The 111,657-nt window shown below is 71.3% G+C and carries 113 protein-coding genes, 1 tRNA gene and 1 pseudogene (1 of these 115 running past the window's edge); 54 read left to right on the forward strand and 61 right to left on the reverse strand.

Annotation, left to right across the window (positions count from 1 at the left end; all coding sequences use genetic code 11):
* From IT072_RS06945 to nhaA, 10 genes are all read left to right on the forward strand, one after another.
* Positions 1–833: the 3' portion of an ABC transporter substrate-binding protein gene (locus IT072_RS06945; RefSeq protein ID WP_223360222.1), read on the forward strand. Its footprint begins 454 nt before the window's first position; 833 of the gene's 1,287 nt are visible here — the last part of the coding sequence; its start codon lies beyond the left edge, outside the window; its stop codon occupies positions 831–833.
* On the forward strand, positions 833–1,756 hold the full coding sequence (locus IT072_RS06950; protein WP_223360223.1) for a carbohydrate ABC transporter permease: 924 nt from the start codon (positions 833–835) through the stop codon (positions 1,754–1,756). The genes IT072_RS06945 and IT072_RS06950 overlap by 1 nt, the downstream gene beginning before the upstream one ends.
* Before the next feature lie 16 nt (positions 1,757–1,772).
* Positions 1,773–2,639, forward strand: coding sequence for a carbohydrate ABC transporter permease (locus tag IT072_RS06955; RefSeq protein WP_223360224.1), 867 nt, complete (start codon positions 1,773–1,775; stop codon positions 2,637–2,639).
* Positions 2,620–3,345, forward strand: a complete 726-nt coding sequence (locus IT072_RS06960; RefSeq protein ID WP_223360225.1) for an N-acetylmannosamine-6-phosphate 2-epimerase — start codon at positions 2,620–2,622, stop codon at positions 3,343–3,345. Before IT072_RS06955 ends, IT072_RS06960 begins: the two co-directional genes overlap by 20 nt.
* The gene (locus tag IT072_RS06965; protein ID WP_223360226.1) at positions 3,342–4,334 is read left to right on the forward strand and encodes an ROK family protein; all 993 of its coding nucleotides are present in this window, start codon (positions 3,342–3,344) and stop codon (positions 4,332–4,334) included. The genes IT072_RS06960 and IT072_RS06965 overlap by 4 nt, the downstream gene beginning before the upstream one ends.
* 46 nt (positions 4,335–4,380) lie before the next feature.
* Positions 4,381–4,959, forward strand: a complete 579-nt coding sequence (locus IT072_RS06970; protein ID WP_223360227.1) for a YdeI/OmpD-associated family protein — start codon at positions 4,381–4,383, stop codon at positions 4,957–4,959.
* A gap of 130 nt (positions 4,960–5,089) precedes the next feature.
* Positions 5,090–5,512, forward strand: a complete 423-nt coding sequence (locus tag IT072_RS06975) for a hypothetical protein (RefSeq protein ID WP_223360228.1) — start codon at positions 5,090–5,092, stop codon at positions 5,510–5,512.
* A 656-nt stretch (positions 5,513–6,168) separates the two neighbouring features.
* Positions 6,169–7,251 (forward strand): hypothetical protein, encoded by a 1,083-nt coding sequence (locus IT072_RS06980; protein ID WP_223360229.1) that lies wholly within the window; start codon positions 6,169–6,171, stop codon positions 7,249–7,251.
* Positions 7,252–7,300: 49 nt separating this feature from the next.
* Entirely contained in the window at positions 7,301–8,644 is a 1,344-nt protein-coding gene (locus IT072_RS06985; protein WP_223360230.1) for an MFS transporter, read from the forward strand.
* The gene (nhaA, locus tag IT072_RS06990) at positions 8,641–10,530 is read left to right on the forward strand and encodes a Na+/H+ antiporter NhaA (protein ID WP_223360231.1); all 1,890 of its coding nucleotides are present in this window, start codon (positions 8,641–8,643) and stop codon (positions 10,528–10,530) included. The genes IT072_RS06985 and nhaA overlap by 4 nt, the downstream gene beginning before the upstream one ends.
* Here the strand turns inward: nhaA and IT072_RS06995 are convergent.
* The 8 genes from IT072_RS06995 to IT072_RS07030 form a co-directional block, all read right to left on the reverse strand.
* A complete protein-coding gene (locus IT072_RS06995) occupies positions 10,478–11,161 on the reverse strand; it encodes an alpha/beta hydrolase (RefSeq protein ID WP_223360232.1) in 684 nt (227 codons plus the stop codon). The two genes, nhaA and IT072_RS06995, sit on opposite strands and share 53 nt — an antisense overlap.
* Entirely contained in the window at positions 11,158–12,069 is a 912-nt protein-coding gene (locus IT072_RS07000) for a VOC family protein (protein WP_223360233.1), read from the reverse strand. Before IT072_RS07000 ends, IT072_RS06995 begins: the two co-directional genes overlap by 4 nt.
* 170 nt (positions 12,070–12,239) lie before the next feature.
* Positions 12,240–12,887 (reverse strand): NADPH-dependent F420 reductase, encoded by a 648-nt coding sequence (locus IT072_RS07005; RefSeq protein WP_223360234.1) that lies wholly within the window; start codon positions 12,885–12,887, stop codon positions 12,240–12,242.
* Positions 12,888–13,011: 124 nt separating this feature from the next.
* The gene (locus IT072_RS07010; RefSeq protein WP_223360235.1) at positions 13,012–14,202 is read right to left on the reverse strand and encodes an OmpA family protein; all 1,191 of its coding nucleotides are present in this window, start codon (positions 14,200–14,202) and stop codon (positions 13,012–13,014) included.
* 17 nt (positions 14,203–14,219) lie between these two features.
* Positions 14,220–15,119 carry a hypothetical protein gene (locus IT072_RS07015; RefSeq protein WP_223360236.1) on the reverse strand — a complete coding sequence of 300 codons (900 nt, stop codon included), beginning with the start codon at positions 15,117–15,119 and terminating at the stop codon, positions 14,220–14,222.
* A 20-nt stretch (positions 15,120–15,139) separates the two neighbouring features.
* The gene (locus tag IT072_RS07020; protein ID WP_223360237.1) at positions 15,140–15,493 is read right to left on the reverse strand and encodes a hypothetical protein; all 354 of its coding nucleotides are present in this window, start codon (positions 15,491–15,493) and stop codon (positions 15,140–15,142) included.
* On the reverse strand, positions 15,480–16,115 hold the full coding sequence (locus IT072_RS07025; protein WP_223360238.1) for a hypothetical protein: 636 nt from the start codon (positions 16,113–16,115) through the stop codon (positions 15,480–15,482). Before IT072_RS07025 ends, IT072_RS07020 begins: the two co-directional genes overlap by 14 nt.
* Before the next feature lie 88 nt (positions 16,116–16,203).
* A complete protein-coding gene (locus IT072_RS07030) occupies positions 16,204–17,163 on the reverse strand; it encodes a DUF1996 domain-containing protein (protein WP_223360239.1) in 960 nt (319 codons plus the stop codon).
* A 121-nt stretch (positions 17,164–17,284) separates the two neighbouring features.
* Here IT072_RS07030 and IT072_RS07035 point away from each other — a divergent pair, with 121 nt between their 5' ends.
* From IT072_RS07035 to IT072_RS07065, 7 genes are read left to right on the forward strand one after another with little or no spacing between them, the layout of a single operon-like run.
* Positions 17,285–17,968, forward strand: a complete 684-nt coding sequence (locus IT072_RS07035) for a response regulator transcription factor (protein ID WP_223360240.1) — start codon at positions 17,285–17,287, stop codon at positions 17,966–17,968.
* Complete coding sequence (locus IT072_RS07040; RefSeq protein ID WP_223360241.1) at positions 17,961–19,406, forward strand: sensor histidine kinase; 1,446 nt, start codon at positions 17,961–17,963, stop codon at positions 19,404–19,406. Before IT072_RS07035 ends, IT072_RS07040 begins: the two co-directional genes overlap by 8 nt.
* A 24-nt stretch (positions 19,407–19,430) precedes the next feature.
* The gene (locus IT072_RS07045) at positions 19,431–20,039 is read left to right on the forward strand and encodes a DUF5666 domain-containing protein (RefSeq protein WP_223360242.1); all 609 of its coding nucleotides are present in this window, start codon (positions 19,431–19,433) and stop codon (positions 20,037–20,039) included.
* A 60-nt stretch (positions 20,040–20,099) separates the two neighbouring features.
* The gene (locus IT072_RS07050) at positions 20,100–20,771 is read left to right on the forward strand and encodes a FadR/GntR family transcriptional regulator (RefSeq protein ID WP_223360243.1); all 672 of its coding nucleotides are present in this window, start codon (positions 20,100–20,102) and stop codon (positions 20,769–20,771) included.
* Positions 20,768–21,577, forward strand: coding sequence for an ABC transporter ATP-binding protein (locus IT072_RS07055; protein ID WP_223360244.1), 810 nt, complete (start codon positions 20,768–20,770; stop codon positions 21,575–21,577). The genes IT072_RS07050 and IT072_RS07055 overlap by 4 nt, the downstream gene beginning before the upstream one ends.
* 50 nt (positions 21,578–21,627) lie before the next feature.
* A complete protein-coding gene (locus IT072_RS07060) occupies positions 21,628–21,906 on the forward strand; it encodes a type II toxin-antitoxin system Phd/YefM family antitoxin (protein WP_223360245.1) in 279 nt (92 codons plus the stop codon).
* On the forward strand, positions 21,903–22,169 hold the full coding sequence (locus IT072_RS07065; protein WP_223360246.1) for a type II toxin-antitoxin system RelE family toxin: 267 nt from the start codon (positions 21,903–21,905) through the stop codon (positions 22,167–22,169). Before IT072_RS07060 ends, IT072_RS07065 begins: the two co-directional genes overlap by 4 nt.
* Before the next feature lie 34 nt (positions 22,170–22,203).
* On the opposite strand, the gene IT072_RS07070 is transcribed toward IT072_RS07065, so the two are convergent.
* A complete protein-coding gene (locus IT072_RS07070; RefSeq protein ID WP_223360247.1) occupies positions 22,204–23,169 on the reverse strand; it encodes an NAD(P)/FAD-dependent oxidoreductase in 966 nt (321 codons plus the stop codon).
* Positions 23,170–23,234: 65 nt separating this feature from the next.
* Here IT072_RS07070 and IT072_RS07075 point away from each other — a divergent pair, with 65 nt between their 5' ends.
* Positions 23,235–23,849, forward strand: a complete 615-nt coding sequence (locus tag IT072_RS07075; RefSeq protein WP_223360248.1) for a helix-turn-helix domain-containing protein — start codon at positions 23,235–23,237, stop codon at positions 23,847–23,849.
* Positions 23,850–23,860: 11 nt separating this feature from the next.
* Positions 23,861–24,652, forward strand: a complete 792-nt coding sequence (locus tag IT072_RS07080) for an alpha/beta fold hydrolase (RefSeq protein WP_223360249.1) — start codon at positions 23,861–23,863, stop codon at positions 24,650–24,652.
* Between the two features lie 7 nt (positions 24,653–24,659).
* Here IT072_RS07080 and IT072_RS07085 read toward each other — a convergent pair whose 3' ends face one another.
* A complete protein-coding gene (locus tag IT072_RS07085) occupies positions 24,660–25,028 on the reverse strand; it encodes a VOC family protein (RefSeq protein ID WP_223360250.1) in 369 nt (122 codons plus the stop codon).
* 63 nt (positions 25,029–25,091) lie between these two features.
* On the opposite strand from IT072_RS07085, the gene IT072_RS07090 reads away from it, so the two are divergent.
* Positions 25,092–25,544, forward strand: a complete 453-nt coding sequence (locus IT072_RS07090) for a MarR family winged helix-turn-helix transcriptional regulator (RefSeq protein WP_223360251.1) — start codon at positions 25,092–25,094, stop codon at positions 25,542–25,544.
* Positions 25,545–25,588: 44 nt separating this feature from the next.
* Here the strand turns inward: IT072_RS07090 and IT072_RS07095 are convergent, their stop codons facing one another.
* Positions 25,589–26,980 carry a DUF2252 domain-containing protein gene (locus IT072_RS07095; RefSeq protein WP_223360252.1) on the reverse strand — a complete coding sequence of 464 codons (1,392 nt, stop codon included), beginning with the start codon at positions 26,978–26,980 and terminating at the stop codon, positions 25,589–25,591.
* A 96-nt stretch (positions 26,981–27,076) separates the two neighbouring features.
* On the opposite strand from IT072_RS07095, the gene IT072_RS07100 reads away from it, so the two are divergent.
* The 3 genes from IT072_RS07100 (at position 27,077) to IT072_RS07110 (ending at position 29,137) form a co-directional block, all read left to right on the forward strand.
* Positions 27,077–27,421, forward strand: coding sequence for a hypothetical protein (locus IT072_RS07100; protein ID WP_223360253.1), 345 nt, complete (start codon positions 27,077–27,079; stop codon positions 27,419–27,421).
* Positions 27,422–27,504: 83 nt separating this feature from the next.
* Entirely contained in the window at positions 27,505–28,596 is a 1,092-nt protein-coding gene (locus IT072_RS07105; protein WP_223360254.1) for an ATP-binding protein, read from the forward strand.
* Positions 28,597–28,600: 4 nt separating this feature from the next.
* On the forward strand, positions 28,601–29,137 hold the full coding sequence (locus IT072_RS07110) for a hypothetical protein (protein ID WP_223360255.1): 537 nt from the start codon (positions 28,601–28,603) through the stop codon (positions 29,135–29,137).
* 72 nt (positions 29,138–29,209) lie between these two features.
* Here IT072_RS07110 and IT072_RS07115 read toward each other — a convergent pair whose 3' ends face one another.
* The 7 genes from IT072_RS07115 to IT072_RS07145 form a co-directional block, all read right to left on the reverse strand.
* A complete protein-coding gene (locus tag IT072_RS07115) occupies positions 29,210–29,638 on the reverse strand; it encodes an SHOCT domain-containing protein (protein WP_223360256.1) in 429 nt (142 codons plus the stop codon).
* 85 nt (positions 29,639–29,723) lie between these two features.
* A complete protein-coding gene (locus tag IT072_RS07120; protein WP_223360257.1) occupies positions 29,724–30,638 on the reverse strand; it encodes a hypothetical protein in 915 nt (304 codons plus the stop codon).
* Between the two features lie 136 nt (positions 30,639–30,774).
* Complete coding sequence (locus IT072_RS07125; RefSeq protein WP_223360258.1) at positions 30,775–31,866, reverse strand: DNA glycosylase AlkZ-like family protein; 1,092 nt, start codon at positions 31,864–31,866, stop codon at positions 30,775–30,777.
* Positions 31,863–32,939 (reverse strand): NAD(P)/FAD-dependent oxidoreductase, encoded by a 1,077-nt coding sequence (locus IT072_RS07130; RefSeq protein ID WP_223360259.1) that lies wholly within the window; start codon positions 32,937–32,939, stop codon positions 31,863–31,865. Before IT072_RS07130 ends, IT072_RS07125 begins: the two co-directional genes overlap by 4 nt.
* Entirely contained in the window at positions 32,936–33,649 is a 714-nt protein-coding gene (locus IT072_RS07135) for an alpha/beta fold hydrolase (protein ID WP_223360260.1), read from the reverse strand. The genes IT072_RS07130 and IT072_RS07135 overlap by 4 nt, the downstream gene beginning before the upstream one ends.
* Positions 33,650–33,713: 64 nt before the next feature.
* Positions 33,714–34,361, reverse strand: coding sequence for a hypothetical protein (locus IT072_RS07140; protein ID WP_223360261.1), 648 nt, complete (start codon positions 34,359–34,361; stop codon positions 33,714–33,716).
* A 153-nt stretch (positions 34,362–34,514) separates the two neighbouring features.
* Positions 34,515–34,922 (reverse strand): DoxX family protein, encoded by a 408-nt coding sequence (locus IT072_RS07145; RefSeq protein ID WP_223360262.1) that lies wholly within the window; start codon positions 34,920–34,922, stop codon positions 34,515–34,517.
* A 131-nt stretch (positions 34,923–35,053) separates the two neighbouring features.
* Here IT072_RS07145 and IT072_RS07150 point away from each other — a divergent pair, with 131 nt between their 5' ends.
* On the forward strand, positions 35,054–37,597 hold the full coding sequence (locus tag IT072_RS07150) for an ATP-dependent Clp protease ATP-binding subunit (RefSeq protein WP_327058940.1): 2,544 nt from the start codon (positions 35,054–35,056) through the stop codon (positions 37,595–37,597).
* 156 nt (positions 37,598–37,753) lie between these two features.
* Positions 37,754–40,282, forward strand: a complete 2,529-nt coding sequence (locus IT072_RS07155; RefSeq protein WP_223360263.1) for a penicillin-binding protein — start codon at positions 37,754–37,756, stop codon at positions 40,280–40,282.
* A gap of 43 nt (positions 40,283–40,325) precedes the next feature.
* On the opposite strand, the gene IT072_RS07160 is transcribed toward IT072_RS07155, so the two are convergent.
* The 10 genes from IT072_RS07160 to IT072_RS07205 form a co-directional block, all read right to left on the reverse strand.
* Positions 40,326–41,186, reverse strand: a complete 861-nt coding sequence (locus tag IT072_RS07160; protein ID WP_223360264.1) for a 3-methyladenine DNA glycosylase — start codon at positions 41,184–41,186, stop codon at positions 40,326–40,328.
* Between the two features lie 14 nt (positions 41,187–41,200).
* Entirely contained in the window at positions 41,201–41,920 is a 720-nt protein-coding gene (locus IT072_RS07165) for an HD domain-containing protein (protein ID WP_223360265.1), read from the reverse strand.
* 300 nt (positions 41,921–42,220) lie between these two features.
* Complete coding sequence (locus IT072_RS07170) at positions 42,221–43,255, reverse strand: zinc-binding dehydrogenase (RefSeq protein ID WP_223360266.1); 1,035 nt, start codon at positions 43,253–43,255, stop codon at positions 42,221–42,223.
* 13 nt (positions 43,256–43,268) lie between these two features.
* The gene (locus IT072_RS07175; protein ID WP_223360267.1) at positions 43,269–44,783 is read right to left on the reverse strand and encodes a PucR family transcriptional regulator; all 1,515 of its coding nucleotides are present in this window, start codon (positions 44,781–44,783) and stop codon (positions 43,269–43,271) included.
* Positions 44,780–45,808 carry an S-methyl thiohydantoin desulfurase domain-containing protein gene (locus IT072_RS07180; protein ID WP_223360268.1) on the reverse strand — a complete coding sequence of 343 codons (1,029 nt, stop codon included), beginning with the start codon at positions 45,806–45,808 and terminating at the stop codon, positions 44,780–44,782. Before IT072_RS07180 ends, IT072_RS07175 begins: the two co-directional genes overlap by 4 nt.
* Before the next feature lie 74 nt (positions 45,809–45,882).
* Positions 45,883–47,001 carry a DUF917 domain-containing protein gene (locus IT072_RS07185; protein WP_223360269.1) on the reverse strand — a complete coding sequence of 373 codons (1,119 nt, stop codon included), beginning with the start codon at positions 46,999–47,001 and terminating at the stop codon, positions 45,883–45,885.
* A complete protein-coding gene (locus IT072_RS07190) occupies positions 46,998–48,110 on the reverse strand; it encodes a DUF917 domain-containing protein (protein WP_223360270.1) in 1,113 nt (370 codons plus the stop codon). Before IT072_RS07190 ends, IT072_RS07185 begins: the two co-directional genes overlap by 4 nt.
* Positions 48,107–49,660 carry a hydantoinase/oxoprolinase N-terminal domain-containing protein gene (locus IT072_RS07195; protein ID WP_223360271.1) on the reverse strand — a complete coding sequence of 518 codons (1,554 nt, stop codon included), beginning with the start codon at positions 49,658–49,660 and terminating at the stop codon, positions 48,107–48,109. The genes IT072_RS07190 and IT072_RS07195 overlap by 4 nt, the downstream gene beginning before the upstream one ends.
* A gap of 59 nt (positions 49,661–49,719) precedes the next feature.
* Positions 49,720–51,105 carry a purine-cytosine permease family protein gene (locus IT072_RS07200; protein ID WP_223360272.1) on the reverse strand — a complete coding sequence of 462 codons (1,386 nt, stop codon included), beginning with the start codon at positions 51,103–51,105 and terminating at the stop codon, positions 49,720–49,722.
* A 130-nt stretch (positions 51,106–51,235) separates the two neighbouring features.
* Positions 51,236–51,640, reverse strand: a complete 405-nt coding sequence (locus IT072_RS07205; RefSeq protein ID WP_223360273.1) for a (deoxy)nucleoside triphosphate pyrophosphohydrolase — start codon at positions 51,638–51,640, stop codon at positions 51,236–51,238.
* 57 nt (positions 51,641–51,697) lie between these two features.
* Here IT072_RS07205 and IT072_RS07210 point away from each other — a divergent pair, with 57 nt between their 5' ends.
* Together IT072_RS07210 and IT072_RS07215 are read left to right on the forward strand one after the other, a co-directional pair.
* The gene (locus IT072_RS07210; protein ID WP_223360274.1) at positions 51,698–52,375 is read left to right on the forward strand and encodes a DUF1345 domain-containing protein; all 678 of its coding nucleotides are present in this window, start codon (positions 51,698–51,700) and stop codon (positions 52,373–52,375) included.
* 36 nt (positions 52,376–52,411) lie between these two features.
* Entirely contained in the window at positions 52,412–52,957 is a 546-nt protein-coding gene (locus IT072_RS07215) for a cysteine hydrolase family protein (RefSeq protein WP_223360275.1), read from the forward strand.
* Positions 52,958–53,170: 213 nt separating this feature from the next.
* On the opposite strand, the gene hpaD is transcribed toward IT072_RS07215, so the two are convergent.
* From hpaD to IT072_RS07255, 8 genes are all read right to left on the reverse strand, one after another.
* Positions 53,171–54,265: a 3,4-dihydroxyphenylacetate 2,3-dioxygenase gene (hpaD, locus tag IT072_RS07220; RefSeq protein WP_223360276.1), complete on the reverse strand. Its 1,095-nt coding sequence runs from the start codon at positions 54,263–54,265 to the stop codon at positions 53,171–53,173.
* Between the two features lie 46 nt (positions 54,266–54,311).
* A complete protein-coding gene (hpaE, locus tag IT072_RS07225; protein WP_223360277.1) occupies positions 54,312–55,808 on the reverse strand; it encodes a 5-carboxymethyl-2-hydroxymuconate semialdehyde dehydrogenase in 1,497 nt (498 codons plus the stop codon).
* A 27-nt stretch (positions 55,809–55,835) separates the two neighbouring features.
* Positions 55,836–56,528, reverse strand: a complete 693-nt coding sequence (locus tag IT072_RS07230; RefSeq protein WP_223360278.1) for a GntR family transcriptional regulator — start codon at positions 56,526–56,528, stop codon at positions 55,836–55,838.
* Positions 56,510–57,943 (reverse strand): fumarylacetoacetate hydrolase family protein, encoded by a 1,434-nt coding sequence (locus tag IT072_RS07235; RefSeq protein ID WP_223360279.1) that lies wholly within the window; start codon positions 57,941–57,943, stop codon positions 56,510–56,512. Before IT072_RS07235 ends, IT072_RS07230 begins: the two co-directional genes overlap by 19 nt.
* A 120-nt stretch (positions 57,944–58,063) precedes the next feature.
* Entirely contained in the window at positions 58,064–58,876 is an 813-nt protein-coding gene (locus tag IT072_RS07240) for an HpcH/HpaI aldolase family protein (RefSeq protein ID WP_223360280.1), read from the reverse strand.
* Positions 58,861–59,646, reverse strand: coding sequence for a 2-oxo-hept-4-ene-1,7-dioate hydratase (hpaH, locus tag IT072_RS07245; protein WP_223360281.1), 786 nt, complete (start codon positions 59,644–59,646; stop codon positions 58,861–58,863). The genes IT072_RS07240 and hpaH overlap by 16 nt, the downstream gene beginning before the upstream one ends.
* 179 nt (positions 59,647–59,825) lie before the next feature.
* Complete coding sequence (locus tag IT072_RS07250; protein ID WP_223360282.1) at positions 59,826–60,539, reverse strand: IclR family transcriptional regulator; 714 nt, start codon at positions 60,537–60,539, stop codon at positions 59,826–59,828.
* Positions 60,540–60,579: 40 nt separating this feature from the next.
* Positions 60,580–60,882 (reverse strand): DUF1905 domain-containing protein, encoded by a 303-nt coding sequence (locus IT072_RS07255; protein WP_223360283.1) that lies wholly within the window; start codon positions 60,880–60,882, stop codon positions 60,580–60,582.
* A gap of 124 nt (positions 60,883–61,006) precedes the next feature.
* Here IT072_RS07255 and IT072_RS07260 point away from each other — a divergent pair, with 124 nt between their 5' ends.
* The gene (locus tag IT072_RS07260) at positions 61,007–61,408 is read left to right on the forward strand and encodes a DUF7144 family membrane protein (protein WP_223360284.1); all 402 of its coding nucleotides are present in this window, start codon (positions 61,007–61,009) and stop codon (positions 61,406–61,408) included.
* A gap of 135 nt (positions 61,409–61,543) precedes the next feature.
* Positions 61,544–62,170 (forward strand): hypothetical protein, encoded by a 627-nt coding sequence (locus IT072_RS07265; RefSeq protein ID WP_223360285.1) that lies wholly within the window; start codon positions 61,544–61,546, stop codon positions 62,168–62,170.
* Positions 62,171–62,194: 24 nt separating this feature from the next.
* Here the strand turns inward: IT072_RS07265 and IT072_RS07270 are convergent.
* Positions 62,195–63,664 (reverse strand): annotated as a pseudogene (locus tag IT072_RS07270) (lipase maturation factor family protein).
* A 115-nt stretch (positions 63,665–63,779) separates the two neighbouring features.
* Here IT072_RS07270 and IT072_RS07275 point away from each other — a divergent pair.
* Positions 63,780–64,301: a hypothetical protein gene (locus tag IT072_RS07275; RefSeq protein WP_223360286.1), complete on the forward strand. Its 522-nt coding sequence runs from the start codon at positions 63,780–63,782 to the stop codon at positions 64,299–64,301.
* 7 nt (positions 64,302–64,308) lie between these two features.
* Here IT072_RS07275 and IT072_RS07280 read toward each other — a convergent pair whose 3' ends face one another.
* Complete coding sequence (locus IT072_RS07280; RefSeq protein WP_223360287.1) at positions 64,309–64,995, reverse strand: endonuclease/exonuclease/phosphatase family protein; 687 nt, start codon at positions 64,993–64,995, stop codon at positions 64,309–64,311.
* 140 nt (positions 64,996–65,135) lie between these two features.
* On the opposite strand from IT072_RS07280, the gene ligD reads away from it, so the two are divergent.
* Positions 65,136–66,155 (forward strand): non-homologous end-joining DNA ligase, encoded by a 1,020-nt coding sequence (gene ligD, locus IT072_RS07285; protein WP_223360288.1) that lies wholly within the window; start codon positions 65,136–65,138, stop codon positions 66,153–66,155.
* A 52-nt stretch (positions 66,156–66,207) separates the two neighbouring features.
* On the opposite strand, the gene IT072_RS07290 is transcribed toward ligD, so the two are convergent.
* Complete coding sequence (locus IT072_RS07290; RefSeq protein ID WP_223360289.1) at positions 66,208–67,278, reverse strand: ATP-dependent DNA ligase; 1,071 nt, start codon at positions 67,276–67,278, stop codon at positions 66,208–66,210.
* A 137-nt stretch (positions 67,279–67,415) separates the two neighbouring features.
* Here IT072_RS07290 and IT072_RS07295 point away from each other — a divergent pair, with 137 nt between their 5' ends.
* Entirely contained in the window at positions 67,416–67,880 is a 465-nt protein-coding gene (locus IT072_RS07295) for an SIP domain-containing protein (protein ID WP_223360290.1), read from the forward strand.
* Here IT072_RS07295 and IT072_RS07300 read toward each other — a convergent pair.
* The 7 genes from IT072_RS07300 to IT072_RS21265 form a co-directional block, all read right to left on the reverse strand.
* Positions 67,843–68,790 (reverse strand): SDR family NAD(P)-dependent oxidoreductase, encoded by a 948-nt coding sequence (locus tag IT072_RS07300; RefSeq protein ID WP_327058941.1) that lies wholly within the window; start codon positions 68,788–68,790, stop codon positions 67,843–67,845. The two genes, IT072_RS07295 and IT072_RS07300, sit on opposite strands and share 38 nt — an antisense overlap.
* Positions 68,787–69,188, reverse strand: coding sequence for a Fe-S oxidoreductase (locus tag IT072_RS07305; RefSeq protein WP_223360291.1), 402 nt, complete (start codon positions 69,186–69,188; stop codon positions 68,787–68,789). Before IT072_RS07305 ends, IT072_RS07300 begins: the two co-directional genes overlap by 4 nt.
* Complete coding sequence (locus IT072_RS07310) at positions 69,185–70,636, reverse strand: dihydrolipoyl dehydrogenase family protein (RefSeq protein WP_223360292.1); 1,452 nt, start codon at positions 70,634–70,636, stop codon at positions 69,185–69,187. The genes IT072_RS07305 and IT072_RS07310 overlap by 4 nt, the downstream gene beginning before the upstream one ends.
* Positions 70,637–70,729: 93 nt before the next feature.
* Positions 70,730–71,515, reverse strand: a complete 786-nt coding sequence (locus tag IT072_RS07315) for a crotonase/enoyl-CoA hydratase family protein (protein ID WP_223360293.1) — start codon at positions 71,513–71,515, stop codon at positions 70,730–70,732.
* A gap of 22 nt (positions 71,516–71,537) precedes the next feature.
* Entirely contained in the window at positions 71,538–72,461 is a 924-nt protein-coding gene (locus tag IT072_RS07320) for an arginase family protein (RefSeq protein ID WP_223360294.1), read from the reverse strand.
* A 7-nt stretch (positions 72,462–72,468) separates the two neighbouring features.
* On the reverse strand, positions 72,469–73,248 hold the full coding sequence (locus IT072_RS07325; RefSeq protein ID WP_223360295.1) for a PspA/IM30 family protein: 780 nt from the start codon (positions 73,246–73,248) through the stop codon (positions 72,469–72,471).
* Between the two features lie 77 nt (positions 73,249–73,325).
* Positions 73,326–75,362 (reverse strand): TPM domain-containing protein, encoded by a 2,037-nt coding sequence (locus IT072_RS21265; RefSeq protein ID WP_263282067.1) that lies wholly within the window; start codon positions 75,360–75,362, stop codon positions 73,326–73,328.
* 148 nt (positions 75,363–75,510) lie between these two features.
* Between IT072_RS21265 and IT072_RS07340 the strand changes: the two genes are divergently transcribed.
* Positions 75,511–76,251 (forward strand): gamma-glutamyl-gamma-aminobutyrate hydrolase family protein, encoded by a 741-nt coding sequence (locus tag IT072_RS07340; protein WP_223360296.1) that lies wholly within the window; start codon positions 75,511–75,513, stop codon positions 76,249–76,251.
* Positions 76,252–76,292: 41 nt separating this feature from the next.
* Here the strand turns inward: IT072_RS07340 and IT072_RS07345 are convergent, their stop codons facing one another.
* The 6 genes from IT072_RS07345 to IT072_RS07370 form a co-directional block, all read right to left on the reverse strand.
* Entirely contained in the window at positions 76,293–77,309 is a 1,017-nt protein-coding gene (locus tag IT072_RS07345; RefSeq protein ID WP_223360297.1) for an N-acetylglucosamine kinase, read from the reverse strand.
* Positions 77,297–78,568, reverse strand: a complete 1,272-nt coding sequence (locus IT072_RS07350) for a 6-phospho-beta-glucosidase (protein WP_223360298.1) — start codon at positions 78,566–78,568, stop codon at positions 77,297–77,299. The genes IT072_RS07345 and IT072_RS07350 overlap by 13 nt, the downstream gene beginning before the upstream one ends.
* A 4-nt stretch (positions 78,569–78,572) precedes the next feature.
* Positions 78,573–79,493 carry a carbohydrate ABC transporter permease gene (locus IT072_RS07355; RefSeq protein WP_223360299.1) on the reverse strand — a complete coding sequence of 307 codons (921 nt, stop codon included), beginning with the start codon at positions 79,491–79,493 and terminating at the stop codon, positions 78,573–78,575.
* Complete coding sequence (locus IT072_RS07360) at positions 79,490–80,473, reverse strand: carbohydrate ABC transporter permease (protein ID WP_223360300.1); 984 nt, start codon at positions 80,471–80,473, stop codon at positions 79,490–79,492. The genes IT072_RS07355 and IT072_RS07360 overlap by 4 nt, the downstream gene beginning before the upstream one ends.
* Position 80,474: 1 nt before the next feature.
* Complete coding sequence (locus IT072_RS07365; RefSeq protein WP_223360301.1) at positions 80,475–81,806, reverse strand: ABC transporter substrate-binding protein; 1,332 nt, start codon at positions 81,804–81,806, stop codon at positions 80,475–80,477.
* A gap of 96 nt (positions 81,807–81,902) precedes the next feature.
* Positions 81,903–83,084, reverse strand: coding sequence for an ROK family transcriptional regulator (locus tag IT072_RS07370; RefSeq protein WP_223360302.1), 1,182 nt, complete (start codon positions 83,082–83,084; stop codon positions 81,903–81,905).
* A gap of 218 nt (positions 83,085–83,302) precedes the next feature.
* On the opposite strand from IT072_RS07370, the gene IT072_RS07375 reads away from it, so the two are divergent.
* Entirely contained in the window at positions 83,303–83,857 is a 555-nt protein-coding gene (locus IT072_RS07375; RefSeq protein ID WP_223360303.1) for a COG4315 family predicted lipoprotein, read from the forward strand.
* A 10-nt stretch (positions 83,858–83,867) separates the two neighbouring features.
* Here IT072_RS07375 and IT072_RS07380 read toward each other — a convergent pair whose 3' ends face one another.
* Positions 83,868–84,863 (reverse strand): SDR family oxidoreductase, encoded by a 996-nt coding sequence (locus IT072_RS07380; RefSeq protein WP_223360304.1) that lies wholly within the window; start codon positions 84,861–84,863, stop codon positions 83,868–83,870.
* A 242-nt stretch (positions 84,864–85,105) separates the two neighbouring features.
* On the opposite strand from IT072_RS07380, the gene IT072_RS07385 reads away from it, so the two are divergent.
* Positions 85,106–86,305 carry a mechanosensitive ion channel family protein gene (locus IT072_RS07385; protein ID WP_223360305.1) on the forward strand — a complete coding sequence of 400 codons (1,200 nt, stop codon included), beginning with the start codon at positions 85,106–85,108 and terminating at the stop codon, positions 86,303–86,305.
* A 32-nt stretch (positions 86,306–86,337) separates the two neighbouring features.
* On the opposite strand, the gene IT072_RS07390 is transcribed toward IT072_RS07385, so the two are convergent.
* Entirely contained in the window at positions 86,338–86,595 is a 258-nt protein-coding gene (locus IT072_RS07390) for an alpha/beta fold hydrolase (protein ID WP_327058942.1), read from the reverse strand.
* A gap of 137 nt (positions 86,596–86,732) precedes the next feature.
* On the opposite strand from IT072_RS07390, the gene msrB reads away from it, so the two are divergent.
* Both msrB and msrA read left to right on the forward strand, forming a co-directional pair.
* Positions 86,733–87,194: a peptide-methionine (R)-S-oxide reductase MsrB gene (msrB, locus tag IT072_RS07395; protein ID WP_223360307.1), complete on the forward strand. Its 462-nt coding sequence runs from the start codon at positions 86,733–86,735 to the stop codon at positions 87,192–87,194.
* Positions 87,195–87,226: 32 nt separating this feature from the next.
* Positions 87,227–87,739, forward strand: a complete 513-nt coding sequence (gene msrA / locus IT072_RS07400; protein WP_223360308.1) for a peptide-methionine (S)-S-oxide reductase MsrA — start codon at positions 87,227–87,229, stop codon at positions 87,737–87,739.
* 94 nt (positions 87,740–87,833) lie between these two features.
* Here msrA and rlmC read toward each other — a convergent pair whose 3' ends face one another.
* The 3 genes from rlmC to IT072_RS07415 all read right to left on the reverse strand — a co-directional run bounded on the left by rlmC (position 87,834) and on the right by IT072_RS07415 (position 89,782).
* On the reverse strand, positions 87,834–88,958 hold the full coding sequence (gene rlmC, locus IT072_RS07405) for a 23S rRNA (uracil(747)-C(5))-methyltransferase RlmC (protein WP_223360309.1): 1,125 nt from the start codon (positions 88,956–88,958) through the stop codon (positions 87,834–87,836).
* Between the two features lie 78 nt (positions 88,959–89,036).
* A tRNA-Arg gene (locus IT072_RS07410) sits at positions 89,037–89,109 on the reverse strand.
* 67 nt (positions 89,110–89,176) lie between these two features.
* Positions 89,177–89,782 carry an iron ABC transporter ATP-binding protein gene (locus IT072_RS07415; protein WP_223360310.1) on the reverse strand — a complete coding sequence of 202 codons (606 nt, stop codon included), beginning with the start codon at positions 89,780–89,782 and terminating at the stop codon, positions 89,177–89,179.
* A gap of 140 nt (positions 89,783–89,922) precedes the next feature.
* Between IT072_RS07415 and argS the strand changes: the two genes are divergently transcribed.
* The 8 genes from argS to prfA all read left to right on the forward strand — a co-directional run bounded on the left by argS (position 89,923) and on the right by prfA (position 100,972).
* Complete coding sequence (gene argS / locus IT072_RS07420) at positions 89,923–91,611, forward strand: arginine--tRNA ligase (RefSeq protein ID WP_223360311.1); 1,689 nt, start codon at positions 89,923–89,925, stop codon at positions 91,609–91,611.
* A gap of 5 nt (positions 91,612–91,616) precedes the next feature.
* Entirely contained in the window at positions 91,617–92,429 is an 813-nt protein-coding gene (locus IT072_RS07425) for an LmeA family phospholipid-binding protein (protein WP_223360312.1), read from the forward strand.
* A gap of 123 nt (positions 92,430–92,552) precedes the next feature.
* Positions 92,553–93,977: a diaminopimelate decarboxylase gene (lysA, locus tag IT072_RS07430; RefSeq protein ID WP_223360313.1), complete on the forward strand. Its 1,425-nt coding sequence runs from the start codon at positions 92,553–92,555 to the stop codon at positions 93,975–93,977.
* Complete coding sequence (locus tag IT072_RS07435) at positions 93,974–95,347, forward strand: homoserine dehydrogenase (RefSeq protein ID WP_223360314.1); 1,374 nt, start codon at positions 93,974–93,976, stop codon at positions 95,345–95,347. Before lysA ends, IT072_RS07435 begins: the two co-directional genes overlap by 4 nt.
* Entirely contained in the window at positions 95,347–96,450 is a 1,104-nt protein-coding gene (gene thrC, locus IT072_RS07440; protein WP_223360315.1) for a threonine synthase, read from the forward strand. Before IT072_RS07435 ends, thrC begins: the two co-directional genes overlap by 1 nt.
* Complete coding sequence (gene thrB / locus IT072_RS07445) at positions 96,447–97,409, forward strand: homoserine kinase (protein ID WP_223360316.1); 963 nt, start codon at positions 96,447–96,449, stop codon at positions 97,407–97,409. The genes thrC and thrB overlap by 4 nt, the downstream gene beginning before the upstream one ends.
* A gap of 241 nt (positions 97,410–97,650) precedes the next feature.
* Positions 97,651–99,801, forward strand: coding sequence for a transcription termination factor Rho (gene rho / locus IT072_RS07450; RefSeq protein WP_223360317.1), 2,151 nt, complete (start codon positions 97,651–97,653; stop codon positions 99,799–99,801).
* A 94-nt stretch (positions 99,802–99,895) separates the two neighbouring features.
* Positions 99,896–100,972 (forward strand): peptide chain release factor 1, encoded by a 1,077-nt coding sequence (gene prfA, locus IT072_RS07455; RefSeq protein ID WP_223360318.1) that lies wholly within the window; start codon positions 99,896–99,898, stop codon positions 100,970–100,972.
* A gap of 67 nt (positions 100,973–101,039) precedes the next feature.
* Here prfA and epsC read toward each other — a convergent pair whose 3' ends face one another.
* Positions 101,040–101,594 (reverse strand): serine O-acetyltransferase EpsC, encoded by a 555-nt coding sequence (gene epsC, locus IT072_RS07460; RefSeq protein ID WP_223360319.1) that lies wholly within the window; start codon positions 101,592–101,594, stop codon positions 101,040–101,042.
* Positions 101,595–101,611: 17 nt separating this feature from the next.
* Positions 101,612–102,562, reverse strand: a complete 951-nt coding sequence (gene cysK / locus IT072_RS07465) for a cysteine synthase A (RefSeq protein ID WP_223360320.1) — start codon at positions 102,560–102,562, stop codon at positions 101,612–101,614.
* A 110-nt stretch (positions 102,563–102,672) separates the two neighbouring features.
* Here cysK and prmC point away from each other — a divergent pair, with 110 nt between their 5' ends.
* Entirely contained in the window at positions 102,673–103,563 is an 891-nt protein-coding gene (gene prmC / locus IT072_RS07470; RefSeq protein WP_223360321.1) for a peptide chain release factor N(5)-glutamine methyltransferase, read from the forward strand.
* Positions 103,564–103,573: 10 nt separating this feature from the next.
* Here prmC and IT072_RS07475 read toward each other — a convergent pair whose 3' ends face one another.
* Together IT072_RS07475 and IT072_RS07480 are read right to left on the reverse strand one after the other, a co-directional pair.
* A complete protein-coding gene (locus IT072_RS07475; RefSeq protein WP_223360322.1) occupies positions 103,574–104,185 on the reverse strand; it encodes an HAD-IA family hydrolase in 612 nt (203 codons plus the stop codon).
* 3 nt (positions 104,186–104,188) lie between these two features.
* Complete coding sequence (locus IT072_RS07480) at positions 104,189–104,821, reverse strand: HAD family hydrolase (RefSeq protein WP_223360323.1); 633 nt, start codon at positions 104,819–104,821, stop codon at positions 104,189–104,191.
* 64 nt (positions 104,822–104,885) lie between these two features.
* Here IT072_RS07480 and IT072_RS07485 point away from each other — a divergent pair, with 64 nt between their 5' ends.
* From IT072_RS07485 to atpA, 8 genes are all read left to right on the forward strand, one after another.
* The gene (locus IT072_RS07485; protein ID WP_223360324.1) at positions 104,886–105,605 is read left to right on the forward strand and encodes an L-threonylcarbamoyladenylate synthase; all 720 of its coding nucleotides are present in this window, start codon (positions 104,886–104,888) and stop codon (positions 105,603–105,605) included.
* 3 nt (positions 105,606–105,608) lie between these two features.
* On the forward strand, positions 105,609–106,877 hold the full coding sequence (locus tag IT072_RS07490; protein ID WP_223360325.1) for an MraY family glycosyltransferase: 1,269 nt from the start codon (positions 105,609–105,611) through the stop codon (positions 106,875–106,877).
* Positions 106,874–107,365 carry a hypothetical protein gene (locus tag IT072_RS07495; RefSeq protein ID WP_223360326.1) on the forward strand — a complete coding sequence of 164 codons (492 nt, stop codon included), beginning with the start codon at positions 106,874–106,876 and terminating at the stop codon, positions 107,363–107,365. Before IT072_RS07490 ends, IT072_RS07495 begins: the two co-directional genes overlap by 4 nt.
* 173 nt (positions 107,366–107,538) lie before the next feature.
* Positions 107,539–108,336, forward strand: coding sequence for a F0F1 ATP synthase subunit A (gene atpB / locus IT072_RS07500; protein ID WP_223360327.1), 798 nt, complete (start codon positions 107,539–107,541; stop codon positions 108,334–108,336).
* A gap of 51 nt (positions 108,337–108,387) precedes the next feature.
* Complete coding sequence (gene atpE, locus IT072_RS07505; RefSeq protein WP_018190348.1) at positions 108,388–108,609, forward strand: ATP synthase F0 subunit C; 222 nt, start codon at positions 108,388–108,390, stop codon at positions 108,607–108,609.
* A gap of 29 nt (positions 108,610–108,638) precedes the next feature.
* Entirely contained in the window at positions 108,639–109,190 is a 552-nt protein-coding gene (locus tag IT072_RS07510) for a F0F1 ATP synthase subunit B (protein WP_223360328.1), read from the forward strand.
* Entirely contained in the window at positions 109,190–109,981 is a 792-nt protein-coding gene (locus tag IT072_RS07515; protein WP_223360329.1) for a F0F1 ATP synthase subunit delta, read from the forward strand. The genes IT072_RS07510 and IT072_RS07515 overlap by 1 nt, the downstream gene beginning before the upstream one ends.
* Positions 109,982–110,019: 38 nt before the next feature.
* Entirely contained in the window at positions 110,020–111,657 is a 1,638-nt protein-coding gene (gene atpA / locus IT072_RS07520) for a F0F1 ATP synthase subunit alpha (protein WP_223360330.1), read from the forward strand.

Below are 111,657 nucleotides of genomic sequence, written 5' to 3' on the forward strand. Positions count from 1 at the left end.
CGCAGCAGCTCATGTACAACAAGGATCTGCTCGACAAGGCCGGCGTGCAGCCGCCGACCACGATGGACGAGCTGGCCGCGGCGGTCAAGAAGCTGACGGTGACCGACTCCAGCGGGGCCATCACGCAGATCGGCCTCGGCAACCCGTCGGCGTCGACGCTCTTCACCACCCTCGGCTACGCGTTCGGCGGCACCTGGGACGGCACGGACAACAAGACCCCGTCGCCCGACGACCCGAAGAACGTCGAGGCGCTCGACTGGTACACGAAGACCCTCACCGACACCTACGGCGCGGACAAGATCGCGACCTTCACCTCGGGGCTCGGCCAGTACATGTCGGCGCAGGACCCGTTCTACACGGGCAAGGAGGCCATGGTCATCGACGGCGAGTGGCAGGCCGTCAACATCCCGAAGGTCGCGCCGAACCTCAACTGGGGCGTCGTCGACATCCCTGCCGTGAGCGACGACCTCGCCGGCTCGACCCAGGTGACGACGAGCACGCTGTTCATCCCGAGCAACTCGAAGCACAAGGCGGAGGCCGCGAAGTTCCTCGCCTACATGGTCGGCGACAAGCCGATGACCGACTTCACGCTGGCTCTCGGCAACCTCCCGTCGAAGACGTCCCTGCTGACGGACACGGCGTACAGCACGATCCCGCACTTCGACGCGTGGCTGAACGCCCTGAAGAGCCCGAACGCGAAGTCGCTCGCGAGCCAGCCGTACAGCGCCCAGTACTCGACCGACCTGGCGACCGCCTTCGACGACGTGGTGCGCGGGGTCGCGACCCCCGAGAAGGCCCTGCAGTCGGTGGCGGACAAGGCGAAGTCGTACTGATGACGGCCACGACCGCCAAGCGCGGTGCGCGACGCCAGACCCTCCTGGGTCTGGCGTTCGCGTCGCCGTTCATCGTGGGCGCGGCGGTGTTCATCGCGTGGCCGGTGCTCGCCTCCGCCGGGTACAGCTTCACCGACTTCAACCTGTTCCAGGCGCCGTCCTGGGTCGGGCTCGACAACTACGCCCACATGCTGAACGACTCCACGTTCTGGAAGGCCCTCTGGAACACGCTGTTCCTCACGGTGACGGGCGTGCCGCTGACGATCATCATCTCCATCGTCGGGGCGCACTTCCTCAACCTGCCCGTGCGCGGGCAGCCGCTGTACCGCGCGCTGATCTACCTGCCTACCATCGTCCCCGTCGTCGTGGGCGGCTATCTGTGGCGCTGGCTGCTCAACACCCAGTACGGCTTCGTGAACTACTTCCTGGGCGTGCTGCACCTGCCGCAGCCGGAGTGGCTGGAGCAGCCGGACTGGGGCAAGCCCGCCATCCTCCTCATGTGCCTCTGGACCATCGGCGGCACGATGATCATCTACCTCGCGGCGATCAAGGACGTGCCCGCCGAGCTGTACGAGGCCGCGGAGCTCGACGGTGCGGGATGGTGGGGGCGGTTCCGCTTCATCACCTGGCCGACGATCTCGCCGGTCACCCTGTTCCAGGTGATCGTGACCGTGATCGCCTACCTGCAGATCTTCACGCAGCCCTACCTGCTGACGCAGACGCGCCTCAACGAGGCCAGCGGCGGCCCGGGGCAGTCGATGATCAGCTACGCGATGTACCTGTACCAGAACGCGTTCGTCTTCCTGAAGATGGGCTACGCCTCGGCGATGGCCTGGGTGCTCTTCCTGATCACCCTGATCATCACGCTGCTGCTGCTCTGGTCGTCGAAGAAATGGGTCCACTATGGTTCTGAACGCGACTGAGACGCGGCCCCCCGCCGTGACCGCGCCACGCCCTGCCGGCCCGCGCGCCTCCCGCCTGCGACGGCGGCGCCCCGGACGCACGGTCGGCCGCTACGTGCTGATCTGGGGGACGACGCTGCTGTTCGTCTTCCCGTTCCTCTCGATGCTGAGCACGGCGTTCAAGCTGCCGGCGGACATCTTCAGCGCGCCGCCGACGCTGTGGCCGAAGGAGTGGACGCTCGACAACTTCGCGGCGGTGTTCGAGGAGATCCCGTTCTGGCAGTACCTGTGGAACACGATCGTCATCGCGGCGCTCTCGGTGCTCGGGATGCTGATCGCGTCGCCGCTGGTGGCGTACTCGCTGTCGAAGATCGGCTGGCGCGGGCAGCGCCCGCTGCTCGTCATCGTCATGGCGACGATGATGCTCCCACCGCAGGTCACCATGATCCCGCTGTTCCTGATGTGGAACGGGCTGGGCGCGACGAACTCGATCATCCCGCTCGTCGCCCCCGCGTTCTTCGGCACGCCGTTCCTCATCTTCATGCTGCGGCAGTTCCTGATGTCGGTGCCCAACGAGCTGCTCCAGGCGGCGCGGATCGACGGGGCCTCCGAGTTCCGCATCTACTGGTCGATCGTCCTCCCGCAGGCACGTCCCGCGCTCATCACGGCGGTCATCTTCCAGTTCGTGTGGGCCTGGACCGACTTCCTCAACCCGTTGATCTACCTCAACGACTCCTCCAAGTACACCCTCTCGATCGGCCTGTACTCGTTCTTCGGCGAGCACAACGTCGAGTGGGGGCCGCTGATGGCCGCATCCGTCCTGTTCACCGTTCCCGCGCTCGCACTCTTCGTCGTGTTCCAGCGCTACTTCATAGGGGGTATCAGTGCTGGCGCACTCAAGTGACGACGCAGGGGAGCGCGAGCTCACGGTCGACCGGCAGGTCACGCTGCTGGCGGCGATCCAGGGCGGCCTGATCGTGTCGTGCCAGGCGTCCGCGGGCTCGCCGATGCGCGACACCCCGACGATCGCGCGTCTCGCGGTCAGCGCTCTGCAGGGCGGCGCGGTCGCGTTGCGGGTGAACGGCGTCGACGACATCGCCGCCGTGCGAGCCCTGACGGATGTGCCGATCATCGGGCTCGACAAGCGGATGGGCGCCCGGCGCAACGTCATCACCCACACGGACGAGCAGGTCGTCGCCTTGGCCTCCGCCGGGGCCGACGTGATCGCGGTGGACGCGACCCAGGAGGTCGCGGGCGATGTCGCCGCGCGCGTCCGCAGCGCCGTGGCGGCCGTTCCGCTGCCGATCATGGCGGACGTCTCGACGCTCGACGAGGGGCTTCGGTCGTGGGAGGCCGGAGCGGCGTTCGTCGGAACGACCCTCTCCGGCTACACGCCGTACTCGCGCGCCGAGCCGTCGCCGGACGTGGCCCTGGTCGAGCAGCTCGCCGGCCGCGGCATCCGGGTGCTCGCCGAGGGCCGGTTCCAGACGCCGGGCGATGTCGCGCGCGCATTCGACGCGGGCGCCTTCGCGGTGGTGGTGGGCGGTGCGATCACCGATCCCGTCGCGATCACGCGGCGGTTCGCGGCGGCGACGCCGCGGTCGCGATGAGCGCGCACCCACGGCCGGGTGCGGGAGCGGCCTCCTCGGTCCACGGGCGCGCGGGGGTCGTCGTGGGCATCGACATCGGCGGCACCAAGACGGCGGCGGCGCTCGTGCGGCCCGACGGCCGGCTCGCCCACCGGGTCGAGGCGCCCACACCGGCGAGCCAGGGCGCCGAGGCCATCCTGGACACCGTGGCGGCGCTCGCCGCTGAGACCGCACGACGGGCAGGCGGAGTCCCCGCCGCCTACGGAGTGGGCAGCGCCGGCGGGTTCGACGAGCACGGCACCGTCGTCCACTCGACCGACCACCTGGCGGGCTGGAGCGGCACCGACGTCGCCGGCGGCCTGCGCGCGCGCCTCGGCGCCCCGGTCGTCGTCGTCAACGACGTGCACGCCGCCGCGCTCGGCGAGCAGTGGGCGGGCGCACCCGACGGCTTCCTCTTCGTGGCGGTCGGCACGGGCATCGGCGGGGCGGTGGTCAGCGACGGGAGGCTGCTGCGCGGCGCGTCCGGGATGGCCGGCTCGGTCGGCCACGTGCGGATCCCGTCGTCGCGCCGCCGCATCTGTTCGTGCGGCGGCGTCGACCACGTGGAGGCATTCGCCAGCGGGCCGGGCATCGAGCTGACCTACGCCGAGTTCAGCGCCCGGTCGCTGGGGCTGCGCGAGATCGGCCGGTTGGCGCGCGGCGGTGACGTGGTCGCCGCGCAGGTCATCCGGCTCGCCGCGGAGGAGCTGGGGGAGTCGCTCGCCGCCTCCGTCGTCGCCGTCGATCCCGGCACCGTGCTGATCGGCGGCGGCGTCTCGGGGCTGGGGGAGCTGTTCGTCGGCCCGCTCGCCGATCGCCTGCGCGCCTCCCTGCGACCGCCGTTCTCCGCGGTGCAGGTCACGGTCGCGCGCGCGGGCCCGGACGCCGCCCTCGTGGGCGCAGGCCGTCTCGCGCTCGCGGCGTCCCGGTCCGCCGAGGTTCACGACGTGGCGCCTTCGAGGGCGGAATGACCGCCACGACGTGAACCTCGTCGGTGGGCGCCCCTACGATGGCGGGATGGAGCAGCCGCAGCCGTTCGTCGTCGCCGACGCCAGCGCCTGGCGCAGCTGGCTGGACCGCCACGAGGACGACTCCGACGGGGTCTGGCTCGTTCTCGCCAAGAAGGGCACCACAGAGCCGACCTCTCTCACCTACGCGCAAGCCCTCGACGAGGCGCTGTGCAGCGGCTGGATCGACGGCCAGAAACGGAGCCTCGACGCCGCGACCTTCCTGCAGCGGTTCACGCCACGGCGCACGGCCTCCCTGTGGTCGGAGCGCAACATCGGCCTCGTCGCCGCGCTGACAGCGGAGGGCAGGATGCGTCCCCGCGGACAGGCGGAGATCGACCGCGCGAAAGCCGACGGCCGCTGGGAACGCGCCTACGCGGGGGCTGCCACCGCGCAGGTGCCGGACGACCTGGCGGCGGCCCTCTCGGTGTCGCCCGCCGCGGCCGCCCTGTTCGAGACGCTCAACGGCACCAACCGCTACGCGGTCCTCCACCGCATCCTGACCGCCTCCACCGCCACCACGCGCGCCAACCGGCTCGAGAAGCTGGTCGCGATGCTGGAGCGCGGGGAGACGCCCTACCCGCAGTAGGCCGGTTCCGCGGTCGGCCGTCTCCCGACAGGGCCGTACCCTGTCCGTCCATCCCGTGGAACGGTGCCACGCTCTCTACCACGGATCGCATACGTTGTCGTCCCGACGCCGAGCGAGGTGTTCAACGGCCGTGCCGCAGCGGTCACGCGACGGGCCTGCCGTCGACGAGTTGCAGCACGCGCCCGTGCACGGCACGATGGGCGCGGAGGTGATGACGATGTCGCGCCGTAGACCCGCGGTGGCCGTGCGTCTCATCGCCGTCCCCGCCGCTGCCGCCCTGCTGGGCGCCGCCGCGCCCGCGCCCGGGACGCAGCCCTGGCTCGTCGTCGGTCTCGTGTTCTTCGGCGTCGCCGCGGTGGGGCTGCTCGCCGCCGTCGGGGTGAAGATGCGGCGGACCCCCGGGCCGCCGCCCGCGCACCGGCCCGGCGAGGAGGCGCGACGGCCTGAGGCAGGGAGTGCGGCGGACGCGGAGGCGGAGGCGGAGACGGATGCGGAGACTGAGGCGGAGCCGGATGCGGACGCCGGCGACCAGGGGTCGGGGCCGCGCGTTTAGTTGTCGTTCCCGGGTTGCGCCGCAGAGGGCTTATCAGCGTTGCATGCTTTGGGTGGCCACGCTCTGGACCGATGTCGATCCGTCGGGGAGACTTGGGTCATGGCGAGTTAGCGGAACGCTGGGTGTTGCGGCATGTCAAGCCGGAGGAGCTGACCGAGGATCATGCATCCTCGCGCATTGATTGAAGGGCGGAATCGCGATGAAGTTCTGGAGCAGAGTGTGGGGGCTCTTCAGGGCACTGGGTCGCTTCGTCTCCACAGTCCTTGAACGCCTGAGCACCGTGCTAGTGATTGTGCTCAGTGGCATGAACGGTGGTCATGGCGCCGATCCCGCTGCGCGATCGATGTACATGCCGCCGCGGGATGAATACCGGCCCTGACGAAAGGGCGCGACGAGGAGGAGAAAGGGACGGCTTCCCTTCGTCCTCCTCGTCGCATTGATCATGTGCTTATCTGGCAGTGAAGCGGAACCTTGTTGTTGGGGAAGCCTGCAATCGACCACTTGCAGAAAACCGGAACGCTTCGCCGTGTGTACGTCTGGGATGCTGCACCTTGGCCTGAGGTCGCGGATTGGCCGTCGTCGACCGTCACGGTTGACGGATAGAACTCGGCCTGTGCTGCGTTCGCGGCGTGAGGGCCCGCCGATAGGCTCGGCCCATGGGGATGGACGCGAGAGCGCTGGTCGGCGGGCCGCGCGGTCGACGGGTGCTGCTGGAGATCGCGCGCGGCCCGCTGGGAACGGAGCCGCACCCTCTCGCGACGGCCGTGTTCTGGGCGGCCTACCGACGCGCCCGCGAGGCGGGGGAGGCGGTCTCCCTCGTGACCGTGACCGACGGAGACGGAGAGGGCTCGCACGAACGGCCGGCGCCGTCGGGCGCCGAGATCGCGGCACTGCTCGCCGAGCAGCCGTCCGCCCCGCCGACGGCCGAGGATCTCGACGATGCTCTCGAGGCGGCCGTCGACAGTGCACGCTACTGGCAGGGTCCCGACGGCGAGGACCGCGTGGCGTCCGATCCCGAGCTCGCTCCCGCTCTGCTGCGGACCGCGCACCTCGTCGCCGGCTCGCCGCACACGGACTGGTGGGCGACCGGCCTCGACCGCGCGTCGCAATGCGAAGTGCTCTTCGAGGGCATGACGACGTCGCCCCGGATCGACTCGCGCGCCGTGCTCCGGAAATGGACGGATGCGGCGGCCGCGGAGGAGGCCTTCTGGCGTCGCTCGACGGAGCAGGGGGTCGCGATGTCGGGAACCTGGTGGTCGACCCCGCCGCACGGACTCCGCCGCACGACCCGCGCATCCACGCCGTCCGGCATCCCCGTGGGACTCCGCCTGATCGAGGACCGGATGGGCTGGACCCGTGCGGACGTTCGACGGATCGGCGTCGCCCCGTCGGCACGGGTCGTCGAGATCGACGGGCCGGACGCCTGGGCCGACCTCGTGCGCCGCTACCCGCTCGATGTGACCGCGTCGCGCCGGGCGGATTGGGCCAGGGCGACGGATCGGCACGGGCGTTGGCTGATCCCGGACTGGGCACGCGTCGCCGCCGATGCCGTGCACGTCTCGGTGGCCGGCTACCTCGCGACGGCCGGGCGCGCGCTCGACCTCGGCGACGGCTGGGGCGCGCTCCTCGCCGGCTGGGGGCCGGACGAGACCGTCTGGTTGAACGACGGGGTGCTCTCGCCCGAGCCAGGAACGAGGCCGTGGTCGGTCGACGGGGAGGGACGCAGGCGGTGCCCCTGACGGCCGCCGCCTGCTGACAGCGGCGCACCCGTGCCGTACCCTCGGTGGCATGACGGAGACGCCGACCGCCGGCCTCCGCACCTTCGCCCAGGTGCTGGTGAACACGGCCGTGGCCAACGTGACCACGTCGTACCTGTGGTTCGCGCTGACCTTCTGGGTGTACCTCGAGACGCGCTCGGTGCTCGCGACCGGGATCGTCGGAGGCTCCTACATGCTGCTGGTGGCGGTGTTCTCCATCGTGTTCGGGACGATCGTCGACCGGCATCGCAAGCACCAGGTGATGCTCTTCGCCGCGACCGTGACCCTGGTCGCATTCGGTGTCGCGGGCCTGCTGTACCTCGTCTTCCCGGAGTCCGCGCTGCTCGACCTGGGCGGGCCGATGTTCTGGGTGTTCGCGGGCGTCATCCTGTTCGGCTCCGTCGTCGAGAACATGCGCAACATCGCACTGTCGACGACGGTCACCCTCCTCGTCCCCGTCGAACGGCATGCGAACGCGAACGGGCTCGTGGGGACGGTGCAGGGGGTGGCCTTCATCGTCACCAGCGTGTTCAGCGGGCTCTCCGTCGGACTGCTCGGGATGGGCTGGACACTGGTCATCGCCATTCTGCTGACCGCAGCCGCTCTGGGTCATCTGCTGTTCCTCCGCATCCCGGAGGACCGCCCGGAAGCGGAGGAGGGCGCTCCGCCCGCAGTGGATCTGCGGGGCAGCATCGCCGCGATCCGCAGCGCCCCCGGTTTGTTCGCCCTGATCGTCTTCTCGTGCTTCAACAACCTGATCGGCGGCGTCTACATGGCGCTGATGGACCCGTACGGCCTCGAGCTGTTCGCGGTCGAATGGTGGGGAGTCGTGCTCGGGATCTCGTCCACCGGCTTCATCGTCGGCGGCCTGCTGGTGGCGAAGTTCGGGCTGGGTCGCAACCCGATCCGCACCATGCTGCTCCTCGTCGCGCTGATGGGCGTGCTCGGCGCGCTCTTCACGATCCGCGAGTGGTGGCCGCTCTACGTGGTGGGGATCTGGCTCTACATGACGCTGATCCCCGCGGTCGAGGCGTCGGAGCAGACGGTCATCCAGAAGGTCGTGCCGTTCACCCGGCAGGGGCGCGTATTCGGCTTCGCGCAGGCGTTCGAGTCTGCCGCCGCCCCGATCACAGCCTTCCTGATCGCGCCGCTCGCGCAGTTCCTCATCATCCCGTACATGGAGTCGGGGGCGGGGGAGACGACGTGGGGCTGGCTTCTCGGCGACGGCGACGCCCGCGGGATCGCGCTCGTCTTCCTCTTCTCCGGCCTGGCGATGGTCGTGCTGGCGCTGCTCGCCTTCGCGACGAGGTCGTACCGACTGCTCTCCGCGGAGTACCGCGGGGAACTCGAACCAGTACCGATGGAGTCCGCGTGACCACCAATCTCACCCTGATCCAGCGCTCGCCCGACCCCGAGCAGCAGGGAACCTCGCGCGACCGGCGACCGACGCTCGCCGAGCGGTTCCGCGCGGCCGGGCGCAGCAGGATCGGTGCCGTGCTGCTGCTCGCCGCCACCGCGATCGCCATCGTCTGGGCGAACCTCTCCTTCAGCGGCTACGAGGCGTTCTGGGACACCCACCTGACGCTCGGGCTCGGCGACCTCCACCTGGACTTCACCCTCCACGCGCTCGTCAACGACGCCCTGATGGCGATCTTCTTCTTCACGGTCGGGCTGGAGGTCCGGCGCGAGTTCGCCATCGGGGAGCTGACGAGCTGGTCGCGTGCGGTCGTGCCGGTGGTCGCAGCGCTCTTCGGGCTGGCCGTCCCCGCACTGATCTTCATCCTCTTCGCGGCGGGCACGGGCGACGCGCACGCGTGGGGGATCGTGATCTCCTCCGACACCGCGTTCCTCGTCGGCGCCCTCGCGCTCATCGGGCCGCACGCCACCGGGAGGCTGCGCGTCTTCCTGCTGGCGCTCGCCGTGGTCGACGACATCGGCGCGCTGAGCATCATCGCCTTCGTCTACACGAAGGACTTCACGCCGCTGCCCCTGATCGTCGCGGCCGTCGGACTCGCCGGGGTCTACCTGACGCGCTACCTCCCCGCCGGGCGCGGGCCGGTCTACGCGACGCTCGCCGTCGTGGTGTGGCTGGCGTTCCTCGCCTCCGGCGTGCACCCCACGCTCGCCGGGGTCGCCATCGCCCTCCTCATCCCCGTCTACCGCCCGGACCGCCGCGACGTGGAGCACGCCCTCGATCTGGCGCGCACCTTCCGCCAGTCGCCGAACACCGAGTACGCGCGCGCGGCGGCCAACAGCCTGCGCGAGTCCATCTCGATCAACGAGCGCCTGCAGTCGGCATGGTCGCCCTACGTCGCGTACGTGGTGCTGCCGCTGTTCGCGCTCTCCAACGCGGGTGTGCGCCTGGACGGCGACATCCTGGCCGGGGCGCTCGTCTCCCCGCTGGCATGGGGCGTCGTCGCCGGACTCGTCGTCGGCAAGTTCGTCGGCGTCTTCGGTTCGACCCTCATCATGCGCGCGCTGCGCATCGGCGACTTCGGCCCCGGACTGACACCCGACCGGCTCGCGGGCGGCGCGGCCCTGTGCGGGATCGGCTTCACGATCTCGCTCTTCATCGTCGACCTCGCCATCCCGGACGAGACGTCGCAGAACGCCGCCCGCGTCGGCGTCCTCGCCGCCACGGTCATCGCCTTCGCCGTCGCGACCGTGATCTTCCGCCTCTCCGACGCCCGCCGCCCCAAAGAGGAGGCCGGTCTCACCCTGGTGCGGCCGGTCGATCCCGCGCGCGACCACGTCTTCGGCGACCCGGACGCGCCGCTCACCCTCCTCGAGTACGGCGACTTCCAGTGCGGCTTCTGCCTCAAAGCGACCGGCTCGGTCGGCGAGGTGCGCGCCGTGCTCGGCGACCGCGTCCGCTACGTCTGGCGGCATGCGCCCCTCACCCGGTTCCACCCGAACGCGCTCGCCGCGGCGGAGGCCTCGGAGGCCGCCTCCCGCCAGGGCAGGTTCTTCGAGTTCGAGCGCAGCCTGTTCGCCGACCAGGAGCACCAGCTGCCCTCCGACATCATCCGCCGCGCCGAGGAGCTGGGCCTCGATCTGGACCGCTTCGAAGCCGACCTGGCCTCGCCGGAGGTCACTGCCCGCGTGCGTGACGACATGCTCGACGCGGAGGCCATGGACATCACCGCCGTCCCGACGTTCTACATCAACGGCAGACGGCACGTCGGCCCGTACGACGCGCAGTCGTTGATCAGGGCGCTGCAGGAGACGGCGCCGGTGCCTCCTGGGCGCCCGGGGTCGTGAGCACCCGTCGCAGGAACGTCCGGAGGTCGTCGATCTCCTGAGCGGAGATGCCGTGGCCGAGGCCCGGGTAGACGTGCTGTTCGAGCGTCGTGTGCGCGGGGAGCCACGCGGCCGTGCGATCGACGGCAGGGCCGGCGATGACACCGTCCGCGTCGCCGCGGCCCCAGAAGGCCGGAGGGCGGGAGGTGGCGAGCCAGGCGTCCGCCCGCTGCGGCGTGGCCTGCACGAATCCGGCGAGCACGACCGTGGCGGCGACACGTTCAGGACGGGTTCGGAGCAGTTGGCTCGCCATCAGGCCGCCCTGAGAGAAGCCGATCGGGAGGACGAGGGCGTCCGGCCCGAGCTGCGCGTCGACCCACGCCCAGATCGCGTCCGTGGCGGCCGCGACCGGCGCCGGGTCGGGGCTGCCGGGCGTGGAGATCGGGAACCAGGCCGCACCGCCGTTCGGCGTGGGCAGCGGGGCGCGCGGGGAGACCCAGGGGAGGCCCTCGGGCAGCGCCGCCGACAGCCCGGCAAGATCGTGCTCGTTCGAGCCGTACCCGTGGAGCAGCACGGCCGTGACCGGAGCGTCCTCCTGATCGGCGGGCGCGACGGCGTGGGAGATCGCGACCTCCGCGGCCGGGACGCTCATCGGGCGAGCACCTCGTCGACGCTGAGATCGGGCAGCACGACGCTGACCTGGGTGCCCCACGGATCCGCCACCACGACCGACCGGCCGTCGTCGGCGAAGGGGATGCCGCGCGCGCGGAGGCGGGCCGCGAGCGCATCCAGCTCGGCGCGATCGGGCACGGTGATCGCCACATCGCCGAGACCGAGGCTGGCGGCGCGCGGGCCGGAGCCGGCACTGTTCCAGACGTTCATCGCGATGTGGTGGTGATACCCGCCCGCGGAGGCGAAGAGCGCCCCGCGGTACTCGGACAGGGTGGACTCGAAGCCGAGGGCGTCGACGTAGAAGGCCTTCGCCGTCGGGATGTCGCCGACCTGCAGGTGCACGTGGCCGACGGTGCCGCTGAGGGCGGATCCTGCATCCAGGACCTCCTGCGCGAGGTGGGCCTGCAGGTACGCGTTGGGGTCCAGGTACGTGGTGTCCATCAGGATCTGGCCGCGCTCGCGGCGCCACGTCTCGCGCGGGCGATCCGTGTAGAGCTCGACGCCGTTGCCCTCCGGGTCGGTGAAGTAGAACGCCTCGGAGACGAGGTGGTCGCTGGAGCCGGCGAAGCGGCTGCGCGGGTCCTGCGCCGCCCGGTAGACGGTCGCGGCCAGGTTCGCGGCGTCGGGGAAGAGGAAGGCGTTGTGGAAGAGTCCGGCCTGGCGCGGATCGACGGCGGGGAGGTCGGGGGTGTGGATGAGGGACACCATCGGTGCGCCGTCGCGACCGAGTACGCGGTGCACCTCGCGACCGCGTGCGTCCGCCCGCTCGGCCAGCGGCTCGAACGCGAACGCGTTGGCGTAGTACGACGACATCAGCTCCAGGTCGCCGACGCGGAGGGTGGGGGCCGCCATGTGCGTGGCGGCGTCGAGCAGCTGATCGGTGGTCATCGTGAGTCCTCGGTCGAGATGAAAGGTTGTCGTATCAACAAAGTGTACCCCATTTTGTTGACGCTTCAACTAACCGCCTCCCATACGGCACAGGGGTCGCATTCTGCCGGAATGTCGTGAGCGTAGCGGCGGAATGCGACCCCTGTGCGGTGCCGTGCGGCGGGTGGTGGCTACATGTCGCGGTAGCGCTTCGCCGCGGCCAGGGCCTCGCGGAGGCCTGCGACGTCGTAGCGCGTGCCGTATCCGGGGGTGTCGCGCTGGATGCGCCATCCCTCGGAGAGCGGGCCGATGTCGAGGGCGTCGAAGCCGAACTCGTCGATCAGGGCGGCGACCCGGGCACGGGCCTCGGGGTCGTCGCCGGCGACGATGAGGGCGCGGCGATCCGAGGTGCCGGGCTCCTGACCCTCGGTGGTGAGGGCGGCGGCACCGATGTGGTTGAAGGCCTTCACGACCTTCGAGGTCGGAAGCGTGGCCTGCAGCCGTTCGGCGACCGTGGTCGACTCATCGTCGAGCTCCGGGATGTTCCCATCGCGCTGCGGGTAGTAGTTGTTCGTGTCGATGACGATCTTGCCCGCGAGCTCCGCGACGGGGAGGGTCGCCTCGGCCGCGAGCGGGACGGTCACGACGACGAGCTCGCCGGCGCTCGCCGCCTCGGCGGGGGTCGCGGCGCGCGCGTGCGGGCCGAGCTCGGCGACGAGCCCGGCGAGCGACTCGGGGCCGCGCGAGTTGCTCAGCACGACGTCGTAGCCGCGCGCCACAGCGAGTCGCGCGAGCTGGGAGCCGATGTGTCCAGATCCGATGAGTCCGATGGTTGTCATACTCGGGCGAACCCGGTCGCGCCCCGGCGCATTCCCGCCCGCTTGCCCGCACGGGGGTCGCATTCCGCCGCTCCGGCCGGGTCATTCCGGCGATGTGCGACCCCTCGGTGGAGGAGGGGGAGGCTCAGGCGCAGAGGTCGACGCCGGTCGAGGTGAGCACGACGGTGCGGTTCTGCGCGGCGAGGGCGTCGGAGTAGGCGCCGCTCGCGTCCGTCTCGGCGCGCCAGCCGCACCAGTCGTGCCCGACGCCGGCGGTGGCCAGATCCGCGGCCGGGACGCCGAGAGCGACGAGCGCGGCCTTCACCGCCTCCGCCCGGCGCTGCGAGAGCGCGAGGTCGGCCGTGTTGCTCGTCGCCTGATCCTTGGAGGCCGTGCCTGTGACGGTGATCGTCCGGCCGTTCTGCTCGATGGCCGGCACGAGGGACGCGAGTACCTGCTGCGCCGACGTGGGGTCGGCGAAGGTCGCCGTGTCCTTGGTGAAGCGCAGCTCGCTGTCGCGGATCACGACCGGGTGCGACCAGTCGGTCTTGGTGGCGACCGCGTCCACCGCGACGGGGCTCACCTCCGGCAGGCCGGTCGTCGCGCCGCCCGACGCGGGCTCCGGAAGCAGCGAGAGCGTGCCGCCCGCGGCCTTCACGACGGCCGTCCAGATCGCCTCGAGGTTGCTGCGGGCGGGAATCGTGAGCGGCTGCTGCGCACCCGCGACGTCGCCCATCCCCGACCAGTAGACGGTGACGCCCTTCAGATCCGTCGGGAGGAGGCCGCGCGACGTGAGGTCAGCGACGACCTGCTGCGGGTCGGCGGAGAGCAGGCCGGTGCCGGCGAAGTCGAGCGGGTCGACGGTCTGCAGGCCGCTGCCGACGACGAGCACGCCCATCGGATCCGTGCCGAGGTTCCGCGCCGCCTGGTCGATCGCGCCGAGGAAGTCGACCTGCGGGTTCGCCGCCTTGAGCCCGTCGATGTACTGGGTGATCTGCGTGAGCTTGGTCCGCTGCTCGTTCTGGCAGACGATCGCGTCCTGCGCCGTCGAGCCGATGAGCGTGGTTCCCATGACCTGCGGTGTGCCGGACGGCACCACGACCGTGACGCTGCCGTTGCTCGCGCCGACCGCTTTCAGCTGGGCGGTGGCGGAGGCGGGCAGAGCAGTCGCCGGGGCGTTCGCGGTGCTGCCGGCGACGACGCCGAGGTTGCGCGGCGAGGACTGGTCGCACGCCTGGCCGGCGGCGGTCGCCGACGTGCAGGCGGCGAGGCCCGCGGTGAGCGCGAGGGCGCCGGCGACGGCGAGGACGGTGCGGAGGCGGGGGAAGGACGGCACGGAGGGGCTCCTCGAGGTCAGGACTGGGCGGGCCACACGGGGTGCTCGGGCGGCGGGGTGGGGGCGGCGTGCGCTCCGGGTGCCGCCTCGACGGCTGCGGCGCTGCGGCGGGCTCGCAGCTCGCGGATGATCTGGCTCGTGCTCTCGGGGTCGCGCTCACGCTGGGCGAGGCGGACGCCGAGCTGGGCTCGTACCACGTCCACACGGGAGTGGAAGGTCACCCGGGCGCCGGTGTAGCGGACGGCGTCGTGGGCGTCGAGCTGGAACGCCAGGCGGGTGGCCTCGCCGGCGGCGACGGCCTCCCCGCGCAGCCGGTCGCGGTGTGCGCGCAGCCGCTCGGCGTGGGCGTGCGCCTTCTCGGCCGCGGTGAGCAACGGCTTCGTCGTCACCCAGGCGATGACGAAGCTGACGGCCCCGGATGTCGCCAGAACGCCCAGCATGAGGAACGCCATGATCGTGTCCGGCGCCGTCCACGAGAAGGTGGGCGCGGCGGGGGCGGTGTCGCCTCCGACGAGGCCGGTGAGGCCGCCCGACGACGACGCGTCCATCCCCGCCTTGATCCGGGCGACCGTGATCGCGGCCAGCAGCGCCGCCCAGACGAGGGCCAATGCGACCGCGGCGGGGATCCAGCCGCGCGCCATGACCCGGGCCTGCACCCGGCGCAGGATGATCGCGACCGCGTGCGGCAGCGTCACCACCGCGAGCGAGATGCCGAGGGTGATGACGTACATCTGCAGGCCGATCGAGCCGTACTGGCTGTCGTTGCGCAGCAGGAGGGTGAGCGCCTGCGCGAGCAGGATGTAGTCCACCGCGAGCATCGCGACGAGCAGCACGTACACGAACACGTGCGCGACGGGCGAGAGGTGCCCGACGGACGGGCGGATGCGGGGCGGGCGGGTGACGATGTCCCTGGCCATCGGCGTCCTTCCTGGGTCGGTCAGGCGTAGTTGTGGAGCGACGGGTCGCTGCCGTGGAGGCGGTCGTCGAGGCGGGCGGCGGCCTCGTCGGCGCGGAGGATGTCGGTCTCGATGCGTTCGAGCGCGCTGCGGATCAGCTCTTCGCGCTTCTGCGCCTCGGCGACGCGGGCGGAGCACACGGCGATGTTGCGGGTGCGCTGCCGCTCGAGCTCCGCGGCTCCCGCGCGTTCGAACGCGGCGAGCTCGTGCTCGAAGACCTCCAGCGTCTCCACGTCGACGGCGTCGCGCAGCCGCCGAAGACGCCACAGCAGGCGTCGGCGCAGCCGGGAGACGTTGGGCACGCGGTACTCGGTCAGCCGGTCACGCTTGGCCATCGGCTCCTCCTTGCCAGTGTTCGAGCGCGTCGGTGCGCGCCGTGGTCAGCCAGTCGGCCCGGCGCAGCTCGGGGGCGCGCGCGACGGCGGCGTCCCCTCCCTCGCGTCCGGCCGTATCGCGGGTCAGCGCCCCGCGGTACATGCCCCAATAGACGGCGATCTTCTCGTCGGAGCGGTCGAAGTGCCGCGCGGCGCGCAGCCGGGCGGCCGTGAAATGGGCGTGGATGACCGCGGCGAGCTGCTCCGCGCGGCGGTGGCCGCGCGAGATCCGGCGCTCGAGCCGACGCAGTTCGACGTAGACCGGTCCGTCGCCGACGGCGATGCGCGCGTGGTCGCGCTCGGCGGGAGGCAGCGCGTCGATGCGTTCGTCGAAGGCGTCGAGATCGGTACGGAGGCCGGCCGCGAGCATGCGGTGCTCGCTCAGCTCGCGTCGCACGCGGCGGTGGAAGCGCTGCTCCTCGCGGCGGGCGTAGGCGTTGGCGCGGGCCTGGAGGGCGGCCACGGTCGGCGGAGCGGAGGCCTCGCTCGCGGGCGCGCCACGGAGCGCGGCGGCATCCTCGCGGGCGCGCCGCTCGAGTCGTCGCCGGGCCAGTGGGCCGACCCTCAGCGGCTGGGTGGTCATATCGGGGGAGCGTAAAGAGCGGTTCTGTACGGATTCCAGGGGAACCTCGAACGTTTCCTGAAAGTGACCGGATCGTGACGTTGCGCTGTCAGCGCTGCCTGCCGCCCTGCGGCGTCGCATCGGCGCCGCGCACGGGGCCGCAACGCACCTGCGCCTCCACGCAGGCGGCGACGTCCGCCGCCATGCGCGGCTGCTGCCAGCCGTCGACGAAGTCGGCGTGTCCTGTCACCGGCGGCCCGTGGGTGTCCGGCCCGGTCGAGAGGGTGATTCCCGCCGCACTCCACGTCGGATAGGTGACGTGCAGCACGATCTGCGGGATCTGCACGGGATGCGACGACGGGCATCCCGTCGCGGTGGCGTAGACCGCGCCGGAGCGGTCGCGGCCGTCCATCGTCCGCCCGTCCCAGCAGTTCGGGAACGTGATCACCAGGCGCAGCTGAGAGCCGCCCGCGCAGTCGTGCGGCAGGGAGGCGCGCGCGGGATGCGGGTCCCGCCGGGTGGTCGTGCAGGTCCAGTCGACAACCGAGGTGCTCTGCGGCGCGGTGGCGGTCTCGTCTCCGGCGATCAGGCTGATCCCCTCGGGCATGGCGTGCGTCGCCGCGGCGATCGCGGCGGGGTCGCGCCAGTAGAGCAGCGTCCGCGACGGCACGAGCGCGGTTCCCCCCTGGTAGACGACCGGCGTCCAGTAGGCCGACGCGTCTGCGGAGGTGGAGCACGTGGTCGGTCCGCCGCGGAGGGTCGACGCGGTCGAGGAGGCCACCACGGCCGGATTGCCGAAGAAGTCGTGCTGCATCGACATCCCGCTCATGCCGGGCATCATGATCGGATCGTTCGGCGCGGTGAGGCTGCGGGAGCAGGTGTCGGTGAAGATGCCCGGGTCGTGGCCGCCGGCGGGGAAGCCGGCCGTCGAGACGGGAGGCGCCGAGCTGCCGGAAACGCCGGCGGCCGTCACCGCCGCAGTTGCCGCGGCGGTCCCGACGGCGAGGACGAGTGCGGTGGCGGCGGCGAGAGCGATGCCGACGCGGGAGGGGATGCGGAGTGCGGACATGACGCGAGTCCACGCGCTCCGCGTTCGGTCTGTGAGAGGGGAATGTAAAGAACCGGTAAGACCGCCCAGAGATCCGCCGCGTCCGGCGCGCGCCGCCGCCCGTTGCGGGGAGGATGAGCGGGTGGAGGAGCGCGGGCTGGTGCTGATCGTCGAGGACGAGCCGACGATCAGCGAGCTCGAGCGGCTGTACCTCGGCGGCGCGGGCTTCGGTGTGCACGTCGAGACGGACGGCCGGAAGGCACTGGACGCCGTCGTGCGTCTGCGCCCGACGGCGATCGTGCTCGACATCGGCCTACCCGGACTCGACGGCATCGAGGTGTGCCGCACCCTCCGCGGGCGCGGCGACTGGACGCCGGTCGTGTTCGTGACGGCGCGCGACGACGAGGTGGACAGGATCGTCGGGCTCGAGCTCGGCGCCGACGACTATGTCACCAAGCCGTTCTCGCCGAGGGAGCTCGTCGCACGGGTGCGTGGTCTCGTGCGCCGCGCCTCCGGGGCGATCGCGGGCGACGTCACGATCCTCGGCCCGGTCAGCGTCGACTCCGCCCGACGGCGGGTGGAGGTCGACGGACGCCGGATCGACCTCACGGCGACCGAGTTCGACCTCCTGGCGCACCTCGCGTCGCAGCCCGGCCGGGTGTTCACCCGCGAGCAGCTGCTGTCGAGCGTGTGGGGTGTCGCCGACTACAGCAGCAGCCGCACCGTCGACGTGCACGTCGCGCAGCTGCGGCTCAAGCTGGGGGAGGCGGCGGGTGCGATCCGCACGGTGCGCGGCGTTGGCTACAGCGCGGCGGACGATGGCTGAGCGCGCGGCGCCCGAGCGGCGCCCGCCGAAGCGCCGTCGCACGCCCGCCTCGCTGACCGGGCGCATCGTCCTGGTCACGTTCGCGGTGGCCCTGATCGCGGTGCTCGTGACCGCGGTGGTGTCGGTGGGTGTCGTGCAATCGGTCGCGGAGGGCCAGGCCCGCCAGCAGCTCAGGGCGCAGGCGACCGCGCTCGTCGCGGACGCGGCGACCAGTGCGACCCGACTCGACCGGCTGACGCAGCGGCTCACCGTGCTCGGCGACCGGTTCGCCGTCGTCGCGCCCGACGGGACGGTGAGCGGGCCGGCGCGCGCCTCCGTCGACGACGTCGTCGTGCGCGAGCTGCAGGACGGGCGGGCCGTCTCGACCACGACGACGATCGGTGGACGGGACGCGGTGCTGGTCGGCATCCCGGGCCCGGCGGGCGGCGGGGTGGTGGGCGTGCGCAAGGTCGCCGACATCGCGGCGGGCACCGCTGAGCTCCTCCGCTGGATCGCGGTCGCGCTCGTGGTCGGTCTGGTCGTGGCGACCGCCGCCGGCTGGCTGCTGGCGCGGCTGCTCGGCCGGCCGATGACCCGGCTCGCGGCCGGCGCCCGCGAGCTGGCGCAGGGACGGCGTCGCGTCGCGATCGCCGATCAGCCGGTCGCCGAGATCGAGGACGTCGCCGCCGCGCTCCGCACCCTCGACGAGGCGCTGTCGGCGAGCGAGGACCGCCAGCGCGAGTTCCTGCTCTCGGTCTCCCACGAGATCCGGACCCCGCTGACCGCGATCCGCGGCTACGCGGAGGCCCTCGCCGACGGGATGGTGCCCGCTGCGGAGACCGCCCGCATCGGGGCGACGCTGACCACGGAGTCGGAGCGGCTGCGCCGGTTCGTCGACGACCTCCTGGAGCTCGCGCGGCTGGAGGCCGACGACTTCGCCATCGACCCGCAGCGGTTCGACGCCCGCGGTACCGTGCAGCGGACCGTCGAGGCGTGGGCGGCGGCCTGCGCGCGTGTGGGAGTCGCCCTCCGCGCCGAGCTCCCGGCGGACGAGCTGCCGATCGTCACGGACGAGATGCGGTTGCGCCAGATCGTGGACGGCCTGGTCGAGAACGCGCTCCGCGTCACGCCCGCCGGAGCCCCCATCGTGATCGCCGCCCGGACGACGGACGACGGGGCGGACCCGGGGGGTGTTCAGCTGGAGGTGCGCGACGGTGGCCCCGGCTTGGACGAGGCCGACGGCGCCGTGGCGTTCGAGCGCGGGGAGCTGCGCGACCGCTACCGCGACCTCCGTCCGGTCGGCACCGGGCTCGGCCTGTCGATCGCACGGCGGCTGGTCGGGCGGCTGGGCGGTGCGATCTCGGTGCGCCGCGCGCCGGAGGGCGGAGCCGCGTTCGTGGTCGGTCTCCCACCCGCGGCCCCTTTACGTTCCTCGAACACTCCGCTCGCACGCCGCTGACCCGGCGGGCGCAGAGTGGTCGGCATGAACGATGAGACCGACCCGACCCAGCCCCTTCCCTCCGCGCCCGACACCCGTGCGGCGCAACCCGGACCGGTGACGCCGCCGACCGCCGCGCAGCCGGGCACCGCGTCCTCGACCGCCACAGGCTTCGTGCACCGGCACGCCGTGGGCGTCGCCGTCGCGGCGGGCGCGCTCGCCGTCGTGCTGCTCGCCGGCGGCACCGCGTGGGGGGTCTCTGCCGCGGTCGCCGCGGCGCAGCCGGCCGCCTCGATGTCGAGCACCGCGCTGGACCACACCGCCGCGTCGAAGAAGGCGTCGTCCGCGAAGGCCTCGTCGAAGGCTCGCGGCAGCGCGAAGAGGAAGGCGCACGGGGTGCGCGGCACCATCGCCGCGATCGACGGCTCCACCTGGACCGTCCACACGGCGAACGGGGCGACGGTGACCGTGACGATCGCGTCGACGACCGCCTTCGGGACCGCGGCGAAGCCCGCCGAGCGGTCATCGTTCGCCGTGGGCGACCGCGTCGGGGTGCTCGGGATGCGCTCCGGCGACACGGTGACGGCGAAGCGGATCGTCATGCTGCCCGCCTCCGCCCACACGGGGACGCCGACGCCGGCGCCGACTGCCTGACACCAATTCTCCTCAGACAAGCAGACAAGAAACGGCGGAGGAGGGGCATAGACTGCCCTCATGCCCTTCCTCCGCGCCCCGCTCGCCGACCAGGCCGCCGACGCCCTGCTGGAGCGCATCCGCTCCGGTGAGTGGACGCTCGGCGAGAAGCTCCCCGGCGAGACGACGCTGGCCCCCCAGCTCGGCGTCGGCCGCTCGACCGTGCGGGAGGCGATCCGGCAGCTCGCGGGGCGCGGCGTGCTCCAGTCGCGACAGGGCGCCGGCGTGTTCGTCACCGCCCTCGACGCTCCGGAGGAGTGGGATGCCGTGTTGCGCCGTGCGGACATCCTCTCGGTGATCGAGGCGCGCATCGCGATAGAGTCGGAGGCGGCGGCGCTCGCGGCGGCCCGCCGCACTCCGGTGGAGCTCCGCGCTCTGCGCCGCACCCTGGACGCGCGGGGGGCGGCCGGCGCCGACGCGGGCCTGGAGGCGCACGTGGACGCCGACACCGCCTTCCACCGCGCGGTCGTCGCGGCCGCCCACAACGACATCCTCGCCGAGCTCTTCGACGGCTTCGTGCCGCGCCTGCGCCAGGCGATGGTGGAGATGCTGCGGTTGCGCCCGGTCGCGGACGAGGCCGGGGATCACGATGCCCATCGCGCGCTGCTCGACGCGATCGCCGACCACGACGCCGTCGCCGCCGCCCGGCTCAGCCGCGACCACCTCGCCTCGCTGAAGGAGCGCCTCTCGTGACCGCATCGGCTTCCGCCGTACTCGAACTGCGCGACGTGACGTTCCGCCGCGACGGGACGCACATCCTCGACGGCATCGACCTCACCGTGCGTGCCGGGGAGCACTGGGCGCTCCTCGGGCCGAACGGCGCGGGCAAGAGCACCGTGCTCGGTTTCTGCGGCGCCCTGACCTTTCCGACCTCGGGCACGGTCGACGTGCTCGGCCGCCGCCTCGGCCGCGTGGAGCTACAGGAGCTGCGCCGCCACATCGGTCACGTCAACCCGCGCCACCCCGTCCGCTCGCCCCTCACCGTGACAGAGGTCGTGCTCACCGGGCTGACGGGCACCCTGGAGCCGCCCCTGCGCTGGACGGCGACGCCCGAGCAGATCGCGCGCGCCCACGAGCTCCTGCACACGGTCGGCCTGGACGGCCGCCTCGACGCCCGCTGGCCGACGCTCTCGCAGGGCGAGCGTGGCCGCACGCTGATCGCACGCGCCCTCATCGCCGACCCGCGCCTCCTCCTGCTCGACGAGCCGACCACGGGTCTCGACGTCGCCGCCCGCGAGCAGCTGCTCGAGACCATCGACGACCTCTCCCGCACCGCCCCCGACCTCGCCTCCGTGCTCGTGACGCACCATCTGGAGGAGCTGCCGGAGACGACCACGCACGCTCTCCTGATCTCCCACGGCCGCATCGTCGCCACGGGCCCCATCGCCGAGGCCGTGACGACGGAGACGGTCACCCGGGCGTTCGAGCACGCCATCCGGGTCGAGCGCGCGGACGGGCGCTGGAGTGCGCGGGCGGTGCGGGAGCGGGTCGCCAGATAGGTCTGAATAATGGTCCATAAAGGACTAGAATTCAGCCTATAATGGTCCTTATGCAGACTCTGCCGATCTCCGCCGTGAAGGCCCGCCTGAGTGAGCTGGTCGACTCCGCGTCGCACACTCGTGAAGAGGTGGCAATCACGGTAAACGGGTCACCTGCCGCGATGCTGATCGGAATCGACGAATGGGAGGAGTTGCAGGAGCGTCTCCACTGGCTCTCCACCGGTGACGACCTCGTTGCCCGGCTCGCCGAGGCGCGTCGAGAAGTCGAATCAGGCGGCGGACTCGGCGAAGACGAGATCCGGGCGCGATTCGGCGTTCCGCGCCGATGACGTACGAGGTGATCTTCGCCTCGACCGCTGTCCGGGATCTCGAGCGCATCCCGCCGAGGATCGTGCCAGCCGTCATCGAGTTCGCCTATGGCGATCTGGCGCGCAACCCTCGACGTGTCGGCAAGGCGCTGGAGCGGGAGCTCTCGGGCCTTTTCAGTGCGCGGCGCGGTCCGTACCGGATTCTGTACGAGATCCAGGATGAAGAAGTCCGCGTCCTCGTCGTGCGGGTGGATCACCGCGCGGACGCGTATCGCCCCCGCTGATCCGCAGCGCTGCTGAACCGCTCTCCGCTGACCCTCACCCCGCCGCGCCCACCGCCTGCTCCCGCTGCGCCGCGACGGCGCGCTGCACGTCCTCCTGCACCAGCTCCATGTTCAGCTGTGCCGCAGCGAAGGCGGCGGCCGCCGCGGCCATGCCGACCTGGGCGGAGGGGTCGGTGACGTTTCCGGCAGCCCAGACGCCCGGGACGGCGGTGCGGCCGGCCGGGTCGACGACGAGGTGCTCGCCCATGCCGAGGGGGAGCTCTTCCGGCTCGAGCCCGAGGCCGGCGAAGAACGGAGCGAGGACGAGGGAGCGTGCTGCGATGGCGATCGTGGAGCGCGGTTCGACGCTGCCGTCGGCGAGGCGCAGGCCGGTCACGCGGCCGTCCGCGGACTCGACGGCGGCGACGGCCCCGCGCACGACGCGGATGCCGCGGGCGGCGAGCTGCTCGGACTCCTCGACGGTCGGCTCGGCGAAGTCGTTCACGAACAGGACGACATCGTCGCTCCACTGGCGGAACAGCAGGGCCTGGTGCACGGCGCGCGGGTGGAGCGCGAGAACGCCGATCGCGGTGTCGCGCACCTCCCAGCCGTGGCAGTACGGACAGTGGACGACGTCGCGGCCCCAGTGCTCGCGCAGGCCGGGGAGCGCGGGGAGGTCGTCGACCAGTCCTGTGGCGATGACGAGGCGGGCGGCGCGGAGCGTGTCACCGCTGTCTGTCGTCACGCCGAAGCCGGCCGCATCGCGTCGGGCATCGGTGACGACGGCAGCGCGCACCTCGCCCCCGTACCGTCGCACCTCCTCGCGCCCGCGCTCCGCCAGTTCGGCCGGCGGGGTGCCGTCTCGGCCGAAGAGGGCGTGGACGGCGGCGGCGGGGGCGTTGCGGGGTGCGCCGGCGTCGAGCACCAGCACGGAGCGGCGCGAGCGGGCGAGCATGAGCCCGGCGCTCAGTCCGGCGGCGCCGCCGCCGATCACGATGACATCGAAGTCGAGGTTCTGCATCCTCCGATGCTGGGCGGTGCAGCTTCTGCTGGCAAACTTCCTTGCCAAAATGGCAAAGTGGGAGGATGAGCGATGAACTCGACCACGCACTCGACGCCGTCGGCCGCCGCTTGCGGGCGCTGCGGACGAAGCGCGACCTCACGCTGACCGAGCTGTCCGAGGCGACGGGCATCTCCGTCAGCACGCTGTCACGGCTCGAGTCGGGCGCGCGCCGGCCGACGCTGGAGCTGCTGCTGCCACTGGCGCGCGCCCACGGCGTCACGCTCGACGAACTGGTCGACGCGCCTCCGACGGGCGACCCGCGCGTCCATCTGCGGCCGACCCGGATGCACGGGCGCACGGTGGTGCCGCTCACCCGGCGCCCCGGTGGCATCCAGGCGTACAAGATGGTGATCCCGACCGGCTCCGCCGCTCCCGAGCCCGAACCGCGTACCCATGAGGGATACGAGTGGCTCTATGTGCTGAACGGCCGGCTGCGGCTGGTGCTGGGCGAGCACGACCTCGTGCTGGAGCCGGGCGAGGCGGCGGAGTTCGACACCCGCGTGCCGCACTGGTTCGACCGCGCGGGCGAGGAGGGTGTGGAGTTCCTCAGCCTGTTCGGCAAGCAGGGCGAGCGGATGCACGTGCGCGCCCGGCCGACGCACGGTCGCGGCACCGTCGACACGCGCGACCGGGACTAGGCTGGGCGTTCGTGCCCGACTACGCCATCGCCGACGACGGGGCGCGCATCGCCTTCGCCGAGCGGGGGACCGGCGTTCCCGTCCTGCTCATCGCCGGTCAGGCGACGGGGATGCACGGCTGGGGTCCCTTCGCCGACGCGCTCGCACGCGACTTCCGGGTGATCGTGTTCGACCATCGCGGCATCGGAGACAGCGACGGCGGCGACGCCGCCCGCTACACGACCAGAGCGTTCGCCAACGACGCGGTCGCGGTGCTCGACGCGGCCGGGGTCGCGGCCGCGCACGTGGTCGGCCACTCGATGGGCGGCCGCGTCGCGCAGTGGCTCGCCGCAGACGACCCGGAGCGGGTGCGTCGCCTCGTGCTCATCGCCACCACGGCGAGCGACCGCGGGGGCGAGCGACGCGACCCGGCGGTGGTCGCCGACCTGCTGAGCGGGGATCGCGCACGGATGACGCCCCTGTTCTTCGACGCCGCCTGGGCGGAGGCGCACCCCGCGGCCGTCGACGGCTTCTTCACCCGTGTCGCCGGCCGCGAGGCGCTGCGCGGTCACTTCGCCGCCAGCCGGGACCACGACGCCCGCGAGGCGCTGGCCCGCATCCGCGCCCGGACGCTCGTGCTGCACGGCGAGCACGATGCGCTCACGCCGCTGCCGCAGGCGCAGCTGCTCGCCGATGGCATCCAGGACGCGCGGCTCCAGGCGTTCGACGCCGGCCACGGGCTGCAGCTCGACACGCCCGCCGTGCTGAAGGCGGTGCGGGCGTTCCTGCTGCCGCCCGGGCAGCGGCGGGCGCATCCAGCCTGATGACGGCTCACGCGCGGTCGTGCAGGGTGATCTGGTAGCCATCCGGGTCGGAGAAGGTGAACGTGCGACCGAACGGCCCGTCGAACGGCGCAGTGACGATGGGGTGGCCGTCGGCGGCGAGCGCGTCGTGGATGGCCTGCACGTCGGTGGCGTGCAGCCAGAGCGCGACGCCGATGCCGGGCTGCGGCGCGGCGTCCAGGTCGGTGCCGGGTGCGATGTCGCGGAGCGCGAACGCGATCGGAGCCGTCGCGAAGACGACGGCGTGCGGGGGGCCCGCGGGGGAGCGGACGAGGCCCAGGTAGCGCTCGTAGAACGCCTGCGAGGCGTCGAGGTCGCGCACCTGGAGGGAGAGGAAGTCGGGGCCGGTGGCGGGCATGGGGTGCTCCTTCGTTCATGTGTCAGTTTTCTGACATGAGAGAATCTATGTCAGAATACTGACATGAGTCAAGATGGCGAGGGAATCGACCTCGAGACGTCCCTGGGATACCTCCTCAAAGAGGCGTCCAGCGCTCTCCGCGCGGCCATGGAGGAGGTGCTGAAACCGCTCGGGATGACCGTGACGCACTACTCGTGCCTCGAACTGCTCGCGCAGCGACCCGGCCTGTCGAACTCGGAGCTCGCGCGGGGGACATTCGTGACCCGGCAGTCCATGAACGTGCTGCTGCAGGCGCTCGAGCGGGACGGCTTCGTGACGCGCCCCGCCGAGGCTCCGGTCGGCAAAGCGCTGCCGACACGGCTCACGCCCCGGGGGAGGCGGAGCCTGGATGCGGCGTCGGCAGCCGTCCGCTCCGTCGAACTGCGGATGCTGGCGGGTCTGGACGACGAGGATCGGTCCGCCGCGCTGCGGATACTGCGCAGCATGGTCGGCTCCCTTCGCGCCGGCAGCGTCTGAGAGGCGACGCGTCCAGGAGGAGGCGCATCCGGGAGGCGACGCGGCTAGGCGGCGACCGTGAACCGCCCGTCCCGTGCCGCTTCCACGAACGTCGCGAAGTCCCGCTCCGCCTGGTCGGCGTACGCCGACGACCAGCGTGCGACCGCGCGGGGGAAGGCGTCGCCGCTGCCCAGGTAGCCGGACACGAACGCGGCCTTGGGCGACCGGGCGTGCGCACGCGCGAGCACCACCGCGCAGACCCGCGCGTAGTCGCTGAACTGCACCGGGCTCATCGTTCCGATCTCGAACGAGGCGTTCCGGTTGCGGAACAGCCGCATGTAGAAGGTGAACCCGCGCTCCGCCAAGAAACCGAGGAACGGGTCGGAGACGGCCTGCAGGATGCGCTGGCAGGCGACGACGCGGTAGCCCTGCTGCGCGGGGAACAGCTCGGGGTCGAGGTAGCCGGGCAGCGGCGCCACCCCGCCGAACTGCTCGACGACGGAGGTGCCCGCCTCCTTCAGCTGCAGGATGAGCGTCTCGTCCGCCGGTCCGCGGAGAGCGAGGATGAAGCACCGGGTGCCGACGCTTCCCACCCCGACGACGCGGCGGGCGACATCCACCAGCCGGTACTGCGAGAGCAACAGTGCGACGTTCGGCGGCACGGTCGCCCGGTAGCGCTGGAAGGCGGCGTCCGCGAGATCGCGGATCTCCTCCTCGGCGCGCTGCAGGATGGGCGGACGGTCGACGAAGCGCAGGCCGCCGGCGCCGTCCGGCTCGAGAGCGCGCTTCGCCACGCGCTGGCTCGTGCGCTTGCCGGAGGCGCGCGCGACCTCCTGGATCATCCGCTCGGTCTCCGGGTGCAGGCGACGGTGCCGTTCGTTGACCGAGGTCGGGCGGAAGTAGCGCTCGCGCAGGCTGTGGCGGAGGGTGCGGGCCAGCCAGTCGCGGTAGGCGCTCGCGGCGTCCTCCTCGATCCCGACGAGGTCCGGCTCGGCGGCGCCCAGCGATCGCCCTGCGATGACGACGCTGCCGAGGAGGCGCTTGAGGTCCCACTCCCACGGGCCGACGGTCGCCTCGTCGAAGTCGTTGATGTCGAAGACCATGGCGTTCTCGGGCGAGCGGAACATGCCGAAGTTCGACAGGTGGGCGTCACCGCACACGACGACCTCGGTGCCGGTCGTGGGACCGCCGGCCAGATCGGCGGACTGGATGGCCGCCGTGCCGCGGTAAAACGAGAAGGCATCCGCGCTCATCCGCTCGACCCGCAGGTCGACGAGGCTCTGCAGCCTCGCCTCGTGCTGGGTGGCGAGGATTCCGAGCGGGTCCCGGCCGGCGGGCGGCGTGTACTCCGCGTGCGCCGAGCGGGGGAGGCTCTCGCGGCGCGCCCGCCCGGCGTCGGCGAGCTCCTCCTCGTCGAGGGGTGTCTCGGCCCGGGGGCTGACAGTGTCGATGTCCATGCTGAGCCCTTCTCGCGGCGACGAGCGGTCGGCGGGTGTCGGGTGCGCCCGCAGCGGCCTCATCCTAGCCGCGCGTGGGCCGCTAGGTTAGACCGCATGGAGGACTGGATCGAGCACCGCAGAGACGACGGCGAGCGCGTGGGATGGATGCGTCCGGAGGGCGACGGTTTCGTCCCCGTCGATCTGCTCGGCCGCGAGCTCGCGGGCGCGGTCGACTGGCTCACGGCGGAGAAGACCCTGGACCGCGCGGGGATCGGCTACCTCGCCGAGCTGTACGAGTTGAGGCTCGACGACGGCAGCTGGCTGCGCGTGCGTCTGGCCGAGGTGTCGCCGAACCGGATCGTCGCCAAGCAGGACGACTTCGGCGCCGTCGGCGCACCCCAGCTGTTCTACACGCTGCCGTTCCCGTTGCCCGAGAACCTGCGGCCCCTCGCCCGCTGAGCCGCGGGCCGGGTCTGGTGCGCCGCGCAGGCGGCTGGCTACGATCGCGGCAGGCGGAAGGGGCCGACCATGGACGAGACACGATGATCCCGCTGACGATCGGCACGCTGGTCGACGCGCCCGACCGGCCCGCCGTGATCGACGGCTCCCGCTTCAACCGGCACACCTTCTGGTGCGGGCAGAGCGGGTCGGGCAAGACGTACGCACTCGGCGTCGTGCTGGAGCAGCTGCTGCTGGAGACCGAGCTCCCGATGGGCATCATGGACCCGAACGCCGACTTCGTACAGCTGGACCGGACCAGGGAGGACGCCGACCCTGCGCAGGCCGCCCGCCTTCAGGAGACCGACATCCGCGTCTTCCACAGCAGCACGGCCGAGGAGCCGCAACTGCGTGCCCGCTACGTCGACCTGAGCGTGCGGTCCCAGGCCGCGGTCGGGCGCCTCGACCCCATCGCCGACGAGGAGGAGTACAACGCGCTGCTCCACCTCGACAAGCGCGCGGAGCACTACGATCAGGTCGGCTTCCTCGACAACCTCTTCGCGTCGGACGACCCGGCCAGGCGGAGGCTGGGGATGCGCATCGACAACCTGCAGATTCTGAAATGGCCGCTCTGGTCGCTCGGTCGCGCCTCCGTGGTCGACGTGCTCGACGAGCGGCCGCGCGTGACCGTGCTGGACGTCGGCGGGTTCTCGCACACGGGCGAGCCGCAGGCGGCCGCGCTCTGCGTGCTGGAGCACCTCTGGCAGCGGCGGATGGAACGCCGACCGCTGCTCATCGTGATCGACGAGGCGCACAACTTCTGCCCGCCGGTCGCGCGCAACGACATCGAGCAGCAGCTGATCGAGCAGATCATCCAGATCGCCGCGGAGGGCCGCAAATTCGGGCTGTGGCTGTTCCTCTCGACCCAGCGCCCGACCAAGATCCACCCCAATGTGCTCTCGCAGTGCGACAATCTCGGCCTGATGCGCATGAACGCGCCGCGCGATCTCGCCGAGATCGCGGACGTGTTCGGATTCGTCCCGGCGGCGGTGCTCGAGCAGTCGCCCACGTTCCGCAAGGGGGAGGCGCTGTTCGCCGGCGGCTTCTCGGACGAGCCGCAGTTGGTGCGGGTCGGCAAGCGCCTCACCGTCGAGGGCGGGGGTGACCTGGCGGTGGAGGCGCGGGCGAGCGCCTGACGGCATGGATCTGAACCAGGCGGACAATCAGACCATCCGGGTGCAGCGTGCCCTGTGGCAGCACTGGGGGACGCCCGCCGCGATCTACGGAACGATCGTGTACGCCAGCGTCGTCGCGGCGGCGACGGTCGACGACCGGGATCCGACCGCCGCCGTGCGGGTGCTGGTGCTCTCGGTGGTGAGCATCGTCGTGTTCTGGCTGGCGCACGTCTACTCGACCGCCCTCGGCTTCCACGGCGACGCCGACCGGCTGAGCGATCGGATGCGGGACTCGCTCCGCCACGCGATGGCGGAGTCGGCGGGCATGCTCGAAGCGGCCGTCATCCCGAGCGTGCCGCTGGTGCTCGCCGTGGTCGGCATCCTCACCGCGGAGTTCGCGACCTTCCTCGCGCTGTGGTTGGCGGTGCTCATGCTCGCGCTGCTGGGATTCCTCGTCTTCCTCGTGCGTCATCGGCCGCTCTGGTCCTGCCTGCTCGGAGCGGTCGTCACCGGGCTGTTCGGCGTGGTCGTGATCGTGCTGAAGATCGCCCTGCAGCACTGAGCGCCCGACAGACGGCGCGGATCCGACCGGCAGTGCGGCTCGCCTCAACCGGTCGGACGACGCGCCGTCGACTCAGGCGGTCGGCGCCGCGGGCGACGTGGGAGCCGTGGCCTGGTGGCCGAGCGCGACGGACTTGAGGTGGTCGAACTCCGCCTGGGTGATCGTGCCCGAGTCGAGCAGAGCCTTCGCCTTGGCGATCTCGTCGGCCGGGCTCGTGCCCGCGACCTGGCGGATGTACTGGTCCGCCGCGGACTGCGCCTGCTTGGCGTCGCGCTGACTGCGCTCGGCCATTCCCGGACCGCGTGCGATCAGGTAGACCAGGGCGGTGAGGAACGGCACGAAGATCAGGAAGAGGATCCAGAGCGCCTTCCACCATCCGTTGAGCTTGTGGTCCCGGAACAGGTCGCTGATGATCGAGAACAGCGCGAACAGGTAGGCGATGAACGCGAAGCTCCAGAAGAAGAGCCAGATGATGTTCCAGAAGTTGTCCCAGAAAGACATGTCGTACCCCTCCTTGCCCCGGCTCCTTGTGACCTGGGCGTGAGCTGAGAGTAGTGCTGCGCGGGATCGTGCGTCTAGAGGCCTTTCACGCGCTCGGTCGGCCCGCCCACGCCAGCACCCGCAGCGCGCGCAGCGTCTGCCACCGGCTCGGCTCGCCCACCTGCTCCATCGTGACGATGGTGCGGCCCGGGATGGCGGCCTCCAGCAGCCAGCGGCCGTCCCCTCCACGTTTGCCCGCGACCAGCTCGACGGCCTCGGCGACGCGGTCGTCGGCGGGGACTCCCGCAGCGCGGAGGTGATCCAGCCCACGCAGCACGTCGTAGCGCCAATACGTCGGGAAACGGAAGGTGAGCCAGTCCTCGTCGATCAGCGTGCCGTCGCGCTTGCGCCGGAGGAGCGCGCGGTCGAGCAGGTAGGCGTGGCCGCGGGCGATGGCGGCGGAGACGTCGGTCGGCCCGTCGGCGCCGCGGTAGGCGACCAGCCCCTCCAGCGCACAGATCGTCGAATGGAACGAGCCGGGATCCGCGTGGTCCTCCGAGTAGCAGTTCCAGCCGCCGTCGTCCTTCTGATCGGCGAGCAGCAGGCCGACGATGCGCTCGCTCGCGGAGCCGAACGCGGCCCCGGCGACGAGCACGCGGCCGTTGATGCACGGCTCGACCTCGCCCTCGAAGAACGGGCTGCGGCCCCACTCTTCACCCCAGTCGACGCCCTGGCGGACACGCCTCAGCGCCTCCGCCATCCGAGGGCCGTCCGGTGCGGCGCCGAGCGTCGCGAGCAGCAGCATCGTGTCGTCGGTGGCGTCCCAGTCCTCCGGCTTCCAGACAGCTCCACCCCACGTGCCGGACGGATCCTGCGCATCCAGCAGTGCTGCGCCCCAGCCCGTGCGCTCGACGGCTGCGCGGTCCTCCGCCCACGCGGACGGCGGCTCGCCCAGCAGGTCGCGCCGCGTCTGCCACCGGATCGCGGGGTCGCCGTCGAGGAGCCATGCCGTCACGTCCATGGCGCACACGCTACCCCGCGAACGACTGCGTGCCCAGCACGCCGCCCGGCTCGCCTTCCAGGGGTCGCATTCTGCCGGAATGCCGCGCGCATTCCGGCAGAATGCGACCCCTGTGCGCGGAAGGGCGCGGTACGGGTCAGCGCGCGACCGCGAGGCCGAGCCAGGCGGCGAGCTCGGCGACGGCGGCGTCGACGGCATCGTGTGCGCTTGGGGAGAGCGGCTCGTCCTCGTGCACGGCGGCGACACGGAACACGCCCGCCTTGCGGTCGGCCGTCGCATCCAGCTTGCCGACCAGGCGGTCCTCGTACAGGATCGGCAGCGCGAAGTACCCCCAGCGGCGCTGCGTCGCGGGCTTGTACATCTCGAGCAGGTACTCGAACCCGAAGACCTCCCGGCTGCGCACGCGATCGTGCACCAGCCGGTCGAACGGGGAGAGCAGGGCCACACGCCCGCCGAAGTCGGCGGCCGCGGCGGCGTCCCGCATCTCCGGATCCACGTGCCAGGCGAGCGCGCTGCCCTCCACCTCGGAGGGCTCACCCGCCTCGCCCACGAGTGCCGCCCGGGCGATGCCGAGGGCGCCGAGCCGGCGTGCGTCGCGCAGCGGCGCGGCCTCCGCCTCGGGGACGACCTCGATGCCGGCGGGGTAGACCCGGTCGGCGACATCCCAGGTGCGCTGCCGGCCCACGCGCCCGGCCACCGCGACCTCCCCGCGGCCCTGCAGCAGTTCGAGCATCCGCGTGACGTTCTGATTGTGCGTCCATCCGCTCGACTGCCACGGGACCGCCGCGGTATCGGGGATGTCCTTCGACAGCGTCGGGCCCTGATCGCGCAGGCGCGCGAGCACGTCGCGGCGGAAGGCGTCGTTGGCAGTAAGCCAGGCCGCCCAGGCCGGCACCGCGTCCGGCCAGCGCGACATGCGGTCGAGGTGGAGGCCGAGGTCGGAGACAGGGCGGATCATCGCGAACGGCGGCTGCTTCGGATCGTCCATCGCCTTGACCTCGTAGAGCAGCCGGTCACGCTCGAGCGCCTCCGACACCTCGCCCGGCGCGAACGCCGGTCCCAGCCGGGTGAACGCGATCAGCTCGGCGCTCGGGGCGACGGCCGCGGTCGGGTCGAGCTGCAGGAACGTCAGGTGCTCGATGAGCGGCACGAGTCCCGTCGGCCGTGTCGCGTCGAGGCGCTGCGCCCGCACGGCGATGCGACGCGCCTCCTCGCGGGTCAGGATCATGGCGCCACGCCTCCCACGATCTGCTCGGCGAGGAGGTCGCCGACGAGCGGCCCCATCGTGAGGCCGCCCGCACCGAAGCCCGCGTTCACGAACACACCGGGGTGCCCGTCGAGCGCGCCGACCGACGGCAGGTCGCCCTCGGGCAGCGGGCGGAGACCGACCCGGGTCTCGATCACCGTGGCGTCGGCGAGGCCGGGGGCGACGGTGAGGGCGTCCGCGAGCACCTGCTGTTGCCCGGCGGCGGTGATGCGGGCGTCGAACCCCGACCCCGTCTCGCGGGTGGCGCCGACCACGACGCGCGAGTCGTCGAAGGCGACCAGGTAGTGCGGTGCGACGGGATGCACGGAGGGCCAGTCGCGGGTCTCCACACCGTCGACCCGCAGGTGTGTGATCTGGCCACGCTGGGGCTCCACCGGGACCCGGGCGCCGAGGCGATCGAGCACCCGGTTCGTCCACGCGCCCGCGGCGACCACCACGGCGTCGGCGTGGAGCTCGTTCTGCTCGATACGGGGAACGCCGTCCGCCCCCAGGTGGACCGTTCCGTCGAGGTGCGTGGCTCCGTGCGCGCGGGCGCCGGCGAGCAGCCCCGTTCGCAGCGACCGGCCGTCCACCCGCGCAGCACCGGAGATGTGGAGGGCGTGGAAACCGTCGCCGAGCGGCGGGAAGAGCGCTCGGGCGGCCGTCGCGTCGATGCGCCGGACCTGCCCGATGGTGCGGGCCTCCCCGGCGCGGGCCGCCACGCGCGCCTCCGCCGCGTCCACGACCTCCGGGTCGCGGTTGACGATGAGCGCGCCCGACCGACGGAAGCCGATGTCGTCGACTCCGGTCTCGGCCAGACGCTCGATCAGCTCGGGATAGTAGTCGGCGCCCGCGGCGTAGAGCTCGTAGAAGTCGCCGGACGCGGTCGACGTCCAGGGCTGGATGATCCCCGCCCCGGCATCGGTGGCGCGCCCCGCGAGGCCGGCGTCGGCGATCGTGACCGCGACGCCGCGCCGGGCGAGCGCGAAGGCGGTCGCCGCACCGGCGACGCCGCTGCCGATCACGACGACGGTGGAGCGGGCGGCCGGGCTCATCGGGCGGCGGCCTCCGCGATCGCCGCCCCGAGATCCGCCGGCCGGGTGAACATCGGCCAGTGCCCGGTCGGCAGCTCGACCACGTCGTAGCGGTCGAGGGCGCCGAGCTCGCGGCAGAAGTCCTCGCCGGAGGCGACCCAGCGGCGCAGGTCGGCCTCCGGGAACTCGCAGGCGATGACCGTCGCCGGCACCGCGCGACGCCGGGCGTCGTCGCGCAGCTCGATCGCACCGGTGACGACATCGCCGGGCTCGGGCACCGCGTCGCGGCGGAAGGCGGCGCGAAGCTCGTCGTCGAGCCCGACCAGGTCCTCGTCCTCGAAGTCGTCCCACGCGGGCAGGGCCACCTCGCCGTCCACCGGCTCCAGGCCGCTCGGGATGACGCCTCCCGGCGGCAGCGGAGCGGAGTCGACGAAGACGATCCGCGCCACCCGGTCGGGCCGGGCGTCGAGCGCGGCGTTCGCCAGCGGCCCGCCGCCGGAGTGCCCGACCAGCACGACATCGCGCGCGCCGCGGTCGCCCGCGGCGTCGACGGCCGCCGTGATCGCGGCGACGTGCTCGGCCACGCCGATACCCGCCCGGGGAGCGCTCACGGCCTCCAGCCCGGGCAGGGTCAGGGGATGCGTGTGGTGACCCGCCGCTTCGATGGTGGGCGTCACCTGCTCCCACGCGCGCGCGTTCAGCCAGAAAGCGGGGACGAGGACGATCTCCATGCCCCGACGGTACCCCGCCCCGGCGACATGCGCGCCGGTCGATCCGACCGGTGGAGGCGGCGGTTCAACCCGACGGCAGCGCCTGGGTGATGAACTGCAGCAGGGGCCGGGCGACCTCGGGGTTCGTGAAACCCGACGATTGCACGCTGATCCAGACACCGGTGGCGGTGAAGAGGTCCTCCTGGCCGGTCATCTCGTCGAAGGTCGCCGTGACGTCCGACCCGAAGCCGGTGACCGGAGACCCGGTCGCCGTGCGCGCCTTCTGCAGCGCGGCCGAGCTCGCCGCGTCGGGCTTCGACAGCCCGACCGAGATCGGGCCCGTAGGCGACGTGAGACCGCACGCGACCCCGTCGATTCGTGCGGCGAGGGCAGCCGACGAGCCCTCCGGAGCGGTGAAGGAGGCCTTGAGCGCGTAGCCCGGCAGCGCGGCGGCGACGTCGCCGCCGGCGAAGACGTCCGTGCACGTCACCCCGACCGCCGTGCCCGCGTACGTGGGCGTCGGAGTGGGGGAGGCCACGGGCGGAGTCGAGCCCGCGGGGGTCGAGCCGCCGGCGCTTCCGGCCGAGCAGCCCGCGAGGGCGAACGCGGTCGCGAGAGCGGCCGAGAGGAGCAGAGGTGCGGTGCGGCGGGCCGGATGCGGCATGAGTCTCCCGTCGGTGAGCGTCAGTGGATGGGGGCGGCGCGCGGCCGACTCCAGTCTAAAATCGCTCATCCACGCTCCCGCAACCCCGCCCAGACCGCCGCCTGCGCCTCGGACGATTCGGAGATTCCCCGGCAAGGAGGCGGAACCTCCGGAGGTCCGGCGAACTGAGCGGCGAGTCTGTCCGGATCTCCGGAGAGCCGGCGTCGGCACGAATCGCGCGCGTCAGCGGCGGTCGTTGGTGCCGTAGAGCGCAGCGGCGATGAGCACGGGCTGGAACCACAGGCGGATCAGGCGCTTGCGGTCGGTGTCGAGCCCGAACGCGCTGCGACGGTGCTGCCACTGCGAGACGTTGCCGGGGAACACCGCCGCGAAGAAGGCGGCCGCCGCCCAGCCGACGGTGCTGCGGCTGGCGAGCCCCTCCCGCTGCGGGGTGAGGGCCAGAGCGGTCCCGAGCGCGATCTCGACGACACCCGATGCGAGCACCGTCGTGTCCTCGTCGAGAGGCACGAAGTCGGGCACCTGCGCCCGGAAGTCCTCGCGGGCGAACGTGAGATGGCTCACGCCGGCGAAGACGAGTCCTGCGCCGAGGAGGAGGCGGACGGCGGTGCGAGCGGGGCTGCGTCGTGTCATGGCTCCGATGCAACGCCTTCGCGGCGTTCTCTGCAAGCGGACACGATCGCCTCCCGCGGCCCGGGAATATCGCTCCGCCCGTATCGTTGAACTTGAGTGCACACCACTCAACTTTAGAAACTGGAGATCACGTGCCCGAGAACTTCACTCCCGAGAGCGGCGGAGCCGGCTCGTTCGACGAGTTCCTGGCCCGCTACCTCGCGGGCGAGCGTGCGCGCGCCGCGCGCTCGATCGACATCAGCCGGTTCCTGAGCCGGCGGACGCAGGAGATCCTCGCCGAGGCGGGCCGCTTCGCCCTGGAGCACGGCCACCGCGAGCTGGACGCCCTGCACATCCTGCGCGTCATGGCGGGCGAGGAGCCCGCCGCCGACGCGATGCGCGGCATCGGGGTCGACCCGGCGCGCGTCGTGCTCGCGGCCGAGCAGCGCCTCCCCGCCTCGGGCGAGACGGTGGATGCGGACGCCGCCTCCATCACGCCGTCCGCGCAGCGCGCCCTCTTCCACGCCTACCAGGTCGCCCGCGCCTCCGGCTCGACCTACATCGACCCGGAGCACCTCTTCTTCGCGCTGGTCATCGGTCAGGACGCCCCCGCGGGGCAGGTCCTGCAGGCCGCCGGCGTGACCGCGGACGCTCTCACCAACGCCATGCGCCAGACCGCGACGGTCGGCGCGGGCGCCATGGGCGAGCCCGAGACGGCGGACGACGAGTCCGACACCCCGATGCTCGACCGCTTCGGCACCGACCTGACCGAGCTCGCCCGCGAGGGACGGCTCGACCCGGTCGTCGGCCGCCTGGACGAGATCGTGCAGACCGTCGAGATCCTCTCCCGCCGTACCAAGAACAACCCCGTGCTGGTCGGCGAGGCCGGCGTGGGAAAGACAGCGATCGTGGAGGGTCTGGCCCGTGCGATCGTCGCCGGTGACGTTCCGGAGCAGTTGCGCGACAAGAAGGTCGTCACGCTCGACCTGGCCGGGATGGTCGCGGGTACCCGGTACCGCGGCGACTTCGAGGAGCGGCTCACCGCGCTCATGGACGAGATCAGCGCCGGATCGGACGAGCTGATCGTGTTCATCGACGAGCTGCACACCGTGGTCGGCGCCGGAGGGTCCGGCGAGTCCGGCGGGATGGACGCGGGCAACATCCTGAAGCCCCGCCTCGCCCGCGGCGACCTGCACCTGGTCGGTGCGACGACGCTCAAGGAGTACCGCCGGATCGAGAAGGACCCGGCGCTCGAGCGCCGCTTCCAGCCCGTGACGGTCGGCGAGCCGAGCGTCGAGGACGCCGTGCTCATCCTGCAGGGCCTCCGCGGCGCCTACGAGGAGCACCACGGCGTGAGCTACACGGACGACGCCCTGCGCGCCGCCGTCGAGCTCTCCGACCGGTATGTCTCCGACCGCTTTCTGCCCGACAAGGCCATCGACCTGATCGACCAGGCCGGGGCGCGGCTGCGCCTGTCGCTCGGCAAGCGGGTGGACACCTCCGAGCTGATGCAGCGGCTGGCGACCTTGGAGTCCGAGAAGAACTCGGCGGTCGCGGCCGAGCACTACGAGGAGGCGTCGCGCCTGCGTGACGAGATCGAGGCGGTGCAGCGCTCGCTCGACGAGCTGGCCAGCGCGCCGCGGCCCGACGCGGTCGTGGACGAGCCCGAGATCGCGGCCATCGTCTCCCGCTCGACCGGCATCCCGGTCTCCCGCATCGGCGAGGCCGACCGCGAGCGCCTGGCGAGGCTGGAGGCGGAGCTGCACGAGCGCGTCATCGGCCAGGACGACGCGGTCACCGCAGTCGCCAAGGCCGTGCGGCGCAACCGCACCGGGCTCGGAGACGAGCGCCGCCCCGTCGGCAGCTTCCTCTTCCTCGGTCCGACCGGTGTCGGCAAGACCGAGCTGGCGAAGTCGCTCGCGGCGTCCCTGTTCGGGGACGAGAAGGCGATGCTGCGATTCGACATGAGCGAGTTCGGCGAGCGCCACACGGTCGCCCGACTGGTCGGCGCCCCTCCCGGATACGTCGGCTACGACGAGGCCGGTCAGCTCACCGAGCGCGTGCGCCGCAACCCGTACTCGCTGGTGCTGTTCGACGAGATCGAGAAGGCCCACCCCGACGTCTTCAACCTGCTGCTGCAGGTGCTGGACGACGGTCGTCTCACCGACGGGCAGGGCCGAACGGTCGACTTCCGCAACACGGTCGTCATCATGACCTCCAACCTCGGCTCGGAGTTCCTCGCCTCCCGCAGCGGAGCCCTCGGCTTCGTCGCGCCGGGCGCGGACGGCTTCTCGTCCGAGAAGGACCTGCGCGATCGCGTCATGGGCAAGCTGCGCGAGGCCATGCGTCCCGAGTTCCTCAACCGCATCGACGAGATCGTGCTGTTCCGCAAGCTCGACACCGAGCAGCTGACCAGCATCGTGCGCCTGCTCCTGACGGCCACGGCCTCCCGCCTGGCCGCCCGGGGCATCGGGTTCGAGGCGACGGAGGCCGCGGTCGCGTGGATCGCCGACGCCGGCTACGAGCCCGAGTACGGCGCCCGCCCGCTGCGCCGGGTCATCCAGCGCGAGGTGGACGATCGCGTCGCCGACCTGATGGTGACCGGGGAGGTCGCCGAGGGTGGAACGGTCGTGGTGGACGCGGGGGACGGCGAGCTGCGCGTCAGCGCGCAGGCCGTCTTCGCCACCGCCGCCTGATCCCGCCTCCAGCGGTCTCGACACGCCGCGTCCGCATCCGCGGGCGCGGCGTGTTCCGTCTCTCGCACGACGCGTGGGCTCGTTTCCTGTACATCCACGAATCTGCGCCCACCTCCCGCTGACCGATTCCCCAGTCCGGTTTGGAAGCGTGGACGGGTGTCCACTCACGATTCGAACCGTCCGCCGCTGATTGACCGCATCCTGGCGCCGGTCCGGCGGCTGGAGCCGCGCATGCCGCAGACGCGGGGGCGCGCGATCTGGCAGTTCGTCGGCCTGACGCTGGTCGCCGCGGTACTCAGCTCGCTGTTCGTTCTTCCGGGTTTCCTGGGAACGGGCGTCGCGGCCGCCGCCGGCATCTCCGACTTCAACGCGCTGCCCGCGAACCTGCAGATCCAGCAGTTCGCGCAGAACTCGACCGTCTACGCGAAGCAGGGCGGTCAGGATGTGCCGATCGCCACGTTCTACGCACAGAACCGGCAGGACGTGACCTGGGACGCGGTGTCGCAGAACGTCAAGGACGCCGTCGTCGCGGCCGAGGATCCGCGGTTCTACTCCGAGGGCGCGGTGGATGTGCTCGGCACGGTCCGCGGTGCGCTCGCGACCGTCGTCGGCGGAAACGTGCAGGGCGGCTCGTCGATCACCCAGCAGTACGTGAAGAACGTCGAGGTCGAGAAGTGCGAGGCGCTGACGGACGCGAAGAAGGTGCAGGCCTGCTACGACGACGCCGCGGGCCAGACCCTCCAGCGCAAGGTGCAGGAGATGCGCTACGCGGTGGGGCTGGAGAAGAAGTACAGCAAGAAGGACATCCTGATGGGATACCTGAACGTCGTCGGCTTCGGCGGCCAGGTGTACGGCATCGAGGCGGCAGCGCACTACTACTTCAACGTGGACGCGAACGCCCTGTCACTCGCGCAGGCCGCGACCCTGGTCGCGATCGTGAACAACCCGGCCAACCTCCGCATCGACGAGCCGGACAGCAAGACGAATGGTGCGGCGAACGGGTACGCGCTCACCAAGGCGCGTCGCGACTACGTGCTCGACCGCATGTACGTGAACCACAAGATCACCGCGGCCGACCGCGACGCGGCCAAGAAGACGCCGGTGCAGCCGACCGTCACTCCGACGACCTCGGGATGCGCCGCGGCCCAGCAGTACAACGCCGCGTTCTTCTGCGACTACGTGCGCGACGTCATCCTCAACGACCCCGCTTACGGCAAGACCGCCGACGACCGCTGGGCGACCCTCAACCGCGGTGGCCTCAAGATCTACACGACGCTCAACCTCGACCTGCAGGCGGTCGCTCAGCAGTCGCTGAGCACCTACATCCCAGCGACCAAGGCGGGTATCGACCTGGGCGCGTCGAACGTGTCCGTAGAGCTCGGCACGGGACGCATCGTCACCATGGTGCAGAATCGCGCCTTCAACAACACGGATCAACCGGTGGACGGCACGACCGCGGTGAACTACAACACCGACGAGGCGTACGGCGGGTCGTCCGGGTTCCAGACCGGATCGACGTTCAAAGCGTTCGACCTGGCTGCCTGGCTGGAGGCCGGGCACAGCCTGTACGAGTACATCAACGCGTCGCAGCACACCTTCCCGATGTCGGACTTCACGAGCACGTGCGGCGACATCTCCGGTCCGTCGTGGCAGGTGTCGAACGACGAGGGGTCGGCGAGCCGGCTGTCCGTGATGGCGGCGACGGCGGAGTCCGTGAACACCGCCTTCGCTCAGATGGCGACGAAGACCGATCTCTGCTCCATCCTGAACGCGGCGAAATCACTCGGCATCCATACGGCCGCCACGGGGGGCACACTGAATTCGTACCCGTCGATGATCCTCGGCACCAACGAGGTCGCGCCGCTCACGATGGCGACCGCGTATGCGGGCATCGCCGATGGCGGAACGGTGTGCACCCCGGTCGCGATCGACAAGGTGATCAACGCCGACGGGAGCGCCCACGCCGTGAGTCCCACCACCTGCACGCAGGGACTCGACAAGGACATCGCGGCCGGCGTCACCTACGCGCTCGAAGGCGTGATGACCGACGGCACCGCGACGAGCGCCAACCCGTGGGACGGCACCCCGATCATGGGCAAGACCGGCACCACCGACGACTCGCTGCAGAACTGGCTGATCACCTCCACGACCAAGGTCGCGCAGGCCACGTGGGTCGGCAACGTGTCGGGCTCCACGCCGCTGCGCAGCCTCAGCTTCGACGGCATCGGCGGCGGCAACGTCAAGTTCTCCATCGTGAAGCCCATCCAGAAGGCGCTGGACCAGCTCTACGGCGGCGACGATTTCACGAAGCCGACGAACAGCTCCCTCTACGGCAGCAGGGTGACGGTGCCGGACGTCACGGGCAAGACCCCCGACCAGGCGCAGAAGCTGCTGGAGGCGCTCGGTCTCGACGTCACTGTCGACCAGACCCCCGTCGACAGCACCCAGACCGCCGGCACCGTCGCGAGCACCGACCCGCCGGCCGGCTCGGCGATCGAGGGTGGCGGGAGCGTGACGATCCAGCTGAGCAGCGGGCAGGCGGCGCCGAGCGCGACACCGCCCCCGGGAAGCGGCTCGACCGGCAAGCCGACCTCGACACCGGGGACGGGCGCTGGGAACGGCGGCGGGAACGGCGGCGGGAACGGGAACGGCGGCCTGACCGGAGGGGGCGGCGCCGGCGGCTGACGCCGGCCGCGGGCGGTGTGCGGCGCGCGAGCTCGGGCGCCGGTCACGCGTCGCCGAACGCGGCCGCCAGCAGGGCTCCGCGCAGGGCGTTCGACCGCTCGGCGAATCCGCGCTGGCGACGCACGTACTCCGCCTTGCCCTCGGGGGTCTCGATCGCGACCGGGTCCGCGCCCCACGGCCGCATGTCGTAGGGGGAGGCCTGCATGTCGAGCAGGCGGATGTCCCGCGCCAGCTCGAACGCGTCGAGCAGCAGCTCGCCGGGCACGAGCGGACCGAGCTTCATCGCCCATTTGTAGACGTCCATCCCGGCGTGCAGGCAGCCCGGCTGCTCCAGCTCGGATTGCGTCTCGCGTGTCGGGGCGAAGCGGTTGCGCGGCACGGCGTCCGGGGTGAAGAACCGGAACGCGTCGATGTGCGTGCAGCGCAGCTCGTGCGACTCGACGACCGCGTCGGTGCCGTCACGGCCGAGCCGCAGCGGCACCGCGTGGCGGCGCTCGTCCTGCCGGTAGACCATCGCCCACTCGTGCAGCCCGAAGCAGCCGAACTGCCCGGGACGCGCGACCGTGGAACGGAGGATGCGCTCCACGGAGCGCAGCAGCGTGCCCTTGTCTGCGGCGAACGCTGCGTGGTCGACCGTGACCGCGCCCGCCGCCGTGCCCGCTGTGTACCAGCGCCAGGCTGCCCGCGGATCGTCCGCCGCGCCCGCTAGTTCCACCCCGGCGCCGGGATGCCAGCGGCGCAGCACGCGCGGCGCGTAGGAGTAGTAGGTGAAGAGGAAGTCCTCGACCGGATGCTTCTCGCCCCGGGCCGCCCGCTCGCGGTGTCCGGCCGTGAGCGCGTCGGCGCGTGCGGCGTGGGCCGTCTCGCGGGCGCGCCAGTCGGCGGGATCGAGCAGGGTGGTCACCTCTCGAGGATAGGTCAGCCCAGAGACTCGAGCGGATTCGCGGCGAGCTTCGCGCGCACGCCGCCCTCCACCAGCCGATGCGCCTGCGTGTCCGGCTTTCGTGCGGCCTGGTCGGTCACGCCCGCGCCGAACTCCGCGGCCAGCTCGAGTCGCGGGTACGCGGTGAGCACGGTGCGCAGGACGTCACGCGGCAGCACATCCGCTCGGGCCCCGGAGATGTCGAGCCCGGTGGCGACCTCCAGCAGGTAGCCCTCCTGGTCGAACGCCGGGTCGACCGCGGGCCAGTTGTGCCGCACGATCACTTCGTGCGCGCGAACCCGACGCGACGGCTCCCATCCCGCACCCGCCGTGAGCGCCACCGCGACGTGACCCCCGGCATCCTCGTAGGAGAGGGCCACGTTGTCGAACGCTGGGACGATCCCGATGTCGTGCAGCAGCGCCGAGACGTACAGCAGCTCGTGGTCGATCCCGTCACGGCCCTCGTGCTGAGCGAACGCCTCGGCCCACAGCCACGACCGGATGACGTGGTTGAGCAGCGACGGCGAGTGGTACGCCGTGGCCAGCGCGAGCGCCGCCCGCGCGGCCGGGGTGTCCGGCGCGGAGGGCAGGTCGGTGCGGGTGGCGGTGGTGGTGCGGGTGTTGGTGGTGGTGCGGGTGTTGGTGGTGGTTCGGGTGTTGGTGGTGGCGGAGGGTGCTGTGGCGTCGGTGCGGTGGGGTCGGTCGGTGCGCGGCATACTCCCATCCTCAGCCACCGCCGCGCATCGCCGCCGCCCACATCCCGCCGCCCACCCACCAATTCCCGCCAACCCGCGCGCCCATGTGCCCCCTCGCTGGCACCGAGGCGCCGAAAAGTACGCCGTGTGCCCGGTCACGCGGAGATTTTTCGCCGTCTCGGCAGCTGGGGCATGGATGAGTGGGCGCGCGCGGGCAGCTGACCGAGCTCGCGAGGCGGCGCAAAGTACGGTCTGTGCCCGGGCACACGGCGTATTTTTAGCCGCCTCGGCGGGCGGGATGGGGATGAGTCGCCGCGCGGGTCAGTCGCGCGTGGGGTCGAGGACGGTGATGCCGACGGGCGGGGCGGTGGCCGCCTCGGGGAGGAGGCGGGCGGCCTCGGCGAGGCCGACGCGGGCGCCGACGAGGGCGCGTGGGGAGACGGCGCCGGAGGCGACGAGGTCGAGCATGCCCGCGTAGTCCGCGGCGGCCATGCCGTGGCTGCCGAGCACCTCCAGCTCCCAGCCGATCACCCGGTCGAGCGGGAGCACCGGTCCGCCGCCGGCCAGCAGGCCGATCTGCACGTGGCGGCCGCGTCTCCGCAGTGAGCGCACGGCGGCGCCGGCCGTGGCGGGGGAGCCGACGGCGTCCACGGAGACGTGCGCGCCGCCTCCCGTCAGCGCGGCGATGGCGTCGGGAGTCCCGTCTCCGGCTTCCAGCGTGTGCTCGGCGCCGAACGCCCGTGCCAGCTCGAGAGCGGCCGGCGCACGGTCGACGGCGATGGGCCGCGCACCGAGCGCGGCGGCGATCATCACGGCGCTGAGGCCGACGCCGCCCGCGCCGTACACCGCGACCCACTCGCCTGGCCGGATGCGGGCCCGCGCCGTGATCGCGCGGTACGCGGTCGCGAACCGGCAACCCAGGCTCGCGGCGGCCGCATCGTCGATGTCGTCAGGCACGGCGACGAGGTTGAGGTCGGCGGCCCGCACCGCGACCAGATCGGCGTGCGAGCCCCAGTGCGTGAACCCGGGCTGGGTCTGGTCCGGGCAGACCTGCGCCTGTCCGCTCCGGCACCACTCGCAGCGCCCGCAGCCGTTGACGAACGGCGCCGTGACCCGGTCGCCCGCCCGCCACCGCTCCACTCCGTCGCCGACGGCCTCCACAACACCGACGAACTCGTGCCCGGGCACGTGCGGAAGGAGGACGGTGTCGTCGTGCCCCGCCCAGGCGTGCCAGTCGCTGCGGCAGAGCCCGGAGGCGGCGACGCGGACGATCGCACCGCCGTCGGGGGCGACGGGGTCCGGGAGGTCGGCGACGGCGATCGGCGCGGCGAATGTCTCGTACAGCAGGGCTCTCATGGTGCTCCCGGGGTCAGCGCCGCACGGCGCGGCAGGCGAGGTGGACGGCGAGGCGGGTCTCCGGGTCGCCGAGGTCGAGCCCCAGCAGCTCCTGGGCGCGCGCGACGCGGGTGGAGACGGTGTTGCGGTGCAGGCCGAGGGCGTCGGCGGTCGCCGCGATGCCGGACTCGTGATCGAGGTAGGCGGTGAGCGTCTCCACGAGCTCCGGGCCGCGGGCGATCAGCGGCGCCAGGAGGGACTCGGCAGCGGGGACGAAGGTGTCGCTCTCCGTCCACGACAGCAGCAGCTGCTCGAGTCCGAGGGCGTCGATGCGGACGAAGTGGCCGGTCGCGGAGCGGTCGGCCGCGATGCGGGCGGCGTCGGCGGCCCCGTCGATGGTCGCCACCAGCCCGGCGGACCCGCTCTCGAGCGTGCCGACACCGGTCGCGACGTTGAAGGCGCGGCGCGCGGCCGTGTGCAGCGTGTGCAGGGCGCGCACGTTCTCCTCGACGCGGCTCGGCGACGGGGGCGCGGTGAAGCTGAGCCAGCCGGTCACTCCGCGCCCGCTGGTCGCGGCGTGGGAGTCGACCGGCAGGGCGGTCAGCTCGCGCGAGACGAAGCGCAGCAGCTGGAGGGTGTCGAGCCGGGTGCGCCCGATCAGCCGGAAGCCCAGGTGGTAGCCGGTGGTGCGCCACCCGCGCTCCAGCATGCGCTGCTCCAGCTCCGCGTCCCGGTTGTCACGCGTCTCCAGGAAGTCGCGCAGGAGGCCGGAGGCGACGGCGGCGTCGTTGACGTCCGCCACCTCGTCGATGAGGATGCGGGCGGCGACGGCGGGCATGGCCACTTCGGCGGCGACAGCGAGCGCAGTGAGCTGCTGCTGCCCGAGTCCACGACCGAAGACTGCGAGCCGCAGCCCGGCACGGCTCGGGCTGTCGACCCGCACGGACGCCGCCGACCCCTCGGGCAGCGCGACCGTGTCGATCCACGGCCCGAAGTCGATCGCGGCGTGCACGGCGGACGGGAGGCTCTCCCCGGCCTCCAGGAGCACGCCCTCGGTGTCGATCAGGGCCACGCCGTGGCCGACGCTGGCGGAGAGGTGCCGCAGCAGATCGGCGAGGTTGACGGCGTGGTACTCGATGGACTGCGCCACGCGGCGCACATAGCCGAGGGTGAGGGCGTCGCGCCCCTCCAGCAGCTCCCAGCCCGCGCGCGCGAGCGTCATCGGCTCTGCGGTGTCGAGCAGCGCGAGGCCGAGGCGCTCGGCGAGTGCCCGCGTTCCGGAGCCGAACGCCTCCGCTCCCGGGAGTGCCAGCCCGTTGTAGCCGCGGTCGCGCACCCGGCGCACGAGGGCGTCCTGCTGCCACGGGGTGGCCGGCGGCGGGACGGTCAGCACGGCCAGCGCGCCGCGCCCTTCCGCGGGCAGGTCGGCTTCGGTGGACGCCATCTCCAGCTCCCGCCAGACGACGGCCGGGTCGGCGCCCGCGATCGGGCGCAGGCCGCCGTTCGCGGGGTGGGCGAGGAGCGCGGCGAGGTCGAGCCGCTCGGTCATGCGGCGCCCTCCAAACCGGCGAGGCCGAATGCGGCGGGGGTCACCCGGCTTCGCCGCTCGGGTGAGCGCGTCCACCACTCGGGCGCGGGGAGGGCGATCACCGTCACGTGCCGCGCGAGGGTCACACCGTCCACCTGCAGGACGTCGCGGGAGAGGGAGTCGAGCGCCACGATGATCTCGGGGCTGGCCGCGGTGGTCTCGCCGTCGCGCACCACCGCGAGCAGTTCGGAGCGTGCCACGAGGCGCAGGAGGGAGCCGTCGTCCCCGTCGAGCTGGATGGCGCTGACGTACGGGTCCTCCGGCAGCGGGACGACCGCGCTGACGCGGCCCGAGCCGAGCAGCCGGCCGCCGACGTCCGCCGCGAGCCGGGCCGGGGAGACGGATCGGTTGCCGCTGTTCTCGCCTAGCGCGAGGGCCCGCCCGAACGTGCCGAGCACGGCGTGCTCCGCCAGATCGCCCACCGTGAAGCCCGCGACGAGCACGGCTCCGCCGCCTCCCGCCTGCACGATCGCGGAGCGCACCTGGCTCTCGACGTCCGCCGGCCGCTGCGTGTCGATCGCGACAACCCCACCTCCCGTGTCGCACACGACGACGACGCCGGGCAGCGCGTCGACGAGCAGCGAGACCTGGTCGAGACGCGGGAGGGCGCGGCCCATCAGGTCGGCGTCGACGAGGGAGAGGCGGTCGGCCAGCAGCAGCGGCGTCAGGCCGTTCATCCCGGCGCCTTCGAGCGCGCAGACCGCCGCGGCGCGCACGCCGGTCCAGCGTTCCGCGGCGGCGACGAGCGGCCCGAAGACGTCGGAGCCCGGGAGGCGCTCGGCGAGCAGGTAGGTGGAGCCGGCGAACGCGACCGCGACGCACGGGGTCGCCGGGTCGAGCTCATCGGCGGCGTGCGCGGTCGCGGGCCAGACCGGCGCACTCTGCACCATGAGCTCCAGCATCGTCGTGGCGCCGCCCCCTCCCGAGCCGAGCAACGAGAACCCTCTGGCCAGCGCGGGCAGGCGCTCCGGACCGAAGGTTCTCATGCCCTCCAGGGTAGGCGGTGCGGGCGCCCGTCTGCGCGGGCGCCCGCGGGTGACCGTGCGGCCGGATGCAGCGCTCAGACCAGCGCCGACGTCTCGACCGGGACAAACTCCTCGGTCAGCCCGAACGCCCGCGGCCCGAACGCCGCCAGTGCCTCCGGGGTGCGCATCATCCCGGGCGTCGAGATGCCGAGGACGCGCACGCGCTGCCCGTATCGCAGCCCCTCCGTCGTGATCGGCTCGCCCGACTCGATGTCGGTCACGCAGATCAGGTCGGGCACGATCGCGACGAGCTCGCCGTCGCGCAGCGCGATGAGGTTCTCGTTCTGGAAGCGGATCTCGAGCGTCTCCGTCGCACGCGCGTCGAGCGACGAGATGGTCGCGCGCCCCTTTGCGAACCCTTCGGTCGTGCGCCGCTCGACGTCCGTCACCTTGCCGGTGAACAGCTCCCGGACCTCCGAGTAGAGGGTCGTGGAGAGCGTCTGCGCGATCGCCTCGAACGGCGAGCGGTGCTGCTCCCGCGCCTCCCGGATCGCCCGGCCGAGGGCGAGCGCCATGGAGAGGGTGCGCGGCACGGCCGTGCGCTTCACGTCGGCGCCCGTCATCGCGTACTCGGCGATGTGCCCGACCCCGCCGAGGCGGATGGTCACCCCGCGGGCGAGCCACTCCATCTGCCGGTCGTCGTCTCCGGTGTCGATCACGACGGTCTCGCCGCGCTCGCCCGCGAGGGCCAGCGGGGAGCCGTGCACCCCGTAGACGGCGAACGTCTCCATCGAGAGCTCGGGGAATGCGCGGCCCATGCCGTCCGCGTCAACGACCGGCAGCCCGGTCTCGGCCGCGACGATCAGCGGGATCATCGAGTTGATGCCTCCGCACTCGATCGGCATGGTGGCGTCGGCCGTGCGCCCGAGGTGCTCCTCCAAGGTGCGCAGCGCGAGCGTCGGCTCGGTGCCCGCGGGGATCTTCTCGATCATCACAGTCGGTGCGCCCATCTGAGCGGTCGGGATGACGAAGAGGTTGTCTGCGAGCTCGTCCGGATCGAGGATGGTGATGCCGCGTTCGCCTGCCGGCTTCGCGCTCAGCACCCGCGCGACGAGCATCTGCCCGATGTAGGGGTCACCTCCGCCTCCCGTGCCCAGCAGCGTGGCGCCGCGGGCGAGGTCCGGGAGGTCCGCGGCGGTCAGCGTCCAGCTCATGCGGCCGCCCCTTCGAGGGCGCGTTCGGCGGTGCCGTCGAAGCGGTGCGACGGGAGGTCGTAGCCGAAGTAGCCGGGGCCGACCATGGCGAGCGCCTCGGCGCCGTGCCAGCGCGGGTCGCTGGGCGCGGCGACCACCCGCACCCGCTGCCCGTAGCGCAGACCCTCGGTCGTGATCGGCTCGCCGCTCTCGGCGTCGAGCACGATGATCAGATCCGGCGTGGTCACAAAGACCTCGTTCGCGGACTGGGCGATCAGGTGCTCGTTCTGGAACGACAGGGTCAGGACGGCATCGGAGGCCGTGCCGGTCGCGGCGCCGTCGATGCGGGCGCGGCCGCGGGCGAACCCGGCGGTGGTGCCGCGCTCGACGTCGACCACCTTGCCGGCGAAGAACTCGCGGCCGCCGAGGAGGTCGACCGTCGCCGCGACCGGATCGGTCTTGGCGGCGCGGGCCTCCGCGATCCCCGTGCCGATCGCGATGCAGTGGTGCAATGAGCCGGGGACGAGCGCCTCCCTGGCCACCGTGCCGGACATCGGGAAGCCCGAGATCATGATCGAGCAGCCCATCTCGACGCACGCGACGCGGGCGATGCGCTCGGTCCAGTGGTTGTCGACGGTCTGCAGGACCCCGACGTTCCCCTTCTCGTCGGCGAACGCGAGCGGCGAGGCGGTGACGCCGTACAGCGTGGGGAGGACCATCTGCAGCTCCGGGAACGCCCGGCCCATGCCGTCCGCGTCGATGAGCGGCAGCCCGAGCGCGGCGGCCGCGGCGACGGGGATGGTGGAGTTCACGCCGCCGACCTCGGCGCACGCGACGTGCGTGACCGGGCGGCCGAGGTACGTGCCGAGTGCAGCGACGGGCGCGATGACTTCGTCGAGACTGGGGAGCTTCTCGACCATGACGGTCGGGGCGCCCATCATCGCGACGGTGAGCACGAGCGCGTCGTCCGGCACCTCGTCGAGGCCGACGACCGTCACCGGCCCGTGCTCGGCGAGCGCCTGCTTCGCCAGCAGGGCGCCGATGTACGGGTCGCCGCCGCCTCCTGTTCCCAGCACCGCCGCACCGCGCGCCAGGTCGCCGATCGCATCGGCGGTCAGCGTCCAGCTCATACCCGCACCTCCATCGCCAGGTCGCCGACGGCCTTCACACGGATGCGTGTGGCGTTCCCCGGCAGGTAGGGGATGGGGACCTCGTCGAAGTCCACGATCGCGACCGACGAGGGGGAGGCGCCGGCCGCGATCGCCTTGTCCACCGCCTCCGCCCGAACGGCGGCGATGGCCTCGTCGCGGCGGCCGGGCTCGACGGCGTACACCTTGTCGATCTCGCCCCCGACCTGTGCGATGGAGGCGCCGATCGCGTTCGCGACGGCGTAGTTCTCCGGTCGGTGCACGGCGCCGAAGATCGGCAGCTCGTCCGGCAGGAGGATGGAGCCGCCGCCGACGGCGACGACCGGGATGGGGTCGGGGGAGGTGCGCATGCGGTCGACGGCCTCGGAGACGCGCTCGGCGATGCGGTCGAGCACGCGCTGCACGAAGGCGGGGTCGAGATGGGCGACCTTCGACGGGTCGCCGACCTGAGCGCGGCCGGCGGCCACGGCGATGTCGGTGGCGGTGAGGGTCGAGCCGCCGAACACGAGCGCCTCCGTCGTCAGGCGATACCCGACCGACTCCGGCCCGACCTCGCCGGTCTCGGTGTCGACGAGGGAGCCGCCGCCGATGCCGATCGAGAGCACGTCCGGCATCCGGAAGTTCGTGCGCACGCCGGCGACCTTGACCTCGTTGGCCGTCTCGCGCGGGAACCCGTTGACGAGCAGGCCGATGTCGGCGGTGGTGCCGCCGATGTCGACGACCGCGCACGTCTCGAGTCCGCTGGTGAGGGCGGCTCCGCGCATGGAGTTCGTCGGGCCGGAGGCGAAGGTGGCGACCGGGTAGAGGCGCACGTAGTCCTCGTCCATCAGCGTGCCGTCGTTCTGGCTGAGGAAGATGGGCGCGTCGATGCCCTGCGCCCGCACCGCGGAGGTCAGGCCGTCGACGATCTCGCCCGCCAGCTCGCGCAGGGCCGCGTTGATGATCGTGGCATTCTCGCGCTCGAGGAGGCCGATGCGGCCGATCTCGTGCGAGAGCGAGATGGCGACGTCGTCTCCCAGCTCGTCCGCCAGGATGGCGGCGGCCCGGGTCTCGACGTCGTGGTTGACCGGCGAGAACACGGACGAGATCGCGACCGACCGCACGCCGTGCGCGGCCATGTCGGCGGCGATCCCCTTCAGTTCGGCCACGTCGAGCGGCGAGATCGGGCGGCCGTCGAACTCGTAGCCGCCGTGCGCCAGGTAGCTGCGGGCGTCGATCGCCTCGAGCAGCGCCTCGGGCCAGTCGACCAGTGGCGGGAGCGCCCTGGTCGCAGGCAGTCCCAGCCGCAGTGCGGCGGTCGGAGCGAGCCGCTTGGCCTGCACGAGCGCGTTGATGAAGTGCGTCGTCCCGATCATCACCGCGTGGATCTGGGAGCCGTCGAACGGACGGGCCTCGCGCAGCGCCTCGATCGCATCGACGATGCCGGCGGTCACGTCCGGGCTGGTCGAGTTCTTGACGCCGGCGAGGGTGGTCCTGCCGTCCATGAGCACTGCGTCGGTGTTCGTTCCTCCGACGTCGATGCCGATATGCATGGTGTTTCGCTTTCTGCCGCGGTGACGGCGGGTGGGGCTGGTGGGACGGGACGTGCTGATCAGTTGGACGCGACGGCCTCCGAGCCCGGTGTGCTGCCGGTCGTGTCGCTGCTCGTGCCGTCCACCGCATCCGGGGCGTCCTGGATGGTGGTCGCCCGGCCGACGCCGCGCACCCAGCCGAGCTTGCCGGCGACCGTGTAGAGGATGATCGAGAGGAAGAGCGACCAGAGCGCCGGGATGCCCCAGGTGACGTAGTAGCCGACGAGCGACGACACCAGCCAGACCACGAGGGTGGCGGGGACGATGCGCGGCGCGAACTCGGGCAGCCGGCCGGAGGAGCGGGTCGCGTCGAGGTCGCCGCGCCAGCGCCGCACGAAGAAGTACTCGGCGACCATGATGCCGGCGATCGGGGGGAACGCGACGCCGAGGATCGTGAGGAAGCCGGTGAACTGCGACAGGATGCCGGCCGCCGCGAGCACCGAGCCGACGACACCGAGCACGACGGTCGTCGTGACGCGGTGGAGGTTCTTGGCGAACGCGGTGGAGATGAAGTTCACCAGGCCGAGGGTGGACGAGTAGAGGTTCCAGTCGTTGATCTTGAGCGTGCCCGTGATGACGATGATCAGGCCGACGAAGCCGATCGACGATGTGACGATCGCGACGATGTCACCGGTGGCGGCGGCGTGCGCGAGCAGCACGCCCGCCAGGCCGATCACGAACTCGCCGAGCGAGACGCCCACGACGGTCTGCTTGATCACGTCGGCCTTGCTGCGGTTGAACCGTGTCATGTCCGCCGTGATGATCGCGCCGACGATCAGGCCGCCGGCGACGATGCCTGTTCCCGCCCAGACCGACATCGTCGGGCCGGGCGCCGGGGAGGTGAGGAGGTCGCCGATCGAGTGCTTGCTGAGCTCGCTGATGACGGACCAGCCGACCAGGATGAGGAAGAGCGGCACGGTGATGTTCGCCAGCCACTGCATCCCGACGAAGCCGTAGGCCACGATCGCCGTCACGGCCAGGCCGAACAGCAGGCTCCAGACCCAGATCGGCATGACGCCGGGCATGAGCGCGTCGAGCGACTGCGCCGAGATCGCCGACTGGATGCCGAACCAGCCGATCAGGCTGATGCCGATCGCCAGGCCGACGAGGGCCGCGCCGATCTCGCCGAAGCCGGTCCACCGCGCGAGGAGCGCCGTGTTGAGGCCCTCCTTCTGACCGATGATGCCGACGATGCACATGATCACCTCGAGGATGATCGAGCCGAGGAGCAGCGCGAGCGCGGCCTCCCCGAACGTCATGCTGTAGCCCAGGGTGGCCCCGAGCAGGAACTGCGAAAGAGCCGAGACCTGACCGAATCGCTGGACCGCGATCCCGAACCACGGTTTGCGCGCGTCGGGGGTCACACGGGAGAGGGCGAAGTCGTCGGCAGGGGCGGTGCGTGCCATGAGGGGAGTCCTTCTGACGGGGACGGGTGTGGGGGTTGCGAAAACGGTAAACCCGTCACCGGCGAGGGGGAATGTGCGATGTGCACGAAGTTGCGTGAGTTCTGTGCGACATGCACATTTCACTGCTCGGTTAGTGATCCCCTCCGCCCAGTACCCGCACGACCGGCCGATCCGCGTCCGCCCAGCCCAGCGCGTCCAGCGCGTCGCGGGCGACCCAGCGCAGGAGGTCGTGGTCGGTGCTGGTCGTCGGCGCCGGCCCGCGCAGAGCGGCCGCGTAGCAGGCGAGGTCGATCGCGCGGGAGCCGACGACGGTGACGGTGCGGTCGAGCAGCGCGCCCACGCGGATGGGCACGCCCAGCTCCTCGTGGATCTCGCGCTCCAGCGCCGCCTCGGGCGTCTCGCCGGCCTCCACCTTGCCGCCCGGGAACTCCCAGCGGCCCGCGGCGTCCCTGCCGGGGGCGCGCCGGCAGGCGAGCACGAGCGGGCCGTCGGCGATCACGGCGGCGACGACGCGGAGCGGAGCGGGGGAGGCCATGTGCCCATCCTGCCCGCCCGGCGGCGCCAGCATCCAGAACGGCGCTAGCATCCAGGCATGGCGGCTCCCGTCGGCGCTCGGCGTGCGCCCATCGTGTTCGGCTTCGTGCTGAGCCTGCTCGTCCAGCTCGCGATGATCGTCGTGGGCGTGTGGCTGGTGGTTCTGTCGGAGGACGACGACAGCACGCTGCTGCTGCTCGCTCTGTGGTGCGGCATCGGGACACTGTACGAGCTGGTCGTCCTGATCGTGCTGGGGCGGGCGGCGCGCCGGCCCGCGGTCGACGGCGACCGGCCTTCCCGGATCGAGGTCGGCCGGGTCGCGCGGGTCGTGTCGATGACGGCCACGATCCTCGCCAGCCTGATCGGCTTCACCGCCGCGATCCAGGTGCTCGGCCTCCACAACGATCCGGAGGTCGGCTCGATCACCGACATCGTCGGCGTCTGGTCCATGCTGCTCGCCTGGGGGTTCCTGCACTGGGGCTTCTCGCAGATCTACTACCAGCGGTACTACTCCAGCGATGCGCCGATCCTGCGCTTCCCGGGGACCGACCATCCCCGGTTCGTCGAGTTCGTGTACTTCGCCTACACGCTCGGCACCTCTTTCGCCGCCTCCGACGTGGAGGTGCTGAGTACCCGCCTGCGCTGGACCGTGCTCTGGCATTCTGTGCTCAGCTTCTTCTTCAACGCCCTCATCATCGTGCTGGCGGTCAACACGATCATGTCGTTCAACAAGTGACCCCGCGCGGGCGGTGACGGCTGGCAGGATGGTCGGGTGAGCGCATCCATCCCGTCCGTCCTGCTCGTGATCGACCTGCAGAAGGGGGTGCTGCCCGGCTGCTGGGATGCGGACGGCGTCGTCTCCCGCACCGCGGATCTGGTCGGCCGCGCCCGCGCCGCAGGCACGCCGGTCGTCTGGGTGCAGCACGAGGCGGACGACCTGCCCGCGGGCAGCGATGAGTGGGCCTTCGCCGACGGGCTCGACCCGGCCGACGGGGAGCCGGTCGTGCACAAGCGCTACCGAGACGCCTTCGCCGACACCGACCTCGACGAGGTGCTCGACGGACTCGACGCCGCGCGGCTGGTGGTCGCAGGCGCCCAGAGCGACTACTGCATCCGCACCACCACGCAGAGTGCGGCCGTGCGCGGCTACGACGTCACGCTCGTCGAGGACGCCCACACCACGACCGACGCGAAGTGGGACGGCGTCGAGATCACCGGCGAGCAGATCATCGCCCACACGAACCGCTACTTCTCCGGACTCCGCTACCCCGACCAGCTGTTCGCCGTGGAGCGCGCGGCCGAGGTCGAGTTCGGGTAGGGCCGCGGGCAGGGGGACGTTTCGAGGCGGAGCAGCACGTGTCCGAGTTCGGGGAGCGCGGCTTGCCTCGCCGGTTCGCGATCTTCAGCATGACCGGCTGCGAGTGAATCCGGAGATCTCCCCCGACACGCCGGTGGAACGGCGCAACTCCGGAGATCGGGCCCGACCGGGGCAGGATCTCCGGAGTCGCGGAGCAGCGGACGGGCGGAGTGGCTAGACCTGCGCGCCCAGCTTGAAGCCCTTCTCCTCGTCGCCCTGGCGGGTGTACGAGAAGCCGTCGGCGCCGATGGTGACTGCCATCTCGGAGTCGTCGGTGCGGGCGGTGAGGGGCTGCGGGTTGCCGTCCAGGTCGAGCACGAGGGAGGCCTCGGTGTACCAGGACGGGACCACGGGGTTGCCCCACCAGTCGCGGCGCTGGTTGTCGTGGACGTCCCAGGTGACGACGGGGTTGTCCGGGTCACCGGTGTAGTAGTCCTGCGTGTAGATCTCGACCCGGTGGCCGTCCGGGTCGCGCAGGTAGAGGTAGAACGCGTTGGAGACGCCGTGCCGGCCGGGACCCCGCTCGATCCGGTCCGAGAGGCGCAGCGCGCCGAGCTTGTCGCAGATGGCGATGATGTTGTGCTTCTCGTGGGTGGCGAAGGCGACGTGGTGCATGCGGGGGCCGTCGCCGCCCGTCATCGCGGTGTCGTGCACGGTCGGCTTGCGGCGCATCCACGCGGCGTAGGTGGTGCCCTCGTCGTCCTGGATGTCCTCGGTCACGCGGAAGCCGAGGTCCTCCATGTAGGCGACGGCGCGAGGGACGTCCGGGGTGACCTGGTTGAAGTGGTCGAGCCGGACGAGCGCGCCGGGCGTGTAGAGGTCGTAGCGCCAGGCGAGGCGCTCGACATGCTGCACGTCGTAGAAGAACTCGTAGGGGAAGCCGAGCGGGTCCTCCACGCGCACGCTGTCGCCGATGCCCTTCGTGAAGCCCTCCGACCGACGCTCGATGCGGCAGCCGAGCTCGGTGTAGAAGGCGACCGCACGATCGAGGTCCTCGGGGGTGCGCACGCGGTACGAGAAGGCGGCGACCGCTGCGACGGGGCCCTTGCGCAGCACGAGGTTGTGATGGATGAACTCCTCGAAGCTGCGCAGGTAGACGGCGTTCTCGTCCTCCTCGGTCACGACCAGGTCGAGCACGTCGACGTAGAAGTCGCGGCTGGCCTGCAGGTCGGTGACGACCAGCTCCATGTACGCGCAGCGCAGGATGTCCGGCGGGGCGGCCTGCGGGGTGGGGATGCGGTTCGCGGGAGCGGGGATGGGGCTGCTCATGGTGGTTCTTCCTCTTCGTCGAGTCGGGTGGCTGCTGCCGGCGGTGTCAGTGGGCGCCGAAACGCGGCGTGTGGACCTCGCCGAGCGTGATGTGCACGGCCTGCTGGTCGGTGTAGAAGTCGATCGAGCGGTAGCCGCCCTCGTGGCCGAGACCGGAGGCCTTCACGCCGCCGAACGGGGTGCGCAGGTCGCGGACGTTGTGCGAGTTGAGCCACACCATCCCCGCCTCGACGTTCTGCGAGAAGGTGTGCGCGCGCTCGAGGTCGTTGGTCCAGATGTATGCGGCGAGGCCGTAGCGCACACCGTTCGCGAGCTCCAGCGCCTCTGCGTCGGAGTCGAAGGGCGTGATGGCGACGACCGGGCCGAAGATCTCCTCCTGGAAGATGCGGGCGTCGGGCGACACGTCGGCGAACACGGTCGGAGCGACATAGTTGCCGTGGTCGAGACCGTCGGGGCGGCCGCCGCCGGCGAGGAGCCGGCCCTCCTGCTTGCCGAGCTCGACATAGCTCATGACCTTGTCGTAGTGCTCGGGATGCACCAGCGCGCCGACCTCGGTCTTCGGGTCGTGCGGGTCGCCGACGACGATGTTCTTCGCGCGGGCGGCGTAGCGCTCGCAGAACTCGTCGTATACGGCGCGCTCGACCAGGATGCGCGAGCCGGCGGTGCAGCGCTCGCCGTTGAGCGAGAAGACGCCGAACAGGGTGGAATCGATCGCGGCGTCCAGATCGGCGTCCGCGAACACGACGGCGGGGGACTTGCCGCCGAGCTCCATCGACAGGCCCTTCAGGAACGGTGCCGCGTTGCCGAAGATCAGCTGGCCGGTGCGGCTCTCGCCCGTGAAGGAGATCAACGGGACGTCGGGGTGCTTGACGAGGGCGTCCCCGGCCTCTTCGCCGAGGCCGTTGACGAGGTTGAAGACGCCGTCGGGGAGGCCGGCCTCGCGGAAGATCTCCGCCCACAGGCTCGCCGACAGCGGGGTGAACTCGGCCGGCTTCAGCACGACGGTGTTGCCGGTCGCGAGCGCGGGAGCCAGCTTCCAGCTCTCGAGCATGAACGGCGTGTTCCAGGGGGTGATGAGGCCCGCGACGCCGATCGGCTTGCGGTTGACGTAATTGAGCTGGCTGCCGGGCACCTTGTACGCGTCGTCGCGCTGAGCCACGATCAGGTCGGCGAAGAAGCGGAAATTCTCGGCCGCGCGCCGGGCCTGGCCGAGCGCCTGCGTGATCGGTAGGCCGGTGTCGAAGGTCTCCAGCTCGGCGAGCCGGGCGTCCTGCGCCTCCACGGCGTCCGCGATCCGGTTCAGCACCCGGGCGCGCTCGCGCGGTTTCATCCGCGGCCAGGGTCCGTCGACGAACGCGCGGCGCGCGGCGGCCACGGCGAGGTCGATGTCCTCCTTCTGCCCGGCGGCGGCGGTGACGTAGGTCTCGTTCGAGACGGGGTCGAGCACGTCGAAGGTCGCCCCCGAGACGCTGTCGACGAACCGGCCGTCGATGAAGTGCTGGATCGTGTCGGGAAGGTCCTCGGGGACGTGGTGCTGCGCCATGGGCGTGCTCTCCTTCAGGTGGTGTGGTCAGTGGGTGTGCGTGTGCTCGCTCTGGTAAGCCTGGAAGGCCTCCAGCGTCGCCAGCCGGTGGCGGCGCGCGGCGAGCTCGATCTCCAGCGGCTCGGCGCCGCTCTCGATCAGGGTCAGGATGTGCTCGTGCTCCTCCACCGACTCGCGGGCGCGGCCGGGCACGAAGCTGAACGTGGAGTCGCGCAGCACTGTCAACCGGTTCCAGCCGCGGTGCACGAGGTCGAGGATGTGCGGGTTGGGGCACTGCTCGAACAGCACGGAGTGGAACTGCTGGTTCAGCTGGGTGAAGCGGTGCGGGACGAAGCGGTCGAGGCTCGCGATCATCTCGGCGTTGACCTCCCGGGCCCGCCGGACCTGGTCGGCCGTCAGGAGGGGGGCGGAAAGCTGGGTGGCGGCGCCTTCGATGAGCGCGAGCGTCTGCATGGTGAAGGCGTACTCGGTGTCCTGCAGCAGCGCGACCTGGGCGCCGACGTTCTTCTCGAACGTGACGAGCCCCTCGGCCTCCAGCCGGCGGATCGCCTCGCGCACCGGCACGACGCTGATGGCGAGCTCGCTCGCGATCTGCCCGAGCACGAGCCGGTAGCCCGAGACGTACCGGCCGTCGTCGATCCGCTCGCGCAGGAACTCGTACGCGAGCTGCGACTTGCTGGGGGTCGCCGACGCGGTCGGCTTCAGCGCTGCGTCCGCCATGCGCGGTACCTCTCCTTCCACTCCGCGTTCATCGGGAAGAGGCCGTCCACCGGGTGCCCGGCCGCGACCTGCTCGGCGATGTACTCCTCTTCGCGCTCCTGCTCGACCGCGTCGGCCACGACCTCGGCGACGAGCGCGGGAGGGATGACGATGAGGCCGTCCGCGTCTCCGACGATCACGTCGCCGGGCTGCACGGACGCGCCGCCGCACGCGACGGTGACGTCGGCCTCCCACGGCACGTGCTTCCTGCCCAGCACGGCCGGGTGCGGACCGGCGTGATACGTCGGGATGTCGAGGGCGGCGACGACCGCGAGGTCGCGCACGCCGCCGTCGGTCACGATGCCGGCGGCGCCGTTGACCTGGGCGCGCAGGGCGAGCACGTCGCCGACGGTCCCGCTGCCGCGCTCGCCACGGGCCTCGATCACGAGCACCTCCCCGGCGCCGACCGCGTCGAACGCGCGCTTCTGGGCGTTGTAGCCGCCGCCGTGCAAGGCGAAGAGGTCCTCGCGGTTCGGGATGTAACGGAGCGTCTTCGCCGTGCCGATCAGGCGCGCGTCCGGCCGGGTGGAGGCGAGCCCGTCGATCGAGACGTTGTTCAGGCCGCGCTTGCGCAGCTGGGAGCTGAGCGTCGCCGTGGCGACACTCGCGAGGGCGGCGCGCAGCTCGTCCGTCAGCACGAGCGCGGGTGCAGGCGGTGTGCCCCACGCCTCCGCCCGCTGGTGGTCGTCGACGCTGGGCTTCGTGCCGAAGTCGCCGAACGGGATGCGACCCTCGGTGATCCGGGTCACGAGGCGGCCGCTGCTGGGGGCTCCCGCGGACGTCGGCGCGTCCACCTCCACCTCCACGGTGTCGCCGGGCTGCGTCACCGACGACCCGGCCGGGGTGCCGGTGAGGATGACATCGCCCGGCTCGAGGGTCATCAGCTGCGACAGGTCGGCCACGAGCCGGCCGAACGGGAACAGCAGGTCGTCGGTCGCACCCTCCTGCACCAGTTCGCCGTTGAGCCAGGTGCGCACGCGCAAGGCTGCGGGGTCGACGGCGGAGGCGGGGATGACCTCCGGGCCGAGCGGGGTGAAGCCGTCGCCGCCCTTGGACCGCACATTGGATCCCTTGTCGGCGGCACGGAGGTCGTAGAGGCCGAAGTCGTTCGCGGCGGTGACGCCGGAGACCGCGGCCCAGCCGTCCTCGGGGGAGACCCGGCGGGCGGTCGTGCCGATGATCAGCGCGATCTCGCCCTCGAAGGCGAGCAGCTCGGTGCCGGCCGGGCGCTCGAGCTCGCCGCCGGTCACGGCGACGGACGAGGCCGGCTTGAAGAAGTACGACGGCTGAGCCGGGGTGCGCCCGCGCTGGGCGGCGCGCGACCGGTAGTTCAGGTGCACCGCGATGATCTTGCCGGGGCGGGCGAGCTGGCTCACGGGGTGGTTCTCCTCGTCGTCGGGGATGGTGATGCGGTGGAGCGGGGAGCCGTCGATACGACTGAGACCGTATTCGAGATTGTATACGATACGTGGAGAGTGGACAAGGATCGTCCGTGCTCAGTACGAGGCGGGCGGGGCGGACCCGTCCGCATCGCCGACGAAGCGGGAGGCGAGGCTCTCGGACGCACGGGCGAGCAGGGTCACGTCGGAACCGACGAGCAGGTACGCGGCGCCGGCGGCGGCGTAGCGGTCGGCGGTGGCCGGGTCGAAGGCGTTGACGCCGACGGGGGTGCCGGCGGCGCGGCCGGCCTCGATGACGTGTTCGACGGCGTCGATGACGCGCGGGTGGTTCTGCTGGCCGAGCAGGCCCATCGAGGCGGCGAGGTCCGCCGGGCCGACGAGGAGGGCGTCCACGCCGTCCACCCCCGCGATCGCTCCCGCAGCCTCCAGAGCGTCGACGGTCTCGATCTGCACGGTCAGCGACACGAGGTCGTTCGCGCGGGCGAGGTAGTCCGGGATGCGGCTCCAGCGCGAGGAGCGCGCGAGTGCGCTGCCGACGCCGCGCACGCCGTGCGGGGGATACCGCACGGCGCGGACCATCGCCGTCGCCTCCTCCACGCTGTCGACCATGGGGACCAGGATGTTCTGCGCGCCCAGATCGAGCAGCTGCTTGAGCACGACGGGATCTCCGATCGGCGCGCGGACCACCGGGACGGCGGGGTACGCGGCGATCGCCTGCAGCTGGGCGAGGATCGACTCCAGCCCGACGGGGGAGTGCTCGCCGTCGATCAGGACGATGTCGAGACCGCTGCCGGCGCAGATCTCGGCGACGAGCGGACTGCCGGCGCACGACCACATCCCGTAGAGGGTGCGGTCGGCTGCGCGGAGGCGGTCGCCGAAGGTCGGGGTCGGGTCTAGACGAATCGGCATGTCACGGCTCCCAGGGTTCCGTAGTCGGCGTGGACGGTGTCGCCGCGCTCGACCCACATCGGGCGGGTGAACGATCCGGCCAGGACGATGTCGCCGGCCTCCAGGCGCGAGCCGTGCTGGGCGAGCTTGTTCGCGAGCCACGCGACGCCGTTGGCCGGGTGGTCGAGCACGGCGGCGGCGACGCCGGACTCCTCGATGGTCTCGTTGCGGTAGAGCAGGGCGCCGACCCAGCGCAGGTCGACGGCGTCGACGGCGACGGGGCGGCCGCCGACGACCATGCCGCCCATCGCGGCGTTGTCCGAGATGGTGTCGACGATGGTGCGGCCCTGCATCTCGATACGAGACGAGAGGATCTCCAGTGCGGGGACCACGTACTTCGTCGCGTCGAGCACCTCGTAGAGGCTGACGTGCGGGCCTTCCAGCGGCTCGGCGAGCACGAACGCCAGCTCGACCTCGATGCGCACGTTCGAGTACTGGTCGAACGGGATGACCGATCCGGTCTCGTAGACCATGTCGGCGAAGATCGCGCCGTAGTCGGGCTCGGTGATGCCCGTGGCCTGCTGCATCACCTTCGAGGTGAGGCCGATCTTGCGGCCGACCAGGCGGCGGCCGGCGGCGAGGCCGCGCTCCACCCACACCTTCTGCACGGCGTAGGAGTCCTCCACCGTCATCTCGGGATGCCGGGCGGTCAGGAGCGGGATGGTCGCCCGGTCCCGTTCGGCCGCCGCGAGCTCGTCGGCGATGGCCTGGATGGTGGTGGTGTCGAGCACCGCGGGGCTCCCTTCGACGTCGGAGGAGGGCCGCTCCGGCCCTGTGTGGATCGTATATCATTCCGTACACCTCGGCCACGGGTCGTGCGCGATCCGGCAACGCGGATGCGTGTATCTCCTGTTCGTGGGCCGTCTCCACGTTCGGGCGGGGCTGTCCGGGATGCCGTCAAGCCCGGTCGTCAGCGCAGCTCGGCGGCGATGGTGCGCGCCGACTCCTGCAGGCGGGCGCCGATCGCGGCGGCGTCCCGCCCGTTCGCGAGGAACACCACCGCCACGGCCGCGGGCGGCCGGTCGGGCAGGGAGAGCGGCACCGCCACGGATGCCAGTCCGGGGATCACCTCGTCGTGGCTGGTCGCGTAGCCGCGCTCGCGCGCCTGGGCGGCCTCCTCGCGCGGATGCTCGTCGGGCAGCGCCCGCCACTGCGCGCCCGTGAGGACCGACTGGATGGCGATGCCTGGCGCTCCGGAGGCGAGCGGGTGCCGGGTTCCGGGCCGCTGCACCACGGTCGCGTGCGCGTGCGACGGCTCGACGCTCACCAGCGTGACGACCTCGTGCCGGTCGAGCACGGCGACGAAGGCCGTCATCGACAGCTCGTTGGCGATGGCGCTGAGCTGGGGGAGGGCCGCCGACTGGAGGTCGCGCGACACGGCCCGGGCGAGGGTCGCCATCCGCGGCCCCAGCTGCACCGCCCCGGCGGCATCCCGGACGACCAGCCCGTGGTCCTCGAGCGTGCGCAGGATGCGGTACGCGATCGACCGGTGCACCCCGAGCACGGCGGACAGCTGTGCGATCGTCAACGGCTCCTCCGCCTCGGACAGGATCTCGAGGACCCGGATGCCGCGCGACAGGGTCTGCGAGTGCGGTGCGCCGCCGCTGCCGTCCGATCCGACCATGCTGCCCATTCTGGCTCATGGCGCGCGTCGGCCGGCGCCGCTACAGGAGCGTCTCGACCCCGAGCCGCACCGTGTCGCCGACCGAGACTCCCTCCGCCTGCCGCACCGCGCCCTTGATCGCGACGATGTATGCGCCGTCCGCGCTCTCCGGGAACACGGAGGTCGACCAGCGCGATCCGCCGAGGGTCACCATCACCTTGACCGACCCGAACCCGGCCGGCGGATGCGGCTGGAGGCGGATCTCTTCCGAGACGTCGTCGGGAAGCCGCGCGAACACCCACAGGTCGCGTCGCGCCTCCCACCGGAACAGCTCGGTCTCGAACTCGTAGCGCACGCCTGCCATGCCGCCCAGCCTGCCACGGACCACCGACGGCGTCGCCCGGCCCAGAACACCCCTCCCGCGGCGCACGCGCCGACCGATAGGGTGACCGTCATCGAGACCGCTCTCCGTGCTCAGAGGAGTCCCCATGGCCGCCACACGCCCCGGTTCGGTGACCTTCGTCGCCGTCCTGACCTACATCAACGGCATCCTGAACATCATCGGCGGCGTGGTCCTCCTCTTCACGCGGGAGTCCGCGCCCGGCGCGGACACCGAGGGCGGGCTCGCGGGCATCACGACGTCGGCGATCGTCTCCATCGTTCTCGGGATCGTCATCCTCATCGTCGCGCGCGGCCTCCTGGGCGGGAGCAAGGTCTCGCGCGCGCTCGTCACCCTCGTCATGATCCTCAACCTGGTCAACGGCGTCCTGCTGCTCTTCACCCTGCAGTTCTTCAGCGGGGTCCTGGAGATCCTCTGGGTGGTCATCGTCCTGTCGCTGCTCTTCACGCGCCGCGCCAATGCGTTCTTCAACGCCGGCTCCTCCGCCTGACTCCCCGACGCGGCGCCTTTTCGACGGCGCCGACCCCGCGGCCTCCTCCCGGATCGGCGAGAATGGACGCGGGCGCCGCCGCCGCGTCGTCCGCGGGCGCTCACGCACGATCGAGAGAGGACGGCTGGAGAGACGATGCGCTGGTCGAACTGGTTCCGCCGGAGCACGCCGAAGACGGTGCGCACCCGGCCGTTCGACGAGGACGCCCTTACCGCCCCGCCCGCGCCGACGCTGGAGCAGTCGGTGGAAGAAGGCATGCTCCTCGCGGAATACGCCACGCGTATGGCCGTGAAGAACCACATCGTGGTGGACACGATCCAATACGGCAACGACTTCGATCCCGCGCGCCACACGGAGGAGGCGGCGGGCATCCTGCGGGAGCTGGCGTCCGAGCAGAACGAGGCGGCGGGACGCATCGACGAGGAGCTCCAGGCCGCCACCGGACTCCGCGGCGACGCCACGCACCCGCACGACTACCGCGCGGTCGACATCGACAACCTCACGCTCCGAAAATCGGCCGCATTGACCCTCGCGCAGCAGTTGCGCGACAAGGCCGACTCGGAGGAGCAGCTGCTGGCTCTCGTCGAACGGGGACGTCAGGACGCGTGGGACGACGTCGGCACTGCGATCGAGGCCGGTCTCGACGCCCTCTCCGGCAAGGAGGCGCTGCGCGACGACTACGAGCGCGAGAAGCCGGCGCGGCTCAAACTGCTCATCTGGCGCGATCTCGCGAAGCTCCAGGAGGAGCGCACCGGGTACTGAGGGCCGACCCGCCCGCGGCGAGGCTCAGCTCCGCAGCGACACCGGAGGGACCAGCATCCCGGCCTCGGTGCGCACCCAGCGGTCGCCTGTCGCGCCCTTCTCGGCCCGCGTCGTGTACCGGTAGCGGTGCAGCGTCGCGCGCACCGCTCGAGGAGGCCGGCCCTCGAACGGGTCGCGGCGCAGCAGGCGCAGCGTCGGTGCGTCCGCCTCCAGCAACCGCAGCAGGAACACGTCGAACCAGGGGGAATCGCGCGAGCCCAGCGCCAGGAACCACATCAGCCAGTCCAGCCGCAGGTGGTAGGGCGCGAACTGGCGAGGCAGGCGTCGCACATCGCCGGGTTTGCCCCGGAAGGCGTACTCGCGCCAGCCGGCGGCGGGATCGTACGGGTCGTCCGCTGTCCCCTCGACGGTCACTTCGTATCGCTCACGCGTCACGCTGCCGAACGCCCCATACGCGTTCACGAGGTGCCAGCGGTTGAAGCTGGCGTTCATGAGCTGGCGCCGGCGGAACAGATTCCGCAGGGGAGGCCAGCTCAGGTACACCAGGCCGGCCGTCACGAGCAGCGCGACGATCGCGTAGCCGAGCGGGAGGGAATCCGCCCCGATCCCGCCGAGCCGGGCGCCCCCGTCCGCCCAGCCGAGAGCCCACGACCACACCGGATCGCTGACGGCCGCGAACGCGAGCACGATCGTGATGACATTGAGCCACGCGAAGTTGCCGGTCGCGACGAGCCACAGTTGCGTGAGGATCACGACGCCGGCCGCCGCACTCGCCACGGGCTGAGGGAGGAAGAGCAGCCACGGGACGATCAGCTGGGCGACATGGTTGCCGAGCACCTCGGCCCGGTGGAACCACCTCGGCAGCAGGTGCGCCGTCCGGCTCAGCGGATTCGGCATCGGCTGAGTTTCGTGGTGGTAGTACAGCGCGGTCAGGTCGCGCCACACCCGATCGCCGCGCATCTTGATCATGCCGGCGCCGAACTCCAGCCGGAAGACGAGCCAGCGCACCAGGATCACGAGCGTGATCGGCGGGGCCGTGTCCCACGCCCCGAGGAACGCGACCGTGAACCCGGCCTCGCAGAGGAGGCTCTCCCACCCGAACCCGTAGAAGGTCTGACCGATGTTGACGATCGAGAGGTACAGGAACCAGATGACCAGGGAGAGCGGGACGAAGACCCAGGAGGGTGCGAGCTGCGGCACGCCGACCACGACGAGAGCGGAGAGTGCGGCCCCTGTCCACCCCACGGCGCGCAGCAGCCGGTCGCTGTAGATCGGCCGGTCGTGGCGCCGCAGCCGGAAGAGCGTCGGCTGGGCCCGCCCGGGGGCGGAACGGAGGAACCGTGCGGCGGGCAGGAGGCCGTGATCGCCCAGCAGCGCCGGGAACTAGTTCACCGCCGAGACGAACGCGACGACGTAGATGAGCGCGACGCCGCGCTGCAGGATCTCACGGGCGATGGTGTATTCGTCGCCGGCGAGCCAGCCCAGGATGTCCACTCAGCACCTCCCTGCGTGCGCGCTCTGGCCGCTCTTCCGTCTCCTTCGTACCCTCGAATCAGGGCGCACAGCAGACGGTGCGCATATCGAATCACGAACAATCGGGGGGCGGCTCATGCTGCAGGTATCCATGGTCGGACGCGCTTTCGCGGAGATCGACGCGACGCTGATCACCATCGACGACGGGGCGATCCTGTGCTGGGCGGAGACGCCGGGCCCGGCAGGCGTGGAGCGTGCGGGCGCGCCCGTGGCCCGCTATCCGGTGGAGCAGGTGCTGAGCATCCGCGTGTCGGCGTCGACTCGCGCCGCCGGGTCCCGGGGGCGCGATGGAGCGCGGACGTCGTCCCGCTCCGATCCGGAGCATCCCAACGCGTTCCGCCGCTGGACCGCGGAGCAGGAGGACGAGGCGGTGGCGGCCTTCCACCGTGGCGACAGCTTCGACGAGATCGCACGCGCGGTGGGGCGCCGGGTCGGCGGCGTGCGGGCGCGGCTGATCGCGCTCGGCGTCATCGAGGCCGGGCCGACCGACCGGCTGCGGTTCCCCGGTGCGCCCGCGGTCGCCGCAGCGGGCGCGTCGTCCCCGCGGGCGCTGCTGCGGGTGATCGACCTTCCGCGCTCGGAGGGTCGTTCGGGCTAGCCGCCGCTCACGCCGCGCGCTCGGCCTCCAGGCTGATCGCGCGGTGGTCGGACGCGCCCGCGGGGAGCACGTCGACGCGCTCGATGTCGAATCCGGTGGAGGTCACGAAGTCGAAGTAGCCGGTGAAGAACTTGTAGCGCAGATAGGTCGGCTCGGTGCTGCGCTTCAGCGTGTAGCCGCTCGTGGTCAGACTGCGCTCGAGCCCGTTGATGAACCAGGGGTAGTTGAAGTCGCCCACCATGATCGCCGGGGTGCCCGGAGCGATGGAACGCATGCCCTCGTGGGCCGCGGCGATCTGCTTGCGGCGCAGCGAGTTCGACGCGGTCAGCGGGGCCGCGTGGAACGAGCCGACCAGCACGCTGTCGCCGCTGTCGCGGTCGCGCAGATGCACGGCGAGGAGTCGCTCGTGCGCGGGGGCGAGCACGCGATCGTGCAGTGACTTGTTCACCGCGAAGACCTGGGTGTGCAGCACTTCGTAGCGGTCGTCGCGCACGTACATCGCGAGGCCGAGGCGGTTGGCGCGGGTCGCGTCGGCGAGACCCAGATGGTGCAGGCGCTGCGGCAGCACATCGGTGTCGGCCTCCTGCAGACACAGGGCGTCGACGTCGTGGGTCAGCGCGATGTCGGCGAGCTCGTGCCCGGCCGCGTGCTTGCGAAGGTTGTAACTGACGATCCTCAGGGGGATGCACCTCATCTCGTGCTCGGGCCGCGCGGGGGCGCGGTCGGACGCCCTTGTCATTCTGGCCCAGTTCGGGACGGACGCCGGGGGACGGGCCGCATCCCACATGGAATTCACACCCTGGTCATCGGGAGTTCGGGCGGTACGGTGGAGCCATGGCAGGCGACGCGGTTGTCCTCACCGTCCCGGGTCCGAGCGGCGACCGGGAGGTCCGCATCTCGAGTCCCGGCCGGGTGCTCTGGCCCGAGCCGGGCATCACCAAGCTCGATCTCGCGAACTACCTGATCACCGTAGGAGAGGCGTTCGTGCGCGCCAACGGCGATCGGCCGGTCTCGCTCCAGCGGTTCCCCGAGGGTATCGACGGCGAGCAGTTCTTCTCCAAGAACCCGCCCCGCGGGGCACCGGACTACGTGCGCTCGGTGATGGTCGTCTACCCGAGCGCGCGGACGCACCCGCAGCTGGTGATCGACGAGCCTGCCGCCGCTGTGTGGGCGGCCCAGATGAACACAGTCGTCTTCCACCCGTGGCCCTCGCGGGCGGAGGACTCCGACAACCCCGACCAGCTCCGCATCGACCTGGACCCGCAGCCGGGCACGGAGTTCGGCGACGCCGTTCCCGCGGCGATCGAGCTGCGCGCGGTGCTGAGGGAGGCCGGCCTCGACGCCTTCGTGAAGACCTCCGGCAACCGCGGCCTCCACGTGTTCGCGCCGATCCGGCCCGAGCATGAGTTCCTGGACGTCCGCCACGCGGTGATCGCCGCCGCCCGCGAGCTCGAGCGCCGCATGCCCGATGCTGTGACGACGGCGTGGTGGAAGGAGGAGCGCGGCGAGAAGGTCTTCGTGGACTTCAACCAGGCGAACCGCGACCGCACCATGGCCGGGGCGTACAGCCCGCGCGCCCTCGCGCACGCCCCGGTCTCCACACCCGTGACCTGGGAGGAGCTGCCCGGCGTCGATCCGCGCGACTTCACCGTCCTGACCATCCCCGACCGCCTCGCGACGAGCGGCGACCCCTGGGAGCACTTCGGCGACGAGCCCGGCGGTATCGTCACGCTGCTGGAGTGGTGGCAGCGCGACCTCGACGCGGGGCTCGGCGAACTGCCGTTCCCGCCGGACTACCCGAAGATGCCCGGGGAGCCGCCGCGTGTGCAGCCCAGCCGGGCGAAGAAGGGCTAGCGGCCGCGGCGCGTTCGCGGTCGCGGAGCCGTGGCGCGCGTGACCCGGGCTGTCAGCGCAGGACGCCGCCGAGGTCGTACGCGACGGGGCGGTCGAGCTGTTCGAACGTGCAGGATCGTGCCTCGCGGTCCGGCCGCCACCGCTCGAACTGGGCGGTGTGGCGGAACCGCATGCCCTCCATCTGGTCGTAGCGGACCTCCAGCACCCGCTCGGGGCGCAGGCGGACGAACGAGACGTCTTTGCCGGAGGAGAACCGGCTGCGGTCCGTCTCCCCGGTGATGGCGGCGCCGGTGTCGTCGCGCTCGACCAGAGGCTCCAGCTCGTCGATGAGCGCCAGGCGTTTGGCGTCGCTGAACGCCGAGACGCCGCCGATGTTGCGGAGGGCGCCGTCCGCGTCGTAGAGGCCGAGCAGGATCGACCCGACGCCGCGTCCGCTCGCGTGGATGCGGTAGCCGAGCGCGACGACGTCGGCCGTGCGATGGTGCTTGATCTTGAGCATGGTCCGCTTGTTGGGGGTGTAGGAGCCGGTGAGCGGCTTCGCGACCACGCCGTCGAGGCCTGCGCCCTCGAACTCGACCAGCCAGCGCCGGGCGAGGTCGACGTCGGTCGTCGTGCGGGTCGTTGTGATCGGTGACGGGACGCCGGAGGTGAAGGCGTCCAGCGCCGCGCGCCGCTCGGCGAAGGGGCGGTCGAGGTACGACTCGTCCCCGAGGGCGAGGAGGTCGAAGGCGACGAAGGTCGCGGGAGTCTCCTCCGCGAGCAGGGCCACCCTGCTCGCGGCCGGGTGGATGCGCTGCGAGAGCGCCTCCCAGTCCAGCCGCTGCTTCCCCGGCTCGCCGGTGGGCACGACGATCTCACCGTCGAGGACGCACGGCCCGGGGAGGAGCCGCCGGAGCGCATCCACCAGCTCGGGGAAGTAGCGCGTGAGCATCTTGGAGCCGCGACTTCCGATCGCGACCGCGCCGACGCCGCCGTCCTCCCCGGGTTCGGCGTAGACGATCGCGCGGAATCCGTCCCATTTGGGTTCGTAGCTGAGCCCACCGTCGACCGCGTCGGGCTCAGGGATCGTCGGCACGGCCTTGGCGAGCATCGGTGCGACGGGGGACTCCGGCGTGGGGCGCATGCGTCGATCATCCCGCGGGTGGGAGCGCAGGGGAAGGCCGTTCGCGCCGCACTCAGCGCGGACGCTCGCTGTGCGTCGGCTCAGAGCTTCCGGCTGGGTCTGCGGGTTAGGTAAGCCTGCCCTATACTCGAATCGAGATGCACCGACCCGACCATTCCTCCCACACCGCCGAGACGGCGCACCACGACGACCGCGTCCAGTTCGTCGTCGTGGGCGACGAGACCTCGCTGACCGAGGTGGAGGCCGAGCTCGCGCTCCTGCCGCTCTGCGCGCGCGGGCGGGTCTTCGTGGAGGTCGAGGATGCGGATCAGATCGTGCCGCTCGCGGCTCCCATCCGCATGACGGTCACCTGGTTGACGCGGGCCACCCGCTCGGGTCGACCCGGGACCGGGGAGCGGTGCGCTCGCGGCGAGGCCGCGACCCGCGCCGTCCGTGCGTGGGCGACGGAGATGCTCTGCGACGGCCCGGGTGAGACGAGTGCGGTCGTCACCGGTGGCTTCTCCCTCGTGACGGATGTGCGCGAGCTGCTGGTGGACGAGGTCGGGATGGACGGCGCCTCCGTCGTCACGCCGGCACGTCAACACCGACGAGCTGCTGCGTGACCGCCCAGAGGTCCCGACCGAGCTGCGCGTCCTTCGCCTGCGCCCGCACGGTGCCGTTGGCGGTGAACCGGTCGAAGTAGGTCCCGCTCGGGGCGAGAACGGGGGGCTCCGCGGCGAGCCGCACCAGTGGTGCGGCCCCGTCGGCGACCGGGATGCCGTACGTGCCGCGCGTGACGAGCGCACCGAAGCGGATGAGCGGTGAGGTCCGGCCGAAGTTGGTCGCGATCGTCCCCGGATGGAACGAGTATGCCGTGACGCCCGTTCCGGTCAGCTGCTCGGCGAGCTCCACCGTGAACAGGATGGTCGCGAGCTTGGCGGTGCCGTAGGCGGCCCAGCCTCCACGCCAGGGGCGCTCCTCCCAGTCCAGGTCGTCGAGGCGCAGCCGCCCGAACCGGTTGGCCAGACTCGCGGTGTTGATCACGCGCACGTCGCGCCCGGTCGCGCCGGTGGCCTCCAGCCGCGGACGGAGCAGGTGGGTGAGCAGGAAGGGCGCCAGAAGGTTGTTCTGGATCGTGCGCTCGTGCCCGTCGACCGTCAGCTCGCGGGTGTGGTTGAGGCCGCCCGCGTTGTTCGCGAGCACGTCGATCGTCTCGTAGCGGTCGAGCAGCGCCGCGGCGAGGCCGCGCACATCGTCGAGCCGCTCGAAGTCGGCGAGGAACGGCGTCGCTCCGATCCGTTCCGCGACCGCCCGGGTGCGCTCGGGGTTGCGTCCGACGACGGCGACCTCGTTGCCGAGGGCCGCGAGCTGCTCGGCGGCGACGGCGCCGATCCCCGAGCTCGCCCCGGTCAGCACGATCGTCCGCGGACGCCCGTTCCGGGGGGTGCGATCCGCTGTGCTCTGCGCCGCGCCCTCCGTTGTGCCGTCCGCTGCGCCCTCCGCTGCTTCGGCTGTCTCGTCCGTGCCGCTCACCGGTACCCGCCCTTCTCGAGGCCCGCCTCGATCTCGAATCTGTTGCGCAGGGGGTCGCGCCCCGACAGTAGGTAGAGCAGCGGGAACGCCATCCCATAGCGCTGCCACTGCCGCTTGTGCACGGCCTCGTGCTCCAGGATGTCATCGCTCACGTTCTGATCCGTGAGGTAGCACTGGCCGACGCAGGAGCCGCCCCGGCCGAAGGTCTGCGTCGGCATGCCGCGGAACACGAACAGGCCCGCGCGTCGTTCGACGCGCCCCGTGCTCCAGAGGAAGCCCCAGGTGAGCCCGACCGCCGTCGCGTAGAGGTAGCCGAGCCGGCTGACGGGGGAGTCGAACAGCAGCCGGCCGAGCACGCTCCGGTCGATCGCGTCGGCGAGCCGGTCGCGTGCCCTCACGAGGCGGGCCGGCCGTAGGTCTCGAGCAGTCGCAGCCAGACCTCGCTGATGGTCGGGTAGGACGGGACGGCGTGCCAGAGGCGCGCCAGCGGCACCTCGCCCACGATCGCCACGGTCGCCGAGTGGAGGAGCTCGCCGACGTCTCGTCCGACGAACGTCACGCCCAGCACGACCTGGCGGTCCTCGTCGACGATCATGCGCGCCTGGCCCTCATAGTTGTCGGCGACGACGGAGGCGCCGGCGACGGAGCCGATCGCGTAGTCGACGACCCGGACACGGTATCCGGCCTTCTCGGCCGCCGCCGCCGTCAGGCCGACGGACGCCACCTCCGGGTCGGTGAAGGTCACCTGCGGCACGGCCTGGTGGTCCGCGGTCGCCACGAAGGCGCCCCACGGCTCGAGCGGGACGGGCTTGCCGTGCGCCCGCGCCGCGATCGCGTCGCCGGCCGCGCGGGCCTGGTACTTGCCCTGGTGCGTCAGCAGCGCCCGATGGTTGACGTCGCCGACGCCGTAGAGCCAACCGCCTTCGACGGCCGGTTCGCCGCTCTCGTCGACGACGCGCATGCTGTCGTCCACGCGAAGCCAGTCGCCGTCCTTCAGCCCGAACTGCTCGAGCCCGATGCCCGAGGTGCGCGGGAGCCGCCCGGTCGCCACGAGGAATTCGTCGGTCTCTATCGTGCTGCCGTCGTCGAGTGCGATCCGGAAGCGGTCGCCGGCGATGCGCTCGACCGCGGTGGGGGAGACGTCGAGGTGCACCGTCGCCCCGAGGTCGCGCAACGACCTCGCGACGGCCTCGCCGGCGAACGGCTCGTCATTGGCGAGCAGCGCCCCGCGCGAGATCAGGTGCACCTCGGTCCCGAAGCCCGCGTAGGCCGTCGCCATCTCGACGCCGACCACGCCGCCGCCGAGGATCGCGAGGGACACCGGAACGCGCTGCACGCTGGTGGCGTCCCGGCTGGTCCACGGCTCGCTCGCGCGCAGCCCCGGGACATCGGGCAGGAGCGCGGCCGAGCCGGTGCTGACCGCGACCGCGTGCGCCGCCGTGAGGACGGTGACCGTGCCGTCTTCGGCCGTGACCGTGACCTCCTTGGGCCCGGTGATCACGCCCCACCCGCGAACGAGGTCGATGCCGGCGCCCTCCAGCCACGAGACCTGGCTGTCGTCCTTCCAGTCGTGGGTCATGTCGTCGCGCCGCTTGAGCACGGCGGCCACGTCGAGCGGGCCGGTGATCGCCTCGCGTGCGCCGCCGACCGCAGCCGCCTCGCGCAGGAGCGCCCCGCTGCGCAGCAGCGTCTTCGACGGCATGCACGCCCAGTACGAGCACTCGCCGCCGACGAGCTCGGACTCGACGATCACGGTGCGCAACCCGCCCTGCGCGGCCCGATCGGCGACGTTCTCGCCGATCGCGCCGGCTCCGATCACGATGACGTCGTACTCGGTGGTGGTCATGGTGTCTCCTTGTCGAGCGGTTCGTGTCGTGTGTATCGGTGTCGTGCGGGTCGGTGTCGTGCGGGTCGGTCGTCGTGGCGGGCGAGGGACGCCTCAGCGCCCCACGAAACGCGCTTCGGAGCGCGTCAGGAAGGCCTCCATGCCGATGCGGGCGTCCTCACTGCCGACGAGGCGCACGAGCGTCGGCTGCAGCTCCGCCTCGGCGGCGGCGTCCCCGGCGCGCACGGCGCGCTTGGCGTTGGCGAGCGCGGCCTGCACGGCGAGCGGCGCCTGCGCGGCGATGCGCTCCGCGATGGCGAGCGCGCGATCGAACTGCTCACCGTCGTCGACGACCTCCTGCACGAGCCCCAACCGATGGGCTTCCGCCGCGTCGAAGGTGTCGCCCGTGAGGATGTACCGCATGGCATTGCCCCACCCGACGGCGCGCGGGAAGCGCAGGGTCGCGCCGCCGAACGGCAGTATCCCGCGCGTGACCTCGATCTGCCCGAAGGTCGTCGACCGAGCGGCCACCGCGACATCGGAGGCCAGCATGAGCTCGATGCCGAGGGTGAGGCAGGTGCCCTGCACCGCGATCACGACCGGCTTGGTGAGAGAGACCCCCGAGACCTGCCACGGATCGATCCCGCCCTCGCGGACGAACGACAGTCCGTCGCCGCCGATGCGCGGCCCGAGGTCCGCCAGGTCGAGCCCGGCGGTGAAGTGATCGCCGACGGCGTGGACCAGGCCCACACGCAGTTCCGGGTCGCGCTCCAGCTCCCCGTACGCGTCGGCCAGGGCGGAGAGCAGCTCGAAGTCGGCGGCGTTGCGCTTCTCGGGGCGGTTGAAGCCGATGAGGAGCACGTGCCCGCGCCTCTCGGTCACGATCTTGGGTTCGGTCATGTCTCCCAAGCTACCCGTCCCCTCACGGGCCGTCGGGGGACGACGCGGGATCGGTGGAGAGGTGACGCGGACGGGCTCCTGTGGAGGACGGAGTGCCGGTGCCGAGCGGTCCCGTCAACGCGCCGAGGATCCGCAGGATCACCGGGAGATCGCGGCCCGCCGCGTCCGGCGACTCCGGCGCGAATTCGGTCAGCCCCGCGCCCACGAGCTCGAACGTGCCGCGCAGCGCACGGATGGCGTCGCACAGCGCGGTCGGCGTCACCCCGAACGGCTCGGGATAGCCGATTCCGTCGATGTCGGCCGGGTCGAGCACGTCCAGATCGACGTGGATGTAGACGGCGCTCGCACCGGTGGCCTCCACGGCCCGCACGACAGAGTCCGGATCCTCCAGCTCGCCCGGCGCGACCGCGCGGATCCCCGCGGCGTCGACGAACGCGGACTCGCCGTCGTCGAGCGAGCGCGTGCCCGCCAGCACGAGGTGGGAGGAGGCGAGCCGGGCGGCCCCCGTGGAGGCCAGTCCGTCCGGCCCGTCGCCGAGGAGCGCCCGGACCACCATCCCGTGGAAGGCGCCGGACGGCGAGGAGGTCACATTGTTCAGGTCGCCGTGCGCGTCGAACCACACGAGCGCCACCTCACCGGCGGGCCGTGACGCGACCGCGTGCTGCACGCTCGCCAGGTCGGCGGCGCAGTCGCCGCCGACCGTCACGACCGGACTCTCGAGCAGCGCGAGCTCCGCCGCCGCCAGCTCGCGCACGAGCGTCAGCGAGGAGAAGCGGTGCACGCCGGTTCCGAGGGCGTCGCCTGCGGCGGAGGGCACGGGGACGACGTGCGTCGCGCCGGCAGGCAGATCGCCGCGGATGGCGTCCGCCCCGTCGATCAGCCGCATCGCGCGCGACGACCCCGAGCCCTGCCACTGCGGCACGACCAGGAAGGATGCTGCGCTCACCGGGCGGTCACTGCCCCGGGGTGTAGGGGGCGGAGGACGCCGGGTCGGCCGTCACCGCGGGCTGCGCCGCGCCGGAGCCGCCGGACTTCAGGGCAGCGAGCCGGGCCTCCACCTCGGTGAGCTCGCCGAGGTCGTCGAGCTGGTTGAACTGCGCGTCGAGGCTGGAGGCGGCGAGCTCCTGGGCTCCGCGCACCTTCGCCTCCTCGCGCCGGATCTTCTCCTCGAACCGCGAGACCTCGCTGGTGGGGTCGAGGATGTCGACGCTCTTCACCGCGTCGAGCACCTGCGACTGCGCCTGCGCGCTCTTCGCCCGTGCGATCAGCTCGGCACGCTTGCTCTTCAGCTGCTCCAGCTTCTGCTTCATGCCGTTGAGGCCCGACTTGAGCTTGTCCACGATCTCGGTCTGCGACGCGATCTGCGGCTCGGCGGCCTTCGCCTCGTTCTCGGACGAGATCTGGCGCTGCAGGGCCACCTTGGCCAGGTTGTCGAACTTGTCGGCGTTCACCGTGTCTCCGGACGAACGGTAGGAGTCGGCCTGCTTGCTCGCCGCCAGGGCCTTCGTGCCCCACTCCTGGGCGGCCTCCACGTCTTCGCGGTGGTCGTCCTCGAGCAGACGCAGGTTGCCGATCGTCTCGGCGATCGCGCTCTCGGCGTCGGCGATGCTGTTGGTGAAGTCGCGGACCATCTGGTCCAGCATCTTCTCCGGGTCCTCCGCCTGGTCGAGGAGGGAGTTGATGTTCGCCTTCAGGAGTTGGGAGATGCGCCCGAAGATGGACTGCTTTGCCATGTGCTGTTCCTTTCCTCTGCCTCTGCTGAGGCGGTCGGTCTGTGTGCCTGTCCGCGTGGTCGTGGATGCGAGGCGGCCTAGAAGCGGCCGCCTCCGCGCCGGGTGCGCGTACCCCCGCCGCCGAAACTGCCGGGGCTGAAACCGCCGCCTCCGCTGCGCCCGCCACCGCTGCGCCCTCCGCCGGAGCCGCCGCCCCAGCCGCCCAGCCCTCCGTTCAGCACGGAGTTGATGAGGATGCCGCCGAGGATGGCGCCCATCGCGCCGTTGCCGCCACCGCCCGATCCGGAGCCGCCGCCGAAGAGATCTCCGAGGCCGCCCTGCTGAGGCTGGAACCCGCCGACGTCGCGCTGCGCGAGCTGCGTGGCCTCGTCGGCGAGCTGCGCCGCGCGCTGGGCCTCCCCGAGTGCGGTGACGGGGTCGGTCGTCGCGGTCTGCTCCGCCTGCACGACGAGGCGGCCGGCCTCGGCGAGTCGCGTCCGCGCCTCGGGGCCGACCGCTCCGCGGCGCGCGGTGATGAAGTCCTCGCAGGCCGAGACCCGCGCCCTGGCCGTCAGCAGCGTCTGCTGCAGCGACGACTGGGCGCGCTGGGTCTGTGCGCGCGCGTCGCGGACTCCCTGCAGCACGCCGTCGATCGAGCGGTTCGCCGCTTCCAGTCGCTGCGCGATCTCGAGCGGGTTGATGGGACCGGCGGCGAGTTTCGCGCGCACATCGGCGACGGTCTGCTCCGTGCCGGCGATCACCCCCGCGATCGTGCCGCCCGGGTCCCCCGCGGCTGCGAGGGCACGCGCCTCGGCGAGGTCGCTGTCGAGTTCCGGGAGCACGGTGTCGATCGACTGCTGCGTCGCCTTCAGGTCGGCTGCGACCCGGTCCACCGCGTCGAGGAGGAGTTTCGCCTGGTCGACCGACTCCTCCGCCGCGCGCACGCCGATGGCCGCGGCACTGGTGTCGCCGGCATCCGCCTTCTGCGTCGCGGCGGCGAGGGCGGTCGTCACGAACGCGAGCCGCTGCGTCGCCTGGTCGACGTTGTCCTGCACTGTCGCGAGGGATGCGTCCGTATAGCGCTGTGCGAGCGCCGCCGCCGTGGTGCGCGTCTGCTCGACGCGGGCGGAGACCTGCTGGGCGGCGGCGGACACCTCCGCCGACGCCTCCGGGATGCGCTTCTCGAGCGACCGCAGCTCGTCGAACGCGTCCGCCTGGGCATCGAGTGCCTGGTTCGCGGCGGCGCAGAGCTCGACGATGCGGATGTTCCACTGCCGGCGCTGCTCGTCGGTGTCCGGCTCCGCGTCGTCCAGCTTCTGCTTGAGCGTGAACGCCTCGCGCAGCTGTCCCTTCGCCTGGTCGAGCGCGGCCTGGAACGGAACGACCGGGTCGGCGCCGTACTGCGCCGTCGCGAAGCCGAGCTCCTCCTCGCTGGTGCGGATGGCGTCGTCCGTCTGCACGAGGGCGGACCCCGCACGCCGCTGGAGCTCCTCGATCGGGATGGTCTCCAGCTCGCTCTGCGGTCGTCCGGGGGCTCCGCCGACGGCGGATCCCGCCTTCTTCGTACGCCGAGACCGCACGACCAGGAAGATGATGAGCCCGACCACCACGACGGCGATCAGGAAGAACCAGAAGAAGCCGGAGCCGCCGCCGCCGACCGCGTCGGCCAGTCCGTTCGCAGCGGCGATGCCCGCCCCTGACCAGTCGCCCGCCCGGAGCCGGGGCTCCACGTCGTTCTGCTCGATGCTGTCGAGCTGGTCGGCACTGACCGGACCCTCGTCATCGCCGGACAGGTAGTAGGCGCGCCCGTCCGTCGCCACCGCGAGCAGGTAGTCGTTCGGGCCGAGGTTGTTCTGCGCCGCCGTCTCGTTGGCCCAGTCGGCGGCATCCGTCGGGTTGGTGAAGCGCGGGACGTAGACGACGAAGAGGTCGATCTTGTGGTCGTCCGCGAGCTTCGCCGCCGCGGCGGAGACGGCGTCCGCCTCGCTGTCGGAGAGCACCCCCGCGACATCGTCGACGTGGCTGGAGCCGAGGTCGACCGGATCCTCCGCGGAGGCCGGGGCCGCGATCGCGAGCGGCCCGGCGATCAGCGCGCCGGCCAGCAGAACCCCGGTCAGAACACGTCGCAAGAGCATCCACCCACTCTCCAGGAACACTTGGGCCGAGTCTATTGGGGTGGTGCGACGGTGTCACTGTTTCGGCCTGTTACGCGGGCGGATGCGCGCGGCCTCCGGCCCGCCCCAGAATGGTCGGACGCATCCGGCGAGGCGAGAGGAGGGGCCTGTGTCCGCATCCGGCGCTCGCACGCTCGCCGTCGTCGAGGCCACCCGCTTCCGCGGCCACGACCCGGAGTACCACGCGTACGTGCAGCTCCTCGTCGGCAACGTCATCGCCGAGGCACGGGACCAGGGCTGGGCCGTCACGCGTCTCGCCGCGGACGAGGGCGAGGAGGCTCTCCTGCAGCGCACGGACGGGTCGGACGCGCTCGTCGTGGTCGGGGGAGAGGACATCGATCCCGCCTACTACGGGGCGGCCGGCGGATACGCGTACGAGAGTCGTCACCTCGCCGTCGCCGACGCCGCGCAGCTCGCCCTCGCGCGCCGCGCCGTCGAGCGCCGCACGCCGCTGCTCGGCATCTGCCGCGGCCTCCAGATCGTCAACGTCGCCCTCGGCGGCACGCTCGTGCAGGACCTGGGCGAGCGCTCCCCGCATGTCAACCGCGGTTTCCCCATCCCCGAGGTGCTGACCACCCACCCGGTGCTCCTGGAGCCGGGCTCGCGCGTCTCCGAGCTGCTCGGTTCGGGAATCGTGGACGTGCGCAGCGCACACCACCAGGCCGTCGCCGCGCTCGGCGCGGGCCTCGTCGTCACCGGCCGAGCGCCGGACGGACACGTGGAGGCGGTCGAGCACGTCGACGCCCCGGTGCTCGCCGTGCAATGGCATCCGGAGGACGTCGCCGCGCCCGCCGGTCAGCTCACCGCCCTGCTCGGCGCGCTGCGCAGCGGGGTCGCCGTCGCCGCCTGAGGTGCACCGGGAAGGCCGTTCTCGGTCAGCCCTCCGCCCCCCTAGCGGACCAGCGCGGCCCGCCGCTCGGCCAATCCCGAACGCGCGTGCGCGAGGGCGTCCGGACCGGCGCCGGCCGCCTCCAAGGCCAGAAGTGCGGCGCCGAGGATCGGGGCGGCGGTGACGAGCTCGATGCGGGCGAGCGGTGCCCGCTCGGCCAGTCCGCTCGCGATGCCGTCGAGGAGGCGGGCGTCCCGCGAGCCGACGATGCCGCCGCCGAGCACGACAGGGACGGGTCGGCCGAGCAGCTCCAGCCGCCGCAGGGTGGTCGCGGCCAACGCCACGATCTCCTCCGCCTGGCGATCGACCAGCCCCACGGCCACGGCGTCCCCGTCCTCCGCGCACGCGAACACGGACGGCGCGATGCGGGCCAGATCGGCGTTCGGGATGCGCGCGAAGTGCAGCGCCTCGATCACGGCCTGCACATCGTCGAGCCCGTACACCGCGGGGATCGCGGCCGTCAGCGCAGTCGCCGAGCCGCGGCCGTCGACGGCACGTGCGGCGTGCCAGAGCGCCTGTTCGCCGAGATGCCAGCCTCCGCCCCAATCGCCGGATATCATCCCGAGCGAGGGGTAGCGCACCACCGCACCGTCGGCGCGCACGCCCACGCAGTTGATGCCGGTGCCGCAGACGACGGCGACGGCGTCGGGCTCGCTGGTGCCGGCGCGCAGGAGGGCGAAGAGGTCGTTGTCGACGACGGCGTCGGCCCAGGCGTAGCCGGCGATCCCGGATCGGAACGCCTCCACCTCCGCGGGCAGGTCGAGGCCGGAGAGGTAGATGCCGGCGGCGGCGATCGGCCGGGGGCCGGTCTCGGCCAGCAGACGCTCGATCAGGTCGTCGACGATCCGTGCGGAGGCGTCCATCCCGATCAGGTGCGGGCTGGAGGTGCCGGCACGCGCGGCGGCAGCGACCGTCCCGTCCAGCTCAACGGCGACGGCGTCGGTCTTGGAGCCGCCGCCGTCGACCGCGATGACGATCGGCGCGACTCCCTCTGCCCGGCCCCCGGTCAGCGCGCCCACGCGAGGTGCTCCCGGTTGCCGGCGATCAGCAGATCGGTGAGCTTCTCGGCGCGGTCGTACTGCCCGACGAGGGGATGCGCGAGCATCGCGCGAACGACCCGGTCGCGTCCGCCGTGCACCGCCGCCTCCAGGGCGAGGCGCTCGTATCCCGCGACGTGCGCGATCAGCCCGCCCACGTCGTCCGGGAGCGGCTCGATCGGGAGGGCCTGAAGCCCGGCCGCCCCGACCGTGGCCGGGACCTCGATCACGTGGTCGTCGGGCAGGAACGGCAGCGAGCCGTCGTTGCGCAGGTTCACGACCTGCACGTCGCCGCGGTCGCTCGTGAGCGACGCGATGAGGTCGACCGCCGCCTCCGAGTAGAACGCGCCGCCGCGCTGCGCCAGCTGCTCCGGCTTGGAGTCCTGCGCCGGGTCCGCGTACAGCTCGAGGAGTTCGCGCTCGACGCGCTGCACGGCCTCCGCACGGGTGGGGGCGTCGAGCTGCTCGCGGAGCACCTCGTCGTGCGCGTAGTAGTAGCGCAGGTAGTAGCTGGGGACGCTGCCCAGCAGCGAGATCAGCGACGACGGCAGCTCGATCTCCTCCGCCAGCTCGGCGAGGTGCGCCCCGAGCAGGGCGGGAAGCGCGTCGCGCGTCCCACCGGCGTCGGCGACGGTGACCGAACGCTCCCACGTGAGGTGGTTGAGGCCCACGTGACCGAGCTGCACCTGCGTGTGGTCGACGCCGAGCAGGTTCGCGAAGCGTCGCTGGAAACCGATCGCCACGTTGCAGAGCCCCACTGCGCGATGACCCTCCTGGAGCAGGGCGCGGGTCACGATGCCGACCGGATTGGTGAAGTCGACGATCCACGCGTCGGGCTTGGCGTGACGACGCACGACCTCCGCGACGCTCAGCACGACCGGCACCGTGCGCAGGGCCTTCGCGAACCCGCCCGGGCCGGTGGTCTCCTGCCCGATGCACCCGCACTCGTGCGGGAACGTCTCGTCGCCGTGCCGTGCGGCCTGCCCGCCGACCCGCAACTGGATGAGCACCGCGTCCGCGTCCGCGACGCCGGCGACGAGGTCGGAGGTCGGGACGATGCGCCCGGTGTGCCCGGCCGCGCGGAACATCCGCTCGCTCATGCCCCCGACGAGGCGCAGGCGTTCGGGGTCGGTGTCGACCAGCCACAGCTCCTCGATCGGGAGCACGTCGCGCATCCGTGCGAACCCGTCGATCAGTTCGGGTGTGTAGGTGGATCCGCCGCCCACGACTGCCAGTTTCAACGCGTTATCCCTTCACGCCGGTCAGAGTGATGCCCTCCACGAACACGCGTTGGGCGAAGAAGAAGACGATCACGACGGGGATCGTGACGAGCATGGTCATCGCCATCGTCAGCCCCCAGTCGGTGCCGTGGACCCCGCGGAACGACGCCAGTCCGTAGGCGACGGGCCAGGAGGCGGGGTTCTCGGAGGTGTAGAGCAGCGGCCCGTAGTAGTCGTTCCAGGAGTGGAAGAACATGAAGATCGCGGTCGCCGCGATCCCGGGCTTCGCCATCGGCAGCACGACCCGCCACAGCACGCCGAACTCCCCGTTGCCGTCGATGCGTGCCGCATCCGCGTACTCGCTGGGGATGGTCAGGAAGAACTGCCGCAGCAGGAAGATCGAGAACGCGTCGCCGAGCAGGTTGGGCAGGATGAGCGGCCAGAGCGTGCCGGTGAGGCCGAGCTGCGACCACATCACGTAGACAGGGATGGCCGTCACCTGCGGCGGGAGCAGCATCGCGACGATGATCGCGGTGAAGAGCACGCTCGACCCGCGGAACTTGATCTTCGCGAGGGCGTAGGCGGCCGGGACGCTGGAGACGAGCATGAACACGGTGGCGAGGATCGAGTACAGCGCCGAGTTGCCGAACCACTGCGCCAGCGGCACGGTCGTGAACACCTTCGCGTAGTTCTCCCACGCGAAGGGTTGCGGCCAGAGCGATGCTGTCAGGGTCTGCTGGCCCGACATGAGCGAGGTGAGCAGCACGAACACCACCGGCGCGATGAAGAGCACGGCCAGCACGACGAGCACGGCGTGCTCGGCGATCCAGCCCAGGACGCGGCGGGTGCGCAGCGAGCGCGGAGCGGGGATGCGACCCCGCGACGGGGAGGGGCGGCGGGCGGCGGGCGGTGCCAGCGGCGGGGTGGAGGAGGTGGCGGTGGTCATTGCGCGCCTTCCGGTGTGAACGCCTTGAATCGGCGCAGGATCAGGATGAGCAGCACGGCGGCCACGACGAACAGCAGCACGGCCAGGGCCGAGGCGTAGCCGAGCTGGTACGTGCCGAACCCGCGCACGTAGAGCCACTGTGTGTAGGTGAGCAGGGAGCCGTCGGGGTAGCCGAGGTTGTTGCTGATGCCCTCGCCGACCACCGCCTTCCCCGACGCCACGGAGGAGGCGACGGCCGCCTCCGTGAAGTACTGGATGGCCGCGATCACGCCGGTCACCGCCGCGAACATGAGCACGGGGGAGATGCTGGGCATGGTGATGTACCGCACCTTCTGCATCCCGTTCGCGCCGTCGAGCGACGCTGCCTCGTACTGGTCTTTCGGAACGTCGAGCAGGGCCGCGAGGAAGATGATCATGACGTCGCCCATCACCCAGATCCCGAGCAGCACCAGGGAGGGCTTCGACCAGGCGGGGTCGTTGAACCAGAGCGGTCCCTTGATCCCGAACCAGGCGAGCACCTGATTGACGGGACCGGTTCCCGGATTGAAGAGGAAGACGAACGCCACGACGCTCGCCACCGGCGGCACCAGCGCGGGCAGATAGAAGATCGTGCGCCAGAAGCCCGAGGCCCGCTTGGCGCGGGCGAGCAGGCCGGCGATCAGCAGGGCGAACACCGTCTTCACCGGCACCCAGATGACCACGAACCACAGCGTGTTCAGCGTGGCCTTCCACACGTTCGGGTCCTGCGTGAACAGATACTCGTAGTTGCGCAGGCCGATCCACTGCGGTGCCGACACCAGGTCGTACCGGGTGAAGGAGTAGTAGACGGAGGCGATCAGCGGGTAGACGAAGAAGATCGCGAGACCCAGGAGGGTCGGCGCCAGGAACGCGAGCACGACCAGGTTGCGGCGCCGGCGCGAGCGGGAGGGCCGTGCGGGGCGGGCGGCGACCCGCCCCGCACGTTCGATGGCGGACGTCATCTCACGGACCGGTGGTCAGCGCGAGCGCGTCGTCGATCTGCTTGTCGACATCCTTCAGGCCCGACTGGAGGTCGCCGCCCTGGCTCTGGTACTTGTTCCAGAAGTCCTGGAACGAGTTCTGGTAGCCGGCGCCGAGCGGGCTGGCGGGCGTGGTCTGCACATTCTCGTCGGAGGAGATGTCGAGGAACGTCTTGAACTGGTCGGAGACCTCGAGCTTCGGCGACGCGAGCGCGTCCTTGGTGGTGGGGACGTTCTTCAGCCCGTTCGCGAGCTTGACGACGGCGTCGGTGTCGGTCGTGAGGTACTTCAGGAGCGCCCACGCCAGCTCCGGCTGCTTCGAGCCCTTCGAGATGCCGATGATGTTGCCCGTGATGTAGCCGCCGCCGTACAGGTCGGTGTGGTCGTCGGCGGTCGGGAACGGTGCGGTGCCGTAGTTCAGGCCCTTCGCCTGGTCGGCGATGAACGCGGTGCGGTACTCGCCGTCCATGTTCATGGCCACCTGGCCCGTCTGGAACGCGTTGTCGGCGGAGAACTCCTGGCCGAGCCCCGAGGTGAACGCGTTGAGCTTGTCCCACCCGATCTTCGCGACGAAGGCCTTCTGCCATTCGATCAGCTCGGCCCAGCCCGGGCTGGAGGAGATGGCGCTGGTGCCGTCGTCCTTCAGCCACTTCGCGCCCGCGGCGGGACCGTAGTGCGCGGCGGAGTTCTCGTACCATCCCATCGTCGGATTGAAGCCGAGGGTCTTGATGGACCCGTCGGCGTTGAACGTGGTGAGCTTCTCGGCCATGCTCTCGAGCTCGGAGAGGGTCTTCGGCGGTTCGGTGTAGCCGGCGGCCTGCAGCAGGTCCTTGTTGTAGTAGAGCCCGTAGACGTCGGCGAGCATCGGCATCGCGCAGCGCGTCCCCTTGAACTCGGTGTACGACTTCACGGTGTCGGAGAACTGGCTCATGTCGACGCCGTCGCGCTCGATCACCTTGTTGAGGCTGCGGAACGCGCCGTTGGAGCAGAAGTTGCCGACGATGTCGGTGGAGTAGGAGAGCCCGACGTCGACCTTGCTGCCGGTGGCGATGGCCTTCTGCAGCTTCTCGTCGTCCTGGCCCGAGTGGACCTCGACCTTGATCGTGGGGTTCTTCTTCTCGAAGTCGTCGACGACCGACTGAATCACGTCGGCCTCCCGGTCGGAGAAGAAGTGCCAGAACGACACGGTGCCCGACAGCTCCTTCGGGGTGGTGTCGGAGAAGGCGGTGCCGCTGGAGCCGCCGGAGCAGCCGGCGAGGGTGAGCGCTGCGGCCGCGGCGATGCCGACGGCGGCGACGAGATGACGGTGTTTCACGGGAGGTTTCCTCACTGATTCCGGTCGTGATGCAGGTGGACGGATGTCGTGCGTGTGGTGTGTGCGGTGTGACTGTCGTACGGGAGGAGCGGTGCCCTAGACCGTGATCCGGGACACTTCGGCGAAGAGCGCGTCGCGCAATTCGCCGAGCAGGTGCTCCCGCGCCCCGCGGAGAACGGGGTGGGCGGGGACGTCGGTGGCGACGATAGTGGGGGAGCCCCACTGCTCGCGCAGCAGGGCGGCGACGCGCTCGGCGAGGCGGGCGCCGCCGGCACGGCCGGTCGAGCCGCCGAGCACCACGCGCTCGGGGTCGAGCAGGGCGAGCACGGGCACGACCCCGACCGCGACGCGCGTGGCCAGCTGGTCGAGGAGCGCGTCCACGGCGTCGGAGTCGCCGACGGGGGAGTCCTCGGCCTGTCCGGCGTCGGAGGAGCCGAAGCCGGGGAGCCCGTGCGCGGCGGCGAGCCGCGAGACGGCCGGGCCGCCGACGAGGTCCTGGAGGTCGTGCGCGTCCGGGTCGAGCTCTGCGGCCTCTCGCGTGATCGGCAGGTATCCGATCTCGCCCGCTCCGCCCGACGCTCCCCGGTGTACGACGCCGCCCTGGTCGACGGCGAGGCCGAGGCCGTCGCCCATCCAGAGCAGCGCGAAGCCGCCCGCGTCGCGTCCCGCACCATCGGCTCGCTCGGCGATCGCGGCGAGGTTGGCGTCGTTGTCGATGTGCACGGTGTAGCCGAGGGCGTCTTCGAGGCGGCGCCGGATGCCCTGCTTCGGCCAGCCGGGGAGCGTCTCGATGTAGGTGAGCTCGTCGGTGCGCGGGTCGAGCGCGCCTTGCACGCCGATGCATACGGCACGCACGCGGTCCGGCGCGACACCGGCGGCGGCGCACGCGGTGTCGACGGCGATCCGCACGTCCTCCTCTGGAGAGCGGCGGCCCAGCGGTGTGACGGCGATCGGGTGCTCGGTGCCGGAGGCGTCCGTTACGGACGAGCGGAGCGCCACCGCATCGATGTCGATCGCCACTCCGAGCATCCGGTCGGTGCGCACCGCGTAGCTGGCCGCGTTCGGTCCGCGCCCGCCCGACACCTCGCCGACGACGTGGATGATCCCGGCCGTCTCCAGCCGCGACACCATCTGTGCCGCGGTCGGCTTCGACAGCCCCGAGAGCTCGCCGATGCGGCTGCGGGTGAGGACGCCGTGCTCGAGCAGCAGCGCGAGCGCCGTGCGGTCGTTCGTCTCGCGCAACCATGCTGGCGTGCCGCGGACCGGTCGTTCGGCCATCCTCATCCCTTCGTCGGAACGATCATCTGCCGTGAATGTATCAGGAAAGTTTCTTAATAGTAAACCCTCTGTTTCGTTGCCCGGCACTGCCCGCATGTGGACCAAAAGTCGTCTTGCAGCCAGCGATTCACCACATTCGGTCCAGATGTCGCGGGCGTGAGAAGCGGTGAACCGCCGGAGGGGTGGGCCTCGTGGCATCGGAGGAAGGGAACACCACCATGAGAATGAGACTCGTCGCATCCCTCGCCGCCGCCGCGGTGGTCATGATCGCGCTCGCCGGATGTTCGGCCGGGAGCGGCAGCAGCGGCGGCAGCAGTCCTTCGACGAGCACGGGAGGCTCGTCAGCGTCGTCCGGCTCGGCCTCCGCGACCGTGCTCACGACGGGCGACACATCACTGGGCACGGTCGTCGTCGATGGCGCCGGTCTCACCGTCTATGTCTTCGACAAAGACACGCAGAACTCCGGGAAGAGCTCGTGCTCCGGCGCCTGCGCCGCGCAGTGGCCCGCCGTGGAGGCGGACGCAGCGACGCCCGCGGTGACCGGCGTGAGCGGAACGGTCGGCACGATCACCGGCGTCGACGGCAAGCGCCAGGTCACCCTCGACGGCTGGCCGCTCTACACCTTCGCTGGCGATTCGTCCGCCGGCGACGTGACCGGCCAAGGGGTCGGGGGCATCTGGTGGGCCGTCACGCCCGACGGGTCGAAGATCGGCGCGGCCGCGAGCTCAGGAGGCGCGTCGACGGGAGGCACGGGCTCCGGCTACTCGAAGTGACGGGCGCGGGTCACCTGAATGCGCGCGCGTGCTCGACCAGGCGGTCGAAGGCGGCGTCCAGATCCGGGTCGACCCGCTGGCGAGCGGCGTCGGCGAGATACCACTCGACGATCTCGCCCGCCCCGCGCGCGAACGGCGTGCGCTGCTGGAACGCCGGGACGAGCGCGCGCACCTTGCTGTTGTCGAACTGCATGGAGTGGGCCTTGTCGCCCAGCAGCCCCGGGCCGAGCTCGGGAACCGCGGCGGCGATGGACTCGCTCGCGACGTGCACGAGCTCGGCCTCGACGCCGAGGGCCTCCGCGAGGTCGCCGTAGATGCGGTCCCAGGTCGGGGCCTCGTCGCCCGTGATGTGGAACGTGTCGCCCACCGCCTCCGGCAGTCCGAGGAGGCCGGTGAACGCCACGGCGAAGTCGGTGTTGTGCGTGATGGTCCAGCGGCTCGTCCCGTCGCCGTGCACGACGACAGGCGCTCCCCGGCGCATCCGCTCCAGATCGGTCCAGTGGCCGAGCGTGGGGATCATCGTGCGGTCGTAGGTGTGCGACGGACGCACGATGGTCACGGGGAACGCGCGCTCCCGGTAGGCCTCGACCAGGAGGTCCTCGCACGCGATCTTGTCCCGCGAGTACTGCCAGAACGGGTTGCGCAGCGGCGTCGACTCGGTGACGGGGAGACGTGACGGCGGGGTCTGGTAGGCCGACGCCGAACTGATGAAGACGAACTGGCCGACGCGTCCCTCGAACAGGTCGAAGTCGGTGCGGATGTGCTCCGGCGTGAACGCGAGGAACTCGGCTGCGACGTCGAAGCTGCGCTCGCCGAGCACGGCATGGACGCTTTCCGGGTCCCGGATGTCGGCGTGCAGCACCTCGACTCCGTCCGGCATCGGGCGCGATCCGCTCGATCCGCGGTTCACGACGGTGACCTCGTGCCCCGCCTCCAGAGCCTCCGCCACACACGCGGAGCTGATGACCCCCGTGCCGCCGATGAAGAGCGTCCGTGTCGCTGCCATGCTTGTCTCCCGCTTCCTCGCCGCTGTGTCCGTGAGGGCACCGTGTCCGTGAGGGCACTGTGTCCGTGAGGGCACCGTGTCCCTGAGGGCGCTGTGTCCCGGGGGCCACCGTGTCCCCGAGGCCGCCGTGCCGTGGACGCGCCGCATCCCGACGACTCGGACCCCCGGAGGTCTCAGCGTAGCGCGGCCCGGGCGTACACTCCACGGCACCCCGTCCCCGACCCGAAGGAGCCTCCACCGCCGTGTCCGCCCTCCGAACCTGGCCCGGACTCGCGGTCGCGTGCGTCGTTGCCGTCGTGCTCGCCGTCGTCGTCACCGCGATCGTCGGCGCCGTGCTGCGCGTCGTCGGCCGCCGTCGCGCGTGGCCCGACCTGCTCGTCCGCAACGCCCGCGTACCCTTCCGGCTCTTCCTGCTCGTGGTGGTGCTGTGGATCGCGGTGGCGATCGCCCTCCCGCCGGAGGTCCCGGCCGGCGTGCAGCAAGGCCTGCACCACATCTTGCTGATCCTCGCGATCGTGACCGGCGTCTGGTTCGCGGCGGCGCTGGTGGTGTTCGTGGAGGATCTCGGCCTCGCCCGCTACCGGCTCGACATCCCGGACAACCGGTACGCCCGCAAGGTGCGGACACAGGTGCTCATCCTGCGGAGGCTGACCGTCGTCGCCGCCGTCGTCGTCGGCATCGGCGCCGTGCTGCTCACGTTCCCGGCGCTGCAGGCCGCGGGCGCCAGCATCCTCGCCTCCGCCGGCGTGATCGGCATCATCGCCGGTGTCGCCGCCCAGTCGAGCCTCGCCAACCTGTTCGCCGGGATCCAGCTCGCGTTCAGCGACGCGATCCGGCTCGACGACGTGGTCGTCGTCGAGCAGCAGTGGGGCACGATCGAGGAGATCACGCTCACCTACGTCGTGGTCCACGTGTGGGACGACCGGCGGCTCGTGTTGCCCTCGACCTATTTCACGACGAAGCCGTTCGAGAACTGGACGCGGCAGCACAGCGAGCTGCTCGGATCCGTGGAGTTCGACCTCGACTGGCGGGTCTCTCCGGGCGGGATGCGCGGTGAGCTCAACCGTATCCTGGCGACGACCGATCTCTGGGACGGTCGCACCGGCGTGCTGCAGGTCACCGATGCGGTCGCCGGCTGGGTGCGTGTGCGGATCCTCGTGACGGCGAAGGACGCACCCACCCTCTTCGACCTGCGCTGTCTGGTGCGCGAGCGGCTGGTCGACTGGATGCAGCGGTACTCGCCCGCCGCGTTGCCGCGGTCGCGCGTCGAGCTGGTGCAGCCTCCCGAGCCGACGACGCCGCCGGCGCGGGCGCAGGCGCAGACCCAGGACGATGCGCGCCTGTTCGGCGGCTCGCCCGAGAAAGACCAGCGCGGCGCCCAGTTCACCGAGTCCATCCCGATCCAGGGGGACGACGAGGGAGCAGGCCCGGCCGCGGGGTGAGCTGGGGGGAGCAGCCCCGCGGCCGGCGTCGCTCAGCCGACGGATTCCGCGGCGGCGACGATCACCCCGGTGACGACATCCGGCGCTGCGAGCATGGAGACGTGTCCGGCAGGGGTCTCCACGATCGTGGAGCCGGCGCGTTGGGCCATGCGGCGCTGGGCCGTGGGAGGGGTGATGCGGTCTTCGGTGCCGACGACAGCGGGGAGTACGGGCACAGCGGTTCCTTCCGAGGAGCCGTTCCGGGACGAGACGGGTGCGATCGTGCGGGAGAGGGCGGGTGGAACAGCCACAGAGTAGGGGAGCGCGCGCGTCGCGGCTAGCCCCCGTGCTCACAGGGAAGTCTCAGCATCCGTGGGACCAACCCGGGTCGCTGCGCTGTTCTCCTCAGTGCGGGCCGCAGCCGGCGGTACCGCATCGAGGAGGAATCGTGACACAGGAGACAGGCGCACAGCGCTACGGCAGGAGTCAGGACGCGATCCGCCGCCTGACCAAGCGCCAGTACGCGGTGACGCAGGAGTCGGCCACCGAGCCGGCGTTCCGCAACGAGTTCTGGGACAACCACGAGGAGGGCATCTACGTCGACGTCGTGTCGGGCGAGCCGCTCTTCTCATCCACCGACAAGTACGACAGCGGCTCCGGCTGGCCGAGCTTCACGCGGCCGATCGAGTCCGCCGAGATCGTCGAGAACACCGACCGCACCTACGGGATGCTGCGCACCGAGGTGCGCTCCGGCCGGGCTGACAGCCACCTGGGCCATCTGTTCGACGACGGTCCCGTCGCCGATGGCGGGATGCGGTACTGCATCAACTCCGCCGCGCTCCGTTTCGTCCCGCTCGCCGAGCTGGAGGAGCAGGGCTACGGGGTCTACCGCCGCCTGTTCGAGAAGTAAGAGACGCAGAGAGACGTAAGGAGTACGAACGAATGACTGAGAAGGCCATCCTTGCCGGAGGCTGCTTCTGGGGCATGCAGGATCTCATCCGCAAGCGCCCCGGGGTCGTGGACACACGCGTCGGCTACACCGGCGGCGACGTCGCGAACGCCACCTACCGCAACCACGGGACCCATGCCGAGGCGATCGAGATCGAGTACGACCCCGAGAAGACCTCCTACCGGGAGCTGCTGGAGTTCTTCTTCCAGATCCACGATCCGTCGACGAAGAACCGCCAGGGCAACGACGTCGGCACCAGCTATCGCTCGGCGATCTACTACACCGACGATGAGCAGCGCCGCGTCGCGGAGGACACCATCGCCGATGTCGACGCCTCCGGTCTCTGGCCCGGGAAGGTCGTGACCGAGGTGGAGGCCGCCGGCCCGTTCTGGGAGGCGGAGCCCGAGCACCAGGACTACCTGGAGCGCATCCCGTGGGGCTACACCTGCCACTTCGCGCGCCCGGGCTGGGTGCTGCCGAAGCGATCGGAGTCGCTGGCCGGCTGAGCCGCCGCATCCACAGCCCCGCCGTCGAGAAGGCGATAAGTACGCCCGTGACCGGGCACAACCCGTACTTTTCGCCCACTCGGTGGCGGGGCGGTCAGACCCGCTCGAGCAGGACGGCGACCTCCAGGTGCCCGGTCTGGGGGAACATGTCGAGAACGCGGCCGGTCCGGATGCGGTACGACGGCATCCGGGCCAGGTCGGTCGCGAGGCTCTTCGGGTTGCAGCTCGAGTAGACGACGTGCGGGATCCCCGACCCTTCCAGCCAGCCGGAGAGCTCAGAGCCGATCCCACGGCGCGGCGGGTTCACGATCACCAGCTCCGGCGTGGTCTTCGCCCGGAGCGCGAACGCCGTCGCGTCCTGCGCGTGGAACGCCAGCTGGGGGAGGCCCGCCGCTGCGGCGGTCGCCCGGGCGCTCTTGACCGCTTCTGCGCTGGTCTCGACGCCGACCACCCGGCGCCGGGGCGCTGCGCAGTGGAGGGCGAAGCCGCCGACCCCGCAGTAGAGGTCCCACACGCTCGCGGGCGACACGTCGTCGACCCACGCGCTCACCTGTCCGTAGAGCTGTTCGGCAACGGCCGTGTTGGTCTGGAAGAAGCTCTGCGGCCGCAGCCGCAGGCCGACTCCGCCGACCCGCATCACCAGCGACGAATCCGGCGTCAGCACGATCTCCCGGTCGCCCTCGACGACCGCCTTGTGCTCCGGCTGGATGTTCGCCGACACCACGCGCGCGTTCGGCAGCCTGCCGAGCAGCCACCCGAGCTCGCGCCGGATCCGCGCCACGGCGGACTCGTCCCGCAGCACGAACCGGATCATCAGCTCGTCGTCGGGCGAGAGCGTCACGAGGACGAACTTCAGCTCTCCGCGCCGCGCGGGCACGTCGTAGGGCGCGAGCTGTGCCCGCGTCACGAATTCCGCGAGCACGGGCAGCGCCGCCCGTATGCCGGGCGCGCAGATCCCGCACTCGCTCAGGTCGACCCCGCGCCCCCGCTCGTCGAGGATTCCGATGGTCGGCCGCTCGAGCGTGCCGCCCACGACCATCTTCGCCTTGTTGCGGTAGCCGGCCTCCGCGCTCGCGATCGGAGGCAGCCACATCGCATCCCCGAAGGGCGCCAGCAGCTCCCGCGCCGAACGGTCCTTCCCCGCCAGCTGCTCGCCGTACGGCACACCCATCAGCGTGCACGACCGGCACACGCCGGCATCGAAGTAGGAGCAGTCCATGACCGGTCAATGGTACGCGGTCGTGCACACGACGAAGGCCTCACTCCCGTGGGAGAGAGGCCTTCGTGTGCTGTTCGGTGCCCCCAGTAGGATTTGAACCTACGGCCTTCTGCTCCGGAGGCAGACGCTCTATCCCCTGAGCTATGGGGGCCAGGAGTGCCCGTCCAGGCTAGCATCACTTTTCCGTGCTGCTCGCACCGCGCGGGCCTCGCCGGGGGTCAGGCGGCGGGGAGGTTGGCGAGCACGTTCTCCATGAGCGGTGCGGCGTCGCCGGGCTCGAAGAAGGCAGTGGACTCGGCGACGATCCACTGACTGCCGCGGAAGATCTGCACCTGGCCCGCGTCGCCCGTCTTGAAGTAGCCCTCGATGGGCGGCGCGCCGTAGGTGGGGACGGGCTGGGCGTCGGTGATCGCGGCGTTCTTGAGGGCATCGAGCTGGCTCGCGGGAGGCTGGGCGACGGCGATCTGGATGACGTCGCCACTGGTCTGGTTGAGCCAGGAGCAGGCGACACCCTGCCAGTCGGCGATCTTCTTCTCGAGGCTGCCGTCCTTCGGGGAGTAGCCGGGGTTCGCTCCGAAGTTGGGGTTGTACGCGTACAGCTGATCCGGGGTGACGAGCTGGTCGCAGGTGAGGGTGACCGGCGTGGGGGGCTCGGTCGGCGTCGAGGTGGGGGTGGTCTCCGTCGGCTTCGTCGTGGACGCGCCTCCCGCGGTGGCCGTGGGCGACGACGGCGACGCCGAGGGCGTGCAGCCGGCCAGGGCGAGCGCTCCGGCCAGGACGCCGGCGACGAGGAGGGAGCGGGCGGGGCGGGGGGAGAACGGCATGGTGGCGATCGTCTTCCGAGTCGGCGGGCGAGTGCTGTCGACCCTATCAAGGGGTGCACGGGCGCTCCGGCCCGGAGGCGTGCGCGCGCGGCTTTCGTTAGGCAATCGATGCCGTCGCCATCCCGGTAGAATCGATGCTCATGACTCCCGCTGACCTCTCCGCCGCCCTGCTCGACATCGTGACCGCGGTCGTCGACCGGCGCCGAGCGGAGGGCGCGGAGCTCGGCGAGCTGTCCCTGACGCTCGCCGACGTGCCCCTGGAGCGGCCGAAGAACCGCGAGCACGGGGACTGGTCGTCGAACGTCGCCATGCGGCTCGCCAAGAAGGTGGGCGCCAACCCGCGCGAGCTCGCGACCGAGATCGCCGCGGCCGCCGCGGCCATCGACGGCGTCGCGTCGGCCGAGGTCGCCGGCCCGGGCTTCATCAACTTCCGCCTCGACGCCGCCGCCGCCGGGCAGCTCGCCCAGACCATCCTGGACGCGGGGGCCGACTACGGGCGCACCGACGTCTACCACGGCCTGAAGGTCAACCTCGAGTTCGTCTCGGCCAACCCGACCGGCCCCATCCACATGGGCGGCGCGCGCTGGGCGGCCGTGGGCGACAGCCTCGCCCGCATCCTGCAGGCCGCGGGCGCCGACGTCACGCGGGAGTACTACTTCAACGACCACGGTTCGCAGATCGACCGGTTCGCGCGCAGCCTGCTCGCTGCCTATCTGGGCGAGGCGACCCCGGAGGACGGCTACGGCGGCGCCTACATCGGCGAGATCGCCGCGCGGGTCGTCGCGGACTACGACGGCGACCTGTCCGCCCTGCCGCGCGAGGAGCAGCAGGAGGTGTTCCGCTCGCAGGGCACGCAGCTGATGTTCCAGGAGATCAAGGACCGGCTGCACGCGTTCGGGGTCGACTTCGACGTGTTCTTCCACGAGGACTCGCTGCACGAGTCCGGCGCCGTCGAGCGCGCCATCCAGCGCCTCTCCGACCTGGGCCACATCTTCGAGGCCGACGGCGCCGTCTGGCTGCGCACCACGACGTTCGGCGACGACCGCGACCGCGTGATCATCCGCTCGAACGGCGAACCCGCCTACATCTCGGGCGACCTCGGCTACTACCTGAACAAGCGCGAGCGCGGGTTCGAGCAGAACATCATCATGTTGGGCGCGGACCACCACGGCTACATCGGCCGCTTGATGGCGATGACCGAGGCCTTCGGCGACGTCCCGAACGTCAACCACCAGATCCTCATCGGCCAGATGGTGAACCTGGTGAAGGACGGCGAGCCGATGAAGATGTCGAAGCGCGCCGGCACCATCGTCACGCTCGACGACCTCGTCGACGCGGTCGGGGTGGACGCCGCCCGCTACTCCCTGGTGCGCTCGTCGACGGACTCCCCGCTCGACATCGACCTCGACCTGCTCAGCAAGCGCAGCAATGAGAACCCCGTCTACTACGTGCAGTACGCCCACGCCCGCACCCGCTCGGTCGCGGCGAACGCCGAGAAGGCGGGAGTCGACCGCAGCGCCTTCAAGCCGGAGCTGCTGACCCACGAGACCGAGAGCGCGCTGCTCGGCGCGCTGCAGGAGTTCCCGCGTGTGGTCGCCCAGGCCGCCGAGCTGCGCGAGCCGCACCGCGTCGCCCGCTACATCGAGGAGGTCGCGGGCCTGTACCACGCGTGGTACGCGGTGCGCGACGGCTCGACGCGCGTGCTGCCGTTCGGCGAGGAGCCCGTGACCGACGCGCACCGCACCAGGCTGTGGCTCAACGACGCGGCCGGGCAGGTCATCCGCAACGGACTCGGCCTCGTGGGGGTGTCCGCTCCGGAGCGGATGTGAGCCCGATGAGCGACCAGCCCACCGACATCCTTCCCGACCCGGCGACGACCCCCGCCGGGACATCACCGCGTGCCCGGCGGCCGCGCTGGACGCGCGTGCTGCTGTGGACGCTCATCCCGCTCGCCGTGCTGGCGGTACTCGTCGTCGCCGCCGACGTCGCCGTGCGCGCCTACGCGGAGCAGCGGGTGTCGTCGGAGATCGAGAAGAAGCTGCCGTCGAACATCGCGGGCGACGTGCAGGTGCACATCGGCGGCGTCTCGGTGATCCAGCAGTACCTCTCCGGCTCCTTCGAGCGAGTGGAGCTCGACGCCCCGAAGCTGACCGTCGACGGCACACCGATCAGCGCCTCGGTGATCGCGACCGGAGTGCCCGCCGACTTCAGCAAGCCGATCGCGGACGCGACCGGCACCCTCAGCATCTCGCAGGCGTCGCTGAACAAGCTCGTGACCATCCCGGGCGCGACCGGAGACATCACGCTCGGCGACGGCGTCATCGGCTACCGCGGCAGCATCGACCTGCTCGGCCTCCCCGTCGGCTACTCCGTCACGGCCACGCCCACGGCGCACGGCGACACCGTGCTCCTGCAACCGGGCACGGCCTCGCTGGACACGGGATCCGGTTCGAACGTCAACCTGACGCGCCTCCTCCAAGCCCTCACCGACCGCGGCCCGTTCCCGGTGTGCGCGGCGCAGTACCTCCCGAAGGGCGTGAACGTCTCCGACATCGCGGTGACCACGGGCCACGCCACGGTCACCCTCACGGCCAGCGGTTTCGTGCTCGACGAAGCCTTCCTGCGGAGCAAGGGCAGCTGCTCGTAACACGTCCTGCGCCGCCGCACGGCATCGGTAGACTCTTTCGTACTTCTCCACCGGCTTCAGGGGCCAATCCGGGTCCGCTCGCCTGAGAGACCCCCCACTCGTCGTTCCCGTGAGGTTGTCCCTATGGCCCCGAATCCCCTTGCACCCCCGTGGCTCCGCGTCCCGCACGACGCCAATGCCCTCGTCCCCGGCCTCTGGTCGCGCACCGTCGAACGCGACGGCGGCGAGCTGAGCGTCGGCGGGGTCGCCGTCACCGACCTCGCCGCCCGCTTCGGCACGCCCCTCTACGTGGTGGATGAGCGGGAGGCGCGCGAGCGCGCCGCGGAGGTGCGCGACGCGCTGCAGACCGCGTTCGCGGGGATCGGCTCGGCGGCGAAGGTCTATTACGCGGGCAAGGCCTTCCTCTCGATCGAGGTCGCGCGCTGGATGGCCGACGCCGGCCTCAACATCGACGTGTGCTCCGGCGGGGAGCTCGCGGTCGCCCTCGCGGCCGGCGTCGACCCGGCGCGGCTCGGCTTCCACGGCAACAACAAGTCGGCGGCCGAGATCGACCGTGCCGTCGCGGCCGGCCTCGGCGCGATCATCATCGACAGCCTCCAGGAGATCGACCGCGTCGCCGAGGCCGCCGCGCGCCATGGCCGCGTCCAGAGCGTGCGGCTCCGCGTCAACAGCGGCGTGCACGCCCACACGCACGCCTTCCTCGCCACCGCGCACGAGGACCAGAAGTTCGGGATCGCCCTCGGCGATGCCGCGCAGGCGGTCGCCCGCATCCGCGCCCATGAAGGACTCCGCTTCCTGGGCCTGCACTGCCACATCGGCTCGCAGATCTTCGGCGCGGACGGCTTCGCGGAGTCGGCCGCACGCCTGCTCGCCGTCCACCGGGAGCTCCTGGCCGACGGCGACGTCCCCGAGCTGAACCTCGGCGGCGGATTCGGCATCGCCTACACCGCGGCGGACGACCCGGCGCCCATCGCGGAGCTGGCCACGCGCATCGCCGAGACCGTCGCCGCCGGATGCGCCGAGCTCGAGATCCCGACGCCCGTCGTGGCGTTCGAGCCGGGGCGCTCGATCATCGGCACGGCCGGGCTGACCCTCTACACGGTCGGCACCACCAAGGATGTGCTGGTCGCGGCCGAGGATGACGGCGAGACCGCGGTCCGCCGCTACGTGAGCGTCGACGGCGGGATGAGCGACAACGCCCGGCCCGCCCTCTACGGCGCTGACTACTCGGCCCGTATCGCGAGCCGCGTGTCGTCGGCCGCACCGGAGCTGGTGCGCGTCGCCGGCAAGCACTGCGAGAGCGGCGACATCGTCGTGGACGCGGAGTACCTCCCCGGCGACGTGCGACCGGGCGATCTGCTCGCCGTGCCCGCGACCGGCGCCTACTGCTGGTCCTTGGCGAGCAACTACAACTATCTGGGCCGTCCGCCCGTGATCGCGGTGCGCGACGGCGAGGCCCGCGTGATCGTGCGCGGCGAGACCGAGGCGGACCTGCTGGCGCGCGACGCCGCATACGAGGGTTCCGTCGGCGAAGGAGTGAACCGATGATCGAGTACCGCAACCTCCGTGTAGCCCTGCTCGGGGCCGGCTCCGTCGGCTCGCAGGTGGCGCGCCTGCTGCTGGAGCAGGGGGACGAGTTCGCCTCCCGGGTCGGCGCCAAGCTGGAGCTCGTGGGCATCGCCGTCCGAAACCTCGACGCCCCGCGCGACGTCGACCTGCCGCGTGAGCTCTTCACGACGGACGCGAGCTCGCTCATCCTGGGCGCCGACATCGTCGTGGAGCTGATGGGAGGCATCGAGCCGGCCCGCGGATACGTCCTGGAGGCGCTGAACTCCGGGGCCGACGTCATAACGGCGAACAAGGCTCTCCTGGCCACCCACGGCCCCGAACTGTTCGAGGCGGCCGAGCAGGTCGGCGCGCAGCTCTACTACGAGGCGGCCGTCGCCGGTGCGATCCCGATCATCCGACCGCTGCGCGACAGCCTCGCCGGCGACCGGGTCAACCGCATCCTCGGCATCGTCAACGGCACCACGAACTTCATCCTCGATCGGATGGACGTCAACGGCGAGAGCCTGCAGGACGCCCTCGCGACCGCCACCGAACGCGGGTACGCCGAAGCCGACCCGACCGCCGACATCGGCGGCTACGACGCCGCGCAGAAGGCGGCCATCCTCGCGAGCCTCGCCTTCCACACCACCGTGCCGCTCGACCGCGTCTACCGAGAGGGCATCACCGGTGTCACCACCGCGCAGGTCGATGCCGCGCGCGAGGCGGGCGCCGTCATCAAGCTCCTCGCGATCTGCGAGCGCCTGACCGATCCTGAGACGGGGGAGGAGGGCGTCTCCGCCCGCGTCTACCCGGCTCTGATCGACCGGCACCACCCGCTCGCGGCCGTGCACGGCGCGCACAACGCGGTATTCGTGCAGGCGGGCGCGGCGGGCGACCTCATGTTCTACGGCGCGGGCGCAGGCGGAGTCGAGACGGCCTCCGCCGTGCTGGGCGACGTGGTCTCCGCCGCGCGTCGGCACGTGGTGGGCGGCCCGGGCGTCGCGGAGTCGACGCACGCGGACCTCCCGGTCCTCGACATCGGCCGTGTCGTCACGCGCTATCAGATCACCCTCGACGTCACCGATCAGCCGGGAGTGCTCGCCGCGGTCGCGCGCATCCTGAGCGACGGAGGCGTGAGCGTCGAGACGATGCAGCAGTCGGTGCCGAGCGCGACCGGCGCGATCGTCATCGCGGGTCGTCTTCCGTCCGCTGAGGGGGCGCCGATTCACGGCGCGGGCGCACCCACCGCTACCCTGGTCATCGGCACGCACGAAGCCGAGGAGGCCGCGCTCGCGGCCACCGTGGAGGCGCTCGCGGCGAGCGACGTCGTGACCGCCATCTCTTCCGTTCTCCGAGTCGAAGGATCGTAATGCCCGAGAAGTCGTACAGCCGTCAGTGGCGTGGTGTCCTCCGCGAGTACGCGGACCGCCTGAACATCTCCGAGGCCACGCCGATCGTGACCCTCGGCGAGGGCGGCACCCCGCTCATCCCGGCCGCGGCGCTCTCGGCCCGCACCGGCGCGGACGTCTACGTCAAGTTCGAGGGCATGAACCCGACCGGCTCCTTCAAGGACCGCGGCATGACGATGGCGATCTCGAAGGCCGTCGAGCACGGCGCGAAGGCCGTCATCTGCGCCTCGACCGGCAACACCTCCGCCTCGGCCGCCGCCTATGCGACGCACGCCGGCATCCAGGCGGTCGTCCTGGTCCCCGAGGGCAAGATCGCGATGGGCAAGCTCGGCCAGGCCATCGCCCACAACGCGCAGCTGCTGCAGGTGCAGGGCAACTTCGACGACTGTCTCGACATCGCCCGCGATCTGGCGACCAACTATCCGGTCCACCTCGTCAACTCGGTGAACCCCGACCGCATCGAAGGCCAGAAGACGGCCGCGTTCGAGGTCGTCGAGGTGCTGGGCGACGCCCCCGACTTCCACATCGTCCCGGTCGGCAACGCCGGCAACTACACCGCATACCACCGCGGATACACCGAGGAGCTGCAGCGCGGCGAGGCCACGAAGCTCCCGCGCATGTTCGGCTTCCAGGCCGCGGGGAGCGCCCCGATCGTGCTCGGCCACCCGGTCAAGGAGCCCGACACGATCGCCACGGCGATCCGCATCGGCAACCCGGCCTCCTGGGAGCTCGCGCTCAACGCCCGCGACGACAGCGACGGCTACTTCGGCGCCATCGACGACGCGAAGATCCTGGAGGCCCACCGCATCCTCTCCTCGGAGGTCGGCATCTTCGTCGAGCCGGCGTCCGCCATCAGCGTCGCGGGCCTGCTCGAGCGCGCGGAGGCGGGGGCCATCCCAGCCGGCGCCACGGTCGTACTGACCGTCACCGGCCACGGCCTGAAGGATCCGCAGTGGGCACTGCGCACGGCCGACGGCTCGGACGTGCAGCCCACGGTCGTGCCGGTCGACACCGCCGCCATCGCGGACGTGCTCGGACTCGTCGCCAGCGGAGCGACCGCGTGACCTTCGCCGCCGACGCCCTGCGCGGCCGGTCCGTCACGGTCAAGGTGCCCGCCACCAGCGCCAACCTCGGTCCCGGCTTCGACACCCTCGGCCTCGCGCTCGCGCTGTACGACGAGCTGCGGGTCTCGGTCCGCGACGAGCCGGGAGCGACCGTCGAGGTCATCGGCGTCGGCGCGGGCGAGGTCCCGACCGACGAGACCAACCTGGTCGTCCGGGCGATCGCGCACACGTTCGCGTCCGTCGGCCACCCGCTGCCCGGCCTCGACCTCGTGGCGCGCAACACCATCCCGCACGGCCGGGGGATGGGCTCCTCCGGTGCCGCGATCGTCTCCGGAATCATGGCTGCGAAGGGTCTGCTGGAGGGCGTGGTCGAGTTCGACGCGCAGAGCCTCCTCGCGCTGGCCAACGACATGGAGGGACACCCCGACAATGTCGCACCCGCGCTGTTCGGCGGCCTGACCATCGCGTGGGTGACGCCGGAGGGTCCCCAGTTCAAGAAGCTGATCGTGCATCGTGGCGTCTCGCCGCTCGTGCTGGTGCCCTCGCACGTCATGTCGACGGCCCTCGCACGCAGCCTCCAGCCGGAGTCCGTGCCCCACGAGGACGCCGTCTTCAACGTCTCCCGCTCCGCCCTGCTCGTCGCGGCCCTCATCCAGAGCCCCGAACTGCTGCACGCCGCCACCGAGGACAAACTCCACCAGAGCTACCGCGCCTCGGCGATGCCCGAGACCAACCGTCTCATCACGCTGCTGCGCGAGCGTGGCTTCGCGGCCGTCGTCTCGGGCGCCGGCCCCTCGATCCTCGTGCTCTGCAGCGACCCGAGCCAGCGGCTCGCCGCCGCCGAGCTCGTCGCGAGCGAGGCGGAGACCGACTGGCAGCCGCTGATGCTGGCGGTCGACTTCAAGGGGGCGACGGTCTCGGCCGTCGCGACGGAGAGCGCGGACACTCCGGCGGCCTAGCGTCAAAAACGCCGGGCGCGAGGTGGTAAACTGTGCGTGCACCCGTGAAGAAACCGCGTCACGAGCGAATTCAGCTTCCGGGTGATCTCAAAGCAATCATGCCGTCATTCCTGCCTGCGTGCCCGGATGTCCGGGGCGCACCGTAGCGCGGATCAGAACGCGAATCGGTCAGGGCAGTTCATGTGACGAGTGCTCCACAGCGACGCGCAGAGAGCGCGTCGGGGGAAAGGAATCCTCTTCAGTGACTGATGTCGAACTCCACGCCGGGGGCGTGGACACCAGCGACCTGACCGCGCTCAAGGTGGCGGAGCTCCAGGCTCTCGCCTCGCAGCTCGGCCTCCAGGGCGCAAGCAAGCTCCGCAAGGGCGAGCTCGTCGAGGCGATCGCGGCCGCCCGTGCCGCCGCCCAGCCGGAGGCGGCGGTGCAGGCCGCCGCTCCGGTCGAGGCGATCGAGCAGCCCGCCGACCACGCGACCGCCGCCTCCCAGGTCCTCATCGAGCCGCTCATCGCCGAGCCGGCCGCCGCCGAGCCGGTCGCCGCCGAGCAGGCCGAGCCCGCCGCCGGGACCACGGTCCCGGACGCGGCTCCCGCGGCCCAGCCGGCCGCCGAGCCGCGCCGCCGTGGCTCCCGTCGTGCCTCCAGCCCCGATGGCACGAGCCTCACCGCCACCGGCCACGTCAACTCCGGCGAGACCGGTGTCGAGTCCCTCATCCCGGACGTCGATGCCCTCCTCGACTCCGCTCTCGCCTCGCGCGAGCAGGCGCAGCGCGACGGCCAGACCGGCGGCCGTCGCCGCCGTGGCCGCGGCCAGAACGGCAACGGCGCCCCGCAGGAGCAGGGCAGCGAGCAGCAGGCCGACCAGCCGCGCGAGGCCGAGCAGGCCGCCGCCAACGGCGAGCAGGGCGACGCGCAGGCGCCGGCCGAGGGCGAGCAGCAGTCCCGCTCCAGCCGCCGCAACCGCAACCGCAACAAGAACAACGGACAGGGGCAGAACGGCGCGGGCAACGGCGCTCAGGGCGAGCGTCCGGGCCAGCAGAAGGACCTCCAGGGCGGCGACGAGCAGAAGCAGTCGCAGCAGCAGGGCCAGCAGAACCGCGGCGGCCAGCAGCAGGACGCCGAGGGCGACCGCTCCGGCCGGTACCGCGACCGCAACCGCAAGCGCCGCGGCGGTGCGGGCGACGAGTTCGAGCCCGAGCTGTCCGACGACGACGTGCTGCTGCCCGTGGCGGGCATCCTCGACGTGCTGGACAACTACGCGTTCGTCCGCACCACGGGATACCTCCCGGGCGCGAGCGATGTCTACGTCTCCCTCGGCCAGGTCAAGAAGTACAACCTGCGCAAGGGCGACGCGGTCGTCGGCGCCATCCGCCAGCCGCGCGAGGGCGAGAACAACAGCCGCCAGAAGTACAACGCGCTGGTCAAGGTCGACTCCATCAACGGGCAGACGGTCGAGGAGGCCGCGACCCGCGTCGAGTTCGGCAAGCTCACCCCGCTGTACCCGCAGGAGCGTCTGCGTCTCGAGACCGAGCCGACCAAGGTGACCCAGCGGATCATCGACCTGGTCGCCCCGATCGGCAAGGGCCAGCGCGGCCTCATCGTCGCCCCGCCGAAGGCCGGCAAGACGATCGTGATGCAGCAGATCGCCAACGCGATCACCACGAACAACCCCGAGGTGCACCTCATGGTCGTCCTGGTGGACGAGCGTCCCGAAGAGGTCACCGACATGCAGCGCACGGTCAAGGGCGAGGTCATCGCCTCGACCTTCGACCGCCCCGCCGAGGACCACACCACCGTCGCCGAGCTCGCCATCGAGCGGGCGAAGCGCCTGGTGGAGCTGGGCCACGACGTCGTCGTGCTGCTCGACTCCATCACCCGCCTCGGACGCGCGTACAACCTGACCGCTCCGGCGTCGGGCCGCATCCTCTCGGGAGGCGTCGACGCGTCCGCGCTGTACCCGCCGAAGCGCTTCTTCGGCGCCGCGCGCAACATCGAGCATGGCGGCTCGCTGACCATCCTCGCTTCGGCACTCGTCGAGACGGGCTCCAAGATGGACGAGGTGATCTTCGAGGAGTTCAAGGGCACCGGCAACATGGAGCTCCGCCTGTCGCGCAGCCTCGCCGACAAGCGCATCTTCCCGGCCGTCGACGTCAACGCCTCCGGCACCCGCCGCGAGGAGATGCTGATGGGCCAGGACGAGGTCAAGATCACCTGGAAGCTGCGCCGCGCCCTCGCCGGGCTCGACCAGCAGCAGGCCCTCGAGATCGTCCTCGGCCGTCTCAAGGAGACGTCGAGCAACGTCGAGTTCCTGATGCAGGTGCAGAAGTCGATGCCGCAGCCGGCTAACGGCCACGGCAACGCCCACTCGCACGGTCACGAGAACGACCACCGCTAGCTGAGGGAAGTGCCCGTCCGTCGCGCCCGTGCGCGCCGGGCGGGCACTTTTCCGTTCCCGGCCCCCGCCTCCCTCCCTCGAGAAAGCAGCCCCCATGTTCGAATCGGTGAACGGCCTCATCGCCGAGCACGACGACCTCCAGCAGCAGCTGTCCGATCCGGAGCTGCACAGCGACCCCGTCCGCTCGAAGAAGGTGAACCGCCGCTACGCCGAGCTCTCGCGCATCGTGGCCTCGTACAACGAGTGGAAGCAGCTGACCGACGACCTGGAGGCCGCCCGCGAGCTCGCCGCGGAGGACGCCGCGTTCGCCGAGGAGATCCCCGGCCTCGAGCGATCGCTGGAGGAGTCGAGCGAGAGGCTGCGCCGCCTGCTCATCCCGCGCGACCCCAACGACAGCCGGGACGTCATCATGGAGATCAAGATGGGCGAGGGCGGGGCGGAGTCCGCGCTGTTCGCCGGAGACCTCCTGCGCATGTACCTCCACTACGCCGACTCCAAGCGTTGGAAGGCCGAGATCATCGAGCAGACCTCCAGCGACCTGGGCGGCGTCAAGGATGTGCAGGTGGCGTTCAAGGGCAGCTCCAGCGACCCGGCGGAGGGGGTGTGGGCGCACCTCAAGTACGAAGGCGGCGTGCACCGCGTCCAGCGTGTGCCCGCGACCGAGTCGCAGGGGCGCATCCACACCTCCGCCGCGGGCGTGCTCGTCTTCCCCGAGGTCGACGAGCCGGAGGAGGTCGACATCAACCCGAACGACCTCAAGATCGACGTGTTCCGTTCGTCCGGCCCCGGCGGACAGTCCGTCAACACGACCGACTCCGCGGTGCGCATCACGCATGTCCCGACCGGCATCGTCGTCTCGATGCAGAACGAGAAGAGCCAGCTCCAGAACCGCGAGGCCGCCATGCGCGTGCTGCGCGCGCGCCTGCTCGCCAAACAGCAGGAGGAGGCGGACGCCGAGGCCGCCGAGTTCCGCAAGGGCCAGATCCGCACCATGGATCGTTCCGAGCGTATCCGCACGTACAACTTCCCCGAGAACCGCATCGCGGACCACCGCACCGGCTACAAGGCCTACAACCTCGATGCGGTCATGAACGGCGCCCTCGAACCCGTCATCGAGTCCAACATCCTCGCCGACGAGGAGGCGCGCCTCGCCGATCTCGGCAACGACTGACCGGCGAGGCGGCTGACAATCGGCCGCCTCGGCGCTCCGGACCCCACTTCGGGCCGCCTCGGCGGGCTCAGATGTAGAGCGCCGGGTCGAGCCAGTCGTTTCCGGCGATCTGCTCGTGGCCCGAGCGCGGACGCGCGCGGGCGGGGACACCCATGAGCACGGAGTCGGCGGGGGCGTCCTTGGTGACGACCGCGTTGGCGCCGATCACGCTGCGCTCGCCGATCGTGATCGCACCGAGCACCTTCGCCCCCGCACCGACGATGACGCCGTCGCGGATGGTGGGGTGGCGTTTGCCGTGACCGCTGCCGCGGCCGCCGAGCGTGACGCCGTGGTAAAGCATGACGTCGTCGCCGATCCACGTGGTCTCGCCGATGACGACGCCCATGCCGTGGTCGATGAAGAAGCGGCGGCCGATGCGGGCGCCGGGGTGGATCTCGATGCCGGTGAGGAACCGGGCGAACTGCGAGAGGAGGCGGGCGGGCGTCAGCAGCCCGGCCCGCCACATCCGGTGGGCGACGCGGTACGTCCAGACCGCGTGGAGCCCCGAGTACGCCAGAGCGACCTCGGTGGTGTTCCGTGCGGCCGGGTCGTGCCGGCGTGCGTTGCGGATGTCCTCCCGCATTCGTCCGAAGGGCAACGTCAGTCCAGGAGGTCGGCCCAGAGCGGCGTGGAGATGTACCGCTCGCCGGTGTCGCACACGATCGCGACGATGGTCTTGCCCGCGTTCTCCGGCCGCTTCGCCTGCTCGAGCGCGGCCCAGACGATCGCACCGGAGGAGATCCCGGCGAGGATGCCCTCCTCGCTGGCGAGCTTCTTCGCGATGGCGACGGCGTCGTCGAACGAGACGTCGGCGACCTCGTCGTAGACGGTGGTGTCGAGGATCTCGGGGACGAAGTTCGCGCCGATGCCCTGGATCTTGTGCGGGCCCGGCTTCCCGCCGTTCAAGATGGGGGAGTCGACCGGCTCCACCGCGACGACCTTCACGCCCGGCTTGCGCTCCTTGAGCACCTGGCCGACGCCGGTGATGGTGCCGCCGGTCCCGACGCCCGCGACGAAGATGTCGATGCCGCCGGCGGTGTCGGCCCAGATCTCCTCGGCCGTGGTGGCGCGGTGGATGGCGGGGTTGGCCGCGTTGGCGAACTGCTGCGCCCAGATGGCGTTGTCGGAGCTCGCGACGATCTCCTGCGCCTTCTCGACCGCGCCGCGCATGCCGTCGGGCCCGGGGGTCAGCACGATCTCGGCGCCGAACGCGCGCAGCAGCACCCGACGCTCCTTGCTCATCGTCTCGGGCATGGTGAGGATGACCTTGTAGCCGCGGGCCGCGCCGACCATGGCCAGCGCGATGCCCGTGTTGCCGCTCGTGCCCTCGACGATGGTGCCGCCGGGCCGCAGGGCGCCGGCCTTCTCGGCCGCGTCGATGATCGCGACGCCGATGCGGTCCTTGACGCTGCCGGCCGGGTTGGCGAACTCGAGCTTCGCGAGCACCGTCGCTCCGGTGCCCTCGGCGAGGCGGTTGAGCCGGACGAGCGGTGTGCGGCCGACCGTCTCGGTGACGTCGTTGTAGATGTGACCCTGAATCTGATCTGACATGGCCTCTTCCTCGTGGCGGGATGGTACGGCGGACCGTGGATGGGGAGCGTCCTCCACTCTAATCCGCGCGCGTGCCCGTGAGCCGAACGTGACGATAGGCTCGGTGGGCCATGCCTCCCGAGACCCCTGCCGCGACCCCCGGCCCTGCCTCCGTCCGCTCCGTCCTCGACCGTGTCGTCGCCGTGCTCTCGGCGGCGGGTGTGCCCGACCCCGATGTCGACGCCGAACTGCTCGTCGGCCACGTGCTCGGCGTGAGCCGTGGGCGCGTGCAGGCGCTCGCGATGATGGGGGAGCGACTCGAGGACGCCGAGGCGGAGCGCGTGCGCGAGCTGACGGAACGCCGTGCGGCCCGTGAGCCGCTGCAGCACATCACCGGCCGCGCCGCGTTCCGTTCGCTCGAGCTGAAAGTCGGACCGGGCGTCTTCGTGCCGCGCCCCGAGACGGAGGTGGTCGCCCAGTTCGCCATCGACGCCCTGCGCTCGGTCGCGGCTCCCGAGCCGGTCGCGGTCGATCTCGGCACGGGGAGCGGCGCGATCGCCCTGGCGATGGCGACGGAGGTGCCGCATGCCCGCGTCTTCGCCGTCGAGAACTCCCCGGAGGCGTTCGTCTGGACCCGGCGCAACGTCGACGAGTCCGGCGTCGCGAACCTGCGTCCCGTCTTCATCGATCTCGCCGATGCGCTCCCCGACCTCGACGGATCGGTCGACGTCGTGATCTCGAATCCGCCGTACGTCCCCGACGCCGCCATCCCACGCGACCCGGAGGTCCGCCTGTTCGACCCCGCGGCCGCGCTCTACGGCGGTCCGGACGGATTGGATGTCGTGCGGACCATCTCGCGCGTCGCGCAGCGTCTGCTGCGCCCGGGCGGCACGCTGGTGCTCGAGCACGGCGAACTGCAGGGCGCCGACATCCGTGCCCTGCTCACGGCCGACGGCTGGCGTGCAGCCGCCACGCACCGCGATCTGACGACGCGCGACCGGGCGACGACCGCCCTGCGCTGAGCGGGCAGTGCTAGGCGACCAGCTCGCCGGCCCGCTCGACCGCGTCGAGCAGCCCGTCCGGCGTGCGGAAGAGGTGCGCCCGGATCCCGAGCGCGGCAGCGGATTCGACGTTCTCCACCATGTCGTCGGCGAAGAAGGTCTCCTCCGGACGCGCCCCGTAACGCTCCAGCACCCGCTCGTAGACCACCGGATCCGGCTTGCGCGCACCGTAGTCGGAGGAGGCGCGCAGGTGCTCGACGCCGAGGATGGGCACCAGCTCCGGAGCGAGCCGGCTCAGGCGTCGCGCGACCAGGGGGCCGTTGTTCGTCAGCAGGGTCGCGGTGCCGAGCTCCTGGGCGCGCTCGACGGCGCGCAGCGAGGTCGGCCACGGTGTCATCGCAGCGCCCCGGATGCGGAGGAAGTCCTCCTCGGAGACCGGGACGCGGAGGGCCGCCTGCAGGGCGTCCAGATACGCCGCCTCGTCGGCGAACGCGCCGGCCTCCGCCGCCCACTCGCCCTCGCGGTGCCACCAGCGCTCCCGCAGCTCGGCGAGGCTGAGACCCGTGAGCTGCGACATCCCGGCCATGCGGGTGCGCCAGTCGTACTCGTAGAGCACGTTGTCCATGTCGAAGACGAACAGCACGCGTCAGCGCTCCCGCTCGGCGAAGGCGTGGATGGCGTCGAGCAGGCCGTCGGTGTCGAATGTCCCGTCGTCCCGCTTGACGAAGTGGTGCGCGTGCATGCCGAGCTCGCGCGCGCCTTCGACGTTCGGCAGCGAGTCGTCGAACAGGATCGCGTCCTGCGGCTGCACGCCGAACCGGCCGAGCGCACGGGTGTAGATGCGGCGCTCCGGCTTGCGGGCGCCGAGCACGGCGGACACGAGGTCGTTGTCGCGCAGCACGTCGACGATCTCCGGAGTGAGCACCGGAAGGGAGTCCTTGAACGGGATCGGGTTGTTCGACAACAGCGACACCGTGCCGAGAGTCGCCGCCTCGCGCAGCGCGGCGATCGACCCCGCGATCGGCGTCATCGCGGCCTTCCTGGCCTCCTGCCACTGGGCGAGCGTCAGCCGCGCGCCGGTCACGTCGGCGAACGCCTCGAGGTACTCCTCGCTCGTCGCGTACTCGCCGATCTCGGCGGCTCGCTCATGCCCTCCCGCCCACCAGGTGGAGGCCAGACGGTACTGACTCACGCCGCTCAGCTCCGCCAGCTTCGGCAGCCGCCGGTGGAAGTCGTAGTCGTAGAGCGTCTTGTCGCAGTCGAAGAAGTAGACGTCCATCGATACCAGTATCGACCGTGGACGCAGGGAACCTTGCAGCGGCTCAACTATCATGGGTGCCGTCATGGCACCCATCTACGACTGCTCGGTCGACTCCGAGCTCCTCTCCGGCATGCGTCTGGCCCGTTCGGCCATCGGTCGCGGCGAACTCGTCGTCATCCCCACGGACACGGTCTACGGCGTCGCCGCCGACGCGTTCTCGCCCGCCGCGGTGCAGCGGCTGCTGGACGCGAAGGGCCGCGGACGCCAGTCGCCGCCCCCCGTGCTCGTCCCCGGCATCCCCACCCTCGCCGCCCTCGCCGAGACGGTGCCAGCGGAGGTCGACGCGCTCGTGAAGGCGTTCTGGCCCGGCGGCCTCACGATCGTGCTCCCCGCCGCCCCGTCCCTGGTCTGGGACCTGGGGGAGACCCGCGGCACGGTCGCCCTGCGCATGCCGCAGGACACCATCGCCCTGGAACTGCTCTCCGAGACCGGCCCGCTCGCGGTCTCGTCCGCCAACCTCACCGGCCGTCCCGCCGCCCGCACCGCCGCGGAGGCCGAGGGGATGCTCGGCGACTCCGTGTCCGTGTACCTCGACGGGGGAGAGGCGGGCTCGTCGTACGAGCGTGTGGAGGGCAAGGACTCCTCCTCCACGATCGTCGACGCCACCGCGCTCGCCGCCGGTGCGGGCAAGCTCCGCATCCTCCGCCACGGCGTGATCTCCGTCGAGCGGCTGCGCGAGGTCGTCGGCGACGCCCTCGAGGCGGGCGCCGACGCCGCGGCGGACGCCACCACGGACAGCTGAGCCGTGACCCTCCTCCTCGTCCTCGCCCTGATCTCGGCCGTCATCACGTTCGGGATGTCGCTCGTCGTCTACAAGCTGAGCCTGAAGTACCGGCTGTACCCGAAGATCCGGGAGCGCGACGTGCACACGCGGCCGACTCCGCGGCTCGGCGGCATCGCGATGTTCCTCGGCATCCTGGTCGCGGTCGGGGTCTCGTGGCTGCTGTCGAGCCAGTTCGGGGTGCTGTCGCTGATCTTCTCGGACAGCGGGCCCATCCTGGCGATCCTCGGCGGGAGCCTGCTGATCGTGGTGATCGGTGTGGCGGACGACATCTGGGACCTCGACTGGATGACCAAGCTCGCCGGCCAGTTCGTCGCCGCAGGGCTGATCGGCTGGCTGGGCGGGGTGCAGATCCTCTCGCTCCCGATCGGCGGCCTCACGGTCGGATCGCCGATCATGAGCATCGTCATCACCCTGTTCGCCATCGTGCTGGTGATGAACGCCATCAACTTCATCGACGGGCTCGACGGCCTCGTCGCCGGCGTCGCGCTCATCGCCAACGGCACGTTCCTCATCTACACGTATCTGCTCCAGCGCGAGATCAGCCCGCAGAACTACTTCAGCCTCGCCGGGGTGATCGCCGCCATCCTGGTCGGGGCCTGCGCGGGCTTCCTCCCGCTCAACTGGCACCCCGCGAAGATGTTCATGGGCGACGCCGGGGCCTTGCTGATCGGCCTCCTGATGGCGACGTCGGCCATCTCGGTCACGGGCACGATCAACCCGGAGACGCTGCAGACCCTCGGCCGATCGAGCCTCGTCCCGGCGTTCATCCCGATCATCCTGCCGTTCGCGGTGCTCATCGTTCCGCTGCTCGACTTCGGCCTCGCCGTCGTCCGCCGCCTGCGCGCGGGCAAGTCGCCGTTCAGCGCCGACCGCAAGCATCTCCACCACCGGCTGCTCGACATGGGGCACTCGCACCTGCACGCGGTGCTCATCTTCTACGCGTGGACCGCTGTCGTCTCGATCGGCTCCCTGCTGTTCTTCTTCGACCCGTACTGGATGGCGATCGTCTTCCTCGCCGTCGGGCTCGTCGTGTGCACGGTCTTCACGCTCGCGCCCCTCAGCCGCCGCAAGCTGACGGAGGCCGCCGCCGAGCTCGCACCCGCGGGCACGGAGGAGGCGGCCGAGACCGCCCGTTTCGACCAGCTCGACGCCGCCAGCGAGCGGCACCCCTATTCCGACCCGACGCCCGCCGTCGGGCCGTCCGCCCCCACCTCCGAGGAGTCCCGATGACCGACCACCAGGACGGCGCCCCCGCGCCCCGGCCGGCCACGCCCGCCCAGCCCACCTCCACGCCCGTGCTGAAGGACGTGCTCAAGTACGGCCTCATCCTCGCGCTGGTGATCGCCGTCGTCGGCGCGCTGCTCGGCGGGATCTTCGCCGGATGGATCGGCGTGACCAGTGCGCTCATCGGCACGGTGATGGCGGCCGTCTTCCTCGGGATCACGGCCGTCAGCATTCTGATCGCCAACCGCTTCATCGGGTCCGACCTCTTCGTCGGGCTGTTCTTCGGCATCGTCCTCGGCGGCTGGATCCTCAAGTTCGTGCTGTTCCTGGTGCTGGCGATCCTGCTGCGCGACCAGTCGTGGATCAACTCGACGGTGCTGTTCCTGAGCCTGATCGCCGGGGTGATCGGCTCCCTCGTCGTCGACATGATCGTCGTCTTCCGGTCCCGCGTCCCCTACGTGAGCGATGTCACCCTGCCGGGGGAGAAGCAGTGAGCCGTATCCGATTCGTTACACTGCGAAAACTCTTGTAGAGTTGTCAGTGATCCCCCACCCGAACGCGCTTTCACGCTTCACCGGCGCTCGGTCTCGGGTGTACCCATGTTCGTCGTCGCGAGGGCCTGAGGCTCGACGCCCCGAAACAGGAGATAGCGCTGCTAGCTAACGCTGTGAACCTGCTGGTCCAGGCCGCAAGCTCCGATGATGGAAGCTTCACCGGCCCCTCGATCAACGAGTTCTTCCCCCCGACCCTGTTCACCATCGGCGGACTCGAGTTCAACCGCATCATCGTGGTCCGGCTCATCGCCCTTCTCGCGCTGATCCTGGTCTTCTGGCTCGGCACCCGCAAGATGAAGCTGATCCCCGGCCGGTTCCAGTCGGTGGTCGAGATGGGTCTCGACTTCGTGCGCGTGAACATCGCGGAGGACCTCCTGGGCAAGAAGGACGGCCGCCGGTTCCTTCCCCTGCTGACCACCATCTTCTTCATGGTGCTGTTCTTCAACCTGACGGGCATCATCCCGTTCCTGAACATCGCGGGCACCTCGGTCATCGCGCTCCCGCTGCTGCTGGCGGTCGTCGCGTACATCGCCTTCATCTACGCCGGCATCAAGAAGAGCCCGAAGAACTTCTTCAAGAACGCGCTCTTCCCGCCCGGCGTGCCGTGGTTCCTCTACATCATCGTGACGCCGATCGAGTTCGTCTCGACGTTCATCCTGCGGCCGGTGACGCTCACGCTCCGACTCCTGATGAACATGGTCGTGGGCCACCTCCTCCTCGTCCTGTTCTTCACGGCGACGTCGTTCTTCTTCTTCACCGCGGGCAGCTGGTGGTCGCTCTTCGGAGTCGGCACCTTCGCCTTCGGCTTCGTCTTCACCCTGTTCGAGATCCTGGTCGCAGTCCTGCAGGCCTACGTCTTCGCACTGCTCACCGCTGTCTACATTCAGCTCGCAGTCGCCGAGGAACACTAAGAACGATCCGCGCACCCGCACGGATCGCCATCACGGAAGGAAACACACAACGTGGACATCGCTGCAATCAACGGCAACATCGCCACCGTCGGTTACGGCCTCGCGGCCATCGGCCCGGCCATCGGCGTGGGCATCGTCGTCGGCAAGACCATCGAGGGCGTCGCCCGTCAGCCCGAGCTGGCCGGCCGTCTCCAGGTCCTGATGTACATCGGTATCGCGTTCACCGAGGCGCTCGCCTTCATCGGTATCGCGACCTACTTCATCTTCCAGTAATCCTCTTTTCTCTCTAGTTAGGAGGAACGATGCTCAAGAGTGTCGTCATCGCCGCCGCGGAGGAGCACAACCCGCTCATTCCCGCGTGGCCTGACATCATCGGGTCGCTGATCTGCTTCATCGTCATCCTGTTCTTCTTCTGGAAGCTCGTCCTTCCGCGCATGAAGAAGATGCTCGATGAGCGCGCAGCAGCGATCGAGGGCAACATCGCGAAGGCCGACGAGGCCCAGCACAAGGCCGAGGCGCTGCTCGAGGAGTACACCGCGCAGCTCGCCGACGCCCGTGCCGAGGCCGCGAAGATCCGCGAGACGGCCCGCACCGACGGTCAGAAGATCGTCGCAGAGGCCAAGGACACCGCGACGGCCGAGGCCGCCCGTGTGACCGCGACCGCTCAGGCGCAGATCGAAGCCGAGCGGCAGACCGCCCTGGTGTCGCTGCGCACCGAGGTCGGCTCGCTCGCGATCGACCTCGCCTCGGGCGTGGTCGGGGAGGCGCTCACCGACGACAAGAAGTCGCAGGCGATCGTCGACCGCTTCCTCGCGGACCTCGAGACCAGCGAGAAGGCAGGGTCGAGCAAGTAATGGGAAGCGCCACCAGAGAAGCATTGGCCCGCTCCGTCTCGGCTCTGTCCGGGCTCGGGGCCAAGGCCGATCTGGCGACGGCTGAAGACCTGTTCGCCGCAGGACGAGTCGTCGCCGACTCCGCCCAGCTCCGTGCGGTCCTCAGCGACCCCTCGGCCGACCCGGCCGGGAAGACCGCGCTCGTGCAGCGCATCTTCGGTTCGCTCTCCGCCCCGGCGGTCGAGCTGCTGGTCTCCGTCGCCTCCGGCCGCTGGTCAGGGCAGGACGACCTGCTCGACGCCGTGGAGGAGCTGGGGATCCGGTCGATCGCCGCGTCTGCGCCCCGCAACCTCGACATCGCGGCCGAGCTGTTCGCGTTCGGAGGGGCCGTGACCTCCGACGCGGAGCTCGAGCTCGCGCTGCGCAGCAAGCTCGCGGCGCCCGAGGCCAAGGCCGCGCTCGTCGATCGGCTGCTCGAGGGCAAGGCGTCCGCCCAGACGGTCGCCATCGTGCGCCAGCTGGTGCTCCAGCCGCGCGGCCGCAGCATTCGCGAGTCGCTCCGGTCGGCTGCCCGGATCGTGGCGGCGCAGGACGGCCGCACCATCGCGACGGTCATCACCGCGCAGCCGCTGGCTGCCGCTCAGGCGGAGCGCCTGCGCAGCACCCTGGCCGCGAAGTACGGCGACCTCAAGCTCAACCTGGTCGTCGACCCGACGATCATCGGAGGACTGCGCGTCCAGATCGGCGACGACGTCATCGACGGCAGCATCGCCTCGCGCCTCTCCGAACTTCGACTTCAGCTGGCGGGCTGACCGCCCTCTATACGAGAAACCCAGGTAGGGAACTAACGATGGCAGACATTCAGATCAGCCCCGACGAGATCCGGGACGCGCTCAAGGACTTCGTGTCCCAGTACGAGCCGACCAAGGCGGAGACCACCGAGGTCGGACACGTCCTCGACGCCTCCGACGGCATCGCGCACGTCGAGGGCCTCCCGGGCGTGATGGCCAACGAGCTCATCCGCTTCGCGAACGGCACCCTGGGCCTGGCCCAGAACCTCGACGAGAACGAGGTCGGCGTCGTCGTCCTCGGCGAGTTCGACCAGATCGTCGAGGGCATGGAGGTGACCCGCACCGGCGAGGTCCTCTCCGTGCCGGTCGGCGACGGCTACCTCGGCCGCGTGGTCGACCCGCTGGGCAACCCGATCGACGGTCTCGGCGAGATCGCCTCGGAGGGTCGCCGCGAGCTCGAGCTCCAGGCCCCCGGCGTCATGCAGCGCAAGTCGGTGCACGAGCCGCTCCAGACCGGCATCAAGGCCATCGACGCCATGATCCCCGTCGGCCGCGGCCAGCGTCAGCTGATCATCGGCGACCGCCAGACCGGCAAGACGGCCATCGCGATCGACACGATCATCAACCAGAAGGCCAACTGGGAGTCGGGCGACGTCAACAAGCAGGTCCGCTGCATCTACGTCGCCATCGGCCAGAAGGGCTCGACCATCGCCTCGGTGAAGGGCGCGCTCGAGGACGCCGGCGCGATGGAGTACACCACCATCGTCGCGGCCCCCGCCTCCGACCCGGCCGGCTTCAAGTACCTCGCCCCGTACACCGGCTCCGCCATCGGCCAGCACTGGATGTACGGCGGCAAGCACGTCCTCATCATCTTCGACGACCTGTCGAAGCAGGCAGAGGCCTACCGCGCCGTGTCCCTCCTCCTCCGCCGTCCGCCGGGACGCGAGGCCTACCCGGGTGACGTCTTCTACCTGCACTCCCGCCTGCTGGAGCGTTGCGCCAAGCTCTCCGACGAGCTGGGCGCCGGCTCGATGACCGGTCTGCCGATCATCGAGACCAAGGCGAACGACGTCTCCGCGTACATCCCGACCAACGTGATCTCGATCACCGACGGCCAGATCTTCCTCCAGTCGGACCTCTTCAACGCCAACCAGCGTCCCGCCGTGGACGTCGGAATCTCGGTCTCCCGAGTCGGCGGCGACGCGCAGGTCAAGTCGATCAAGAAGGTCTCCGGCACGCTCAAGCTCGAGCTCGCCCAGTACCGCTCGCTCGAGGCGTTCGCGATGTTCGCGTCCGACCTCGATGCGGCCAGCCGCCGCCAGCTCGCCCGTGGCGCGCGCCTCACCGAGCTGCTCAAGCAGCCGCAGTACTCGCCGTACCCGGTGGAGGAGCAGGTCGTCTCGATCTGGGCCGGCACCAACGGCAAGCTGGACGAGGTCGCCGTCGAGGACGTGCTCCGCTTCGAATCCGAGCTGCTCGACCACCTGCGCCGCAACACCGACATCCTGACCACGCTCCGCGAGACCAACGTCCTCGACGACAGCACGGTCGAGGCGCTCGGCGCCGAGGTCGACAAGTTCAAGCTCGAGTTCCAGACCGGAGAGGGCAAGCCGCTCGCCTCGGTCGGGCGCGAGGAGTTCGAGGCCATCGCGGAAGAGGACGTCGACCAGGAGCGCATCGTCAAGGCGAAGCGCTGA

Source organism: Leifsonia sp. ZF2019 (genome assembly GCF_019924635.1).
Taxonomy (GTDB): Bacteria; Actinomycetota; Actinomycetes; order Actinomycetales; family Microbacteriaceae; genus Leifsonia.

Bases quoted from the DNA above. Each gene is read 5' to 3' on its own strand.
- IT072_RS07265 (WP_223360285.1), top strand. From the start codon at position 61,544: ATGCGCTGGTCGAACTGGTTCCGCCGGAGCACGCCGAAGACGGTGCGC.
- IT072_RS07070 (WP_223360247.1), bottom strand. From the start codon at position 23,169: ATGCAGAACCTCGACTTCGATGTCATCGTGATCGGCGGCGGCGCCGCC.
- IT072_RS06970 (WP_223360227.1), top strand. From the start codon at position 4,381: ATGGAGCAGCCGCAGCCGTTCGTCGTCGCCGACGCCAGCGCCTGGCGC.
- IT072_RS07515 (WP_223360329.1), top strand. From the start codon at position 109,190: ATGGGAAGCGCCACCAGAGAAGCATTGGCCCGCTCCGTCTCGGCTCTG.
- IT072_RS07050 (WP_223360243.1), top strand. From the start codon at position 20,100: ATGCCCTTCCTCCGCGCCCCGCTCGCCGACCAGGCCGCCGACGCCCTG.
- IT072_RS07230 (WP_223360278.1), bottom strand. From the start codon at position 56,528: ATGGCGGACGCAGCGCTGAAGCCGACCGCGTCGGCGACCCCCAGCAAG.
- IT072_RS07175 (WP_223360267.1), bottom strand. From the start codon at position 44,783: ATGACCGAGCGGCTCGACCTCGCCGCGCTCCTCGCCCACCCCGCGAAC.
- IT072_RS07250 (WP_223360282.1), bottom strand. From the start codon at position 60,539: ATGGTCGGATCGGACGGCAGCGGCGGCGCACCGCACTCGCAGACCCTG.
- IT072_RS07060 (WP_223360245.1), top strand. From the start codon at position 21,628: ATGCAGACTCTGCCGATCTCCGCCGTGAAGGCCCGCCTGAGTGAGCTG.
- IT072_RS07185 (WP_223360269.1), bottom strand. From the start codon at position 47,001: ATGAGCTGGACGCTGACCGCCGCGGACCTCCCGGACCTCGCCCGCGGC.
- IT072_RS07200 (WP_223360272.1), bottom strand. From the start codon at position 51,105: ATGGCACGCACCGCCCCTGCCGACGACTTCGCCCTCTCCCGTGTGACC.
- IT072_RS07045 (WP_223360242.1), top strand. From the start codon at position 19,431: ATGAACGATGAGACCGACCCGACCCAGCCCCTTCCCTCCGCGCCCGAC.
- lysA (WP_223360313.1), top strand. From the start codon at position 92,553: ATGGCCCCGAATCCCCTTGCACCCCCGTGGCTCCGCGTCCCGCACGAC.
- IT072_RS07260 (WP_223360284.1), top strand. From the start codon at position 61,007: ATGGCCGCCACACGCCCCGGTTCGGTGACCTTCGTCGCCGTCCTGACC.
- IT072_RS07360 (WP_223360300.1), bottom strand. From the start codon at position 80,473: ATGACGTCCGCCATCGAACGTGCGGGGCGGGTCGCCGCCCGCCCCGCA.
- IT072_RS07025 (WP_223360238.1), bottom strand. From the start codon at position 16,115: ATGACCACCCAGCCGCTGAGGGTCGGCCCACTGGCCCGGCGACGACTC.
- argS (WP_223360311.1), top strand. From the start codon at position 89,923: ATGACTCCCGCTGACCTCTCCGCCGCCCTGCTCGACATCGTGACCGCG.
- IT072_RS07425 (WP_223360312.1), top strand. From the start codon at position 91,617: ATGAGCGACCAGCCCACCGACATCCTTCCCGACCCGGCGACGACCCCC.
- IT072_RS07140 (WP_223360261.1), bottom strand. From the start codon at position 34,361: ATGAGCGATTTTAGACTGGAGTCGGCCGCGCGCCGCCCCCATCCACTG.
- IT072_RS07280 (WP_223360287.1), bottom strand. From the start codon at position 64,995: ATGAGGTGCATCCCCCTGAGGATCGTCAGTTACAACCTTCGCAAGCAC.
- IT072_RS07095 (WP_223360252.1), bottom strand. From the start codon at position 26,980: ATGGACATCGACACTGTCAGCCCCCGGGCCGAGACACCCCTCGACGAG.
- IT072_RS07065 (WP_223360246.1), top strand. From the start codon at position 21,903: ATGACGTACGAGGTGATCTTCGCCTCGACCGCTGTCCGGGATCTCGAG.
- IT072_RS07435 (WP_223360314.1), top strand. From the start codon at position 93,974: ATGATCGAGTACCGCAACCTCCGTGTAGCCCTGCTCGGGGCCGGCTCC.
- IT072_RS07145 (WP_223360262.1), bottom strand. From the start codon at position 34,922: ATGACACGACGCAGCCCCGCTCGCACCGCCGTCCGCCTCCTCCTCGGC.
- IT072_RS07485 (WP_223360324.1), top strand. From the start codon at position 104,886: ATGGCACCCATCTACGACTGCTCGGTCGACTCCGAGCTCCTCTCCGGC.
- IT072_RS07000 (WP_223360233.1), bottom strand. From the start codon at position 12,069: ATGACCACCGATCAGCTGCTCGACGCCGCCACGCACATGGCGGCCCCC.
- IT072_RS07380 (WP_223360304.1), bottom strand. From the start codon at position 84,863: ATGGCAGCGACACGGACGCTCTTCATCGGCGGCACGGGGGTCATCAGC.
- IT072_RS07290 (WP_223360289.1), bottom strand. From the start codon at position 67,278: ATGCGCCCCACGCCGGAGTCCCCCGTCGCACCGATGCTCGCCAAGGCC.
- IT072_RS07075 (WP_223360248.1), top strand. From the start codon at position 23,235: ATGAGCGATGAACTCGACCACGCACTCGACGCCGTCGGCCGCCGCTTG.
- cysK (WP_223360320.1), bottom strand. From the start codon at position 102,562: ATGTCAGATCAGATTCAGGGTCACATCTACAACGACGTCACCGAGACG.
- IT072_RS07480 (WP_223360323.1), bottom strand. From the start codon at position 104,821: ATGGACGTCTACTTCTTCGACTGCGACAAGACGCTCTACGACTACGAC.
- IT072_RS07100 (WP_223360253.1), top strand. From the start codon at position 27,077: ATGGAGGACTGGATCGAGCACCGCAGAGACGACGGCGAGCGCGTGGGA.
- IT072_RS07315 (WP_223360293.1), bottom strand. From the start codon at position 71,515: ATGACCGAACCCAAGATCGTGACCGAGAGGCGCGGGCACGTGCTCCTC.
- IT072_RS07240 (WP_223360280.1), bottom strand. From the start codon at position 58,876: ATGCCGATTCGTCTAGACCCGACCCCGACCTTCGGCGACCGCCTCCGC.
- IT072_RS07030 (WP_223360239.1), bottom strand. From the start codon at position 17,163: ATGTCCGCACTCCGCATCCCCTCCCGCGTCGGCATCGCTCTCGCCGCC.
- IT072_RS07275 (WP_223360286.1), top strand. From the start codon at position 63,780: ATGCTGCAGGTATCCATGGTCGGACGCGCTTTCGCGGAGATCGACGCG.
- IT072_RS07115 (WP_223360256.1), bottom strand. From the start codon at position 29,638: ATGTCTTTCTGGGACAACTTCTGGAACATCATCTGGCTCTTCTTCTGG.
- IT072_RS07170 (WP_223360266.1), bottom strand. From the start codon at position 43,255: ATGAGAGCCCTGCTGTACGAGACATTCGCCGCGCCGATCGCCGTCGCC.
- IT072_RS07105 (WP_223360254.1), top strand. From the start codon at position 27,505: ATGATCCCGCTGACGATCGGCACGCTGGTCGACGCGCCCGACCGGCCC.
- IT072_RS07135 (WP_223360260.1), bottom strand. From the start codon at position 33,649: ATGGAGATCGTCCTCGTCCCCGCTTTCTGGCTGAACGCGCGCGCGTGG.
- IT072_RS07165 (WP_223360265.1), bottom strand. From the start codon at position 41,920: ATGCCGCGCACCGACCGACCCCACCGCACCGACGCCACAGCACCCTCC.
- IT072_RS07090 (WP_223360251.1), top strand. From the start codon at position 25,092: ATGAGTCAAGATGGCGAGGGAATCGACCTCGAGACGTCCCTGGGATAC.
- IT072_RS07210 (WP_223360274.1), top strand. From the start codon at position 51,698: ATGGCGGCTCCCGTCGGCGCTCGGCGTGCGCCCATCGTGTTCGGCTTC.
- IT072_RS07190 (WP_223360270.1), bottom strand. From the start codon at position 48,110: ATGAGCTGGACGCTGACCGCCGATGCGATCGGCGACCTGGCGCGCGGT.
- IT072_RS07310 (WP_223360292.1), bottom strand. From the start codon at position 70,636: ATGACCACCACCGAGTACGACGTCATCGTGATCGGAGCCGGCGCGATC.
- IT072_RS07085 (WP_223360250.1), bottom strand. From the start codon at position 25,028: ATGCCCGCCACCGGCCCCGACTTCCTCTCCCTCCAGGTGCGCGACCTC.
- epsC (WP_223360319.1), bottom strand. From the start codon at position 101,594: ATGCGGGAGGACATCCGCAACGCACGCCGGCACGACCCGGCCGCACGG.
- IT072_RS21265 (WP_263282067.1), bottom strand. From the start codon at position 75,362: ATGCTCTTGCGACGTGTTCTGACCGGGGTTCTGCTGGCCGGCGCGCTG.
- prmC (WP_223360321.1), top strand. From the start codon at position 102,673: ATGCCTCCCGAGACCCCTGCCGCGACCCCCGGCCCTGCCTCCGTCCGC.
- IT072_RS07255 (WP_223360283.1), bottom strand. From the start codon at position 60,882: ATGGCAGGCGTGCGCTACGAGTTCGAGACCGAGCTGTTCCGGTGGGAG.
- IT072_RS07495 (WP_223360326.1), top strand. From the start codon at position 106,874: ATGACCGACCACCAGGACGGCGCCCCCGCGCCCCGGCCGGCCACGCCC.
- IT072_RS07295 (WP_223360290.1), top strand. From the start codon at position 67,416: ATGCACCGACCCGACCATTCCTCCCACACCGCCGAGACGGCGCACCAC.
- IT072_RS07110 (WP_223360255.1), top strand. From the start codon at position 28,601: ATGGATCTGAACCAGGCGGACAATCAGACCATCCGGGTGCAGCGTGCC.
- IT072_RS07355 (WP_223360299.1), bottom strand. From the start codon at position 79,493: ATGACCACCGCCACCTCCTCCACCCCGCCGCTGGCACCGCCCGCCGCC.
- hpaE (WP_223360277.1), bottom strand. From the start codon at position 55,808: ATGGCGCAGCACCACGTCCCCGAGGACCTTCCCGACACGATCCAGCAC.
- ligD (WP_223360288.1), top strand. From the start codon at position 65,136: ATGGCAGGCGACGCGGTTGTCCTCACCGTCCCGGGTCCGAGCGGCGAC.
- atpA (WP_223360330.1), top strand. From the start codon at position 110,020: ATGGCAGACATTCAGATCAGCCCCGACGAGATCCGGGACGCGCTCAAG.
- IT072_RS06950 (WP_223360223.1), top strand. From the start codon at position 833: ATGACGGCCACGACCGCCAAGCGCGGTGCGCGACGCCAGACCCTCCTG.
- IT072_RS07020 (WP_223360237.1), bottom strand. From the start codon at position 15,493: ATGGCCAAGCGTGACCGGCTGACCGAGTACCGCGTGCCCAACGTCTCC.
- IT072_RS07005 (WP_223360234.1), bottom strand. From the start codon at position 12,887: ATGACAACCATCGGACTCATCGGATCTGGACACATCGGCTCCCAGCTC.
- IT072_RS07325 (WP_223360295.1), bottom strand. From the start codon at position 73,248: ATGGCAAAGCAGTCCATCTTCGGGCGCATCTCCCAACTCCTGAAGGCG.
- IT072_RS07015 (WP_223360236.1), bottom strand. From the start codon at position 15,119: ATGGCCAGGGACATCGTCACCCGCCCGCCCCGCATCCGCCCGTCCGTC.
- IT072_RS07130 (WP_223360259.1), bottom strand. From the start codon at position 32,939: ATGAGCCCGGCCGCCCGCTCCACCGTCGTCGTGATCGGCAGCGGCGTC.
- hpaD (WP_223360276.1), bottom strand. From the start codon at position 54,265: ATGAGCAGCCCCATCCCCGCTCCCGCGAACCGCATCCCCACCCCGCAG.
- IT072_RS07195 (WP_223360271.1), bottom strand. From the start codon at position 49,660: ATGCATATCGGCATCGACGTCGGAGGAACGAACACCGACGCAGTGCTC.
- IT072_RS07180 (WP_223360268.1), bottom strand. From the start codon at position 45,808: ATGAGAACCTTCGGTCCGGAGCGCCTGCCCGCGCTGGCCAGAGGGTTC.
- IT072_RS07120 (WP_223360257.1), bottom strand. From the start codon at position 30,638: ATGGACGTGACGGCATGGCTCCTCGACGGCGACCCCGCGATCCGGTGG.
- IT072_RS07205 (WP_223360273.1), bottom strand. From the start codon at position 51,640: ATGGCCTCCCCCGCTCCGCTCCGCGTCGTCGCCGCCGTGATCGCCGAC.
- msrA (WP_223360308.1), top strand. From the start codon at position 87,227: ATGACTGAGAAGGCCATCCTTGCCGGAGGCTGCTTCTGGGGCATGCAG.
- IT072_RS07375 (WP_223360303.1), top strand. From the start codon at position 83,303: ATGAGAATGAGACTCGTCGCATCCCTCGCCGCCGCCGCGGTGGTCATG.
- IT072_RS07125 (WP_223360258.1), bottom strand. From the start codon at position 31,866: ATGATCCTGACCCGCGAGGAGGCGCGTCGCATCGCCGTGCGGGCGCAG.
- IT072_RS06985 (WP_223360230.1), top strand. From the start codon at position 7,301: ATGACGGAGACGCCGACCGCCGGCCTCCGCACCTTCGCCCAGGTGCTG.
- thrC (WP_223360315.1), top strand. From the start codon at position 95,347: ATGCCCGAGAAGTCGTACAGCCGTCAGTGGCGTGGTGTCCTCCGCGAG.
- rlmC (WP_223360309.1), bottom strand. From the start codon at position 88,958: ATGGACTGCTCCTACTTCGATGCCGGCGTGTGCCGGTCGTGCACGCTG.
- IT072_RS06965 (WP_223360226.1), top strand. From the start codon at position 3,342: ATGAGCGCGCACCCACGGCCGGGTGCGGGAGCGGCCTCCTCGGTCCAC.
- IT072_RS07370 (WP_223360302.1), bottom strand. From the start codon at position 83,084: ATGGCCGAACGACCGGTCCGCGGCACGCCAGCATGGTTGCGCGAGACG.
- IT072_RS07510 (WP_223360328.1), top strand. From the start codon at position 108,639: ATGCTCAAGAGTGTCGTCATCGCCGCCGCGGAGGAGCACAACCCGCTC.
- prfA (WP_223360318.1), top strand. From the start codon at position 99,896: ATGTTCGAATCGGTGAACGGCCTCATCGCCGAGCACGACGACCTCCAG.
- IT072_RS06995 (WP_223360232.1), bottom strand. From the start codon at position 11,161: ATGAGCGTCCCGGCCGCGGAGGTCGCGATCTCCCACGCCGTCGCGCCC.
- IT072_RS06980 (WP_223360229.1), top strand. From the start codon at position 6,169: ATGGGGATGGACGCGAGAGCGCTGGTCGGCGGGCCGCGCGGTCGACGG.
- IT072_RS07040 (WP_223360241.1), top strand. From the start codon at position 17,961: ATGGCTGAGCGCGCGGCGCCCGAGCGGCGCCCGCCGAAGCGCCGTCGC.
- IT072_RS07415 (WP_223360310.1), bottom strand. From the start codon at position 89,782: ATGCCGTTCTCCCCCCGCCCCGCCCGCTCCCTCCTCGTCGCCGGCGTC.